This is a genomic window from Lysobacter sp. GQ73 (genome assembly GCF_059758755.1).
This window is the reverse complement of record NZ_JCAXEE010000001.1, coordinates 859,940-974,031: the sequence shown is the minus strand read 5'-3', so window position 1 is coordinate 974,031 and position 114,092 is coordinate 859,940. Positions and strand designations below refer to the sequence as shown.

The 114,092-nt window shown below is 67.5% G+C and carries 100 protein-coding genes, 1 tRNA gene and 4 pseudogenes (2 of these 105 running past the window's edge); 66 read left to right on the top strand and 39 right to left on the bottom strand.

Annotated elements, in window-relative coordinates; translation table 11 throughout:
- The 4 genes in view from AC6CH2_RS03865 to AC6CH2_RS03850 are tightly spaced (at most 24 nt apart) and all read right to left on the bottom strand, a layout consistent with a single transcriptional unit that may run on beyond the window.
- Positions 1-41, bottom strand: the 5' end (the start) of a protein-coding gene (locus tag AC6CH2_RS03865) for an STM4012 family radical SAM protein (RefSeq protein WP_498268006.1). It extends 1,333 nt beyond the left edge of the window; 41 of the gene's 1,374 nt are visible here — the first part of the coding sequence; its start codon is at positions 39-41; its stop codon lies beyond the left edge, outside the window.
- Entirely contained in the window at positions 38-856 is an 819-nt protein-coding gene (locus AC6CH2_RS03860) for an STM4013/SEN3800 family hydrolase (protein ID WP_498268005.1), read from the bottom strand. The genes AC6CH2_RS03865 and AC6CH2_RS03860 overlap by 4 nt, the downstream gene beginning before the upstream one ends.
- Positions 849-1,970, bottom strand: a complete 1,122-nt coding sequence (locus tag AC6CH2_RS03855; RefSeq protein ID WP_498268208.1) for an STM4014 family protein — start codon at positions 1,968-1,970, stop codon at positions 849-851. The genes AC6CH2_RS03860 and AC6CH2_RS03855 overlap by 8 nt, the downstream gene beginning before the upstream one ends.
- Before the next feature lie 24 nt (positions 1,971-1,994).
- Positions 1,995-2,906, bottom strand: coding sequence for an STM4015 family protein (locus tag AC6CH2_RS03850; RefSeq protein WP_498268004.1), 912 nt, complete (start codon positions 2,904-2,906; stop codon positions 1,995-1,997).
- Between the two features lie 178 nt (positions 2,907-3,084).
- Between AC6CH2_RS03850 and phaE the strand changes: the two genes are divergently transcribed.
- The 6 genes from phaE to AC6CH2_RS03820 all read left to right on the top strand — a co-directional run bounded on the left by phaE (position 3,085) and on the right by AC6CH2_RS03820 (position 7,449).
- On the top strand, positions 3,085-4,299 hold the full coding sequence (phaE, locus tag AC6CH2_RS03845; RefSeq protein WP_498268003.1) for a class III poly(R)-hydroxyalkanoic acid synthase subunit PhaE: 1,215 nt from the start codon (positions 3,085-3,087) through the stop codon (positions 4,297-4,299).
- 1 nt (position 4,300) lies between these two features.
- Positions 4,301-5,371 (top strand): class III poly(R)-hydroxyalkanoic acid synthase subunit PhaC, encoded by a 1,071-nt coding sequence (locus AC6CH2_RS03840; RefSeq protein ID WP_498268002.1) that lies wholly within the window; start codon positions 4,301-4,303, stop codon positions 5,369-5,371.
- A 181-nt stretch (positions 5,372-5,552) separates the two neighbouring features.
- The gene (locus AC6CH2_RS03835) at positions 5,553-6,275 is read left to right on the top strand and encodes an SGNH/GDSL hydrolase family protein (protein ID WP_498268001.1); all 723 of its coding nucleotides are present in this window, start codon (positions 5,553-5,555) and stop codon (positions 6,273-6,275) included.
- Positions 6,276-6,385: 110 nt separating this feature from the next.
- A complete protein-coding gene (locus tag AC6CH2_RS03830) occupies positions 6,386-6,724 on the top strand; it encodes a YfeK family protein (protein ID WP_498268000.1) in 339 nt (112 codons plus the stop codon).
- A 47-nt stretch (positions 6,725-6,771) separates the two neighbouring features.
- On the top strand, positions 6,772-6,975 hold the full coding sequence (locus AC6CH2_RS03825; protein WP_498267999.1) for a PspC domain-containing protein: 204 nt from the start codon (positions 6,772-6,774) through the stop codon (positions 6,973-6,975).
- A 39-nt stretch (positions 6,976-7,014) separates the two neighbouring features.
- Positions 7,015-7,449, top strand: a complete 435-nt coding sequence (locus tag AC6CH2_RS03820) for a hypothetical protein (RefSeq protein ID WP_498268207.1) — start codon at positions 7,015-7,017, stop codon at positions 7,447-7,449.
- 371 nt (positions 7,450-7,820) lie between these two features.
- On the opposite strand, the gene AC6CH2_RS03815 is transcribed toward AC6CH2_RS03820, so the two are convergent.
- Positions 7,821-8,618: an NRDE family protein gene (locus AC6CH2_RS03815; RefSeq protein ID WP_498267998.1), complete on the bottom strand. Its 798-nt coding sequence runs from the start codon at positions 8,616-8,618 to the stop codon at positions 7,821-7,823.
- Positions 8,619-8,810: 192 nt separating this feature from the next.
- Here AC6CH2_RS03815 and AC6CH2_RS03810 point away from each other — a divergent pair, with 192 nt between their 5' ends.
- The 3 genes from AC6CH2_RS03810 to AC6CH2_RS03800 all read left to right on the top strand — a co-directional run bounded on the left by AC6CH2_RS03810 (position 8,811) and on the right by AC6CH2_RS03800 (position 9,773).
- The gene (locus AC6CH2_RS03810) at positions 8,811-9,137 is read left to right on the top strand and encodes a hypothetical protein (RefSeq protein WP_498267997.1); all 327 of its coding nucleotides are present in this window, start codon (positions 8,811-8,813) and stop codon (positions 9,135-9,137) included.
- Between the two features lie 4 nt (positions 9,138-9,141).
- Positions 9,142-9,315: a hypothetical protein gene (locus AC6CH2_RS03805; protein WP_498267996.1), complete on the top strand. Its 174-nt coding sequence runs from the start codon at positions 9,142-9,144 to the stop codon at positions 9,313-9,315.
- A gap of 371 nt (positions 9,316-9,686) precedes the next feature.
- Positions 9,687-9,773: transfer RNA gene (locus AC6CH2_RS03800), tRNA-Leu, on the top strand.
- A 77-nt stretch (positions 9,774-9,850) separates the two neighbouring features.
- Here AC6CH2_RS03800 and AC6CH2_RS03795 read toward each other — a convergent pair.
- The 13 genes from AC6CH2_RS03795 to AC6CH2_RS03735 all read right to left on the bottom strand — a co-directional run bounded on the left by AC6CH2_RS03795 (position 9,851) and on the right by AC6CH2_RS03735 (position 20,438).
- Entirely contained in the window at positions 9,851-10,303 is a 453-nt protein-coding gene (locus AC6CH2_RS03795; protein ID WP_498267995.1) for a DUF2214 family protein, read from the bottom strand.
- Between the two features lie 189 nt (positions 10,304-10,492).
- The gene (locus AC6CH2_RS03790; protein WP_498267994.1) at positions 10,493-11,089 is read right to left on the bottom strand and encodes a cysteine dioxygenase family protein; all 597 of its coding nucleotides are present in this window, start codon (positions 11,087-11,089) and stop codon (positions 10,493-10,495) included.
- A 21-nt stretch (positions 11,090-11,110) separates the two neighbouring features.
- Positions 11,111-12,253: a homoserine O-acetyltransferase MetX gene (metX, locus tag AC6CH2_RS03785; protein ID WP_498267993.1), complete on the bottom strand. Its 1,143-nt coding sequence runs from the start codon at positions 12,251-12,253 to the stop codon at positions 11,111-11,113.
- Between the two features lie 256 nt (positions 12,254-12,509).
- Positions 12,510-13,520: a tetratricopeptide repeat protein gene (locus AC6CH2_RS03780; RefSeq protein WP_498268206.1), complete on the bottom strand. Its 1,011-nt coding sequence runs from the start codon at positions 13,518-13,520 to the stop codon at positions 12,510-12,512.
- Between the two features lie 26 nt (positions 13,521-13,546).
- The gene (locus AC6CH2_RS03775; protein WP_498268205.1) at positions 13,547-13,969 is read right to left on the bottom strand and encodes a cytochrome c-type biogenesis protein; all 423 of its coding nucleotides are present in this window, start codon (positions 13,967-13,969) and stop codon (positions 13,547-13,549) included.
- Between the two features lie 179 nt (positions 13,970-14,148).
- Positions 14,149-14,715, bottom strand: a complete 567-nt coding sequence (locus AC6CH2_RS03770) for a DsbE family thiol:disulfide interchange protein (RefSeq protein WP_498267992.1) — start codon at positions 14,713-14,715, stop codon at positions 14,149-14,151.
- A complete protein-coding gene (locus AC6CH2_RS03765) occupies positions 14,712-16,742 on the bottom strand; it encodes a heme lyase CcmF/NrfE family subunit (protein WP_498267991.1) in 2,031 nt (676 codons plus the stop codon). Before AC6CH2_RS03765 ends, AC6CH2_RS03770 begins: the two co-directional genes overlap by 4 nt.
- Before the next feature lie 234 nt (positions 16,743-16,976).
- On the bottom strand, positions 16,977-17,444 hold the full coding sequence (gene ccmE, locus AC6CH2_RS03760; RefSeq protein ID WP_031370728.1) for a cytochrome c maturation protein CcmE: 468 nt from the start codon (positions 17,442-17,444) through the stop codon (positions 16,977-16,979).
- The gene (gene ccmD / locus AC6CH2_RS03755) at positions 17,441-17,605 is read right to left on the bottom strand and encodes a heme exporter protein CcmD (protein WP_498267990.1); all 165 of its coding nucleotides are present in this window, start codon (positions 17,603-17,605) and stop codon (positions 17,441-17,443) included. Before ccmD ends, ccmE begins: the two co-directional genes overlap by 4 nt.
- Entirely contained in the window at positions 17,605-18,366 is a 762-nt protein-coding gene (gene ccmC / locus AC6CH2_RS03750) for a heme ABC transporter permease CcmC (protein WP_498267989.1), read from the bottom strand. Before ccmC ends, ccmD begins: the two co-directional genes overlap by 1 nt.
- Positions 18,367-18,461: 95 nt before the next feature.
- On the bottom strand, positions 18,462-19,178 hold the full coding sequence (ccmB, locus tag AC6CH2_RS03745; protein ID WP_435394300.1) for a heme exporter protein CcmB: 717 nt from the start codon (positions 19,176-19,178) through the stop codon (positions 18,462-18,464).
- Complete coding sequence (gene ccmA, locus AC6CH2_RS03740; RefSeq protein WP_498267988.1) at positions 19,175-19,819, bottom strand: heme ABC exporter ATP-binding protein CcmA; 645 nt, start codon at positions 19,817-19,819, stop codon at positions 19,175-19,177. The genes ccmB and ccmA overlap by 4 nt, the downstream gene beginning before the upstream one ends.
- Positions 19,820-19,964: 145 nt before the next feature.
- Complete coding sequence (locus AC6CH2_RS03735) at positions 19,965-20,438, bottom strand: DUF3293 domain-containing protein (RefSeq protein ID WP_498267987.1); 474 nt, start codon at positions 20,436-20,438, stop codon at positions 19,965-19,967.
- A 175-nt stretch (positions 20,439-20,613) separates the two neighbouring features.
- Here AC6CH2_RS03735 and AC6CH2_RS03730 point away from each other — a divergent pair, with 175 nt between their 5' ends.
- The 14 genes and pseudogenes from AC6CH2_RS03730 to AC6CH2_RS03665 form a co-directional block, all read left to right on the top strand.
- Positions 20,614-21,762: a pyridoxal phosphate-dependent aminotransferase gene (locus AC6CH2_RS03730; RefSeq protein WP_498267986.1), complete on the top strand. Its 1,149-nt coding sequence runs from the start codon at positions 20,614-20,616 to the stop codon at positions 21,760-21,762.
- 415 nt (positions 21,763-22,177) lie between these two features.
- Positions 22,178-22,540: pseudogene (locus tag AC6CH2_RS03725) on the top strand (hypothetical protein); the annotation flags it as partial.
- Between the two features lie 279 nt (positions 22,541-22,819).
- Positions 22,820-23,836 carry a VirB8 family type IV secretion system protein gene (locus tag AC6CH2_RS03720; RefSeq protein ID WP_435394304.1) on the top strand — a complete coding sequence of 339 codons (1,017 nt, stop codon included), beginning with the start codon at positions 22,820-22,822 and terminating at the stop codon, positions 23,834-23,836.
- Positions 23,833-24,600, top strand: a complete 768-nt coding sequence (locus AC6CH2_RS03715; RefSeq protein ID WP_435394305.1) for a TrbG/VirB9 family P-type conjugative transfer protein — start codon at positions 23,833-23,835, stop codon at positions 24,598-24,600. The genes AC6CH2_RS03720 and AC6CH2_RS03715 overlap by 4 nt, the downstream gene beginning before the upstream one ends.
- Positions 24,597-25,826 (top strand): TrbI/VirB10 family protein, encoded by a 1,230-nt coding sequence (locus AC6CH2_RS03710; protein ID WP_498267985.1) that lies wholly within the window; start codon positions 24,597-24,599, stop codon positions 25,824-25,826. The genes AC6CH2_RS03715 and AC6CH2_RS03710 overlap by 4 nt, the downstream gene beginning before the upstream one ends.
- Before the next feature lie 26 nt (positions 25,827-25,852).
- Positions 25,853-26,890, top strand: a complete 1,038-nt coding sequence (virB11, locus tag AC6CH2_RS03705) for a P-type DNA transfer ATPase VirB11 (RefSeq protein WP_435394307.1) — start codon at positions 25,853-25,855, stop codon at positions 26,888-26,890.
- A gap of 169 nt (positions 26,891-27,059) precedes the next feature.
- Positions 27,060-27,887 carry a lytic transglycosylase domain-containing protein gene (locus AC6CH2_RS03700; protein WP_498267984.1) on the top strand — a complete coding sequence of 276 codons (828 nt, stop codon included), beginning with the start codon at positions 27,060-27,062 and terminating at the stop codon, positions 27,885-27,887.
- Between the two features lie 119 nt (positions 27,888-28,006).
- Complete coding sequence (locus AC6CH2_RS03695; protein WP_498267983.1) at positions 28,007-28,372, top strand: TrbC/VirB2 family protein; 366 nt, start codon at positions 28,007-28,009, stop codon at positions 28,370-28,372.
- Complete coding sequence (locus tag AC6CH2_RS03690) at positions 28,365-28,679, top strand: VirB3 family type IV secretion system protein (protein WP_435396973.1); 315 nt, start codon at positions 28,365-28,367, stop codon at positions 28,677-28,679. The genes AC6CH2_RS03695 and AC6CH2_RS03690 overlap by 8 nt, the downstream gene beginning before the upstream one ends.
- Before the next feature lie 175 nt (positions 28,680-28,854).
- The gene (locus AC6CH2_RS03685; RefSeq protein ID WP_498267982.1) at positions 28,855-31,311 is read left to right on the top strand and encodes a VirB4 family type IV secretion/conjugal transfer ATPase; all 2,457 of its coding nucleotides are present in this window, start codon (positions 28,855-28,857) and stop codon (positions 31,309-31,311) included.
- A 59-nt stretch (positions 31,312-31,370) separates the two neighbouring features.
- The gene (locus AC6CH2_RS03680; protein WP_498267981.1) at positions 31,371-32,135 is read left to right on the top strand and encodes a hypothetical protein; all 765 of its coding nucleotides are present in this window, start codon (positions 31,371-31,373) and stop codon (positions 32,133-32,135) included.
- A 63-nt stretch (positions 32,136-32,198) separates the two neighbouring features.
- On the top strand, positions 32,199-32,966 hold the full coding sequence (locus AC6CH2_RS03675) for a TrbJ/VirB5 family protein (RefSeq protein ID WP_498267980.1): 768 nt from the start codon (positions 32,199-32,201) through the stop codon (positions 32,964-32,966).
- A 96-nt stretch (positions 32,967-33,062) separates the two neighbouring features.
- The gene (locus AC6CH2_RS03670) at positions 33,063-34,268 is read left to right on the top strand and encodes a TrbL/VirB6 family protein (protein ID WP_498267979.1); all 1,206 of its coding nucleotides are present in this window, start codon (positions 33,063-33,065) and stop codon (positions 34,266-34,268) included.
- A gap of 13 nt (positions 34,269-34,281) precedes the next feature.
- A pseudogene (locus AC6CH2_RS03665) lies at positions 34,282-34,704 on the top strand (DUF4189 domain-containing protein); the annotation flags it as partial.
- A gap of 1 nt (position 34,705) precedes the next feature.
- On the opposite strand, the gene AC6CH2_RS03660 reads toward AC6CH2_RS03665, so the two are convergent.
- Positions 34,706-34,870 carry a hypothetical protein gene (locus AC6CH2_RS03660; RefSeq protein ID WP_435396978.1) on the bottom strand — a complete coding sequence of 55 codons (165 nt, stop codon included), beginning with the start codon at positions 34,868-34,870 and terminating at the stop codon, positions 34,706-34,708.
- 624 nt (positions 34,871-35,494) lie between these two features.
- A complete protein-coding gene (locus AC6CH2_RS03655; protein WP_435396977.1) occupies positions 35,495-35,638 on the bottom strand; it encodes a hypothetical protein in 144 nt (47 codons plus the stop codon).
- Here AC6CH2_RS03655 and AC6CH2_RS03650 point away from each other — a divergent pair.
- The 16 genes from AC6CH2_RS03650 to AC6CH2_RS03575 all read left to right on the top strand — a co-directional run bounded on the left by AC6CH2_RS03650 (position 35,571) and on the right by AC6CH2_RS03575 (position 49,721).
- Positions 35,571-36,014 carry a DUF4189 domain-containing protein gene (locus AC6CH2_RS03650; RefSeq protein WP_498268204.1) on the top strand — a complete coding sequence of 148 codons (444 nt, stop codon included), beginning with the start codon at positions 35,571-35,573 and terminating at the stop codon, positions 36,012-36,014. The genes AC6CH2_RS03655 and AC6CH2_RS03650 overlap by 68 nt on opposite strands.
- A gap of 114 nt (positions 36,015-36,128) precedes the next feature.
- Positions 36,129-36,476 carry a DUF4189 domain-containing protein gene (locus tag AC6CH2_RS03645; RefSeq protein WP_498267978.1) on the top strand — a complete coding sequence of 116 codons (348 nt, stop codon included), beginning with the start codon at positions 36,129-36,131 and terminating at the stop codon, positions 36,474-36,476.
- Positions 36,473-36,652 (top strand): hypothetical protein, encoded by a 180-nt coding sequence (locus tag AC6CH2_RS03640; protein ID WP_498267977.1) that lies wholly within the window; start codon positions 36,473-36,475, stop codon positions 36,650-36,652. Before AC6CH2_RS03645 ends, AC6CH2_RS03640 begins: the two co-directional genes overlap by 4 nt.
- Before the next feature lie 284 nt (positions 36,653-36,936).
- Positions 36,937-37,464, top strand: coding sequence for a hypothetical protein (locus AC6CH2_RS03635; RefSeq protein WP_498267976.1), 528 nt, complete (start codon positions 36,937-36,939; stop codon positions 37,462-37,464).
- Positions 37,465-37,659: 195 nt separating this feature from the next.
- Entirely contained in the window at positions 37,660-38,868 is a 1,209-nt protein-coding gene (locus AC6CH2_RS03630; protein ID WP_498267975.1) for an XVIPCD domain-containing protein, read from the top strand.
- 322 nt (positions 38,869-39,190) lie between these two features.
- Positions 39,191-39,880: a hypothetical protein gene (locus AC6CH2_RS03625; RefSeq protein WP_498267974.1), complete on the top strand. Its 690-nt coding sequence runs from the start codon at positions 39,191-39,193 to the stop codon at positions 39,878-39,880.
- 53 nt (positions 39,881-39,933) lie between these two features.
- On the top strand, positions 39,934-41,256 hold the full coding sequence (locus AC6CH2_RS03620) for an XVIPCD domain-containing protein (RefSeq protein WP_498267973.1): 1,323 nt from the start codon (positions 39,934-39,936) through the stop codon (positions 41,254-41,256).
- Positions 41,257-41,418: 162 nt separating this feature from the next.
- Positions 41,419-42,081 carry a hypothetical protein gene (locus AC6CH2_RS03615; protein ID WP_498267972.1) on the top strand — a complete coding sequence of 221 codons (663 nt, stop codon included), beginning with the start codon at positions 41,419-41,421 and terminating at the stop codon, positions 42,079-42,081.
- A 57-nt stretch (positions 42,082-42,138) separates the two neighbouring features.
- The gene (locus AC6CH2_RS03610) at positions 42,139-42,744 is read left to right on the top strand and encodes a hypothetical protein (RefSeq protein ID WP_498267971.1); all 606 of its coding nucleotides are present in this window, start codon (positions 42,139-42,141) and stop codon (positions 42,742-42,744) included.
- Between the two features lie 39 nt (positions 42,745-42,783).
- Positions 42,784-43,893: an XVIPCD domain-containing protein gene (locus AC6CH2_RS03605; RefSeq protein WP_498267970.1), complete on the top strand. Its 1,110-nt coding sequence runs from the start codon at positions 42,784-42,786 to the stop codon at positions 43,891-43,893.
- Positions 43,894-44,000: 107 nt separating this feature from the next.
- A complete protein-coding gene (locus tag AC6CH2_RS03600) occupies positions 44,001-44,573 on the top strand; it encodes a hypothetical protein (RefSeq protein WP_498267969.1) in 573 nt (190 codons plus the stop codon).
- Positions 44,574-44,627: 54 nt separating this feature from the next.
- Positions 44,628-45,875: an XVIPCD domain-containing protein gene (locus AC6CH2_RS03595; protein WP_498267968.1), complete on the top strand. Its 1,248-nt coding sequence runs from the start codon at positions 44,628-44,630 to the stop codon at positions 45,873-45,875.
- A 349-nt stretch (positions 45,876-46,224) separates the two neighbouring features.
- Positions 46,225-46,779, top strand: a complete 555-nt coding sequence (locus AC6CH2_RS03590) for an XVIPCD domain-containing protein (RefSeq protein WP_498267967.1) — start codon at positions 46,225-46,227, stop codon at positions 46,777-46,779.
- A 46-nt stretch (positions 46,780-46,825) separates the two neighbouring features.
- Complete coding sequence (locus AC6CH2_RS03585) at positions 46,826-47,107, top strand: hypothetical protein (RefSeq protein WP_435396996.1); 282 nt, start codon at positions 46,826-46,828, stop codon at positions 47,105-47,107.
- Positions 47,108-47,146: 39 nt separating this feature from the next.
- Complete coding sequence (locus AC6CH2_RS03580) at positions 47,147-48,826, top strand: type IV secretory system conjugative DNA transfer family protein (RefSeq protein ID WP_498267966.1); 1,680 nt, start codon at positions 47,147-47,149, stop codon at positions 48,824-48,826.
- 97 nt (positions 48,827-48,923) lie between these two features.
- Positions 48,924-49,721 (top strand): amidohydrolase, encoded by a 798-nt coding sequence (locus tag AC6CH2_RS03575; RefSeq protein WP_498267965.1) that lies wholly within the window; start codon positions 48,924-48,926, stop codon positions 49,719-49,721.
- A 206-nt stretch (positions 49,722-49,927) separates the two neighbouring features.
- On the opposite strand, the gene AC6CH2_RS03570 is transcribed toward AC6CH2_RS03575, so the two are convergent.
- The 3 genes from AC6CH2_RS03570 to AC6CH2_RS03560 all read right to left on the bottom strand — a co-directional run bounded on the left by AC6CH2_RS03570 (position 49,928) and on the right by AC6CH2_RS03560 (position 52,444).
- Complete coding sequence (locus AC6CH2_RS03570) at positions 49,928-50,476, bottom strand: hypothetical protein (protein ID WP_498267964.1); 549 nt, start codon at positions 50,474-50,476, stop codon at positions 49,928-49,930.
- A gap of 62 nt (positions 50,477-50,538) precedes the next feature.
- Positions 50,539-51,684: an NAD(P)/FAD-dependent oxidoreductase gene (locus tag AC6CH2_RS03565; protein WP_498267963.1), complete on the bottom strand. Its 1,146-nt coding sequence runs from the start codon at positions 51,682-51,684 to the stop codon at positions 50,539-50,541.
- Between the two features lie 160 nt (positions 51,685-51,844).
- Positions 51,845-52,444, bottom strand: a complete 600-nt coding sequence (locus tag AC6CH2_RS03560; protein WP_498267962.1) for a TetR/AcrR family transcriptional regulator — start codon at positions 52,442-52,444, stop codon at positions 51,845-51,847.
- A 115-nt stretch (positions 52,445-52,559) separates the two neighbouring features.
- Here AC6CH2_RS03560 and AC6CH2_RS03555 point away from each other — a divergent pair, with 115 nt between their 5' ends.
- Positions 52,560-53,027 carry a nuclear transport factor 2 family protein gene (locus tag AC6CH2_RS03555; protein ID WP_435397002.1) on the top strand — a complete coding sequence of 156 codons (468 nt, stop codon included), beginning with the start codon at positions 52,560-52,562 and terminating at the stop codon, positions 53,025-53,027.
- An 18-nt stretch (positions 53,028-53,045) separates the two neighbouring features.
- On the opposite strand, the gene AC6CH2_RS03550 is transcribed toward AC6CH2_RS03555, so the two are convergent.
- The 5 genes from AC6CH2_RS03550 to AC6CH2_RS03530 form a co-directional block, all read right to left on the bottom strand.
- Positions 53,046-53,813, bottom strand: coding sequence for a DeoR family transcriptional regulator (locus tag AC6CH2_RS03550; protein WP_498267961.1), 768 nt, complete (start codon positions 53,811-53,813; stop codon positions 53,046-53,048).
- A gap of 365 nt (positions 53,814-54,178) precedes the next feature.
- A complete protein-coding gene (locus AC6CH2_RS03545; protein ID WP_498267960.1) occupies positions 54,179-55,288 on the bottom strand; it encodes a DUF3472 domain-containing protein in 1,110 nt (369 codons plus the stop codon).
- Positions 55,289-56,505: 1,217 nt separating this feature from the next.
- The gene (locus AC6CH2_RS03540; protein WP_498267959.1) at positions 56,506-58,200 is read right to left on the bottom strand and encodes a pseudouridine synthase; all 1,695 of its coding nucleotides are present in this window, start codon (positions 58,198-58,200) and stop codon (positions 56,506-56,508) included.
- Positions 58,197-59,213, bottom strand: a complete 1,017-nt coding sequence (gene scpB / locus AC6CH2_RS03535) for an SMC-Scp complex subunit ScpB (RefSeq protein ID WP_498267958.1) — start codon at positions 59,211-59,213, stop codon at positions 58,197-58,199. The genes AC6CH2_RS03540 and scpB overlap by 4 nt, the downstream gene beginning before the upstream one ends.
- Positions 59,214-59,507: 294 nt before the next feature.
- Positions 59,508-60,431: a segregation and condensation protein A gene (locus AC6CH2_RS03530; protein ID WP_498267957.1), complete on the bottom strand. Its 924-nt coding sequence runs from the start codon at positions 60,429-60,431 to the stop codon at positions 59,508-59,510.
- A 553-nt stretch (positions 60,432-60,984) separates the two neighbouring features.
- Between AC6CH2_RS03530 and AC6CH2_RS03525 the strand changes: the two genes are divergently transcribed.
- From AC6CH2_RS03525 to AC6CH2_RS03475, 11 genes are all read left to right on the top strand, one after another.
- Entirely contained in the window at positions 60,985-61,581 is a 597-nt protein-coding gene (locus AC6CH2_RS03525) for a hypothetical protein (protein ID WP_498267956.1), read from the top strand.
- Positions 61,582-61,641: 60 nt separating this feature from the next.
- Positions 61,642-62,991 carry an XVIPCD domain-containing protein gene (locus tag AC6CH2_RS03520; protein WP_498267955.1) on the top strand — a complete coding sequence of 450 codons (1,350 nt, stop codon included), beginning with the start codon at positions 61,642-61,644 and terminating at the stop codon, positions 62,989-62,991.
- Between the two features lie 180 nt (positions 62,992-63,171).
- Complete coding sequence (locus tag AC6CH2_RS03515) at positions 63,172-63,471, top strand: YciI family protein (RefSeq protein WP_031370769.1); 300 nt, start codon at positions 63,172-63,174, stop codon at positions 63,469-63,471.
- Positions 63,471-63,758, top strand: a complete 288-nt coding sequence (locus AC6CH2_RS03510; protein ID WP_498267954.1) for a BolA family protein — start codon at positions 63,471-63,473, stop codon at positions 63,756-63,758. The genes AC6CH2_RS03515 and AC6CH2_RS03510 overlap by 1 nt, the downstream gene beginning before the upstream one ends.
- Positions 63,759-63,922: 164 nt before the next feature.
- A complete protein-coding gene (locus tag AC6CH2_RS03505) occupies positions 63,923-64,963 on the top strand; it encodes a LacI family DNA-binding transcriptional regulator (protein WP_498267953.1) in 1,041 nt (346 codons plus the stop codon).
- A gap of 104 nt (positions 64,964-65,067) precedes the next feature.
- Positions 65,068-68,088, top strand: a complete 3,021-nt coding sequence (locus tag AC6CH2_RS03500) for a TonB-dependent receptor (RefSeq protein ID WP_498267952.1) — start codon at positions 65,068-65,070, stop codon at positions 68,086-68,088.
- A 135-nt stretch (positions 68,089-68,223) separates the two neighbouring features.
- Entirely contained in the window at positions 68,224-69,888 is a 1,665-nt protein-coding gene (locus AC6CH2_RS03495; RefSeq protein ID WP_498267951.1) for a glucoamylase family protein, read from the top strand.
- A gap of 67 nt (positions 69,889-69,955) precedes the next feature.
- Positions 69,956-71,275, top strand: a complete 1,320-nt coding sequence (locus AC6CH2_RS03490) for a sugar ABC transporter substrate-binding protein (protein ID WP_498268203.1) — start codon at positions 69,956-69,958, stop codon at positions 71,273-71,275.
- The gene (locus AC6CH2_RS03485) at positions 71,272-72,150 is read left to right on the top strand and encodes a carbohydrate ABC transporter permease (RefSeq protein WP_435395961.1); all 879 of its coding nucleotides are present in this window, start codon (positions 71,272-71,274) and stop codon (positions 72,148-72,150) included. The genes AC6CH2_RS03490 and AC6CH2_RS03485 overlap by 4 nt, the downstream gene beginning before the upstream one ends.
- Positions 72,147-72,983 carry a carbohydrate ABC transporter permease gene (locus AC6CH2_RS03480; protein WP_498267950.1) on the top strand — a complete coding sequence of 279 codons (837 nt, stop codon included), beginning with the start codon at positions 72,147-72,149 and terminating at the stop codon, positions 72,981-72,983. Before AC6CH2_RS03485 ends, AC6CH2_RS03480 begins: the two co-directional genes overlap by 4 nt.
- A 44-nt stretch (positions 72,984-73,027) precedes the next feature.
- A complete protein-coding gene (locus tag AC6CH2_RS03475) occupies positions 73,028-76,282 on the top strand; it encodes a discoidin domain-containing protein (RefSeq protein ID WP_498267949.1) in 3,255 nt (1,084 codons plus the stop codon).
- 684 nt (positions 76,283-76,966) lie between these two features.
- Here AC6CH2_RS03475 and pgl read toward each other — a convergent pair.
- The 4 genes from pgl to AC6CH2_RS03455 form a co-directional block, all read right to left on the bottom strand.
- Positions 76,967-77,713, bottom strand: a complete 747-nt coding sequence (pgl, locus tag AC6CH2_RS03470) for a 6-phosphogluconolactonase (protein ID WP_498267948.1) — start codon at positions 77,711-77,713, stop codon at positions 76,967-76,969.
- Positions 77,714-77,904: 191 nt separating this feature from the next.
- Positions 77,905-78,906: a glucokinase gene (glk, locus tag AC6CH2_RS03465; RefSeq protein ID WP_498267947.1), complete on the bottom strand. Its 1,002-nt coding sequence runs from the start codon at positions 78,904-78,906 to the stop codon at positions 77,905-77,907.
- Entirely contained in the window at positions 78,903-80,324 is a 1,422-nt protein-coding gene (zwf, locus tag AC6CH2_RS03460; RefSeq protein ID WP_498267946.1) for a glucose-6-phosphate dehydrogenase, read from the bottom strand. The genes glk and zwf overlap by 4 nt, the downstream gene beginning before the upstream one ends.
- A 269-nt stretch (positions 80,325-80,593) precedes the next feature.
- Positions 80,594-82,003 (bottom strand): GH1 family beta-glucosidase, encoded by a 1,410-nt coding sequence (locus AC6CH2_RS03455; protein ID WP_498267945.1) that lies wholly within the window; start codon positions 82,001-82,003, stop codon positions 80,594-80,596.
- Positions 82,004-82,111: 108 nt separating this feature from the next.
- Between AC6CH2_RS03455 and AC6CH2_RS03450 the strand changes: the two genes are divergently transcribed.
- From AC6CH2_RS03450 to AC6CH2_RS03440, 3 genes are all read left to right on the top strand, one after another.
- Positions 82,112-83,206 carry an ABC transporter ATP-binding protein gene (locus tag AC6CH2_RS03450; RefSeq protein ID WP_498267944.1) on the top strand — a complete coding sequence of 365 codons (1,095 nt, stop codon included), beginning with the start codon at positions 82,112-82,114 and terminating at the stop codon, positions 83,204-83,206.
- A 402-nt stretch (positions 83,207-83,608) separates the two neighbouring features.
- Positions 83,609-83,863, top strand: coding sequence for a hypothetical protein (locus AC6CH2_RS03445; protein ID WP_498267943.1), 255 nt, complete (start codon positions 83,609-83,611; stop codon positions 83,861-83,863).
- Between the two features lie 16 nt (positions 83,864-83,879).
- Positions 83,880-84,437, top strand: a complete 558-nt coding sequence (locus AC6CH2_RS03440) for a hypothetical protein (RefSeq protein ID WP_498267942.1) — start codon at positions 83,880-83,882, stop codon at positions 84,435-84,437.
- 112 nt (positions 84,438-84,549) lie between these two features.
- On the opposite strand, the gene AC6CH2_RS03435 is transcribed toward AC6CH2_RS03440, so the two are convergent.
- The 5 genes from AC6CH2_RS03435 to AC6CH2_RS03415 form a co-directional block, all read right to left on the bottom strand.
- Entirely contained in the window at positions 84,550-85,086 is a 537-nt protein-coding gene (locus tag AC6CH2_RS03435) for a hypothetical protein (RefSeq protein ID WP_498267941.1), read from the bottom strand.
- Between the two features lie 158 nt (positions 85,087-85,244).
- Entirely contained in the window at positions 85,245-86,489 is a 1,245-nt protein-coding gene (locus AC6CH2_RS03430; protein ID WP_498267940.1) for an MFS transporter, read from the bottom strand.
- Between the two features lie 249 nt (positions 86,490-86,738).
- Positions 86,739-89,144: a TonB-dependent receptor gene (locus AC6CH2_RS03425; RefSeq protein ID WP_498268202.1), complete on the bottom strand. Its 2,406-nt coding sequence runs from the start codon at positions 89,142-89,144 to the stop codon at positions 86,739-86,741.
- 121 nt (positions 89,145-89,265) lie between these two features.
- Positions 89,266-92,286, bottom strand: coding sequence for a beta-phosphoglucomutase (gene pgmB / locus AC6CH2_RS03420; RefSeq protein WP_498267939.1), 3,021 nt, complete (start codon positions 92,284-92,286; stop codon positions 89,266-89,268).
- A 263-nt stretch (positions 92,287-92,549) separates the two neighbouring features.
- A complete protein-coding gene (locus AC6CH2_RS03415) occupies positions 92,550-93,575 on the bottom strand; it encodes a LacI family DNA-binding transcriptional regulator (RefSeq protein WP_435396821.1) in 1,026 nt (341 codons plus the stop codon).
- 327 nt (positions 93,576-93,902) lie between these two features.
- On the opposite strand from AC6CH2_RS03415, the gene smc reads away from it, so the two are divergent.
- From smc to AC6CH2_RS03360, 11 genes and pseudogenes are all read left to right on the top strand, one after another.
- Positions 93,903-97,406 (top strand): chromosome segregation protein SMC, encoded by a 3,504-nt coding sequence (gene smc, locus AC6CH2_RS03410; RefSeq protein WP_498267938.1) that lies wholly within the window; start codon positions 93,903-93,905, stop codon positions 97,404-97,406.
- Positions 97,407-97,581: 175 nt separating this feature from the next.
- Positions 97,582-98,352, top strand: coding sequence for a cell division protein ZipA (gene zipA / locus AC6CH2_RS03405; protein ID WP_498267937.1), 771 nt, complete (start codon positions 97,582-97,584; stop codon positions 98,350-98,352).
- Between the two features lie 815 nt (positions 98,353-99,167).
- Positions 99,168-101,061, top strand: a pseudogene (ligA, locus tag AC6CH2_RS03400) (NAD-dependent DNA ligase LigA); the annotation flags it as partial.
- Between the two features lie 80 nt (positions 101,062-101,141).
- Positions 101,142-101,477, top strand: a pseudogene (locus AC6CH2_RS03395) (BRCT domain-containing protein); the annotation flags it as partial.
- Complete coding sequence (epmA, locus tag AC6CH2_RS03390; RefSeq protein WP_498267936.1) at positions 101,474-102,460, top strand: EF-P lysine aminoacylase EpmA; 987 nt, start codon at positions 101,474-101,476, stop codon at positions 102,458-102,460. The pseudogene AC6CH2_RS03395 and the gene epmA, both read left to right, overlap by 4 nt.
- A 115-nt stretch (positions 102,461-102,575) precedes the next feature.
- The gene (locus tag AC6CH2_RS03385; protein ID WP_498267935.1) at positions 102,576-103,292 is read left to right on the top strand and encodes a DUF3011 domain-containing protein; all 717 of its coding nucleotides are present in this window, start codon (positions 102,576-102,578) and stop codon (positions 103,290-103,292) included.
- Between the two features lie 173 nt (positions 103,293-103,465).
- Entirely contained in the window at positions 103,466-104,230 is a 765-nt protein-coding gene (locus AC6CH2_RS03380; protein ID WP_498267934.1) for a DUF3011 domain-containing protein, read from the top strand.
- A gap of 122 nt (positions 104,231-104,352) precedes the next feature.
- Entirely contained in the window at positions 104,353-105,411 is a 1,059-nt protein-coding gene (gene mtnA / locus AC6CH2_RS03375; protein WP_498267933.1) for an S-methyl-5-thioribose-1-phosphate isomerase, read from the top strand.
- 630 nt (positions 105,412-106,041) lie between these two features.
- Positions 106,042-108,696 (top strand): DNA gyrase subunit A, encoded by a 2,655-nt coding sequence (gene gyrA / locus AC6CH2_RS03370; protein ID WP_498267932.1) that lies wholly within the window; start codon positions 106,042-106,044, stop codon positions 108,694-108,696.
- Between the two features lie 319 nt (positions 108,697-109,015).
- Positions 109,016-109,609 (top strand): YceI family protein, encoded by a 594-nt coding sequence (locus AC6CH2_RS03365; protein WP_498267931.1) that lies wholly within the window; start codon positions 109,016-109,018, stop codon positions 109,607-109,609.
- A gap of 470 nt (positions 109,610-110,079) precedes the next feature.
- Positions 110,080-110,439, top strand: coding sequence for a DUF1428 domain-containing protein (locus AC6CH2_RS03360; RefSeq protein ID WP_435396843.1), 360 nt, complete (start codon positions 110,080-110,082; stop codon positions 110,437-110,439).
- A gap of 113 nt (positions 110,440-110,552) precedes the next feature.
- Here the strand turns inward: AC6CH2_RS03360 and AC6CH2_RS03355 are convergent, their stop codons facing one another.
- Together AC6CH2_RS03355 and AC6CH2_RS03350 are read right to left on the bottom strand one after the other, a co-directional pair.
- Positions 110,553-112,469, bottom strand: a complete 1,917-nt coding sequence (locus AC6CH2_RS03355) for a M4 family metallopeptidase (RefSeq protein WP_498267930.1) — start codon at positions 112,467-112,469, stop codon at positions 110,553-110,555.
- 282 nt (positions 112,470-112,751) lie between these two features.
- Positions 112,752-113,264 (bottom strand): hypothetical protein, encoded by a 513-nt coding sequence (locus AC6CH2_RS03350; protein WP_498267929.1) that lies wholly within the window; start codon positions 113,262-113,264, stop codon positions 112,752-112,754.
- Between the two features lie 317 nt (positions 113,265-113,581).
- Between AC6CH2_RS03350 and AC6CH2_RS03345 the strand changes: the two genes are divergently transcribed.
- On the top strand, positions 113,582-114,092 hold the 5' end (the start) of the coding sequence (locus AC6CH2_RS03345; RefSeq protein ID WP_498268201.1) for an alpha-2-macroglobulin family protein. It continues 4,373 nt past the right edge of the window; the window shows 511 of its 4,884 coding nt (coding positions 1-511); the start codon lies at positions 113,582-113,584; its stop codon lies off the right edge, out of view.

Here is a 114,092-nt window from a genome sequence, read left to right as displayed (position 1 = left end):
AGCAGGTCGGCGAGGCCGGGCGAAGCAAGGGGAGCGGTCATGGCGTGAGTATGAAATGCGCGTAGGGCACGGTCATCACCACTTCGTGGGCGAGGCGGTGGCCGTGGTAGCCGTCCTCGCCGTAGGCGGTGCCGTGGTCGGAGCAGGCGATGACGAAGGCGCGCCCGCGTTCGCGCAGGGCGGCGAACAACGGCGCCAGCGCGGCATCGACATAGCGCAGCGCGGCGCAATGGCTGTCGTAGCCGTCGCGCCCGGCGCCGGCGAGGTAGTGGCGATTGGGTTGATGCAGGGCGGAGACGTTGATGAAGACGAAGCAGCGGGTATCGCGCAGGTCCTCGCTGCGCAGGCGCGCGCAGGCCAGGGCGACCTGGCGCTCGGTGGAGTCGATCGCGGCGACGCCGAAACCCGGCTCCCAGTGGCTCTCGTCGAACAGGCCCGGCAGTTGCGAACCGAGCGGGTTGCGCTTGTTGAAGAAGCCGACTCCGCCGACGCAGATCGTGCGATAGCCGGCGTCATGCAGGCCGGAGACGATGTCGGCGCGGTCGCGGAACACATAGGTGCCCGCCACGGTGGTTTCGCTGCCTTCGAAGTCGAGCGCGAACAGGCGCGGATGCGGGCCGGGCGCGGCCGGCGTGGGCAGGAAGCCGGCGAAGAACGCCGCGTGCGCGGCATAGGTGAAGCTGGCCGGCGTGTGCCGGCGCTCCCAGCCGCCCGGCGGCAGGTACGGCCCGAGCACCGGCAGTTCGCCGCGTTCGAAACAGGCCTGGGCGGCGTCGTAGCGCAAGGTGTCGAGGGTGATCAGGACCAAGTCGTGATCCCCGACGATGGCGTTCATGTCGGGCAGGACATCAGGCATGGGCGAGGCTTCGTTGCGGGCCGGTCGTGGTGTGCGGCGAGGGCGTCAGCGCGGCCTGATCGTCGTAGGTGCCGCGGCCCTGCCACAGCAGGTTCGGCAACAGGTCGCCGAAGGCGTTGGCTTCGAGCAGCCAACTGCGGCGCTCGCGCAGGATCAGGTCGAAGCCGATCATGCGGCTGCGCGGGAACACGCCGGCGGCGCGCGCGGTCGCGGCTTCGAGCGCTTGCATCGCGGTGCAGTCGAACCAGGCTTCCGGCGCGCCGCGGCGGTTGCCCAGGTGCAGGTTGGTCAGCGGCCCACGGCTGACCCGGGCGACGCGGTGCCGGGCCTGTCCGTCGAGCGCGACCACGCGCAGGTCGTAATGGCCGCCGTGCGCATCGGGTGCGCGCGGCTTGGCGATCCAGCGCTCGGCGTAGGCGCCTTGCACGGCGAGCAGGTCGACGAGGCGGGCGATGTCGCGGGCGGCGGTGTAGCGGCGCGGGCGCAGCGAATTGAACACGCGGACTTGCCCGCCGCTTTCGACCAGCTCGGCCGAGCCGTAGGCGATCTCGCGGCCGGCGCGATTGCGCCGATACGCCAACACGCCGGCGCCCGAGGAACCGTAGCGCGCCTTGACGAAGGCCTGGTCGCAGCCGGTATCGCGCAAACGTTCGCGCAAGTCTTCGTAGCCGTCGATCGGACCGAGCAACGGCGGCGCCTCGACCCCGGCGGCGATGCAGCGCTGCTGGCAGACCAGCTTGTCGCTCATGCAGGCGATGTCGTCGGGAGAGTTGAGGTAAGCCGCATCGGCCGGCAGCGCGCGCAGCAGATCGGCGAAGCCGGCGTACCAGTAATGCTGGTAGGCGAGTTCGCCATGTGCGAGCGGTTGCGGCGCCGGGCCGGGCGCGCCGAGCCGATCCCAGCCGCGTTCGACCAGGGCGGCGTGCAAGGCCGGCGCTTCGCCGGGCGATTCGAGCTTGACCAGGGCGCCGCGATGGCCGGCGATCGCCTCGGCGGCGCGTTCCGGTGCGCTCAGCAGGGCCTGGTAGTCGATGACCTCGGCCGCGGCCAGGCCGCGCTCGCGCAAGGCCTGCTGCAGCCCTTGGACCCGGCGGCTGGCGCGCGGGCCGAACAGCAGCCAGGAGGCGGCGGGCACGGCTTACTCGGCGACTGCGACGTAGCGTTCGCCGTCGTCCTCGTCTTCGTGCTCGTCGAGGACCACCTCGCAGGGCAGGCTGGCGAGCTTGGCCTGCCATTCCGGCGAGATGTAGTGATGGCTCAGGTTGATCCGCTCGATGCTGCCGAGGTTGGGGCTTTCGAACAGCGCCTGCGCGCCGATATCGCCGATGGTGCCCAGCGACAGGTCGAGAGTCTGCAGACCGCCGAGCCAGGGTTGCGCGGCCAGCCATACCGCGAGCTCGTCGCTGATGCTGGCGTTGCGCAGGCCCAGATAACGCAGGCGCTCGGGCTGGATCGCGGTGAACAGGCGCTGGTAGGTCGCCAGGTCGCCGTCGTAGCCGTAGTTGTCGTCGCCGAGCCACAGTTCGAGGTGGCGCAGGGCCGGCAGCTTGGAGCCTGCGAGAGCGTCGACGATCTTCGAGGGCAGGCCGCCGCATTCGATCGCCAGCTCCTGCAGGTGCTCGTGTTCGAAGGCTAGCAGCTCCAGGCCGCTGGAACCGCGGATGCGCAGCGATTCCAGCGCCGGGTAGGCGGCGAGCAGGGCGTTGTACGAGGTCTGGATGATCCAGGAGATCTCGCAGTCTTCGTAGGTCATGTCGCCGACGAACAGGCCCTTGAGCGCGGGCAGTTCGGCGCGGCGTTCGATCAGCAGGTCGAGATAGCCCGACGGGCCTTCGTCGTGGGCTTCGCTCCAGGGACCGATGACCAGGGCTTCGAGCCCGCCCGGTTCGACCTGCGACAGCAGGCTGGCGAGCAGGTCGCCCTGGCTTTCGGCGCTGTCGTAATCCTGGTGGAGGCGGTAGACGACGTCGCCGCCGGCGGGCGTGTCGCCCATGCTGAAATTCACGATGCGCTTGCCGCGGTAGATCTGCGAATACTCGCCAATGGCCACGAGTGGCTCCTTGCCTGAATGTGCCGCAAGCATACCCAAGCCCGGGCCGACCGCGTAGCCGCGCGCAGTTTGCGCATCGCGGCCGATCGAAGTGCCGAGCCGTTCGCGCCAGCGCGGCGAACATGCAGCGCGCGGCAACAGGCCGTTGCTATGATCGGGTCAAATCATGGAGGCGGCGATGGCGAATTTCGGTTTCGGCTCGACTAATCCCGGCGATTTCGGCGCCGGCCCCGACCTGGACGCGCTGGCGCGACAGTACTGGAGCGCATGGGGGCAGATGATGCGCGGCGCCGGCGCGCAGCCTGCGCAGCCGTCGGTACCGGGTTGGAACGAGGCGGTGAACTGGTGGTCGCAACTGGCCAAGGGCGCGAGCCCGCAGGCCGACGAGACCCTGGACCGTTTCAACAGCCAGGCGCGCGGATGGTTCGGCGAAATCCAGAAACTCGCGGCGCAGTTCGCCGGCAGCGACGCCTCGGCCGGCGACATCGCAGGCGCCTGGAAGCGCGCCCTCGGCGGCGATGCCGCCAACCCGTTCGCCGACGTGTTCGGGGCGATGCGCGGCCCGGGCCAGCAGGACTTGTCGCGCTGGGTCGAGCAGATCGCGCCCTACCTGGAGCGCCTGCAGGGCCAAGGCCAATCGATCTTCGGCCTGCCGGCGTTCGGTTTCGCCCGCGAGCACCAGGAGCGCCTGCAGGCGCTGGCCCAGGCGCACATGGACTACCAGAAGCAGAGCCAGGCCTATAACGCGTTGATGGCCGAAGCCGGGCAAGACGCATTCGCGCGCTTCGAGGACAAGCTGGCCGAGCGCAGCGAGCCGGGCCGCCAGATCAGCAGCGCGCGCGCCTTGTTCGACCTGTGGATCGATGCCGCCGAAGAGGCTTATGCGCAGATCGCCTTGTCGCCGCGCTTCCGCGACGCCTATGCGGCGCTGGTGAATTCGCAGATGCGTCTGCGTGCCGGCGTGCAGAAGGAGATCGAGCAGGCCAGCGGCACGTTCGGCATCCCGACCCGTACCGAGATCGATGCCGCGCATCGCAAGATCGTTCAACTCGAACGCGAGCTGCGCAGGCTGCGCGACGAGGTGCAGCAATCGCGCTCGTCGGGCGCGAACGAAGCGCCGCGCCGGGCCGCGGACGCGCCGCGCGCGCAGGCGCAACCGGCCGCCGGGCCCGCGGCGAAGAAATCTGCGGCGAAGTCCGCCAAGCCGGCGCCGAAGAAAATCGTCAAGCCGCGCGCGGCCCAGGCCGGCGCGGCCACCGCCAGCAAGTCGGCCGCCGTCGCCGCGGGCAAGCCCAATCCGGCGAAGAAGGCCGCGATCGCCCGCCCGCAGCCGCCGGCGCGGCCCGACGCCGCCGCGGTGAAGCCGGCCCAGGCCAACAAGAAGGCGCGCTGACATGACCGCACCGATCAATTTCAGCGCCGAATCCCTGGCCCAGGAAGCGATGCAGGCGCAGAACAAATTGCGCGCCGGACTGGAGTCTTTGCACCAGGTCGGCGACATCGACTACGGCGCGACCGCGCGCGAGGAAGTCTGGCGCGACGGCAAGGTCGTGCTGTACCGCTTCCGCGGCGACAAGGCGCCGACCGCGAAGGTGCCGCTGCTGATCGCCTACGCCCTGGTCAACCGCCCTTATATGGTCGACCTGCAGGCCGACAAGTCGATCGTGCGCGGCTTGCTCGAACGCGGCGAAGACGTTTACATCCTCGACTGGGGCTATCCGGACCGCTCCGACCGCTACCTCGAGCTAGAGGACTACATCCAGCGTTTCCTCGGCGGCGCGGTCGACCACCTGCGCCGCGAGTACCGCATGGACGCGATCAACCTGCTCGGCATCTGCCAGGGCGGCGCGTTCTCGCTGTGCTACTCGGCCCTGAACCCGAACAAGGTCCGCAACCTGATCACCATGGTCACGCCGGTGGATTTCCACACCGACGACAACATGCTGTCGAACTGGACCCGCGGCCTGGACATCGACCAGTTCGTCGACACCCTCGGCAACGTCCCGGCCGACGTGATGAACTGGTGCTACCTCACCTTGAAGCCGTGGCGCTTGTTCGTGCAGAAATACGTCGGCCTGATCGACATCCTCGACGACAAGCGCGCGCTCGAGGATTTCCTGCGTATGGAGAAATGGATCTTCGACTCGCCCGACCAGGCCGGCGAAGCCTTCCGTCAGTTCATCAAGCAGTTCTACCAGGGCAACGGCTTCGTCAACGGCGGCATCGACATCGGCGGCCGCGCGGTCGACCTGGCCTATATCGGCATGCCGGTGCTGAACATCTTCGCCGAACAAGACCATCTGGTGCCGCCGGCCGCGTCGCGCGCGCTGGCCAAGCTGGTCGGCACCGAGGACTACTCGGAATTGTCGTTCCGTGGCGGCCACATCGGCATCTACGTGTCCGGCCGCGCCCAGCGCGAAGTGCCGCAGGCGATCCACGACTGGCTGGCGCAGCGCTCGCGCTGAAGCGGGTCAGAACGGCGGCGCCGCAGCCGCTGAGTGCGCCTCGCCACGCACGCGAACCGCTTCCTCTCCCGCTTGCGGGAGAGGGCCGGGGGAGGGCAAGAGCCACCACGCACCCGCACTGCCGGATGCATCGTAACGCCGGGACGTTTAGTCTCGGCCACTCGCCAGTCAGAGAACGCCCATGCGCCGCATCCTGCTTCCCTTGCTGTTGGCCCTGCTTTGCGCCTGCGCCAGCACCGCGCCGGCACCCGAGGCCGCGACGGCCGCCGCGGTTCCGGCCGCTGTACGAACCGCTCCCGCCGCTGCCGATTCCAGCCGCTGGGAACCCGACATCCAGGCCTTCGAGCGCGAAGACGCGGTGGTCCGCCGCCGGCCCGGCAGCATCGTCTTCGTCGGCAGTTCCTCGATCCGCCTGTGGCGAAGCCTGGACACGGACTTCCCCGGCGTGGCCATCATCAATCGCGGTTTCGGCGGTTCGCGCGTCTACGATTCGCTCCATTACGCCGATCGCATCGTCACCCCGTATCAACCGCGCGCGGTGGTTTTCTATGCCGGCGACAACGATTTGCACGAAGGCCGCACGCCGGCGCAGGTGCGCGAGGATTTCGTCGCCTTCGTCGAGCGCGTGCGGGCGGACGCGCCGCAGGCGCGGATCGGCTTCATCTCGATCAAGCCCAGCCCTTCGCGCGCGTCCTTGCTGCCGCAGGTGCGCGAGGCGAACGCGCTGGTGCGCGCCTACGCGCAGCGGGCGAAGGGCGTGGACTATCTCGACGTTTACACACCGATGTTGCAGGCCTCCGGCGCCCCGCGGCCGGAGCTGTTCCTGGAAGACGCCCTGCACATGAACCGCAGCGGCTACGACATTTGGGTCGATGTGGTCGGCACTTGGCTGGGTAAGCTTTAATTCCCGGCATGCACATCGCCCGCTCCCGCAGCTCATTCGCCAGCCTTTGGGCCCGTCCCTTCATCGGGTCGCTGGCTACGGCGGTCCTGCTCGCCGGCCTGCTCGCCAGTATGAGCACCGCCCGGGCCGCGCCGTCGGCCCAGGCCGAGCGCGAGATCGAGCAACTGATCCGGGCGCTGGGCAGTTCCTCCTGCCAGTTCGAGCGCAACGGCAGCTGGCACGACGCCCAGGCCGCCCAGGCGCATCTGCGCAAGAAACTGGCCTACCTGCGCAAGCGCGGGCTGGCCGACACCGCCGAGCTGTTCATCGAACGTGCGGCCAGCGAAAGCAGCCTCAGCGGCCAGGCCTACCGGGTCCGCTGCGGCGGTGCCCAGCCGGTGCCCTCGGCCGCCTGGCTCAAGGCTCGTCTCGTTCAGCTGCGCAAGCCGGCGACGACGCCATCACCCTGACGCGTTAGACTGATTCCGGGCCCGCAGGAACCCCGGAGTACGCCCGGATGAGCAGCACCACGCGAACCTTCTGCCGCTCGCGCCACGACCGCATGATCGCCGGCGTCTGCGGCGGCATCGCCCTGCGGTTGCAGTGGAATCCGGTGCTGGTGCGCGGCGTTTTCGTCGTCCTCGCCCTGGCCACCTTCCTGCTGCCGGTCGCGCTGGCGTATTTGATCCTGTGGCTGCTGATGTCGGAAGAGGGTTGCTGACTGGCTGGCTTCGTGCGAATCGCCGGCGGCGCGCTCGGCATGCTCTGGACCTCGCCGGTCACGGTCCTGGGCCTGCTCGCCGGCGTCGTCGGCATGCCGTTCGGCGCGCGCCTGCGCTTGCGCCGCAGCGACCTGGCCCTGGTGTTCCAGCACTGGCCGTGGGGCCCGGGCGGGGCGATCACTCTCGGCAACGTCATCCTGCACACCGGCGACAGTCTGGATTCGCCGTGCTTCACCTATGCCCACGACGCCGGCCACGGCGACGAGCCGCCGATCCTGCTCGCCGATCACGAGCGCGCCCACGTCTATCAGTACATGGTGCTGGGCCCGTTGTTCGTGCCGCTGTACCTGCTGTGCGGCGGCGTCAGCGTACGCAACCGGTTCGAGCGCGCTGCCGACCGCTACGCCCAGACTGGGCGGGGTTGGTGGCCTTGGGCTAGGAGCGAGGAATTAGTAGTGAGGAGCGAGGAGTGAGGAACTAGGAGCGAGGAACTAGGAGTGAGGAACTAGTAACTAGTGGAGCTCCGGGCCGGTTCCTACTCACTACTCGTTACTGGTTACTCGTTTCTAGTTCCTAGTTCCTAGTTCCTAGTAACAGCACTACGCCCTGAACAGGCGGCGCCAGGCTGGGCTTACGAAAATTTGACCGGCCGGTAACGCCGGCGGCGTTAACCTACGCCCATCGGAGAACAAGCAACGGGCGAAAGTCCAATGCAATCGCTCCGATACGGAAGACCCGGACACCCGAGGAACATCTCGAAGGCCCGGGTCTTCTCATGTCTGGTTCATGCGCGCACGCTAGGCAGCGTGCTCGTTCGAGCCTGGTCGGCGTATCCGATTGCGGCTCAATCGCGCCGCGACAACGGCAGCAGGGTCGCCGATTCGCCGGCGGGCGCGCCGTTCGGGCCGAAGCGCCGCTCGACGAAGGCGATCGAATCTTCATCGATCAACACCACCGTACTGCAACGCGTGCCGTAGCGCTCGCCGAGCACGAACGGCGGCGACAGCATGCGTTCGAGTTCCAGGCCCACGCCGGTATCGGGCAGGGCGGCGTCGGGCGCGGGCGTGCTGTCGGCGAGCGCCGACAACAGCATGCCCAGTTGATCGGTGCCGGACTGCGGCGCGGTCGACGCCGACGAATCCAGCCACGACGACAAGGCGCGGGTGGCGTGGGTGCTCTTCGGCCACGGCGCATCGAAGGCGCCGTTCGACATCGCATGCACGCCGGGCGCGACCGGCTCGGCGAGGAACCGCGGATGATTGCTGGCGAACATCAAGGCCGCGCCGTCCCATAGCAACAGGTTGAAGCGGCCGAACCCGGCCGCGTCGGCACGCAAGGTTTCCAGATAGTCGGCCGCGCCGACGCGATCGCGCACGAACCCGCGCACCAGGCCGCCGCGCGAGCGCGGTGCGACCTCCGGATTGAGCCCGGCGCGGACGTTGGTGACCGCGGCGAAGCGGCCGGCGCTCGAGGCCATCAGCCAACTGCCGCCCTGCAGCAGGTCGCGGCCGCCGTACACCTCGGGACTGTCGGGGTCGGGCCCGGCCGGCGCGGTCGGGCGCTGATGGGCCTCGTCGCGGTTGGCGATCAAGGCCAGGCGATAACGAGGGTGGTGTTGCCAGGCGAGGGCGATCAGGCACATCGCGCCATTCTAGCCCTGACCGCAGCGCCGGATTGCTCACGGCCGGCGGCGTTGCGCAAGCGCCAAGCGTCGCAGCGCCGCCACGACGAATGGCAGGGGCGTCGCCGCGAAGCTGGCCATATTCTGGCCATCGTCTCATCGGCTGAGATCGCTCCACGTTCTGCTACCGGGCGCAGAAGGGGAGAGCTCTCGATGAATCGTGGTGCCAGGATGTTGCTGCAATTGTTCGCGCCGGCGCTGGTGATCGCCGCCGGCGGCATCGCGGCCGGTACGGTACTGCTGGAACTGGGCGATACGCCCGCCGGTGCGGCGTTCGCACCGATCGCACGATCGTTGCAGCTCGGCAGCGTATGCGCCGGCTTCACGATGATGATGTATTCATTCTGGCGTCTGTGGCGCTGGGAGCGCGGACTGGAGCCGCAATGTCCTTGTGGCGGCCTGCTGTCGCGGCCTTCGTCCGGCCGTCGCGGCCCTACCCGGCGATGCCTGGGCTGTGGTCGATCTCATTCAGAAAACTGATCCCATGCTCGCAACCGCCGCCGCCATCCGATGCACCGTGACCGCCTGGCAGGCGGCGCGGATGCGCGTGGCGGAACGCCCTGAGCCGGTGGCGGAACCGCTCGAAACCAGCGAAGCCGCGAGCGCCTCGATGGCGGTGGCGCTGGCGGCCGACGACGAGGGCGGCGAGCCGAATTAGTCGCAGGCCGGTGCGGTGGAGGAGACGGCCCACCCGGCCTTCTCTTCCAGGAAGACGCTAGGTAGAGATCGTCGCCGCTGCGAACAAGCCGGCGCCGCTTGCGTTTGCTGTCGCCACGGCCAAGCCGTGTTGTTCTGCGATAGCGGTTGCCACGGATCAGCCCGTGCTCGTCCCCCTTTGGAAAAGCGACAGAGGGATTTGCTGTTGTTGCTGCTTTGGTCACAAAGGTCAAGCCGAAGCCGGATCCACCACCGCCCGGGTGGCCATCGGACTTCGCGCCGCCCGGGTCCAGCCCATCCGGCTGGCTCGCTCCCGACACCCTCGAGACGTGCAGACGCGGAGCGATTGCCTGGGTATACTGCGCGTCCGCTGCCGGAGTGGCGGAATCGGTAGACGCAGCGGACTCAAAATCCGCCGCCCTTAAAAGCGTGTGGGTTCGAGTCCCACCTCCGGCACCAATAAAAAACAAGGGCTTAGCCGCAAGGCTAGGCCCTTTGTTTTTGCCCGGTCGCCGGCTTCGGCGCGGTTGCGTTCTTCAAAAACCGCCGTAGCGCGCCATCGCCGCGGCCAGCACGAAGATCGCGGCGATCAGGACCAGTTCGAAACGCACCAGGCCGCGCATCTTCGCGACTTCGCCGGCGTCCGGCAGGTAGCCCGGGTTGAACGAGAGGGCCTTGCGCCAGCGCAGGAAGCGCACGGTCGGCAGGATCGACAGCAGGCCGACCAGGACGTAGGCACCGAGCTTGGCGTGGAACCAGGGGTTGTGCAGGTAGAAATCGTGGCCCTTGACTCCGTACCACACGCGGCCGAGGCCGATCAGCAACAACAGGCCGGCGCAGCCGCCATAGCCGGCGTCGAGCCGGGCCAGGCGCTGCAGCACGCCGCCGTCGATCGGACCGCGCAGCAGGATCGATTCGACGACGAGCATCGACACCAGGGCGAACACCAGCAGGTGGTGGGTAGCGGCGAGCAACAGGTCGGTCAGCATCGTCTGGTCTCCGGGCGGCGGCTGAGAGAGGCAAGCAGAACGCGGCGAATGCTACGCGTTGTCGACCGCGCCGGCATGGGCCGTAAGCCGGTTGTTTGCGGCGCCATGACGGGACGACGGCGCGTCTGCGCGCCGCTCATCGGGCCTGCGCACGATGCGAACGTGGGCCCGCGCGCAGCGCCGGGCGGCTCAGGCCGCTTCGTCGGTTTCCAGCGACTTGTCGACGCGGCGGAACCATTCGCCGTCGCGCGGCTCGAACATCGAGCAGGCTTCCATCGGCGCCTTGTAGATGTGCAGGGACACGGCGACCGAGTCGTTACTGGCGTTGCGGATGGTGTGGTATTCGTGCGGCGGGATCAGGCTGCCGGCGCTGCCGGGGCCGGCGTGCATGCCGCCGGCGGCGCGGAAGCGGAAGTTCTCGCCGTTGCGTTCCAGCAGTTCGAACTGGGTGATTTCGAGCTCGCCGTCCCACACGCCTTCGACGCACCACAGGCCGCTGTGGTCGTGCATCGGCGTGCCCTGGCCTGGCCCCCAGGTCATCGCCACGACGCTGTAGCCGAGCTGCGGGCTGCGGTAGATCTCGCGCCGGGCGTAGTGATCGTCGATCGGATCGAACACGCATTGGGGCAGGTGCACGTCGCGGTCGCGGATCATCTTGCACAAGGTGTTGCGCAAGGCCGCGGTGACCGCGTGCTCGTCGCCGCAGGCGACGGCGTCGTCGATGGCGGCGACCAGCTTGTCGTGGCCGGGGAAGTCGAGGTCGGGCAGGGTGTCGGTGGCGTTCATGCGGTCCATTCTACGTCCGTCCTAGCGTCCCCGCAGCTCGGCGAGGAATCCGGCCACGGCCGGCCCGAACCGGCCGATGTCGACCAGGAAGGCGTCGTGGCCCTGCGGCGATTCCAGCGGCAGGAAGCGCGCATCGGCGCCGCCGGCGCGCAAGCCGTCGGCGATTTCCTGCTGTTGCTGCAGAGGGAACAGGATGTCGGTCTGGACGCCGATCGCCAGGGCCTTCTCGACCCGGATCGCGGCCAGGCCGAGGCGCACCTGTTCATCATTGTCGGCGAGGGTCTGGCCGCAGTAATCGCCCAGGTCGAACCAGTCCATCGACCGGCTCAGGTACAGATAGCAGTTGGGGTCGAAGCGGCGCACGAAGCGGCGCGCGTGGCCTTCCAGGTAGCTCTCGACCTCGAACTCGAGCCCGAACGGCTCGTCGTCGGCGCGGTCGGAGTCCAGACGCACGCGGCCGAAGCGGCCGTCCCATTCCAGCGCCGAGCGATAGGTGATGACACCGAGCTTGCGCGCCATGCGCATGCCCGATTCGGGGTAGTGGGCGTCGTCGTAACGGCCCTGGTTCCACTGCGGGTCCAGCCGGATCGCTTCGCGTTGCAACGAGCGGATCGCGATCGAGAACGGCAGCGCGCGGGCCGCGCCGGAGATGTTGATGTGGTTGCGCGCCAGGCCCGGGTGACGGATCAGCAACGCCAGTGCGGTCATGCCGCCCATCGAATTGCCGATCACGCAGGCCAGGCGCTCGATGCCGAGCGCGCGCACCACGTGGGCGGCGGCATCGGCGCCGTCTTCGATCGACAGTTCGGGGAATTCGAGGCGGTACAGCTCGCCGGTGACCGGGTTAACCGACGCCGGACCGGTCGAGCCCTTGCAGCTGCCGAGCGAGTTCACGCAGACCACGAACCAGCGGTCGCTGTCGATCGGCTTGCCCGGGCCGAGCATCGCCTCCCACCAGCCCGGTTCCGGATTGCCGGCATTGGCCGCGGCGTGCGCGTCGGGCGACAGGCCGGTGACGATCAGGATGGCGTTGTCGCGCGCGGCGTTGAGCTCGCCCCAGGTTTCGTAAGCGATGCGGGCGCCGTGCAGCGCGCCGCCGCGCCTCATCGGAAACGGCGAGGGCAGGTCGATGTGGCGGGTGCCGGGCGGTATGAATTCGGTCATGCCTTGCGCTCGTCTGGCCGGCCGGGGGCCGGTGTCCATGGGGTCGGAGGGGAAGCACCGAGCGGGCTGCGGAGGTCGGCGAGACTCGCCTGTTCCGTTCGCCCGCGCCGGTCGCCGTGCAGCCTAAAGCATAGTTTCGGCATGCGTCGCAGCCGCATCGCTTGTGCGGTCATGCGCTCGTTCCGATCGCGCCGCAGGCCGCGTTTCGCACGTGGACGAACCGGTCCGGATCGGTCGGCGACCGACCCGGCCGCGCTCATTCGACCACGCGGTCGATCAAGATCTCGACCGTGTCGTTGTCGGCCACGCGCGCGGTGGTCGGCGCGGAGGCGAAGTCGCCGGGCTGCGGGATCGCGTTGCCGGAAGCCGAAACGCGGGCGAGCACCTGCACCTGCGCGAGCTGGGACAGTTTCATGGTCGGCATCGGACTGTCGCCGTCGTCCAGCCGGACTTCGATCGGGAAGTCCTTGGCCGCGAGTTTCTCGACCGCGACCGGCATCGGCGCGCCGCTGGTCTGGCGGGCGAGCACGAACACGCTGGCATCGGCCGGCAGTTTCGCCGCCAGCGCCGGCGCCAGGCTGACCTTGACGGTGAGGCCGGGACCCGCGGCGGCAGCCTGGGCCGGCGCCGGTGCCTGCATCGGTTCCAGCCCGGCTTCCAGGCGCGCGCCGTTGATCTGTTCGAGCAGGCTCGCGGCGGTGCGCGGATCGACCACGGCGAGCAACGGTTCCCAGGTCTTGGCCGCTTCGGCCGGCTGCTCGGCCTGGCGTTGGGCGATGCCGAGGAACCAGCGCGCGCGCTGATGCATCGGCTGTTGCTTCAGAGCGTGTTGCAGCATCGCCACCGCCTCGGCGTCGAAACGCCGGTCGGGCGTCGCCAGCGCGCGCGCCTCGGCGGCTTCGGCGAGCAGGTCGGGGTTGTCGGGGGCGAGCTTGACCGCGCGCGCATAGGCATCGCGGGCTTTTTCGTGCAGGCCTTGGGCGGTGTAGGCGCTGGCGAGCAGGCGCCAGCCCTCGATCTGGTTGGGGTCGCGTTCCAGTTCGACTTCGAGTTGAGTCACCGCCTCGGCCAGGGTCTGCGGCGCCTTGACCTGCTGCGGATCGAGCGCGGCCGGCGTACCGATCGCGAGGTACAGCGCCGCGGTCACCGCCGCCAGCGCCACGCCGACGCCGGCGCCGAGCCACGGCCGCGAGCGCCACAGCGGATACAGGGCGAACCCGAGCGCGAACACCACTAGCGTCGCGCCGGCGATCGCGAACATCGTCATCGAGGTCGAGCCCATCGCCACGGCCGTCACCACTCTTGCTCGTCGTCGTTCGGCGCGGGCGTCGACGCCGCGCTGCGCTGGCGCACGATGCGCGCCACCACGAAGCCGCCGGCCACCAGCAGCAGGGCCGGGCCGAACCACAGCAACCAGGTCTTGGATTCGACCTGCGGCCGGTACAGCACGAACTCGCCGTAACGCGCGACCAGGAACTGCTTGATTTCGGCGTCGTCCTTGCCCTGGCGCATGAGATCCAGCACTTCGCGGCGCAGATCGTGGGCGATCTGGGCGTTGGAATCGGCCAGCGACTGGTTCTGGCACATCACGCAGCGCAGCTCGGCGACGAGGGCGTGGAAACGCCGTTCCTCGCCGCTGTCGTTGAAGCTCAGCGGCACCGGGTCGTTGGCCGGCTGCGCGGTCGCCGGCGCGGAGACGGCGAGGGCCAGCAGCAGCGCGAACCCGACGCGGCTCGTGATGCGGCGCAGCGATCGGGCGAGGAAGGCAACTCCCCTCCGGCCCGTTTTTTTCAAAGGAGGGAGGCTATCGGATGAGGCCGATGCAGCGAACGAGCCCGTACAGGTCCCCCCTTCGAAAAAGGAGGGGAGGGGGGATTCGATCTTGCCGCGGCCGCTCATCGCGCCTTCTCGACTTCCGCCAGCTTGGGCAGCAACTCGTCGCGGATGGTCGCGTCGGTCAGCGGGCCGACGAACTTCCAGCGCACGATGCCGCGCCCGTCGACCAGGAAGGTTTCCGGGGCGCCGTAGATGCCCCAATCGATCGCCGACTTGCCTTCGTAGTCGGTGACCACGACCCAATACGGATTGCCGAACTGCTCCAGCCAACGCAGCGCGTCGGCGTGTTCGTCTTTCCAGTTGAAACCGATCACCCGGACGCGCTTGGTCTCGGCGAACCGGGTCAGCACCGGGTGCTCGTCGCGGCAGGCCGGGCACCAACTGCCCCAGACGTTCAGCAGGTAAGGCTCGCCGCGCAGGTCGTCGGACGAGAGCAGGCGGCCGGCCTCGTGCAGCACCGGCAGCGAGAACGTCGGCGCCGGCTTGCCGATCAACGGCGACGGCAGCGCCTCGCGGTTGGGCTTGCGGCTCAGCCAGACGCCGGCGGCGAGCAGCACGGCCAACGCAGCGAATACCGCCAACGGCAACCAGCGGCTGTTGTTGCCGCGCGGGGCGGGGGTATTCATGCCTGTTCTCCTGCAATGGATCCTGCGACCGCGGCGGTCGCCGGCTGCGGCTCGGGCGAAGGTTCGCCGGGCTGGCGCGCGTCGGCGTCGCGACTGTCGGCCTCGCGATTATCGGCCTTGACCCGGAACCGCCGGTCGGCCGCGGCGACGAAACCGCCGAGCATCATCAGCAGCGCGCCCAGCCAGACCCAGCGCACGAACGGCTTGATGTGCACGCGCACCGCCCAGGCGCCGTCGCCGAGCGATTCGCCGAGGGCGACATACAGATCGCGGGTGATGCCGCGCTCGATCGCCGCCTCGGTCATGACCTGGCCGCCGCTGGCGTAAGCGCGCTTTTCCGGATGCATGACCGCGAGCACCTCGTCGCCGTCGAACACGGTGACGGTGCCGTAGTCGGCTTCGTAGTTGGGCCCGACGCGATGGTCGACGCTGTCGAAGCGGAATTGGTAGCGGCCGAGGTCCAGGCTCTTGCCCGGCGCCAGCGCGACTTCGCGCTGGACGCTGAGGCCTTCGACCAGCAGGGCGCCGACCAGGAACACGGCGACGCCGAGGTGGGCCAGGGTCATGCCGAGCATCTCGGCGGTGTAGCGGGTGCCGTTGCCGCGCACGCGCGTCCATACGAAGCGCAAGGTGCCGGCCGCGACCCAGACCGCGCCGCCGACGCCGGCCGCGACCTTCCACGGTCCCTGCGGCGCGAGGAAGTACGCGGCGATGGCCGCGCCGAGGGCGAGGCCAGCCCAGGGCAGCAGCATCGCCAAGGGCCGCGAGGGCTGCTCGCGCTGCCAGCGGAACAGGGGGCCGAACGGCAGCAGCAATACCAGCGGCGCCATCAGCAGCACGAACATCAGCGAGAAGTACGGCGGGCCCACCGAAATCTTGCCGAGCTCGAGCGCATCGGCCAGCAAGGGATACAAGGTGCCGAGCAAGACCATCGCGCAGGCGGTGGCGAGCAGCAGATTGTTGGCGAGCAGCAAGGTCTCGCGCGAGCTGAGTTCGAACGGCTTGCCGCCGTTGCCGTCGCCGGACGGCACGCGCAAGGCGTACAGCAGCAGCGAGCCGCCGATGACGATGCCGAGGAAGATCAGCACGAACAGGCCGCGCGATGGGTCGGCGGCGAAGGCGTGCACGCTGGTCAGCACGCCGGAGCGGACCAGGAAGGTACCGAGCAACGACAGCGAGAACGCGGCGATGGCGAGCAACAGGGTCCAGCCGCGGAAGCTGCCGCGCTTTTCGGTGACCGCCTGCGAATGCAGCAGCGCGGCGCCGGCGAGCCAGGGCATGAAGCTGGCGTTCTCGACCGGGTCCCAGAACCACCAGCCGCCCCAGCCGAGTTCGTAATACGCCCACCACGAGCCCAGGGCGATGCCGAGGGTGAGGAAGGCCCAGGCGATATTGGTCCACGGCCGGGTCCAGCGCAGCCAGCGCGCATCGACCCTGCCGTCGAGCAAGGCGGCGATGGCGAAGGCGAACGGCACCGAGAAGCCGACGTAGCCGATGTACAGCATCGGCGGATGGATGATCAGGCCCGGGTCCTGCAGCAGCGGGTTGAGGTCGCGGCCCTCGGCGACCGCCGGCAGCAGGCGCGCGAACGGATTGCTGGTGAAGATCAGGAAGGAAAGAAATCCCACGCTGATCACGCCCATGACCGCGAGCACGCGCGCGATCACCTGCGGCGGCAGCGCCCTGGAGAAGCGCGCGACCGCAGCGGTCCACAGCGCCAGCACCAACGCCCACAGCAGCAGGGAACCTTCGTGCGCGCCCCACACCGCCGAATAGCGGTACGCCATCGGCAGCAGCGAATTGCTGTTCTCGGCGACGTAGCGCAGCGAGAAGTCCTGAGTGACGAAGGCCTCGGTCAGGATCAGGAAGGCGAAGCCGACCAGGATCAGCTGCGCGTAGGCCGCCGGTCGCGCGACCGCCATCCACGGGGCGATGCCGCGATGCGCGCCGAGCATCGGCAGGCCGGCCTGCACGATGGAGATCAGCAGGGCGAGGATCAGCGCGATCTGGCCGAGTTCAGGCAGCATGGGCTTCGCCTGCGAAGAAGGTGTAGGGCGAACTGGAAGCGAAGGCAAGCCCCCCTCGGTCCGCCTCGGATAAACGGAGACGACGAGCGGGACGCGTTGAAACGGGCAGTGCCGCTATGCCTTTGGCGAAGACGCGCAATTCATCCGGCGATGCATGACCCACCCATGCCGTTGCGCCCTTCGAAAAAGGCTGGCGGGCGGGATTCGCTCTCGCCGCCGCCGCGATCACTGCGATCAACGCGCCGGCTCCGCGCCGCCGGGAGCGGCGACGTCGTGCTTCTTGTGCGCGGCGCCCATCTTGTCGGCGACTTCCTTCGGCATGTAGGTCTCGTCGTGCTTGGCGAGGATTTCCTCGGCGACGAAGGTGTCGCCCTGCATGCGGCCGGTCGCGACCACCGCCTGCTTCTCGCGGAACAGGTCGGGCAGGATGCCGGTGTAGGCGACGGCCAGCTCGGCGTCGCCGTCGGTGACGCGGAACTGCGAATCCAGGGTGCCCTGGGTGCGCTTGAACGAACCGGCCGCAACCATGCCGCCGAGGCGGAAGCGCGCGCGTTCGCTGGCTTCGCCGCGCAGGATTTCGCTCGGCGTGTACAGATAGGCGACATTGCGCTGCAACGCGGTGGCGACCAGGGCGGTCGCGGCGCCCGCGGCGGCGACCAGCCCGACCACCCACAGCAGGCGGCGACGGCGAGTGGGATTCATCGGCTCAATTCACTGGTTTGGCTGCGTGCTGCGCTGCGGGCCGCGCGCGCGCGCGCCAGGCGCAACTCGCGGCGGATCTGCAGCCGGCCGGCGAGGAACTCCCAGCCCAGCACGATGGCGAAGACCGCATACGCGGCGATGATGTATTCCTGGTACTCCATTAGCGGCTGCCCTCGTTGCCGGCGCCGGCGAGGGCGGCGACCCAGGCCTTGCCCTGTTCGCGGCGCAGGTTGTCGGCGCGGGCGCGCGTCAGCAGCGCCCCGAGGAACCACAGCTTGGTGCCGACGATCATCCAGATCAGCGGCGCCATCATGCTCGGGTCCATGCTCGACTTGCCGAGCAGGCTGATGGTCTGGCCCTGGTGCAGCGAATTCCACCACACCACCGAGTAGCGGATCACCGGCAGCAAGGCCACGCCGACGATCGCCAGCAGGCCGGCGGCGCGCGCGGCGGCGCGGCGGTCGTCGATGGCGTTGTACAGGCCGATCACGCCCAGATACAGGAACAGCAGGATCAGCTCGGTGGTCAGGCGCGGGTCCCAGTCCCACCAGGTGCCCCACATCGGCTTGCCCCAGATCGAACCGGTCGCCAGGGTGATGAGGGTGAAGCCGGCGCCGATCGGCGCGCAGGCCATCGCCAGGATCTCGCACAGCTTGATCCGCCAGACCAGGGCGATCGCGGCATAGACTGCCATCAGCGCGAACACCGCCATGCTCATCCAGGCGCTCGGCACGTGGATATAGAGGATGCGGAAGCTGTCCTTCTGTTGGTAGTCGGCCGGCACCAGGAACAGCGCCGAGTACAGGCCCCAGGCCATGACCAGCAGGCCCAGGCCGTAGCCCCACGGCGCCCAGCGCGCGGCGAAGCGGTCGAAGTAGGGCGGCGAGCCGAGTGTGTGGAACCAGCGGACGAGGGGATTCATTCAGTGGTTCGTTCGAGGTCTGGGTGTCTGGGTCGCGAGCGGCCTGGAGCGGTGGGACGCGGCCGGGAGCGGCCGCGCAGGTCTGTTGGTTGCGATCAGTTCAATGCGATGCGGATCGCCGCGGCCGCTGCCAGCGGCGCCAGCAACAGGGCGACCACCAGGCCGGCGGCCAGCAACAGCAACGCGCCAACCGGGTCCAGTCCCTGGGCCGAGCGAGCCACGCTGCCCGCCCCGAACACCAGCACCGGAACGTACAGCGGCAGCGCCAACAAGGCCACCAGGATACCAGAGCGCCGCATCCCGACCGTCAGCGCGGCCACCACCGCGCCGAGCAGACTCAGCAGCGGCGTGCCCAGCGCCAGCGAGGCCAGCAGCACCGGCAATTGCTCGCGCGGCAGGTACAGCAGCTCGCCGAGGAACGGGGTCGCGACCAGCAGCGGCAGGGCGGTGGTGGCCCAGTGCATGAAGGTACGCACCGCGACCAGCCAGCCCAGCGGCACCGGTGCCAGCATCCATTGCTCCAGCGAGCCGTCCTCGGCGTCGCCGCGGAACAGGGTGTCCAGGGCGAGCAGGCCGGCCAGCAGCGCCGACAGCCACAGCACCGCGCCGGACACGTTCGCCAGGGCCTGCTTTTCGCCGCCCAGGGCCAGCGCGAACAGCATCACCACCAGCACCGCGAACAGCGCCGGCTGCAGGGCGTCGCCGCGACGGCGCCAGAGCAGGCGCAGGTCGCGCGCCATCAGCGCGCGGGCCGAGCCGATCAGGCCGGGCGTGGCGGCGGCCAGACTCGGGTTGCGTTGGCGCGCGCTCATGCCGCCTTCTCCATGACCAGCATGCGCGTGCGCACCGGCGGCGCGGCGTAGGCGCCGTGGGTGGTCACCAGGGCGGCGCCGCCCTCGCGCAGGTGAGCCTGGACCATGCGATTGACCAGCTCGATGCCTTCCAGGTCGAGATTGGCGTAGGGCTCGTCGAGCAGCCACAGCGGCGCCGGCGCCATCCACAGGCGGGCCAGCGACAGGCGTTTCTTCTGGCCGGCCGAAAGCTGGCGGGCGAGGGCGTCCTCGTAGCCGGCCAGTCCGACGATGGCCAGGGCGTTCTCGGGCAACTGGCTACGCCGGCGCCCCTGCAGGCCGCACAGGAAGTCGAGGTTTTCCATCGCGCTCAGGTCGGCCTTGAGCCCGGGCAGATGGCCGAGGTAGGCGATCGCGCGGGCGCGCCGGGCCGGGTCGGACGGCTCGCCGTCGATCTCGATCTCGCCGCCGTCGGCGCGCAACAGGCCGGCCAGCACCCGCAACAAGGTGGTCTTGCCGGCGCCGTTGTCGCCCTGCACGAGCAAGGCCTCGCCGGCGTCGACGGCGAAGTCGAGCGGCCCGAACACGGGTTCGTCGTTGCGCGCAAAGCGCAGTCCGCGGGCTTGCAACAGCGGCGGGGCGGTACGTTCGGGTGAGGTCATCGGTCGGGTGCGGGCGCCCGGTCGGGTCGCGAAGCGCGCATTTTATGCGAGTCCGCCGCCGATCCCGCGATCGATCCCGCGATCGAGGGCGAGCGCGAGGACGACCGCGGGCGCGCCGGACCGCGCGGCCTGGACCGGGGCGGGCTCAATCGCCGAGCCAGTCGGTGAACTCCGAGCGCTCGGCGTTGGCCGGGCGGGCGATCAGCATGCGCAGGCGGACCGGTTCGCCGCGGCGCCAGGCCAGCACTCCGGCCTGGCCGAAGTCGCGGGCCAGGGCATGGGCGATGCTCTCGTCGAGATCGGCCAGCAACCAGCCCGGCTCGCGCCATTCGCCGGCGGTGTCCTCGGCCCAGGCGGCGTGGCGCTGCACCCCGGCCGCATCCAGGCGCGCCACCAGGCGCTCGTCGGCGGCGCGGTTGGCGCTGTCGGAATGCGGTTCGGAGGCCGGGTTCCAGGCGGTCACGAACATATAGTGTGTCGCCGGCCAGTAGGCTTCGAGGTCCCTGGCCGGGCGGCCGACCCGCAGGGGCAGCGCGTCTCCGTCCAGGGCCACCGCATAGTCCGCCGCGGCGTAGGCGACCGCCAGCTCGGCTGCATCGACGACTTGTAGTTCGCGCATGACGCCAGTGTCCCGACCCCGGGCGGACAGTGCAATGCCCGTTGATCGGCGGCTGTCCAATGGGCCGGATGCATATCGGTATGTCGACCCGGACGGCTTGCCGCCGGATGCGATCTAACCGCCTGCAACACCGCGCCGTTACACTCGATGCCCCGTACGCGATCCGTCCCGGCCCATGACGCTCGAAACCAAGCTGCCGAAAGTAGGCACCACCATCTTCACCGTGATGTCGCAGCTCGCCCTCGAGCACCAGGCGGTCAATCTGGGCCAGGGCTTTCCCGACTTCGAGGTGCCGGCGCGCCTGGTCGAGTCGCTGGCGCGGGCGATGAAGGACGGCAGGAACCAGTACGCGCCGATGACCGGCATCCCGGCCCTGCGCCAGGCCATCGCCGCCAAGACCGAGCGCTGCTACGGCCACCGGCCCGATGCCGACAGCGAGATCACCGTGGTGTCCGGCGCCAGCGAGGCGATCTTCGACGCGGTCCAGGCCGTGGTCCGCCCGGGCGAGGAAGTGATCGTGCTCGACCCGTGCTACGACAGCTACGAGCCGGCGATCGACCTGGCCGGCGGCCGCGCCGTGCACGTTCCGCTGGACCCGCAGACCTTCGCCGTCGACTGGGACCGGGTGCGCGCCGCGGTCACCTCCAAGACCCGGCTGTTGATGATCAACTCTCCGCACAACCCGTCCGGGGCGATGTTCGACGCGAACGACATCGCGCGCCTGACCGAGCTGCTGCGCGAGCACAAGCTCTGGCTGCTCTCGGACGAGGTCTACGAGCACATCGTGTTCGACGGGCGCCGCCACGAATCGATCCTGCGCTACCCCGAGTTGCGCGAGCGCGCCTTCGTGGTGTCGAGCTTCGGCAAGACCTACCACTGCACCGGCTGGAAGATCGGCTACTGCATCGCGCCGCCGGCGCTGTCGGCCGAATTGCGCAAGGTCCATCAGTACAACAGCTTCTGCAGCTTCGCCCCGGCGCAGTGGGCGTTCGCCGAGATGATCGAGGCCGAGCCCGGGCACTACGAGGGCCTGGGCGAGTTCTACCAGGCCAAGCGCGATCGGTTTCGCGAGCAACTGTCGACCACGCGGCTCAAGCCGCTGCCGGTGCCCGGCGGCTACTTCCAACTGGTCGACTACTCGGCGATCAGCGACCTCGACGATGCCGCCTTCTGCCGCTGGCTGACCGTCGAAAAGGGCGTCGCGGCGATTCCGCTGTCGCCGTTCTACGAATCGCCGCCGGCCGGCCAACGACTGGCGCGCCTGTGCTTCGCCAAGAACGAAGCGACCCTGGACGCGGCCATCGAACGCCTGGCCGGACTTTGAGTCGCAACTCTAGATTGCACTTTTTTCGTCGAACCACTTGCCCAAAGCTTTGACTTCGGTCTAATCTTCGTCTACGAGTGTCGTCAGACGCACGTTCAACGGTTTAACCGTGCAGCAGGGGAGTTCATGGACAGAACGATGATTACGCGTCGCGCGTCTCGCGCGGCCTTACTTTCGCGACCCGGTGCAGAAAGGGCAGGCGTGTTACGCACTGCCGCTGCAAAGGTGTCCGCCGTCTCATTTTGGCCGGCTTCGGTCCGTCTAATCCGTTACCAACAATGACCGCGGCGGGGCCAGTCGCGACGCGCTGGCGAGTCCAGGCGTGGCTGGCGGCCTCAGCGGCGATTTTTCGTGCGTCAGTTCAATCAATAAAGCCGGGGAAAGCGTGAGACATACAACTGCAACCAGCCCTCGTTTGTGGGTCGCGATTTTGCTGGCGATTGCGCTGGCAGGCTGCGCCACTCGACCCGCGCCGGATTTCGGCGGCCGCTGGAAGCCGGTCAACCGGTATTCCGAAGCGCCCAGCGAAATCCCGCTGCATCAGTCCTACGTGTTCTATCCGTCGCCGATGGACGGCACGCTGAAGAACATGCTGACCCGCTGGGCCGCCGATTCGAATATGACCCTGGATTACCAGCACTATTCGGACTTCACCCTGCATCAGGCGGTGTCGCTGATCCACACCACCAGCCTGCCGGACGCGGTCACCCAGCTCAATTCGGCGTACGCCGCGCAAGGCGTGGTGATCGCCCGCGAAGGCGACAAGATCGTGGTGCGCTCGGCCGTCGCCGCGCCGGCGCCGGGTCCCGCGGCCGCGTTGCCGGAGCCCGAGCCGAAAGCCAAGCGCCAGGCCAAATCCAAGGACGAACCGGCCCCGGCCGCATCGTCCTCCGCGGACGACGCAGCGCCCTCGTCGGTCTCGACGACAGCGGTCGCGCAAGCCCCGGTTCCGACGCCTTAACCATCGAACGGCTAACGCCGACCCGTCCGGGCGATCTGCGTGCGCGAGCGCGCGCGGCCGCCGGCAACGATTCCATAGTTATGGATGCGACATAAGATGTTCGGAAAAAAGCCCGTAACTCCGCAGATCGAGAACGCCGTCGCCAAGGCGGCCAACTACGAGGTCACCGTCGCCGACATCGCGCGACGCAGCGAACGCCGCGCCTGGATGGTGGCGTCCGCCTCGTTGGTGATGTCGCTGATCCTGGCCGGCGGCTACTTCTACTTCCTGCCGCTCAAGGAGAAGGTGCCGTACCTGGTCATGGCCGATGCCTACACCGGCACCTCGACCGTGGCCCGCCTGCGCGACGACTTCGTCAATCCCAGCATCGCCACCAGCGAAGCGATCAACAAGGCGAACATCTCGCACTTCGTGATGGCTCGCGAGTCCTACGATGCCTCGCAGATCGGCGAGCGCGACTGGAGCACGGTGTTCGCGATGGCGGCCCCGCACGTCACCAGCGGCTATTCGCAGCTGTTCGGCCCCACCAACCCGAACAACCCGATCAAGATCTTCGGCAAGGAGAAGACGGTCCGGGTCAAGATCCTCAGCATCCAGCTCAACGGCGAGCAGAACACCGGCCCGAAGGCGAAGGTCGCCACGGTGCGCTTCCAGCGCAGCGTGCTGAACAAGACCTCGGGCGCGTCCGAGCCGCTGGACAGCAAGATCGCCACGATCGAGTACCTGTACAAGTCGAACCTCAAGATGGACGAGCGCAATCGCGTGCTCAACCCGCTGGGCTTCCAGGTCACCGGTTACCGCGTCGACAACGACTACGCCGCTTCGCCGCCGATCCAGAGCGAGTACCCGACCACGCCGCAGACCGCCGCACCGGGCGCCGCGCCGCAGCAGGGCCAGTTGATGCCCGACGGCACCGTCGCGCCGGCGCCCGGTTATCCCGGCGCGGCACCGGCCGCTCCCGGCGCCGCCCCCGGCTATCCGCCGACGGCACCGGCTCAGCCCGGCCAGCCCGGCGCGCCCGTTCCCCCCAATCCCGCCGCCAATCCGGCAATGACGCCGGCGGCACCCGCACCTGCACCGACTGGCAATGCGAATGGAGTCAGCAACCGATGAACTGCCTGCGTAAACACCGCTTGGCCGCCCTGCTGTTTCTGGCGGTATCCGGCCTCGCGCTACCTGCCACGGCCCAGGTTATCCAGGAATACGAATACGAAGCCAACCGCATCTATCCGGTGCGTACCGGTCTGGGCATCACCACCCAGATCGAGCTGAGCCCGAGCGAGAACATCCTCGACTACAGCACCGGCTTCAGCACCGGCTGGGATCTGAGCCGGCGCGACAACGTCTTCTACATCAAGCCCAAGAACGTCGACGTCGACACCAACATGATGATCCGTACGAGCACCCACTCGTACATCTTCGAGTTGAAGGTCGTCGCCACCGACTGGCGCGTGCTCGAGCAGGCCAAGCAGGCCGGCGTGCAGTACAAGATCAAGTTCGTGTATCCGAACGGCACCGAGTTTTCCAGCGCCCAGGAAACCAAGGCCGAACCGGTTCCGGAGTTGAACACGACGCTCGACAAGAACCGCGTCTACAACTTCGACTACCAATATTCGACCCGCAAGAAGCCGTCCTGGCTGGTGCCGACCAACGTCTACGACGACGGCCAGTTCACCTACATCAAGATCAGTGGACTGAAGAGCCTGCCGACCGGCAATTTCCCCGCCGTGTTCGGCCGCGAACGCGAAGGCGGCGAGGATTTCGTGGTCAACACCACGGTCGAGAACAACACGATCGTGGTCCACGGCACCTATCCCTACTTGATCATCCGGCACGGCAATAACGTCGTCGGTCTGCGCAGGAAGAAGCAGAAATGAGCCAGAACATGCCGCCCAACCCGCCTGGCCGCCCCGAGGACGACCAGGGCACGCCGCAAGAAGGCAACTACGGTTACGCCGGTGCCAATCCCTATTACGGTCAGCAGGCCTCCGGCCCCGCGCCGGACCTGGACGCCAGCACCCCGACCTTGAAGTCCTCCGAAGCGCAGAAGCTCAACCGCAAGGCGCTGCTGTTCCTCGGCGGCATCGTGCTGCTGCTGATCATCGCCGCGCTGTGGATGTTCAACAGCGCGACCTCCGGCGACGAAGACGCTAAAAAGGTCAAGGAAGAAGAGGTCAGCATCCCGGCGCTGCCCAAGCCGATCGAAGCGCAGCTGCCGCCGCCGGAACCGATGGCGGAGATGCCGCCGTTGCCGATGGCCGAGCCGATGCCGCCGCCGCAGCCGCAAATGAACCAACAGTCGCAGGAGCAGGTCGAAGCCGGTCCGCGCGGGCCGAGCTTGATGGAGCGTCGGATGGGTGAAATGGCAGGGCAGAGCGGCGGCGGTGGCGGTGGCGGCTATAACGCCGAGGACCGACTCGCTGCCCAGTTGGCCGCCGCCGAAGCCCGGATGAACCCGAACAAGGCCGTCGCCGTCGAGCCGCCGAAGGAAGTCGCCTTCGCCCAGCCGATCTACAACCCCGACACCTTGCTGGTGCGCGGTACGTACATCCGCTGCGTGATGGAAACCCGGATCATCACCGATCTGCCGGGCTTCACCTCCTGCGTCGTCACCGAGCCGACCTACTCGATCAACGGCCGTCGCCTGCTGCTGCCGAAGGGCTCCAAGATCTCCGGCCGCTACCAGAGCGACAACATCAACGGCCCGCGCGTGTCGGTCATCTGGGATCGCATCACCACGCCGAACGGCATCGACGTCAACATGGCCAGCCCGGGCGTCGACAACCTCGGCGGCGCCGGCCACCCCGGCGACTTCAACGCGCACTGGGGCAGCCGCATCGCCTCGGCGCTGCTGATCAGCCTGATCAGCGACGCGTTCAAGTACGCCGCGGCCAAGAACGGCCCGGAGAGCACGACCATCACTAACGGCGGCTTGGCGGTTCAGGAGCCCTACGAGAGCAACACCGCTCGCGCCATGGAGCGTCTGGCCAACCAGGCTCTGGACAAGAGCATCAACCGGCCGCCGACCGTGACCATCAATCAGGGCACGATCGTGAACGTCTATGTCGCCAAGGACGTCGACTTCTCGTCGGTCCTCAGGTGATATCGACAACAGTGGTTGGTTGAGAAATGGATACGGACAATTCACCGATCGCCCAGGTATCCAACGCGTTCCTGGAGTACCAGTACCAGGTGCTGGGCATCCACGAGTACATGAGCTCGCCGGATGTGACGGAAATCTGTATCAACCGGCCGGGGGAGCTCTATCTGGAGACCCGGTCGGGCTGGAACCGGATCGAAGTGCCGGGCCTGACGTTCGAACGGGCCCGGCAGTTCTGTACCGCGGTCGTCAACGAGAGCAACACCGGCCAGCGCATCACCGATGCCGACCCGGTGGTCTCGTTGACGTTCCCGACCGGCCAGCGCGCCCAGTTCGTGATCCCGCCGGCCTGCGACGCCGGCAAGGTCTCGATCACGATCCGGTTGCCGTCCAAGCACAGCAAGACCCTGCAGCAGTACGAGGAGGACGGCTTCTTCGCCCAGGTCGTCGAGCAGACGCACGTGCTCAGCGAGCACGACCGCGAGCTGCTCGAGCTGCGCGCGTCGAGGAATTACGCCGAATTCTTCAAGAAGGCCGTGCAATACAAGAAGAATGTCGTCGTCGCCGGCGCCACCGGCAGCGGCAAGACAACCTTCATGAAGTCGCTCGTCAACCACATCCCGGCCTACGAACGGCTGGTGACGATCGAGGACGCGCGCGAGCTCTTCATCGAGCAGCCGAATGTGGTGCACTTGCTCTACTCAAAAGGTGGACAAAGCACGAGCAACGTCACGGCCAAGAGTTGCATGGAAGCCTGCCTGCGTATGAAGCCCGACCGGATCATCCTGGCCGAGTTGCGTGGCGACGAATCGTTCTACTTCATTCGTAACTGCGCCTCGGGTCACCCGGGATCGATCACCAGCTGCCACGCCGGCAGCATCACCCAGACCTGGGATCAGCTGGCGTTGATGGTGAAGGCTTCGAACGAAGGTTCGGGATTGGAGTTCGCGGTCATCAAGCGCTTGTTGATGATGACCATCGACATCGTCGTGCACATCAAGGCCCACGCCGGGCAGCGCTATATCACGGGCATCGATTTCAATCCGGAACGCACGCACGCTGAATAGGTGTCGGACGTTCGCGAAATTCGTGAAAAAGTGACGTAAGTGTGCATTGCGATTGACAATCCTGGCTCCAACATGAATCATTGCGGCGTCGCTCCAACTGCTGGCAACCCATTCATATCGGTCTGTTCACAGGGGGTCGGCGCCAAGGTCGGCAGGGGGGAATCAAGGAATGTTGCCCGGAATTGAGCTGATGAACTGCCCGGGCTTGGCAGTTCCACATGAAGTGATGCAACACGTCGTGCGCGTGGAGTCGTCCTTTAATCCCTACGCCATCGGCGTCGTGGGCGGCCGCCTCGTGCGCCAGCCCAAGAATCTCCCCGAAGCGATCGCCACCGTGCGCATGCTGGAGCGCCGCGGCTACAACTTTTCGCTCGGCGTCGCCCAGGTCAACCGCTACAACCTCGGCAAGTACGGCCTGGACTCCTACGAGAAGGCCTTCGAGGCCTGCCCGAACCTGCAGGCCGGTTCGCGCATCCTGGCCGAGTGCTACAGCCGCTCCAACAACGATTGGGGCAAGTCGTTCAGCTGCTACTACTCGGGCAACTTCGTCACCGGCTTCCGGCACGGCTACGTGCAGAAGATCTACGCCTCGATCAACCGCGCCGCGAGCGACGCCTCCGACGGCCAGGCCATCGCGGTGATCGGCAAGTCGCCGCGCGCCGAGCCCGCCGGAGCCAAGGCCAGTGCCGTCGCGGCCGCCAAGCCGGTCTACGCGCCGGGCCGCCAGTCCGGCCCGCAGCGTCTTGCCGCCGCCCTGGCCACGTCGCAGCCGGCGCCGCCGCCGCCGCCGATGGCCGCGGCGATGCCCCAATTGCCGTTGTCTGCTACACCAACGCCGATTTCATCACCGTCTGCGGTCCCGCCCGTTTCGATGGGCATGGCCGCGCTGGTCCCGCAGGCATCGCAGCCGGTCAAGGTGATGCCGATGAACGCGGCCACCGCCGCGGCCGCTGCGTCGAAAGAGCCGTCGCCGGGCGACCAGGCCTTCGTTTTCTGACCACCGATCCACCAGCGCCAAACCCCAGCGGCACCCAAGCTTTACTCCCTAGACCCACGATAGACCCACGATTCTTCTCCACCACCTTTGTCCACTCGCGAACTAGAAGGGATCTCTTCATGAACAACACCATTCTCAAGAACTTCGTTTCTGCCTTCGGCATGGCGGCCCTGTTCGTCGGCATGCTCGCCGCGCCGGAACTGGCGTTCGCCCAGGGCGGCGCCGACGCGGAAGGTCGCGTCACCGGCTTCATCACCAAGCTCAACGGCCTGCTGAACGTCGCCTCGATCGCCATCGTGACGATCGCCGTGATCTTCGCCGGCTACCAGATCGCCTTCGCCCACAAGCGCATCGCCGACGTGGCCCCGGTCCTGATCGGCGGCTTCCTGATCGGCGCGGCCGCCCAGCTGGCCCGCATGGTCATCCCGGAAGACGTCGGCGCTCCGGTCGGCATGGTGATGCACGTCCTGACCACCTATGCATAAGAACGCGCTGTTTCGCGGCTGTACGCGCCCGCCGATGTTCCTCGGCGTGCCGTACATTCCCTTCGCCATCGGCGCGGGGGCTTCGATCCTGCTGACGTTCTACATCAACATGTGGTGCATCGTGTTGCTGCCGATCGTGATTTTCATCATGCGGCAGATGACGCGGCGAGACGAACTGATCTTTCGCCTGCTCGGCCTGAGGCTCCAGTTCCGCACTCGCGTGCGCAACCTGGAACACCACCAGGGCATGTGGGTGTTCACGCCGAATCTGTATCGCAGTCCCAGCGACAAGAAAGCGAAAAAATGAAGTTCCGGACGTCATTGCGGCTCGCCCGCAATGACGTCCGGCTTTGCCGGCAATCCACCGCCGGGGTCCATGGCCGCCGCTGGCGTCATCGTTGTTTCCGATACCGCTGTTACCGTCCGAGCCGTCCAGCCTCAAACAACCGCTTCGTCCACCCCATCAGGCACGTACCGACCCTATGTTGACGCCCGACGCTCCGATCAGCGAGTTCATCCCGCTGTCCACCCACGTATCGCCGACGGTCCTGAAGACGACCGGGGGCGACTTCCTGTTGGTGTGGCACTTGGGTGGGTTGCCGTTCGTCGGGCGCGAGGAGTGGGAGCTGGAGCATCGCCACAACACTTTCAACCGGATGCTGCAGACCCTGCGCGCTCCGGACTTCGTCAACGTGGCGTTCTGGGTGCACGACATCCGCCGCCGCCGCCGCATCAACACCAAGAATCATTTCGACCAGGTCTTCAACCAGGAATTATCGGACGGCTACTTCGCGTCGCTGTCCAGTCAGAAGCTCATGCAGAACGAGCTGTACCTGACGATGATTTACCGCCCGATCGTGTCGGGCAAGCGTTTCGTCGAGAAGTCGGCGAACGTCGAGCAGCTGAAGGAAGAACAGGAACAGGCGATCGGCAAGATCATGGAACTGGCCAGCAACGTCGAGGCGGTCCTCAAGGACTACGCTCCGTACCGGCTGGGCATGTACGAGGCCAAGAACGGCCTGGTGTTCTCCGAAGCGCTGGAGTTCTTCGGCTACCTGCTCAACCGCATCGACGAGCCGGTGCCCGTGCTGCCGGCGCCGGTCTACAACTATCTGCCGGTCAGCCGGCACATGTTCTCGAACAAGTCCGGCGACTTCGTCATCAATACGCCGAACGGCGTGAATCATTTCGGTGCGATCCTCAACATCAAGGAATACACCGACGCCACCTACCCAGGCATCCTCAACGGGCTGAAGTACCTGGACTTCGAATACGTCGTGACGCATTCGTTCAGCCCGATGGGCCGGCAGGACGCGCTGAAGGCGCTCGACCGCACCAAGGGCATGATGATTTCGTCCGGCGACAAGGCGGTCAGCCAGATCATCGAGCTCGACATGGCGATGGACCAGCTCGCCTCGGGCAACTTCGTGCTCGGCGAGTATCACTTCACCTTCACCGTGTACGCCGACAGCCAGGAAAAGCTCGCCCAGCACCTGGCGATGTCGCGCGCCGAACTGTCCAACGCCGGTTTCATTTCGGCCAAGGAAGACCTGGCCGTGGCCTCGTCGTTCTATGCCCAGTTCCCGGGCAACTGGAAGTACCGCACGCGCCTGGCCAACGTCAGCTCGCTGAACTTCCTCGGCCTGTCGCCGCTGCATAACTTCGCGACCGGCAAGAAAGAGAACAATCCCTGGGGCGACTGCGTCACCACCCTGCAGACGACCAACGGCCAGCCGTATTACTTCAATTTCCACGCCACCCATCCGGCCGAGAACTCGCTCGGCGAAAAGGCCATCGCCAATACCATGGTGATCGGTAAGTCGGGTACCGGTAAAACCGCGCTGATCAATTTCCTGCTGAGCCAGGTGCAGAAGCTCAAGCCGGTGCCGACGATCTTCTTCTTCGACAAGGACCGAGGCGCCGAGATCTTCGTGCGCGCCTGCGGCGGCAACTACCTCGCTCTCGAGAACGGCCAGCCGACCGGCTTCAACCCGTTCCAGTGCGAGAACAACGAAACCAATACCCAGTTCCTGTCGGACCTGATCAAGGTGCTGGCCGGCAAGAGCGTCTATTCGGCGCGCGAGGAAGAGGACATTTTCCGGGCGGTCGAGAACATCCTCGATACGCCCCCGCACCTGCGCAGCATGACCAACCTGCAAAAGAGCCTGCCCAACATGGGCGACGACGGTCTGTATGCGCGCCTGCGCAAGTGGACCGCGGGCAACTCGCTGGGCTGGGTGTTCGACAACCCGGTCGACACGATCAATCTCGAAAAAGCCAACATCATCGGCTTCGACTACACCGATGTGATCGACAACCCCGAAGTGCGCGTGCCGGTGATCAATTACCTGCTGCACCGCCTCGAGGAGCTGATCGACGGCCGCCCGCTGATCTACGTCATGGACGAGTTCTGGAAGATCCTCGACGGCAGCGGCGGCCTCAAGGAATTCGCCAAGAACAAGCAGAAGACCATCCGTAAACAGAACGGCATGGGCATCTTCGCGACGCAAAGTCCGGAAGACGCGCTGGCCAGCGACATCTCGGCGTCGCTGATCGAACAGACCGCGACCTTGATCCTGCTGCCGAACCCGAACGCCAGCCGCGAGGACTACATCGAAGGCCTCAAACTCACCGACGCCGAGTACCAGGTGGTCAAGGGCCTCGACGAGCGTTCGCGCTGCTTCCTGGTCAAGCAGGGCCACTCGGCGGTGGTCTGCCAGCTCAACCTGCGCGGCATGGACGATGCCTTGTCGGTCATTTCCGCGTCGACCGACAACATCGACATCATGCATCAGGTGCTCGAGAAGGCGGCCCTCAAGAAGGGCGTATCCCAGAACGACCTGGTGCCCGCCGACTGGCTGCAGGACTTTTTCGCCAACCGCAAGGGTTCGGGCAAGGGCCAGGCCAAGAAGGCGGTTTCCGATTCCGCCGCGGCTTGAGCCTGGCGAACCGTTATTCAGCAGTATCTGACGTCAACCATCAGATCAGGAGAAGGAAGATGAAATCGAACATTGCCAAGCAGGCACGCACCAAGAAGCTCGCTGTCTGCGCACTGGCGTTGGGTGGCGCGATGGCGGCGGGTGGCGTGAACGCGCAATGGGTGGTTACCGATCCTGGTCATACATTCCAGAACGTCTTCCAGCAGATCGCGGTCTCCGCCGAACGCGCCGGCGAGTTCGCGAAAGAGCTGGACGAGTGGAAGAAGCAGTACGAACACTTCCAGCAGCAGCTCATCAAGTTCCAGAGCTTCTTGAATAACCCGATCGCGCTGCCGAACTCGGAGCCCTGGGTCGAGTTGAACAAGTCCGAGGTCGTCAAGCAGAAGTGCGGCGATGCCGGCGGCAGCCTGCTGGGCCGGCTGATGGACAGCGTCGGTCTGCAGCTCAACGGCGACCTGGCCAAGCAGCAGTTGCAGGTGTGCGTGAACATCGAAAGCGCCAAGGTCGACAAGTTCAACTACACCGTCAAGTTCGCCCGCGACTCGGTGCCGCAGATGCAGAGCCTGCTCGGCAAGATCCAGAACCAGCGCGGGACCAGCAGCAGCCAGGGCAACATCCAGGGCGTGGACAGCGAATCGATGCGCCTGGCCAACGACCTGGACATCAAGTACCAGGCCTGGCAGGCCCAGATGAGGACCTACGATGCCTACATCGCCACGATGATGGACAAGCAGAACACCTTGGCCACGCGCGCGCTCAAGGGCCAGGCGAGCCCTCTCGGCCAGATGCTCAGCACCGGGCTCATGGCTGGCGCGCTGCAGTAAGTCGGCGCGCATGGATCGCTGGCCGGCAATGCCGGCGGCAACTATCGGATCGGGAGAGGGAAGATGAAAACGAATGCCAAGCAGGCGTGCAAGAAGAACCTTGCGGTTGGCGTCCTGGCGCTTAGCTGCGTCATGGCGGCCGGCAGCGTCAACGCGCAATGGGTCGTCACCGATCCGGGGCACCAGCTCGCGAACATCGGTCAGCAGGTCGCGACCAGCGTCGAGCGCGCGGTGGAATTCGGCAAGGAAATGGCCGAGTGGCAAAAGCAGTACCAGCATTTCCAGCAGCAGCTGATCAAGTTCCAGAGTTTCCTGGACAACCCGATCGCCCTGCCGACCTCCGAGCCCTGGCGCGAGCTGGACAAGGCGCAGGTAGTCGAACAGCGCTGCCGCCAGCCGAGCGGCGGCGGCAGCATTCTCGGCAATCTGATGTCGAGGGTCGGCTTGAGCCTCGACGGCGATCTGTCCGAGCAGCAGATGCAGATCTGCGTGAACATCGAAAGCGCCAAGGTCGAGAAATTCAACTACACCGTCAGGTTCTCGCGCGACACGGTGCCGGAAATGCAGCGGCTGCTCGGCCAAGTGCAGAGCCAGCGCGGCACCAGCAGCGACCAGGGCAACGTGGACGGCGTGAACAGCGAGTCGATGCGCCTGGCGAACGATCTCGACATCAAATACCAGATGTACCAGGCGCAGATGGCCATCTACGATGCCTACATCGTGGCGATGGTCGACAAACAGAATACGCTCGCCAAGCGCGGCCTGAAGGGCAAACAGTCGATGATCGGCACGGTCCTCAGCACCGGGCTTATGGCGGGGGCTCTGCAATGACAAGGGCGAACGGCGACGTTCGAATCAAGGCCGCTCTCCGCATGCGGACGATGAGCCAGGCCGGCAACAGCGATTCCAGGGATAGCGGGTGCAGCGATGATTAAAGGACTTAACCTCACCGGCGGCTGGCTGCCGAACTCCAGTCCGCTGGACTGGCTCAATCTGCATGTCAATTCGGTCGGCGACTTCGTCTTCTTCCGTTTGATCCTGAACTACTTGCGCGGCGAAATCCGCGATTTCGGCCTGGAACTGATGGGTAACGCCATGCAGTGGGTCGGCGGAATCGCGCTGACTCTGATGACGTTGTGGATCCTCTTGCAGGGTTACCGCATCGTCAGCGGCATCTCGCGCGAACCGATGATGGCTCTGGTGACCAATTCGCTGCGCGCGACCTTCATCGTCGCGGTAGCTACCTCGATGGGCGTGTTCGGAACGAATTTGCACGAGTTCCTGACCGTCGACGTCAAAAAGGAGATCAACTGGGTCGTCACCGGCGATGAGAACTCCACTCCGGAGTCTCAGATCGACGAGAACCTGGGCTGGATGCAGTTGGCCTGGTCGAGCATCGACGCCATGCAGGTGGTCAGCGATCCGGCATTGACCGACGAGAAGACCCGGGCGATGTGGGCGGTCGGGTTCGGTACCGGCGGGCCGGCGATTACCGCGGGTATTTCGCTGTTGCTTTATGAAATTGCGATGGCCTTGTTCATCGGACTGGGACCGATATTCATATTGTGTTTGCTGTTCGACCAGACAAAGCAACTGTTCAGCAAGTGGCTGTACTATGGCATCGGAACCATGTTTTCGATGGCGATGTTGAGTGCGATGGTCGCGATCGCCATGAAGATGGTCGCCAAGGTGGCGCTCGTCTTCTGGGGTACCGCGATCGCCGGTGCGATCTGGGGCTCTGAGTTCACCCAGGGCATGTCGAGTCAGGCGTTGCAGCAGGGCGGTCTGGGTTTGATCCTGACGGTGCTGATCATCAGCGCACCGCCGATGGCCGCGATGTTCTTCCAGGGCGTGTTGGGTCAGTTCAGTTCGTACAATTCGTTCGCACCGCCGCAGTCGCAAGGCGCTTCGCCGGGTGGCGGGATTCCGCCGCAATACGGTGCTGGTGCGCCGAATCGAGGCGGCGATAACGTGGTTAATCAGTCCAATATGGTTCCTCAGCAGGCTGGAGCGCCGAGAGTATCAACTGGGCAACCAATGCATGCCGAGACTTCTATGCCGGGCCAACGTGGCTTAGCGAACGCAGACACACCCGTGGGGCCTGGGCAGCGCGGAGTCGGCAATAGGGAATAAGGAAACTCAAGTCATGAAAGCGGTTGGCCTATCCATATTTGCGGTTCTCGCGCTTTTCTGTGGTGGGCAAGCTTCGGCACAGTGTCCAGCGGGTACGCCCTCAGCAGGAAACCCGCAATGCATCCCGCCGAGCGCCTGGCCGCAAAATTCAGCTCCAGCGCGACCCGCGGGGCCGACTTGGAAGCTGACTTGGGGTGCGATCGCCATTGATCCGGATCACGGAGATGTCGGTACATCCGTGGGGCAGTTCAGCAAACGAAAGGCTGAGCGTGAAGCACTGGGTCGCTGCTCCGAGAAAGGCGCGAAAGGCTGCAAGAAGATTCTGTTTACTTATCAGAATCAATGTGCGGCCGTAGCGTGGCCCACGGTGCTCGGACAAGGTGCAGTCATCAAGGCCGCAAGCGGGCCGACCATCGAGTCGGCGAGTGACTATGCGATCAAGCATTGTGCTGGCCCTGGTGCTGGCGGGGGATGTCGAATTGTTTATTCGGGGTGCTCCGACGCTGTTCAAGTTGGCGGATAGACGTCCCTAAACGCTGGGCTTGAGTTATCGTCAACGAATGCCGCTTTGTGTTGAAGAAAAAGCCCATGTCTTCGGACATGGGCTTTTTGCTGGCGCGAGTGGCCATCGATTGTTGCCGTTGTACCTTTGGACCGGCTCTCCGTCGGCGCCTGAAGTCTCTTTACTCGGCAGATGACTCAGGTTCTTAACACTAAGCGCCCGAATCCTATTCGTCTGCAATGGCGTCGGTGCCGTTTGACGAGAACAATTGGGCGATCCGCTGCCCGAACGGCGGCCTTTAGGAATCGCTGCATTTACCGCCTCTTGCACGGGCGATTCGATTTAATCGAGCGGATGGATAAACAGATACTTGATTCCCGCGGTAGGTGAATCGACGGGAAGTGTTGAAATGAAGGTCTTACGTCTGTTGGTCGTTCTAGGTGTCGGATTGCTATGGAGTCCGGGCTCTCTAGCGCGATGCGAAGCCGGCATGCCCTCGGCCGGCAACCCACAGTGCATCCCGCCGATACTCGTTAGGTGATTCGTTTCTTAAGTTTGATGCGACAATGCTCAGTCTGTGGCTTGCATTACAAATATTGGAACGGAACGAGTCATGTCTCGCGACATGAGCCGTTTATTAGCAGGGCGGAAATTGATGTAAGCGGTTCTTTCTTGGCGTTCTCGACTCGTGTTGCGAGAATGATGCAGTTGAGATCGCAGTGCTTCAATTCTTGGCGGCGATATGGACAAGGAGTGTTGAGTTGAAGACGGTTTGCTTATCAATGATCTTGCTTTGCGCCATTTGGTCCGCATCCGCGACGGCACAATGCCCGGCAGGCATACCGTCTGGTGGCAATCCTTCGTGCATACCGCCGGGCGCCTGGCCGCAGAATGCTCCCTCTCAGCAAGCCGTCCCGCGGGAACGCTGGGAAAGCCGTTGGGGGGCTATCGCTACGGATGCCCCTAATGCTGCACTCGGCACCTCGACAGGAATGAAATCCAAGCGCCAAGCCGAACGGCAGGCGCTGTCGGAATGCAAGAAGAGGGGCGGAAGCAAATGCATTCTGGATGTCTCGTATTTCGACCAGTGTGCGATTCTTGTGACAGGCGATAAGAAATATAGTGTTCATACCGCCATATCGGTTGAAAGGGCGTCGGAAATAGGTATGCGGCAATGCAGTAATGACGATACCAATTGCCGTGTGTACTACAGCAATTGCAGCGTGCCGCAGCTCGTCCCATAGTGAGCCGCCATTTCCATCCCGGCGGTCACCCATTCAACGCGGGTTGTTTCGGTTTCGGTGGGTAAAGTACTGGCGTGAACCGTTTGCACCACCGGGGTAACAGGGAATGTTGAGATGAAGACAAGGTGTCTGGCCGGGCTTGCCACCCTTTGTTCGCTTTGGAGCCCGGTCGCCGCCGCGCAGTGCCAAGCCGGCATGCCTTCGGCCGGCGATCCGCAATGCATCCCGCCGAGCGCTTGGCCGCAAAATAGGCCGGCGCAGCAGGCGACTGCGCCAGCAGGCCCAAGTTGGAAACTGACCTGGGGCGCGATCGCCGTCGATCTCGACAGCGGCGATGTGGGCACGACCGTCGGCAAGCCGAGCAAGCGAAAGGCCGAGCGCGAAGCCTTGGACCGTTGCGAGGCCAGCGGCGCGAAAGGGTGCCGGCAGGTCTTGTTCGCTTACAGAACCAGTGCGCGGTGATCGCATGGCCGTCGGTGGTCGGGGTAGGCGCCGGGGCGATCGCGCAAAGCGGCGCCACGGCCGAGGCGGCCAGCGAGATCGCGCTCAAGCGCTGCGCCGGTACCAGCATGGGCGACAGCGGAAAATGCCGGATCGTCTATTCGGAATGCACAGAGCCCGTGCTCGTGTCGCCCTGACCGGCAGGCATGGCCCGGAAAGCCGGTCCTTTGAAGGCGAAGGCGGCTTCGACGACAAGCTTCGAGGCCTGCATTGATGCTGGCCTGGTACGGGTCTTGGCCGCCCGCGAATGCTCTTCATCGATGAACAGGGAAGGGCCCATGCGCTTGACCCGCAGGCCTCGAGCATCCGACTTTGCCTCGTTCATCGGCTTCACCCCGGCGCGATCCGGCGGTGTCCGCGGGCGGTTCGAGTGCGTTTGCGGCTGTGCTAACCTGCGGCCCTGGACTGCAAAGGAGTCGCAGTGAAGCCGAATCGAATCATCCTGTTGCTGTTGGCCGCCTCGCTCTGCGCATGCAGCGCCGACTCGGGCCGGGGACAGGCGGACGCGGCGCCAGTCGTCAAAGCTCAAGCGCAAACCGAACGCGCTGCGCCCATGGAGAACGCGATGGATAGCAACGCTTCCGAAGCCACGGCCGAAGCGGTCGTCGCCAAGAGCCCGACCCGCTCGTCGACCGAGTTGGGGGCCGCCTTCAAGAAGGACATGGCCTACGCCGATCTTCGCAAGCTGGCGCTCGACGGCGGCTGGACCCCGGTGGCGGAGCCGGCCTGCAAGAAAAATGTGGGCGGCGAAGCCGAGATTTGTGATCTAATTCCCGAATTGGATGCTTGCAGCGGCGATGGCTACTGCATAATGCACTTCGAAAGCGTCAGCAGCGGCGAGAAGTTGGACGTGACGACCTATGGAATGGTCGAGGACTGGAACGTCGCTGGTGCGGATTCGCGCTTGAACGTTACCGAGTGGGGCTTCTCGAAAGCCTCTAAGGGTTGAGGACCGGCCAGGAGGCCGCTTCAGCTCGCAAGAAATCGTGGCGCAGATGCGCCATTGCGGTCCCGGGTCTGCAAGTGCCCGGTCCGTAAAGTCGAAGTCGGCTCCGGCCGGTTTCGCATGGCCTGGAAAGATTCAGGATGAATCGGTTTTCCAGGTAACCATCGACTTACTTGCTTGAGCTGGAGGCTCACTACAATGGGAAACAGACTAGGCGACCTCATCGCGCAAGGTGAGGGCGGATACAACTCATACAATCGCGGAAGCGCGGGCGACGCCCGTGGCGCCACGATTGATTTTTCGCGCATGACCGTCGGCGAGCTGCAAGAAGCGCAGCACCTGCCGCGACGCGATCCCGACCGCCTGTTCGCGGTCGGCAAGTACCAGATCATCCCCGGCACCATGGACGGCGCAGTCCGCGGGCTTCGGCTCGACCCGGACCAGCGCTTCACGCCGGAGCTCCAGGAGCGGATCTTCTCCGACTACCTGATCGTCCAGAAACGCCCCGACATCCACGGCTACATCACCGGCAAGCCCGGTGTGACGCTGCACGATGCGCAGGAAGCGATGGCGGCCGAATGGGCGAGCGTGGCCGACCCCGACACCGGGCGCAGCCGTTACGGCGGAGTGGGGGGCAATCGCGCCTCGATCTCGGCCGAGCGGGCCGGCGAAGCGCTGCAGGCGATGCGGGCCGAGTACAAGGCCGCGATCGACCAGGGCCTTACGCCGCAAGCCGCCTGGCGGGCCGTCAACGACGCATCCCCGGCCCAGACCCAGACCACGCCGCGCGCACCCGAACGCGACGCGATGGCCGATGGCGTGTTGAAGCGCGGCGAGCAGGGCGCGGAAGTGCGCGCCATGCAGGAAACGCTCAACAAGCTCGGCTACCGCGACGCGCAAGGGCAGCCGCTCAAGGCCGACGGCGACTTCGGCGATCGCAGCAAGCAGGCGCTGCAGGCGTTCCAGCAGGCCCACGGCCTGAAGGACGACGGCATTGCCGGCCCCAAGACGCTGGAAGCGTTGAAGAAGGCCGAGCAGGCGCCCTTGCTGTCGAATGCGGCGCATCCGGACCATGCGATGTTCAAGAGCGCGGTGGACGGGCTGGAAAAGCTCGGTCCGCAGGCGTTCCACAATCGCCAGGATCTGGAGCGCGCCGCGGCGACGCTGACGTACGAGGCCAAGGTGAGCGGTCTGAACCGGATCGATCACGTGGTGCCGAATGCGGACGGAAGCGGGCTGTTTGCGGTCCAGGGCGGCTTGACCGACCCGGGCAGCCAACGCGCCCACGTCAACAAGGCTCAGGCGGCGAACCAGCCGGTCGAGCAGTCGACGTTCCAGGTCCAGCAGGACGCGCCGCAGCAGGCCGCACCGACGCAAGAGCACAAGCCGAAGGTCCTGACCGCGTAAGCGCTCGGCGCTCCGTTCGCGTACGCGTCCGGAACGCCGTCCCGCCCGCTCGGTCGGCGTCGCCTCGTGCCCGTCGCCGCGTACTCGCAAGCGTACGTGGGGCGCAGCGTGGTCGCGCCGTTCGGTGGCTCCCCGCTCTTTCGTCGTCGCGCGTGCGTCGGTCCCGCCAGGCCGTCCCGATCGTGCCCGTGTCAGCGACTTTTCCTTCAACCAGCCGGGCCCGGCCAGCACTGCGAATGCAGTCTGCCGCGGCGCCGCGTTCGGCGAACGAATACGACTTCACCCGCGACACCCCGTTACCTCGATCAGTCAAGGAATTGCTATGAAATCTGTGAATCTCTTGGGCATCGCGCTGTTGACCGTGTTGAGCGGTTGCCAGGGCGGCACGGCGAACGGCGACACGTCGGCGACGCCGGCGGCTGCGACCACCGGCGCAACCGAGTCCGCGCCGCAAGCGCCGGCTTCGGCCGAGTCGGCCCCGGCCGCGACCGCCCCGGCGGCGCCTGCACCGGCCGCGACGCCAGCGCCCGCCGGCGACGGCCGTTCGCTGTGCGCGGCCGACGAGGACGTGGTGATCTCGTGCACCCTCGCCGGCGCCGAGAAGAAGCTCGCCTCGCTGTGCGCATCGAAGGGCGTGACCGACCAGTCGGGCTACGTCTATTTCGCCCAGGGGACCGCAGGCCATAACGATTACCTGTTCCCGGCGGACAAGTCCGCTCCGGCAGGTCGCTTCAAGCGCACGCAACTCGGTTTTGCCGGCAACACCGGCGGTTACGCCTATTCGTTCGAGGACGGCGGCCGCAAGCGCATCTTCTATTCGGTGTCCGGGGAACTGGGCCTGGAAGAGCAGGGCGTCATGGTGGTGGCCGACGGCGCCGAGAAGCCCGAGACCGCGCTGACTTGCGAAAAGGACAGCGTGGTCCGCAACGAAGACGACGTCCTGTTCAAGTTCACCCGTAGCTGGGACCGCGACGCGCAGCTCGACAAGCGCGGCCTGCCGCCCAGGAATTAATTCATCGGCCGGACCGAGTCCGGCCGCTATCGAAGATCCATCAAGGAGGAATTATGTCGACCCCAAGCAATCGTGATTTTCTGCTGCTCCGCGCCTATGAAGCAGGCATCCGCGATCCGAAGGAACTGGCCGGGTTCATGGGCCAGATGCAGGTCGAGTCCGGCAACTTCAGGAGCATGCACGAAGGGCTGGGCTACAGCAGCGAGCGCCTGCTGGAAGTGTTCCCGGGCCGCAACGGCATGGACACCAAGGCCGAGGCCGACGCGATCGTGCGCGGCGGCCGCGATGCGATCGCCAATGCGATCTACGGCGGCGCCTGGGGCCGCGAGAACCTCGGCAACACCGAGCCGGGCGACGGCGCGCGCTTCCACGGCCGCGGCTACGTCCAACTGACCGGCCGCGACAACTACGAGCGCGTCGCGCGCGAGATCGGCATCGACGTGGTGGGCAACCCCGACTTGGCCGCCGACCGCGAGAACGCGGCCAAGATCGCCGTGCATTACTGGCAGGGCCGGGTGGTGCCGAACGGTCACCAGACCGATGTTCGCGAGGCCACCCGCGACATCAACGGTGGCTACAACCACCTCAAGGAACGTCGGGAAGCGGTGGGCCAGTGGGAGCGTGCGCTGACGCCGGAAGTGATGGAGCGCCTGGCGCGCGGCGAAGTGGCGCTGCCGGCCTCGCCAGGCCAGCGCGATGCGATGTCCGACGGGGTGCTCAAGCTCAACGAGCGCGGCCCGGCGGTGCAGCAGATGCAGGAGCAGCTCAAGCGCCTCGGCATCCGCGACGCCCAGGGCAACGAGATCAATCCGGACGGCCATTTCGGCGCCCACACCAAGGAAGCGGTGCAGGCGTTCCAGCGCGAGCACGGCCTCAAGGACGACGGCATCGCCGGCAGCAAGACCCTGGAAGCCCTGCGCAACGCGCAGCCGAACCAGCAGCAGGGCAGCCGCGACGCTACCCCGCCGACCCCGCAGCAGGCCGACCCGGCGCGTGCGCCGTTGCTGTCGGACCCGGCCAACCGCGACAACGCGATGTATCGCCAGGCCCTCGAAGGCGTGGAACGCCTGGGCCCGCAGGCCGGCTTCCGCAATCGCGAGGACATGGAGCGTGCCGCAGCCAGCCTGACCTATGAAGCGCGGGTCAGCGGCCTCAACAAGATCGACCACGTCGTGCCGAGCGCGAACGGCACCGGCCTGTTCGCGGTGCAGGGCGAACTCAACGACCCGGGCAACCATCGCGTGCACGTCGACGGCCGCCAGGCGCGCCAGCAGACGGTCGAGCAGTCGAGCCAGCAGCTGCAACAGGACGTGCTGCAGCAGGCACCGCAGACGCAGGAAGCGCGTCAGCAGCAACCCAAGCCGATGATGGCTTGACCGAGCGGCCCTCGGTTCCCGCAGGACGTGGAAGCCAAGGGCGTTGTGTGGTCTGGTGCGTCCGCCGCCGATACGGCGGGCGCGCCAGGCCGGCTCGTGTAGTGCGCCCCGGGCGGCGTTCGTCGCCCGCGGCTTCGAATCACTGGACTGGTTGGACCGCTCATGACCACGAACCCGTACACCGCAGCGCTCGCCGTATCCGCCCTGACTCTCGCGCTGGCCGCGTGCAATGCCGATCCGGCCGCGAACGCGTCGGTGTCGACGCCGCAGCCGCTGGCCTCGGCGGCGAACGACGGCGTTCCCAACGACGCGCAGGCGAAGAGCACCGATATTCCACCGGGGTTTTCCTCGTACGCGTCGGAGTCGATCGGCGACAACAAGCAATGCGTGGTCGGCGCGGCGGTCGACGACGACGGCATGAACCAGCGTCCCGTGGCCTACGTCGCCGAGACCTCCGGCAGGGCCTTGTGGACGCGCACCCTGGAGCTGCCCGCGCAGACCTACCAGAGCCGCGCGACCCATTGCGTGCGCGAAGCCGACTCGGTGTACGTGTTGCTGCAGTCCGACACCCAGCCGCAACAACGTTCGTCGCAGACGTTGTTGCGGGTGGTCAGGCTCGCGCTCGGCGACGGTACGGTGCAGGGCCATGCCGACGTGCCTGTGCCCGGCGTCAAGGATCCCGTCTCGGCCTGGGTCGAAGAGGGGGCGCAGGGATTGCGCTGGAGCAATGGCGGCCTGATCGTTTCCGGCCAGTACTACCGTCTCGACGACAGCGATCGGCGCAGCACTTTCCAGGTGGGGCTGAAACCCGATCTGAAATCGTAGGCGGCAGGTTCGGCGTCTTGCTTTCGGTCCGCACGGAAGCGGCCGCAAGGCACCGGCATGGGTCAGGAGCATCAGCAGGGCCACGGAGGGTGGCAGCGGCGCAGGCGCCGCTCGACGGGGGCCGATGGTCGGCCCGCTGCGACAGTCCGTAGCGTTTGGGGAAGCAAGATGAACTGCAAGAAATTAGCGATATTGACGATGCTGGTGTGGCTGGGCGGATGCGAGGTCGCGTCCAGAAGCCCGGGCGCGAGCGCACCGGCGGACAAAGCCGGGGCGCCGGCCAGGACCGCGGCGGCGGCCGCCGGCAAGGCCGGCGTGGCCTGTCCGTCGCAGCAATTCGACGCCTTCCTGGCGGCGTTCATGGACGACGTCGCAGTCCAGAGGGCGTTCACCGCCAGCCCGCTGCGAAGCGAAACGGTCGATGCCAACGCCGATCCGGAACCCAGACCGGTCACGACGATGCTCGACGGCACCGCCTTGCGCTTCCCGGTGATGCCGGGCGCGCAGCAACAACAGCGCGACGGACTCGTGCTCAGCCAGACCGAATTGAACGGCGACAAGGAAGTGATGCTGGCCAAGCCGGACACCGACTACCAGATGTCGTTCTTCTTCAGAAAGGGCGAATGCTGGACCTTGTACCGCATGCGCGACGACTCCCTGTGAGCCGCGCGATGCAAGCCAAGCCCTTGAGGAGACGCTGACATGTCGTACCAGGACACCATGAACGTGATCCTGCCGCCGCAACACGGACGCTCGGCGCATATCACCGGCCATTACGGCGAACACCGCGACAACGGCGCCCACGGCGGCTCCGATTTCAACTATGTCGGCGGCCAGGCCGGCGTCAACCTGACCCATCCGACGATTCATTCGCCGGTGGCCGGCACCGTCGAATTCGTCGGCGGCCGCTACGGCACCATCAGCATCCGCGACGCCGAAGGCAACAGTCACCAGTTGCTGCACACGCAAAGCCAGTCGGTGGTGGTCGGGCAGCGCGTCGAACCGGGCACCGAGATCGGCACGATGGGCGGCCGCGGCCCGCGCGGCGCCGAGCAGTACGCCCAGCACGTGCACTACCAGATGAAGGACAGCGAGGGCCGCACCCTTAACCCGGAGACCTTCTGGAACCAGCGCCAGACGGTCGGCGCGCGCGGCGGCCAGGCCGCGGCCGAGCGTCCCGCCGCCGACGACGGCGTGCTGCGCCAGGGCGAACGGGGCGCCGACATCCGCGCGATGCAGGACCAGCTCAACAAGCTCGGTTATCGCGACGCGCAGGGACGGCCGTTGAACGCCGATGGCGATTTCGGCGACCGCACCCGCGAGGCCTTGCTGGCGTTCCAGCGCGACCAGGGCCTGAAGGACGACGGCATCGCCGGCAAGCGCACCCTCGAGTCGCTCAAGAAAGGCGAGCCGTCGAACCTGCTGTCGAACCCGAACAGCCCGCATCACGCGATGTACCAGCAGGCGCTCGGCGGGCTGGAAAAGCTTGGCCCGCAGGCCGGCTTCCGCGGTCGCGAGGATCTCGAACGCGCCGCGGCGACCCTGACCTACGAGGCCAAGGTCAGCGGCCTGAACAGGATCGACCACGTCGTCATGAGCACCAACGGCAACGGCCTGTTCGCGGTCCAGGGGGGGCTCAACGACCCGGCTCATCACCGCGTGTTCGCCAACAAGGACATCGCGATGAACCAGCCGATCGAGCAGTCGAGCCAGCGGCTGCAGCAGGACCTGCCGCAGCAGGCGCAGACCGCGCAGCAGCAGGGCCAGGAACCGCGTCAACAGCAACAGCCGCCACGGATGCACACGATCTGACGCGGGCGCGGCCGATCCGCGCCCCGCATCGGCCGCGCCTCTCGTTTCATGGTCATCCGCACGCAAACACTGCCCCGCAACGAACGCCACGCACAAGGAAGACAGGCATGAATTTCCCCCGGTTTCTGGTAGTCCCTCTGGCCCTGGCGCTCGGCGCCTGCGGCGCGAACGGTCAGGACGCCGCGCAGTCGGACTCGCCGTTCAAGGAACTCGAAGGCGCCAGCCCAAATGCGGTGGCCGCCGCTCCGGCGGTCGGCGCGACCGTGACCGCACCGGCGCCCGCACCGGCTGCGGCCGCGGCGGCGTGCCCGGCGCAGGGCTTCGACGATTTCCTCAAGGCCTATGCAGGCGATGCGCAGACCAGGAACCGCTACACCTTGCCGACGGTCAAGGTCGTCGATCTGGTCGACGTCGGCGAGGACACCCAACAGCGCACCGAGCAAGTGCCGGCCAAGGACTACACCGGTTTCAACCTCGCGTATCGCGACGACGGTTTCCATGTCGTCGACAGCGCCGGCGCGGTCGATCCCAAGCCGGTCGCGGTCGAGGTCAAGGCCGAGGCGGCCGAGGCCTATTTCGTCCGCTACCGGTACGGCATGTCGGAAGGCAATTCCTATCGTTTCGTGAAGCGCGACGGCTGCTGGTTCCTCGCCGAGGACCCGGAACCGTCCGCGCCCTGATCGCCCCCGATCGCACCCAGCCACGATCTTCAATCACTCAATGGAAGGACTCTCATGAGCCGCTATCGCATCACGGAAAGCGTGGGCAGCCGCGTCGAGCACGTGCACAGCTACGACGACCTCGACATCCATCACCCCAGCCGCAACGCGCGCGGTCTGCGGACCGGCCGCGACGCCGACTTCGAGCGCGGCCGCGACCATGCGCGGGTCGACGGCGAGTTCGAGGAAATCCGCCGCACCAACGACGGCCGCACCCTGGTCAAGAAGGATTTCATCCTGAGCCAGGACAGCCCGGGCCGGGTGCAGATTCCCGCGCCGGTCGAAGGCTATGTGCATTACCTGCCGAACGACCCGTCCGCGGCGCTGCGCATCTACGACCGTCCGCACGATCAGCCCGGCGCCAAGCTGTTGGGCCAGGTGCTGCACATGGACCGCCACTCGTTCAAGCTCAAGGAAGGCGCGCACGTACAGTACGGACAGCCGCTCGGCGCGATGTCCGACACCGGGACGCCGGGTTCGGTGCATGCGCACGTCGAGGTCGAGGCCGAGCAGTTCAAGCGCTACATCCACGACATCGACCGCGGTGCGATCACCCCGGACCGTTACCCGGCCAAGAACGGCCAGACCGCCGAGGCGCCGGCGCGCGAGGACGCGCACCGCGAAGCGGCGCCGCGCCCGGCCAGCCGAGGCGCCGCCGCCGACGGGGTGATCCGCGAAGGCGAGCACGGCCGCGACGTGCGCCTGCTGCAGGAGCAGTTGAACAAGCTCGGTTACCGCGACGGCAACGGCCATGCGTTGAAGTCCGACGGCGACTTCGGCGATCGCACCCGCGAGGCGGTCAAGGCCTTCCAGCATGCGCACGGCCTCAAGGACGACGGCATCGCCGGCCCGAAGACGCTGGAGGCGCTGAAGAAGGCCGGCGAGGCGCCGCTGCTGTCCAATCCGGCTCACCCCGACAACGGCATCTACCGCCAGGCCGTGGCCGGGCTGGAGAAGCTCGGGCCGAACGGCGGCTTCAACAATCGCGAGCAGATGGAACGCGCCGCGGCTTCGCTGACCTATGAAGCCAAGGTCAGCGGCCTGAGCTCGATCGACCACGTCGCCCGCAGCGCCAACGGCAACGGCCTGTTCGCGGTGCAGGGCGAGCTCAACGACCCGGCGCAGCATCGCGTGCACGTGGAAAAGCGGCATGCCGCCGAGCAGCCGATCGAACGTTCGACCTTCCAGGTGCAACAGGACGCACCGACGCGCGAGCCGGCGCAGGCGCCGCACAAGGAAGCGCCGAGGATGCAGATGGCTTGACCGGGCCGGCGCACAACTCTGGTGGAGGAGAGCGCCGATCCGGATCGGGGACATCGCAGGCAAGGGATTGCGTTGCAACCACTGCGATGTCCGGACAGGGACGTCGGCGCTTCGCCCGCAGGGGCGGGGCGGGCAGGGCAGGCTCGATCGCTAGGGAGATCGAGCCTGTCGCTGCCGCTTTGCCGGCCGCCCATGATCGGGCGGCCGGACACGGCCGGCCGGCGACGGCGGGCCGGGATTTCAGCGGTTTTTCCAGGGCCGGGCGGCGCGCGCCGGCCCGGCGTCTCGCCCTTGTGGGGCTGCCGCTATTGCGCGAGCATGAGGATTCGGTTGCGGCCGGAGGTGCACGATGAACGCAAGCACGCAGGAACAGCAATTGCAGGTCGGCGGCCAGGCCACGACCCAGACGCTGGACGACATGCGCCGCGCCGAGCAGCGCTCGCTGCTGAGCAGCCCCAGCCATCCGCATCACGACCTGTACTCGCAGGTGCGCATCTGCCTCGACAAGCAGGACATGGGGCTCAAGGACTATTCCGGCGACCAGCGCGACAACCTGGCCGCGGCGCTGGCCCTGGAGGCGCGCACCGGCGGCCTGCGCAGCGCCGACCACGTGGTGCTGAGCAAGGACGGCTCGCGCGCCTTCGTGATCGAGGGCGAGCCGGACTCGCCGAGCCGGCGCATGAGTTATGTCGACACCGCCCAGGGCGCGGCGCAATCGATGGAACGCAGCAGCCAGCAGCTGGCCCAGCTCGCTCGCGAACAGGACCTGCAGGAACGGCAACGCCAGGACGAGCGCCAGGCCGAACGCCGGGAAGACCGCCAGGAAGACCGCCAGGAAGACCGCCAGGAAGACCGGCGCAACGAGCGCGAGCCCTCGCTGGCCCGGGCCCTGTTCAAAGACTAAAACGCCCGCGCCGCCATCGGGCGCGCGAAGGCATCGGAGGCCTGCAATGAACGAATACCGCCATCACATCCTGACCCGCGGCCGCTACCAGATCGTAGCCCTGACCCCGGACCAGCAGTTCGAGAGCGACGACATCTACGCCTATGCGGTGATGTCCTCTTCCGGGCTCAAAATGCGTCAGGAACTGACCCTGACCGACGCCCGCAACTGGCTGGAATTCTGGATCGAGCAGGAAAGGGCCTCCAGCGGAGGCTCGTCGCCGGATATGATGGAGCCATCGCCTCCGGGGGAGCCTTCGAAACTGCAGGCCGCACGGAAGCGACGCTGACCGACAGCGGGTTCGGGGAAACCAAGCAGGAAACATTACGTGAAAGGGAAGCTGATTTTTGCCCTGGTGGTACTGGTACTCGTACTGGCCGCGGGGACGTATCTGTCGGGATACGTGACGTTGATGTTGTTGGATATCGACAGCCGCGCGCTGAAGTGGACCACCTACCTCGATTACCTCAAGGTGCTGGACGTCCCTCAGTACAAACCCTATGCGGGCAAGATCAAGGCCGGCGGCTTCATCGGCTATGGCCTGCCGATGGTCGGCTACCTGATCCTGACCGTGCTGATGCTGAAGCCGAAGAAGAAGTCGATGCACGGCGACGCGCGTTTCGCGCGCGCCGGCGATCTGTCGGCCAAAGGCATGTTCAAGTCGACCCCGACCAGCATCGTGGTCGGCAAGTTCAACGGCCAGTTGGTGCAGCTAAGCGGCCAGCAGTTCGTGATCCTCGCCGCGCCGACCCGTTCGGGCAAGGGCGTCGGCATCGTCATTCCGAACCTGCTGAACTACCAGGGCTCGATGGTCGTGCTCGACATCAAGCAGGAAAACTTCGACCTGACCAGCGGCTGGCGCGCCCAGCAGGGCCAGGAGATCTTCCTGTTCAATCCCTTCGCCGAAGACCGCCGCACCCACCGCTGGAACCCGCTGACCTACGTGTCCAGCGATCCGGCCTTCCGCGTGTCCGACCTGATGAGCATCGCCGCGATGCTGTATCCGGACGGCTCGGACGACCAGAAGTTCTGGGTCAGCCAAGCCCGCAACGCCTTCATGGCCTTCACCCTTTACCTGTTCGAGGCCTGGGAGGACGCCAAGAAGGTCGGCTTCCCGTTCGGCACCGTGCCGACCCTGGGCGCGGTCTACCGCCTGTCCTCGGGCGACGGCAAGACCGAACTCAAGCCGTTCCTGCAGGGCCTGGCGCAGCGGCCGTTCCTCAGCAGCAACGCCAAGTCGGCGTTCGCCAACATGCTGTCGCAGGCCGACGAGACCTTCGCCTCGATCCTCGGCACCTTCAAGGAGCCGCTCAACCCCTGGATCAACCCGGTCCTGGACGCGGCGACCAACACCGACGATTTCCTGCTGACCGACCTGCGCAAGAAGAAGATGACGATCTACGTCGGCATCCAGCCCAACAAGCTGGCCGAAAGCCGCCTGATCGTGAACCTGTTCTTCAGCCAGATCATCAACCTCAACACCCGCGAACTGCCGCAGAACAACCCCGAGCTCAAGCACCAGTGCCTGTTGCTGATGGACGAGTTCACCTCGATCGGCAAGGTCGACATCATCGCCTCGGCGGTGTCCTACATGGCCGGCTACAACCTTCGCCTGCTGCCGATCATCCAGAGCATGTCGCAGCTCGACGCGACCTACGGCAAGGACATCTCGCGCACCATCATCACCAACCACGCGCTGCAGATCATCTACGCGCCGCGCGAGCAGCAGGACGCGAACGATTACTCCGACATGCTCGGCTACACCACCGTGCGCAAGGAGAACATCACCCGCGGCCGCGAAGTCTCGCGCAGCGAGTCGGAAGAGCGACGCGCGCTGATGCTGCCGCAGGAGCTCAAGGCGATGGGCTTCGACAGCGAGGTGTTCCTGTACGAAGGCATCCCGCACCCGGTGAAGTGCGACAAGATCAAGTATTACCAGGACAAGCTGTTCACCCAGCGCCTGCTGCCGAAAGTCTCGGTGCCGGTGCTGGACATCGCCGCCGGCTGAGCCGGATGAGTCGTGCGTCGCGTTGCCGGGCTGCGGCCCGGCAAGCGGCGCGGCTTCGCGGGCATAATGCCCTCAGTCCCCCTGTTCGGTAGCTCGTATGCGCGACCTTCGCATCTCGCTCGTCCAAGGCGCCACGCTGTGGCACGACCCGGCCGGCAACCGCGATTACTACGGCCATCTGATCGCCTCGCTGCGCGGCATCACCGATCTGGTGCTGCTGCCGGAAACCTTCACCAGCGGCTTCAGCAACGAAGCGATCGGCAGCGCCGAAACCATGGACGGGCCGACCGTTAGCTGGATCCGCGAGCAGGCGGCCAAGCTCAATGCCGCGGTCGCGGGCAGCGTGCAACTGCGCACCGACGAGGGCGTGTTCAACCGCCTGCTGTTCGCCACGCCCGACGGCGGCCTGCAGACCTACGACAAGCGGCACCTGTTCCGATACGCCAAGGAGCACGAGCGCTATGCCGCCGGCCGCGAGCGCCTGACCGTCGAATGGAAGGGCTGGCGGATCTGTCCGATGGTCTGCTACGACCTGCGTTTCCCGGTGTTCTCGCGCAATCGTTTCGATGTCGAGCGCCCCGGCGCGCTGGACTTCGATCTGCTGCTGTACGTCGCCAACTGGCCGGCGGCGCGCGCTTATCCGTGGAAGACCCTGCTGCGCGCGCGGGCGATCGAGAACCTGTGCTACGTCGCCGGGCTCAACCGCGTCGGCAGCGACGGTAACGGCCTGAACTATGCCGGCGACAGCGCGGTGATCGATTTCCTCGGCCACCCGATCAGCGAGTGCACCGACGAGGAGGTGGTGGTGACCACGACCCTGCAGGCGGCGGAACTGGCGGCCCACCGCGAGCGTTTCCCGGCCATGCTCGACGGCGACCGCTTCGAGCTGCGCTGAATACTCTCGTATTGGCGGGCGCCGCCCTTGTGACTCCTCGTTAGGAGCGGCGCAAGCCGCGACGGGGCTGTTTCCGGTCGCGACGCTCGCGAGTTCGATGCTGCGCCAGGCTAATGGCAACAGCAAAAGCAAAAGCAACAGCAAAAGCAACAGCAGCAGTAGGAGCAGCGCGAGCACGACGCTTCGATGGATCGCGGATGGCGGCGTCAGCGCAGGCGGTCGTGAACCTGCAGGCCCTGGCCCGGGTCGGCCGCGTCGTAACGCACGGTGACCTCGCGGTCGGGTTCGCCGTCGCGGCCCGGGCGCAGCAAGGACACGCGCAACGAACCGTCGGCGGCGGCCACGCGTTCGCCGGGTTCGATCGATTGCAGGCAGGAGGCGATCCGGTAGGCGTCGTGCTTGCGCACCTGCAGCGCCGCATCGAGCGCCAGCCAGACCAGGTCGGTCTCGATGCCGGCGCCGCAGTGCCCCTGCGTGCGGTCGGCGCGGCTGGCGATGTCGACTTCGATCAACAGATAACGCGGCTCGCCGGGGCCGGAGTCGGCCAACAGCGCGCGACGCTCGACCACGCCGTCGACATCGGTAATGCGCGAAAGCTTGAGCGGTTTGCGCCTGGCGCCGTCGACCAGCCACAAGTCCCGCTGGCGCGAATCGATCTCGATCTGCAAGGCGGCTTCGGCCGCCCTCGCGTCCGCGCAGGCCAGGCAGGCAAGCAGCAGACAGGCGAGCGCGGCGGGCAGGGCGGCGGGGTTCATGCCGCCACTGTACGCCGCTGCGCCTGCGCCGGGCGCGCCGTCCGGCCCGCTGTCGGCCTCGCTCACAGGCTTTCCGACGGCCGCGACGCGGCGGCCTCGTCGGGCTCGCGGCTGCCGCGCTTGTGGAAATACACCTGTTCGGCGGCCCAGCGCAGCGGCGCCGAATGCAGCAGCAAATCGAACGGCCAGTCGAACTGAAAGTGATCGAAGGCCCAGCGCAGGGCGCGCTTGCGCCGGAAGCGCGGGGCACTGTCGCGGGCGACCGATTCCGGTGCCGGGCCTTGGCCGAGCGCGTGCAGGGCGATGGCCTGGCCCAAGGTCTCGCCGTGCGCCCAGGCCGAGTGGATGCCGCCGGCCGTGACCGGCGAAACGATGCCGGCGGCGTCGCCGGTCAGCATCACGCCGTCGCGGGCGAGCGGGAATACGGGACCGCCGCAGGGGATCAGGCCGGCACGCGTCGCGGCCGGCTGCACTGCGGCGTCGAGGCCGACCACCGAGCGCACCCGCTGCAGGAAGCCGTCGATGTCCGGCACCCGCGCGCGCTCGGGGTCGTGGCGCACCGCCAGGCCGGCCTGGACCCCGGTCGGGTTCTGCGCCACCCAGCCGATGTAGCCCGGCGCGTAGCGCTTGCTGACGAAGCAGTGCAGGGCGCCGGACTCGGGCAGGGCGGCACCGGGAAACTCGTACTCGATGCCGTACAGGAACTCGCGGGTCTGGCCCAGGCCGGTGCGCTCGGCGACGCGCGACTTGGCCCCGTCGGCGCCGACCAGGAAACGGGTGCGGCCCACGCCTTCGATGCGCCAGCCGTCGTCCTCGCGCTCGGCCTGGGTGAACGAGGTGCCGAGGCGCAACTCGACGCCGTGGCGGACCAGTTCCTGGGTCAGCCAGCGCATCAGCCGCGGCGTGTCGGTGGTCAGGAAGTAATAGCCCGGCGCGCTCAAGGCCATGCTGCGCAGCCGCGGCGAATACAGGCGCACGCGTTCGACGCGGTGCAGGCAGCCTGCCGGCGCGCGGCTCAGCCAGGTCTGTTCGGCGGCTTCCTTGACCACGATGCCGGTGGTGCGCAGTTTCTCGCCGGGGTCGCGCTTGCGTTCGAGCACCACCACGCGCAGGCCGGCACGCGCGGCGGCCAGGGCGCAGGCGGCGCCGGCGAAGCTGGCGCCGACGACGACGAGGTCGCAGTCGTACGCTTGGGGATCGAGGCTCATTCCGGTTTCTCGTGGGGGAGACCGGTGCAGTCTGGACAGGCTCGACGAAGCCCGTATGGGGCCTGTGTGAAGTGAGTCAGGCTTGCAACGGCGTTCACGCGCGCGACGTGACGCGAACCCGGTTTTGCTCGGCGATCCGCGGCCGACAGGGCCGCGATGGTCAGTAATGAACGGCCGACAAGGCCGCGATAGTCAATGCGAAAGCCTTCAAGGCGTCCGATGCGGCAGTGGAATCGTCGGCGGAGCGGGCAGCCGCGCGCACGATCGCGCCGTCGAAGGCCTGGGCGATCGCGGCGGCGCGCAGGTCGCGACCGGCCGATTCAGGCAGCAGCGCGGCGATGCGTTCGGCGAGTTCGCGCTTGTGCCGGCGCGCGCATTCGTTCGCTTCGGGCAGGGCCGGGCCGATCTCGGCCACCGCATTGATGAAGGCGCAGCCGCGGAAGTGCGGGTGGGCGAACCATTCCGCCAGGGCCGGCACCAGCGCGGCGGCGCCGTGCCCGGGCGCGCCGCCGTGGCGCCGCAGGGCCGCGTCGAACCAGGTCATCCAGCGTTCGTGACGGTACTGCAGGAACGCCAGGATCAAGGCGTTCTTGCTCGGGAAATGCCGGTACAGGGTGACCTTGGTGACGCCCGAGTCGGCGATCACCCGGTCGATCCCGGTGGCGCGGATGCCTTCGAGATAAAACAGATCGTGGGCGGTGTGCAGGATCCGCTCGCGGGCAGGCAGGGGCGGGGCGGACGCGACGGCTTTGCGGTTCATGGCGCGATGGTAGACCGATTCGTCTACCGCCGCCACCGACGTAGACAACCCTGTCTACATAAGATAAATTCGCGGTGTAGAACGATCTGTCTACATCTGCTCAGGAGCCGCCCGCATGCACACCCGTCCGCCCTTGCCGCCGTTCACCCGCGACAGCGCCATCGAAAAGATCCGCCTGGCCGAAGACGCCTGGAACTCGCGCGACCCCGCCCGCATCGGCCTGGCCTATTCGGTCGATACACGTTGGCGCAATCGCGCCGAATTCGTCGACGGCCGCGACGCCGCGGTGGCCTTGCTCGAACGCAAGTGGACCCGCGAACTGGACTATCGCCTGATCAAGGAGCTGTGGGCCTTCGACGGCCGCCGCATCGCCGTGCGCTTCGCCTACGAATGGCGCGACGACTCCGGGCAATGGTTCCGCAGCTACGGCAACGAAAACTGGGAGTTCGGCGACGACGGCCTGATGGCGGTGCGCCTGGCCAGCATCAACGACCGGCCGATCGCGGCGAGCGAACGCAAGTTCCATTGGCCGCAGGGCCGGCGTCCCGACGACCACCCGGGCCTGAGCGAACTGGGGCTTTGAAGCCCGTCGCCGCCGGCATCAGCCGGCGACGATCAACTCGATGCCCAGGCGCAGCAGCCCCTCGCGGTATTCGGTGCTGATGCCGGGGTCGGTGATGATGGTGTGCACGCATTGCAGCTGGGCGATGCGGTGCAGGCCGACGCGACCGAACTTGGACGCGTCGGTCAGCACGATCACCTTGCGTGCGCGCTCGACCATGCGATGGTTGAGGCTGGCCTCGCCTTCGTGGTGGGTGGTCAGGCCGAATTGCAGGTCGAGGCCATCGACGCCGAGGAACAGCGCATCGAAGCTGTAGCTGTTGAGGCTGGCCTCGGCTTGCGCGCCCTGGAACGACAGCGACTGCTTGCGCAGCAGGCCGCCGGTCAGCATCACCTCGACCCCCGGCGCGTTGGCCAGTTCCCAGGCGATATTGAGGCCGTTGGTCATCACCGTGACGCCTTGCGCGTCGCGCAGGTGGCGCGCCAGGGTCATGGTGGTGGTGCCCGAATCGATGATGATGTTGTCGCCGGCCTGGACCAGCTGCGCGGCGCGGGCGCCTATCGGTTCCTTGAGGCTGCTGTTGAGACTGTCCTTCTGATGGATGTCCTGCTCCGGCGCCGGCGTGCGCACCAGGGTGGCGCCGCCGTGGGTGCGCCTGGCCAGACCCTGCGACTCGATCTGGGCCAGGTCGGTGCGGATCGTCACCGTGGACACGTCCATCGATTCGGCCAGATGCGCGACGTGGACGCTGCCGTGTTCGACCAACAACTGCAGGATGCGTTCGCGGCGTTGGCGGGTGTTTCGCATCGGTGTTTCTCGTTGCATGGCGAGGCGGTGGCGAACGAGGGCCGGGTGTGGCGCGAGTCCTGCATCGAGGCATCGGCCCGCCGCACGCGACAGCGGCGGCAGCGGCTCGTCGGTGCGATGGTGACATCTTTCGGCCGCGGCGGTGGAGCGCCGGCCGGGCCGGCTGCGGGACCGGGGGCGCCTGCGACAAGCCCCCGGTCCGGGCCCGCGGATGTTCGATCCAGCTGTCCGCCGGAAACGAAAACGCCGCCATCGCCGGCGATGACGGCGTTCGGTGCAGGTTCGTAGCGCCCCCGCCATGCGGCGGGGCTCGGAGGCATAGCCGGGGAAACGCCGTGAACGAGTCAAGCCGGAGATTCAGATCCTCAGGGGTTCAAGCGCCACTTCTGGTAGCCGTTGCCGAGGCAGGTGTATACGCGCAGATAGGCGCCCTGGGCGGCATTGTCGAGCGGGTCCAGGCAGGCGCCGCTGCCGACGTTGTACAGGCCGTCCGACCCCGGCATCGGCATCCAACGTTGCGCCGAGCCGTTGCCGCAGGCGGCGAGCCGGACGCTGCCGTCGCTCTCCGCCTGCAGGCACTGGCTGCGGCTGCGCATCAGCATGCGAAAGCCGTCGTCGCGTTCGATCAATTGGTTGTTATTGCTTGCGCAGCTCCACAGGCCCGCCTGGGTTCCGCCGGCGAGGGTGTCGAGGCAATGGCCGCTGTAAGTGTTGAGCAAGACTTTGGGCGAGCCGAGCGTGCCGAACTTGTTGTCGGCGGCGATGCAGTCCTGCTCGGTGGTGCAGGAGGCGCGCGCGATCGATTGGCAGTTGCCGTAGGTCTGGCTGGTGCTGGCCGACGGCGCGACCGTGCCGTTGCCGGCGCTGGGGCGGAAGAACACCGCGCTCGTCGCCGGGGCGGCCGCGCAGCTTTCCAATTGCTCGTCGCCCTGGGCGAAATTTTCCAGGAACTCGACGGTCTTGTCCTTGAGGCCGCCCCAGGTCGGCGGCACCTGGATGGTAGCGACCTTGCGGCGGGCCCCGGTGGCGACGTCGGTGATGTAGGCGCTCCAACGCGCGGGCGCTTCGCTGACGATGCGGATCCGGTATTTCTTGCCCTGAACCCAGGGGTAGGCGACCCAACATTGCACGCCGCTGCCCTCGTGGGAGAAGTGGCTGCATAAGGTGCCGCTTTCGGCGACCCAGCCGGTCGCTTGCCAGATCGAGAAATTCAGCGCCTTGTCGGCGTTGCTGCGGTGTTGCAGGCCCACGTAGCCGCCATCGCCGTCGTCGAGCCAGAACTGATGCGCCCAATAGGTGCGTCCGTTGTAGCCGGGTTCCTGGGTGATGGCGATGGCGAAGTCCATGTCCGCATAACCGCCGGGTTTGCTCGGCCAGGTGCGGTCGATCGCGACCATGCCGCCGGCGACGACGGCCGCGGCGGTGCCGTGCAGGCACAGAAAGAGCAGTAACAGGACGATCTTCGCGTAGCGCATACGGGCTCCTATCGGCGGCGTTGCGGACTGCCGGTGGCGAGATATCGGCTTCGTCGTGGCAGCATCGGTCCAGACCGCGGTGCATGCGGCATCGGGATGGGTCGCTTGGATTCTTCGGCGGGACTGCGGCGGCATTTCGGCGGAATCTTGGCGGATTCGGATTCGGATTCGGATTCGGATTCGATCGACAGACTCAGTCGGCGAAGCAGATGGCTCGTTGCATACGTCGAGGCCGCGTCTGCGGTATCGGTGGTTCCGCATCCAAGCCGGATATGTGCGACTGCGTTGGAGCGCGTTTTCGATTAAGCATGCGCTGCCGGCACCCGTCAACAGGAGCAGCGGAAACGAAAGTACCGTGGTTTTATGGTTTCGAGGCCGAGTTTTTTATGAGCGATGCGAAACGAAACCTCGCATCAGCAACAGGTTTCGTACCGGGCCGCCGATGGCGCGGATATCGCGATGGGAGTCGCAATGTGGGCGGGATTGCGCTTGTTTTCGCATCGATAGCGAGCGATCTCGAAGATGCAATGTGCCATCTGGACCTGCGCGAGATTATTCGGCGCTGCATGCGAGGCCAGGCTGGAACGAACGATTTTGCTGCGAACGCATATTGGATAGCGCGAGATGCGCTGGTGTCGCGGGCGTGGTTCCGATCCAAGATTCGCGGAGCGCGGATACGCCTCGGCGGGATGCGGATCGTGACCGTGGTGCCGCGGTGTACGCGTCAGGTTCGAGTGCGCGGGCGCCATGTCGGTGCGATGCGAATGGCTACTGCGCGGTCGCGGCATACGCCGCTCCTACCCTTGAAGCGGTGGCGCGGAGACGGGCCAGTGAGCAGCTGAGGCAGTTGTGCGGTGGTGAGCGCATCAGGTTCGAGTGCGCAGGCGCCATCTCGTTGCGGTGCGAACGGCCGCTGCGCGGACGCGGCTTGCGCCGTTCCTACCCTGGAAGCGGTGGCGCGCAGACGGGCCAGTGGGCAGCTCAGGCGGTTATATGGTGGTGAGTGCGTCAGGTGCGAGTGCGCAGGCGCTATGTCGTTGCGATGCGGACGGCTACTGCGCGGTCGCGGCTTGCGCCGCTCCTACCCCTGAAGCGGTGGCGCTACGCCTGGGCGGAAGCGGGTGGGGGACCGTTCGGCGACGGCCGGGATACCTAAAAACAAAGGGCGCCGAGGCGCCCTTTGTCGTGTCTTGCTTCAACCGGTCCGGCGCCTGGATTCAGGCGCCGCCGCGCGGACCGCGGCCGCCGCCGGGGCGGCCACCGCCGCGCGGGCCGCCCGGACGCGGGCCGCTCGGACGGGCCGCGCCACCGGGACGCGGTGCGCCGCCGGGACGGGGCGCGCCACCCGGACGGGCATTGCCGCCGGGACGCGGGCCGGCGCCAGGACGGGCGCCCGGACCGGGCTTGCCGCCGGCCGGACGCGCAGCGCTGCGCGGACGTTCGCCGTAGGGATTGAAGCTGCCGGGGTTGGCGTGGTCGGACGGGAAGCTCGGCGCATTGGCCGGGTGACCGTAGGGACGCGCGCTGCGCTGGCCCTGGCCCTGAGCTTGGCCGCCGCTGCTGCGGCGCTCGCCGTAGGGCGCATTGCCGCTGCGTTCGCCGCCGAAGCCGCCGCCACCGGGGCCGCCGCCGTGCGGACGAGCGCGGCCTGCACCGGCGCCCGCGCCGGGACCGCGCGCGCCGCCGGGCTTGCCGCCGTAGGGCTTGCGGCCCTGGCCGTCGGGATTGCGGTGACCGCTGGGGCCGGTCTCGACGCCATCGGGTACGTACCAGGTGCGGAACGCGGCCGGATTGCCGTCCGGCAGGGGCTTGGGACCCTTTTCCTTGCGCTGCTTGAACGGCTTGTGCGACTGGTTGGCCGCGGCTTCGCCGCTGACCGTCAGGCCGCCGTGCTTGCGCGGGCCGCCGCGGCCGCGGCCGCCGCGGTCTTCGCGGACATGATCGAAGCGGCGCAGTTCGCGGCCTTCGTCGGCGGTGTTATGGCCGCCGACGTAACCGTGGGCGCGTTCGCCGGACAGGTGCACGGTCGACTTGGCGGCCTTGCGCTGGCCGATCACCGGCTGCAGGGTCAGCGCCGAAGGCGTGCCGTCTTCCAGGCCGAGGTCGCCGCGCAGGGCGTCGACCTTGTCGGCGACCAGTTCCTGCGACTGGCCGCGCAGCAGTTCGCGCGGCAGCGATACGGTGCCGTAGCGGATGCGCTTGAGGCGGCTGACCTGGCAGCCCTGCGATTCCCACAGGCGGCGCACTTCGCGGTTGCGGCCTTCCTTGACCACGACCCGGAACCAGTCGTGCGAATCGCTGCCGCCGATGCGCTCGATCTCGTCGAACTTGGCCGGGCCGTCTTCGAGGGCGACGCCGCGGGCGAGGCGGTCGACGAGGTTGTCGGGTACCTGCTCCTGGCCTTCCGGCGCGCGCACGCGGCAGACGTACTCGCGCTCGACCTCGAAGGAGGGATGCATGAGCGCGTTGGCGAGTTCGCCGTCGGTGGTCAGCAGCAGCAGGCCGGTGGTGTTGATGTCGAGGCGGCCGATCGCGATCCAGCGCGCGCCCTTCAGCGCGGGCAGCGAATCGAAGATGGTCGGTCGGCCTTCGGGGTCTTCGCGCGTGGTCACTTCGCCTTCGGGCTTGTTGTACATCAGCACGCGCGAGGGCTCGGTCAGGGCGCTGGCGATGAAGCTGCGGCCGTCGAGTTCGATCTTGTCGCCGCCCTTGATGCTCATGCCGACCTGGGCGGTCTCGCCGTTGACCTTGACCAGGCCGTCGGCGATGCGCTGCTCGAGCGCGCGGCGCGAGCCCAGGCCCGCTTGCGCGAGGACCTTGTGCAGGCGTTCTTCCAGACGCGGCGCCTCGGCGGTCGCGCCGGCGTCGCTGCCGCGCTTCAGTGAGAGCTTGCGGCGGTTTTCTTCAGTCATTTCTGTTGCTCCGGCCGGTCGTCTTCGGACTCGGCCTCAAATTCCGGAACGGTCGTCGTCTCGACGGCGTGTTGGTCTTGCTCGTGATCGTTCGCGTCCGCCGCGCGCTCGCCCGGCGCGGCTTCGGGGTCGTCCGAAAGGACGGTTGTATCGGTGTCGGTGTCGCTGTCTGTATCGCTGGCGGCGTCGGCGCTTTCGTCTGCGCCGGCGTCGCCGGATTCGGTGTGGGCTTCGTCGCTGTCGACGGTCTCGTCGGCGGCGGTGGCTTCGTCGCTATCGTCGCTATCGTCGCTGGAGTCGTGCGGCTCGGCCGACCCGCTGGACTCGCCCGATTCGTCGGCGGCGCCGGACGAGTCGCGCTCGTCGTCGCCGGCTTCGGCATCGTTGCTGGCTTCGCCGTCGTGGCCGGCCTCGTCGTCCTGGCCGCTGGCGATGCCGCCGGCGGCGATCGCTTCGCCGTCGAGCGGCAGCTGCGGTTCCAGCTCGCCGATGTCCTTGAGCTCCGACAGCGGCGGCAGTTCGTCCAGGCGCTTGAGGCCGAAGTAATCGAGGAAGGCCTTGGTGGTGCCGAACAGGGCCGGCTTGCCGGGCACGTCGCGGTGGCCGACCACGCGGATCCACTCGCGCTCTTCCAGGGCCTTGATGATGTTGCTGCTGACCGCGACGCCGCGGACCTGTTCGATCTCGCCGCGGGTGATCGGCTGGCGGTAGGCGATCAGCGCCAGGGTCTCGAGGGTGGCGCGGGTGTAGCGGGTCTGGCGCTCGGTCCACAGGCGCGCGACCCAGGCGTGGACGTCGGCCTGGACCTGGAAGCGGAAGCCCGAGGCCAGTTCGACCAACTCCACGCCGCGCTCGGCGCAGCCCTCGCGCAAGGTTTCCAGCGCGGTCTCGACGCTGTCGGCCGGTGCCGGCTGATCCTCGGGGAACAGGGCATGCAGCTGCGCCAGCGTCAGCGGCTGGTTGGCCGCGAGCAGGGCGGCTTCGACGATGCGGGTGACGAGGAGTTGGTCCATGGAATGCGTCTGAATCGTTGCGTTGGCGACCGGCCCTGGAGCCGGTGCGGAATCGGTGCCTGGGCGGTGGTCGGCCGGTCCTAGCTGTTTGGAAGCGGGCTATTCGGAAGCGGGCTACGTGGAAGCGGGCCAGGAAGGAGCGGGTGTCCGGGCCATCGCGGCCGCGTGCGCGGCGGCCGGAGGCCGGAGGCCGAGCTGTGGAAACGTTCGAACGATGCGGCCCCGGCCCCTGCCGGGATCCACTCCGCCCCGGCGGGGCGGCACGACGTCGACGGCCAGGTCACGACAGCCAAGTCACGAAACCCGGTCGTCGTTGGCGGCGTCGTCGAACTCGCTGCTGAGTTCGATTTCGTCGGGATCCTTCATCAGCGCCAGCGACTTGACGTAGATCGGCGCCGGCGGGCGGCCCTCTTCGGGCTGCTCCTGGACGATCTCGATCAACTGCTCCTTGGCCAGGGTCAGCAGGCCCAGGAACGTTACCACTATGCCGAGCCGGCCTTCTTCGACCGTGAACAGCGATTCGAAACGGTGGAACACGCCGTCGGACATGCGGGTCAGCAACTCGCCCATGCGCTGGCGGACGCTCAGGGCATCGCGCTTGATCGCGTGCTGGGTGTACAGCTCGGCACGCTTGAACACGTCGTGCAGGGCCAGCAGCATCTCGCGCAGGTCGACCGGCGGCGGCAGTTTGACCGAGGCCCGGTCCGGCACGTAAGCCTGCGCCGGGCTGGTGTCGCGGTCCTGGCGGGGCAGGCTGTCGATGTCCTCGGCCGCCTTCTTGAAGCGCTCGTACTCCTGCAGCCGGCGGACCAGCTCGGCGCGCGGGTCTTCTTCGATCCCTTCCTCGTTGGCCGCGCGCGGCAGCAGCATGCGCGACTTGATCTCGGCCAGGATCGCGGCCATCACCAGGTATTCGGCGGCCAGCTCGAAACGCATCTCGTGCATGGCCTGGATGTAGGTCACGTACTGACGGGTGATCTCGGCGACCGGGATGTCGAGAATCTCCAGATTCTGACGGCGGATCAGGTACAGCAGCAGGTCGAGCGGGCCTTCGAACGCGTCCAGGATGACTTCGAGAGCGTCCGGCGGGATGTAGAGATCCTGCGGAATCTGCAGCACCGGCTGGCCGTGGACCATCGCCAGCGGCATTTCCTGCTGCTGAGGCGTCGTCGGCGCTGGGCTGGATTCGGTCGCGACGGGCGCGGGTTCGTTGCTCATTCGAAACCGGCCCCTCCGGGCCGTGGGCACTGCGGTTACGACGATGCTAGCGGCGCATGGCCGCATCGAGAGTCGCGCCAGGCCGTGCAAGGACCAGGATCGAGCTTCCCTGCGGGTGCTACGGACCACTCAGAAAGGCGTGTGCTTTAGGCCCGAACGGCCCCGGCCTGCGCGTCACGACGAGGCGTGGCGGCTGAGACGAAGGGGTTGCGGGCGTGAGCCGGTGGTCTGCAGCTGTGCACTGGCGTACTGGCGCACCGATGGTGTGCGGGGAAGTACGGGTGCCGACGTGGCGACGGCGTGGGTCCTGTCGCGACGGGCCGCTGCATCCGGCCTCGGGCAATTGACAGTTAGGGTAAGGGCTGGGGCGGGCAGTGTCCAGCGCCGGCATGAACGCCGGCCGGTCGCGGCGCGACGGCGGCGGTCCGGGCCGGGCCGGGCGGCGGCTACGACGCCCGGGTCGGCCGATCGCGGCGGAGGCGTGCCGGGTCTGTCGCCGGGCCGTGCGGCTAATTAGACTGGGCCGGCATAACTAATGGACTGGGGAATCGCAATGAACCAAGCAAGGACAGTCGCCGCTGCCCTGATGTTGGCGCTGGCGGGCTGCAACGCGCCCGCGCCCGAGGCCGGCAAGGCCGCCGAGCCGGCTGCGCCCGCGACGCCGGCTCCGGCTCCGGCCGCGCCGGCAACGGCCCAGCCCGCGCCGGCCACGACCACTGCGGAGCCCGCCGCCGCGGCGGTGCAGTTGCCGGCCGAGGCCTGCGTCAAGAGCGAAGAAGGGTTCGCCACGTTCTTCGAGCAATTCGTCTACGGGGGCAACGTACGCTCCGCCTACACCGCGCCGCAGATCGAGATTCGCGACCTGAAGGACCCGGGCAAGCTGTTGGAGACGCAGACGCCGCAGCAGGCCGGCCCGTTCAAGATCGCCCTGGTCGACCACCAGTGGTCCTACGACGAACCCGGCAAGCAGGCCGGCGAGTTGGACCGGGTCAAGATCGACCGGACCCTGAGCGGCGACCGCATGCGGGTTGACTTCGTCAAGGCCGAGTTCTCGCCCGACGAGGAGGTGGTCAAGACCTTCGGCAAGCCGGAAGCCTATGTATTCGAGTTCAAGCAAGGGTGCTGGCAGCTGACCCAACAGCTGCGCTGAACCCCGGTCTCCCCGCCAGCGGGAGCCCGCCCGGAACATCCATCGACAAGGAGAAGTACGATGCCCAAATATTCGATCGTCGAATCGGTCGGCCGCGACGTCCAGCACGTCCACGACTACGAAGACCTCGAGCGCCACCATCCCAGCCGCGGCAACGAGCGCGGCCGCGTCTACGGCACCGTCAACGGCGAGCGCGAGGAACTGCTCGGCAACTACGCCGGCACGCCGACCGTCTCGCGCGACGGCGACCACTACGTGTCCAAGGACTTCGTGCTGCAGGCCGGCGGCTCCAGCGCCGTCGCCGTGCCCGCGGTCGCCAACGGCTACATCGGCCGGGTCGACCCGCGCGACGGCATCGTCCAGATCTACGACCGCCCGGCCAACGACCCCAACCGCGAGATGATCGCGCAGTACCGGCACATGGACCTGCGCAACACCGAGCTGAAGGTCGGCGACCGGGTCGAGTACGGCCAGCCGCTCGGCATCCAGGGCGGTTTCAACAAGGGCGACCCGAACGCGTTCGGCAAGCACGTCCACATCGACATCAACACCGGCTACCTGCCGCAGATGGAGCGCTACGTGCGCGACATCGACAGCGGCGCGATCAGCACCGACCGGCGCCCGCCGCATTCGGACAACCTGACCGGCCCGGCGCAGGTCAGCAACGTCTCCGGCAACGGCCGCGCCGTGCACACGCCCGGCGGCCCCGGCTCGACCACCCAGGCCGCGGCGATGGCCGACGGCGTGCTGCGCAAGGACGAGCGCGGCCCCGAGGTCAAGGCGATGCAGGAACAGCTGGCCCGGCTCGGCTACAAGGACGCGCAGGGCAATGCGATCGTCGCCGACGGCAAGTTCGGCCAGCACACCAAGGAAGCGGTCGAAGCTTTCCAGCGCGACCACGACCTCAAGGTCGACGGCATCGCCGGCGCGCGCACCCTGGGGGCCTTGAAGACGGCCGAGCCGGCGCAGGCTCATGCTCACGACGAGCAAGCGCACAGCCCGGCGCGCACGGCCGATCCGGCGCGCGCGCCCTTGCTGTCGGATGCGAACCATCCGAACAATGCGATGTTCCGCCAGGCGGTCGAGGGCCTGGAGAAGCTCGGCCCGCAGGCCGGCTTCAAGAACCGCCAGGAAATCGAGAACGCCGCAGCCACGCTGACCTACGAGGCCCGCGTCAGCGGCCTGACCAAGATCGACCACGTCGCCTTGAATGCCAACGGCAACGGCCTGTTCGCGGTGCAGGGCGGTCTCAACGACCCGACCCACCACCGCGCCTACGCCGACAAGGCCATCGCCGCCGGCCAGCCGGTCGAGCAATCGACTCAGCGCCTGCAGCAGGACGTGCCTCAAGTGCAGCAGCAGGGTCAAGAGCCGAAGCCGCAGCAACAGGCGCGGCCGATGGTGGCGTGATTGCGGACGGCCCGCGTCCGTCGACGCGGGCCGGTACGCCGGCGCAAGGCCGGCAGTTCGCCGCGCTTTGGCACCGTTGCATGCGAATACCCCCGAACGAGTGCGCGCAAGCTCGGCCCGAGCCTGCGAGAATGCGACCTCGCGCGCTGTCCGCGCCCCTCACGAGGTCGAAGTCCAGGCATGTGGTATCTGATCGAAGGTTATGACGTCGCCGACTCCTTGCCCGCGCGCGGCGCGGCGCGTCCCGCGCATCTGGCGCGCCTGACCGCGTTGCGCGACCAGGGCCGCCTGTTGCTGGCCGGGCCGTGCCCGGCGATCGATGCCGAAGACCCGGGTCCGGCCGGTTTCAGCGGCAGCCTGATCGTCGCCGAGTTCGAATCGCTCGAGGCCGCGCGCGCCTGGGCCGATGCCGATCCCTATGTCGATGCCGGCGTGTATGCGCGGGTCGAGGTGCGTCCGTTCCGCAAGGTGCTGCCGTAATGGCGCTGCCGCGCGAGCAACGCGTCGAAGCGATCCGCAACGCGATCGAGACCGCCCTTGCGCCGGTCGCATTGGAGATCGAGGACGAAAGCCACAAGCACGTCGGTCATGCCGGCGCGCAGGACGGGCGCGGGCATTTCCGAGTGGCCGTGGTCAGCAGCGCTTTCGTCGGCCTGAACCAGATCGCGCGGCACCGCGCGGTGTATGCCGCGGTCGGCGAGCTGATGACCACCGACATCCATGCCTTGACGATCAGCGCGCGCGCGCCCGGCGAACAGCGCGGATAAGTCGCACAGCAGGGCGCCGAGCCGCACGGCGCATGTCGCGCTGCAGCATGGACGCCGGTGCCGGAAGCCGCTAAACGCTTTTCATAACAAGCGCTTTACACTTGTTCTTGAAAACGTTTACAGTCGGGCCACTTTCCAGCCGCGAGGGGCGGTCCAGGAACGTGATGAGCGTGACGATCAAAGATGTCGCCCGCGCGGCGCAGGTGTCGGTTGCGACGGTGTCGCGGACCTTGAACGGCCATGGCAACGTGGCCGAGGAGGTCAGGCGCCGCGTGCTCGCGGTCGCCCAGGACCTGCGCTACACGCCGCACGCCGCCGCGCGCAGCCTCAGCAGCCGGCGCACCCATACCCTCGGCGTGGTCCTGCCGGACCTGCACGGCGAATTCTTTTCCGAACTGGTGCGCGGCGTCGACCAGATCGCGCGCGAGCATCGCCTGCACTTGTTGGTGTCGAGCTATCACGGCCGGCCGGAAGAGCAGGCCGCTGCCTTGCGCGCGATGCGCGGCCGCGTCGATGGGTTGCTGGTGATGTCGCCCTATGTCGCGGCGCAGGCGCCGATCGTCGACGAACTCGATGCGGCCATGCCGATCGTGCTGATCAATACCCAGAGCGCGGTGCCCGGCCTGTTGTCGCTGAGCGTCGACAACTACGGCGGCGCCCAGGCCATGGTCGAGCATCTGGTCGATTGCGGCCATCGCCGGATCGCCTTCATCGCCGGCCCGGAGGACAATTTCGATGCCCACGAGCGCCTGCGCGGTTACCGCGATGCGCTCGCGCGGTGCTTGCCGGACGGGCAGGAGTGGGTGCTGCCGGGCCAGTTCGACGAGGCCTCCGGCCACAGGGCCGGACAGGCCTTGCTGGCTGCGCCGCATCGCCCGGACGCGGTGTTCGCGGCCAACGACATGATGGCCCTGGGCTGTCTGTTTTCGTTCGTGCAGGCGGGCCTCAAGGTGCCCGACGACATTGCGGTAGCCGGGTTCGACGACATCCCGCTTGCACGCTATGTCCACCCGACGCTCACGACCATGCGGGTCAATATCGCCGAGCTCGGTGCCCGGGCAGCGCGTCTGCTGTTGACGCAACTGGGCACCGATGCGGCTGCACAGGAGCAACAGCCATCCATGGAAGAGTCGCGGCAGCCCCAACCGCTGCGGCCGGAACTGATCGTGCGCGAGTCCGGGGTACGCCGAGGGGGCGGTGGCTGATCGCGTCGAAAAAAATTTGGACGAACGTGTAAGCGATTACAGAGCAGAGAGTGCTCCGCCGTTGCCACCTTGCAGTACGTGCTCCTTGGAGGGAGGAAAGCATCATGAATCCACACCATTCGCGTTATCCGAACCGCAGTTCCGTCCATGTCAGACCCAGCCGCACGCTGCTGGCCTGCGCGCTCGCCAGTTGCCTGGCGATGGCCGCGCCGATCGCCTTCGCCCAAGGCACCGCCGCGACCATCCGCGGCGTGGTCAGCGGCAATGCCGGGCCGGCCGCGAACGCCAGCGTCACCGCGACCAATCTCGCCAGCGGCCTGACCCGCAAGGTACAGACCGGCGCCGGCGGGCAATACACCCTGGCCGGCCTGCCGCCGGGCACTTACCGCATCGACGTCAGCGCCGATGGCCAGAGCAATACCCGCAACGTGACCGTGGCGGTCGGCCAGGCCGCGACGCTCAACGTGTCCACCGGCGGGGTGGCCGAAACCGCGCCGGCGGGCGAGGCGACCGACCTGGACAAGGTGACGGTGACGTCCACCGCGCTGGTCGAGACCAAGACCTCGGAAATCGCCACCTACGTCAGCAACAAGCAGATCGCCTCGTTGCCGCAGGCCTCGCGCAACTTCCTCGCCTTCGCCGACATCGTGCCGGGCGTGCAGTTCACCACCGGCACCGAAGGCTCGACCACGATACGCAGCGGCGCCCAGCTCAGCAGCGGCATCAACGTTTATGTCGACGGCGTCGGCCAGAAGGATTACGTGCTCAAGGGCGGCATCACCGGCCAGGACTCGAGCCGCGGCAATCCGTTCCCGCAGCTCGGCATCGCCGAATACAAGGTGATCACCTCCAACTACAAGGCCGAGTACGACCAGCTCAGCAGCGCCGGCATCACCGCGGTGACCAAATCCGGCGGCAACGAGTTCCACGGCAGCTTCTTCTGGGACTACACCTCGGACCAGTGGACGGCCAAGACCGTGCGCGAGGAGAAGGGCGAGTTGCCCAAGGCGCAGTCCAAGCAGGAGCAGTACGGCGCTTCGTTCAGCGGCCCGCTGATCCAGGACCGGATGCACTTCTTCGTCACCTACGAAGCCAAGGAATACAACTCGCCGCGCTCGATCATTCCCGGCCGTAATTTCCGGGTCGACCAACTGCCGGCGCAGTTCCAGGAGATGGCGCGGCAGTCGCCGAGCGCGCCGTTCAAGGAAGACCTGTACTTCGGCAAGATCGACTGGACCCCGGGCGATGCGCACCTGATCGAGTTCACCGCCAAGTACCGCAAGGAAGACGAGCTGACCAACATCGGCGGCGCGCGCTTGCCCGAATACGGCACGCTCAAGGCCGGCGAGGAGACCCGCCTGGACCTGCGCTATCAGTACAGCGCCGAGAATTGGCTCAACGACGCCCACCTGACCTTCGAGGACGTCACCTTCGGTCCGCGTCCGGCGACCCTGGCCAACGGCTACAACCTGCGCGTTCCCAAGGAAGGCCAGGAGGGGCGCAACAACCCCGACATGGAAGAGGTGCTGTACTTCGGCGGCGGCGGCGACTTCCAGGACAAGGGACAGAAGGGCTACGCCTTCCAGAACGATTTCACCTGGAACGGCTGGGACGGGCACACGATCAAGGCAGGCGTGAAGTACAAGGTCGTCGACATCACCGCGATGGAGAAGCAGCCCTTCTCGCCGCAGTACCGTTACGACATCCGCAACTTCGCCACGCCCTACGAGGTGTTGTTCTCCGGCACCGCCGGCGACTTTCCGCCGAGCGTGAAGTCGCGCAACAAGCAGTTCGGCATCTACCTGCAGGACGACTGGGAGGTCAACGAGCACCTGACCTTGAACCTGGGCCTGCGCTGGGATTACGAGAGCACGCCGAGCTTCGAGGATTTCGTGACCCCGGCCAACCTGGTCGCGGCGTTGAACGCGTTCCCGAACATCCACAACGCCAACGTCGACTACGACATCAACGACTACATCAGCACCGGCAACAACCGCAAGGCCTTCAAGGACGGCTGGCAGCCGCGCCTGGGCTTCTCCTACGATCTCAACGGCGACGAACGCCATGTGATCTTCGGCGGCGCCGGACGCTCCTACAACCGCAATCAGTTCGACTACCTGTCGTACGAGCGCTACCGTCTCGCGTTCCAGCAGAACACCTATCAGTTCAATTCGCCGAACCATACCTGCACGGTGACGCCGACCGGCAACTGCTTCAACTTCGACCCCAGCTTCTACGACCCCGAAGTGCTGGCCGCGCTCGCGCGTCAGCGGCCGAACGCAGGCAGTGAAGTGTTCCTGCTCAACAACGATCTGAAGACGCCGTACTCCGATCAGTTCAGCCTGGGCATGCGCAACGCCTTCGCGATGTTCGGCCAGGACTGGAACTCCTCGGCGACGCTGGTCCATATCCGCAGCCACGACGGCATCCTGTTCTCGCTCGGCAACCGCCGCCCGGACGGCACCTTCTTCCCGCCCGGCGTCAGCTTCGGCAGCGCGCCGTTCGGCGAAACCTTGCCCGGCTTCGGCAAGTTCTTCATCGGCAACAACGCGGTGGAGACCAAGACCAACCAGGTGCTGCTGTCGCTGGACAAGCCGTTCACCGACGAGAGCGGCTGGGGCGTGAGCTTCGCCTACACCTATACCGACGCCAAGGAAAACCGCAACAACTCCGACATCTTCACCTTCGATTATCCGAACCTGGATGAGGTCGGTTTCACCCGTGCGCTCGGCATTTCCAAGCACCGGTTCGTCGCCACCGGCATCATGGATTTCTACGGCATGACCTTGTCGGGCAAGCTGACCCTGGCCAGCCCGGAGGCGGAGGACTCGCTCAACTGCATCACCAACGGGCCGGACCATTGCTTCTTCCAACCCTACACCCCGGGCGACACGATCGGCTTCAAGCAGTTCGACCTGGCTTTGCAGAAGGAGTGGGATACCGGTACCGACTTCAAGTTCTGGGTCCGCGGCGACGTGCTGAACGTGTTCAATTGGCGCAACTACATCGATTACGACACCTATCGCGGTAGCGTCGGCGATCCGAACGAACGCCTCGGCGAGCGCCGCGACAACATCGCGCTGCCGACCCGCAGCTTCAAGCTGTCGATGGGCTTCAACTGGTAAGCGATAGGCGCCGGCCGTCCACGCACGGCCGGCGCCGGGTTCCGCCGCCGCCCGGCATGCGGGTTTGCGGCGACGGACTTTCGCTCGTTGCATCGATCTAAATCCCAACACGAAGACACAGGGGTCTTTCGTTTCATGCACCACGTCAAGTCGACAACACGTGCGGTCTCCATCGCTGTCCTGGGCGCGCTGCTGCTCGTCTTGTCCGCCTGCAAGAAGACCGAGACGGGCTCGCAAACCCAGCCCATCGTCAGCGCCGAACCGGTGGTGGTCGAGCCGCTTAAGCAGGAGCGGCTCGAACTGCCGCCGCTGTTTCGCGACATCGAAAAGCGCACCTTCCAGTTTTTCTGGGACACCACCAACGAACAGAACGGCCTGACCCCCGACCGTTATCCCTCGCGCCCGTTCGCGAGCATCGCCTCGATCGGCTTCTCGCTGACCGCGTATCCGATCGGCATCGAGAAGGGCTGGGTCAGCCGGAACCAGGCGGTCGACCGCACCTTGTTGACCCTGAAGTTCCTGCGCGACCTGCCGAGCGGCCCGCAGGCCACCGGCAAGGGCAGCTACAAAGGCTTCTACTACCACTTCCTCGACATGCAGAAGGGCCAGCGCTACGACAGCTGGGTCGAGCTGTCGAGCGTGGACACCGGCCTGTTGATGATGGGCGTGCTGTTCGCGCAGTCCTACTACGACCGCGACGACCCGCGCGAGAAAGAGATCCGCGAAGTCGCCGACACCCTGTACAAGCGGGTCGACTGGAACTGGCTGCAGCAGAACAAGCCGCTGATCTCGATGGGCTGGTTCCCCGAGAGCGGTTTCATCAAGCACGACTGGGTCGGCTACAACGAGGCGATGTTGCTGTACGTGCTCGCCCTGGGCTCGCCCACGCACCCGGTCGGGCCGGAAGCCTGGACGGTGTGGACGCGCACCTACAACGACGTCTGGGGTGTCTACCAGGGCGAAGAGTTCCTCGCCTTCGGTCCCTTGTTCGGCCATCAGTACAGCCACGTCTGGATCGATTTCCGCGGCATCCAGGACGACTACATGCGCGAGCGCGGCATCGATTATTTCGAGAACAGCCGCCGCGCCGCCTACGCCCAGCGCGCCTATGCGATCGCCAACCCGATGAAGTGGGAAGACTACGGCCCGGAGGTGTGGGGCCTGACCGCGAGCGACGGCCCGCAGCAGACCCTGCAGGAGTACCGCGGCGAGCAGCGCCAGTTCCGCCACTATTCGGCGCGCGGCGCCGGCCTGCGCGAGAACTTCGACGACGGCACCATCGCGCCGACCGCGGCCATCGCCTCGCTGCCGTTCGCGCCGGAGATCGTGATCCCGACCACGGTGACCATGCACGAACGCTACGGCGAGTACATCTATTCGAGCTACGGTTTCCTGGATTCGTTCAACCCGAGCTTCAAGTACGACATCCCGCTCAAGACCGGGCGCCTGGTGCCGGATCAGGGCTGGGTGTCGAGCGACTACATCGGCATTGACCAGGGGCCGATCCTGACCATGATCAGCAACTACCGCAACGAGTTCGTCTGGAACGTGATGAAGCGCAATCCCTACATCCGCGCCGGGCTCGAACGCGCCGGGTTCAAGGGCGGCTGGCTGACCCCGGCCGACGGCAAGGACGCGCAGGCCAAGGGCCGGGACGGTGAGGCGAAGGCGGGCGCCGCGGCACCGGCGAAACCGGCCGGCACGATGGACCCGGCCACCGCGCGTGCGCTAGGCGAGGCCGAGTCGCGCGCCGGGCGCGGCAACGCGTCGTCCAAGCAGACCCCGCCGAAGCCGGAATGAGCGCTTGAGCCGCGCATCGACGACGCCCCCTGTTTCGTCCACCCGCGCCGGCGGTTGGGGCAGGGCGCTGCGCGGGCTGGCCGCGCTGTGCGCGCTGGCGCTGCTCGGCAGTTGCAATCACCGCGACGATGGCCGCGAACTGGTGCGGTTCTGGGCGATGGGCTTCGAAGGCGAAGTCGTCACCCAGCTGATTCCCGAATTCGAGCGCCGCAACCCCGGCATCCGCGTGGAAGTGCAGCAACTGCCGATCACCGCCGCGCACGAGAAGCTGCTGACCGCCTTCGCCGGCGATGCCTTGCCCGACGTGTGCGCGATCGGCAACACCTGGATCTCCGAATTCGCCTTGCTCGACGCCCTGGCCCCGCTCGGTCCACGCCTGGCGCAAACGCCTTCGGTACAGGCGCGCGACTATTTTTCCGGGGCCTGGGATACCGGCGTGATCGACGGCCAGGTCTATGCGGTGCCGTGGTACGTGGAGACGCGCCTGCCGTTCTATCGCCAGGATTTGCTCAAGCAAGCCGGCATCGCGCGGCCGCCGGCGACCTGGGCGGAATGGAAAACCGCGATGGCGGCGATCAAGCGCGAGGTCGGTCCGGATCGCTATGCGGTGCTGTTCCCGCTCAACGAGCCCGAGCCGCTGCTCAACCTCGGCATCCAGTCGCCCGATCCGCTGCTGCGCGAGGACGGCCGCTACGGCAATTTCCGCAGCCCGGGGTTCAAGCGCGCGCTGAGTTTCTATCGCGAGGTGTTCGAACGAGGATGGGCGCCGCTGGCGAGCAACACCCAGATCGCCAACGTCTGGAACGAATTCGGCCGTGGATATTTCGGTTTCTACGTCAACGGCCCCTGGAACATCGCCGAGTTCAAGCGGCGCCTGCCGGCCGATCTGCAGCCGGTCTGGATGACCATGCCGTTGCCGGGCGAGCACGGCCCCGGCGCCTCGGTCGCCGGCGGCGCGAGCTTCGTCCTGTTCCGCAGCTCGCAGCACCAGGACGCGGCCTGGAAACTGATCGCCTATCTGTCCGAACCGCAGGTGCAGGTGCGCTTCCATGGACTCAGCGGCAATCTGCCGCCGCGCCGCGCCGCCTGGGACGCGCCGGCGCTGGCCGAGGACGTGTATGCGCGCGCCTTCCGCGATCAGCTCGAACGCGCGCGGCCGACCCCGAAGGTGCCGGAGTGGGAGCGCATCGCCATGGAGATCAAGCTGGTCGGCGAGCAGCTCGCCAACGGCCGCCTGAGCGTGGACGAGGCCGCGGCCGAACTCGACCGGCGCGCCGACCGCATTCTCGAAAAACGACGCTGGATGCTCGATCGGCAGGCCGCGGCCAAGGCGGGCGGCACGAGTGGCGCGATGAAGCCTGCGGCCGCAGCCGGAGCGGCGCGATGAAGCCGGCCACCGCCGGCTGGGTGTTCGCCGCGCCCGCGCTGAGCGTGATCGGGCTGTTCTTCGGCCTGCCGGTGCTGGCCGCGCTGGCGCTGAGCCTGACCGATTTCGATATCTACTCATTGGCGCACATCGACAATCTGCGCTTCGTCGGCTTCGACAACTACCTCAATCTGCTGCGCAATCCGCTGTTCTGGAGCGCGCTCGGCAACACCTTGTACTTCGTCGCGGTCGGCGTGCCGCTGTCGATCGCGGTCTCGCTCGGCGCGGCCATGCTGCTGCACTCCCGGCTCGGCCTGTTCAAGCCGTTCTTCCGCACCGCGTTCTTCGCCCCGGTGGTGACCACGGTCGTGGCGGTGGCGGTGATCTGGCGCTATCTGTTCCACACCCGCTACGGCCTGGTGAACTGGGCGCTGTCCTGGGCCGGCATCGACCCGGTCGACTGGCTCGGCGACCCGCACTGGGCGATGCCGACCATCATTCTGTTCGCGGTGTGGAAGAACTTCGGCTACAACATGATCATCTTCCTGGCCGGCTTGCAGGCGATTCCGGAAGACCTGTACGAGGCCGCGCGCATCGACGGCGCCAGCCCGTCGCGGCAGTTCCGTTACATCACCCTGCCGATCCTGGGGCCGGTGCTGCTGATGGTGAGCATCCTGACCCTGGCCGGTTATTTCCAGTTGTTCGCCGAGCCCTACGTGATCACCCAGGGCGGGCCGCTGCAGAGCACGGTCAGCGTGCTGTACCTGATGTACGAAGAAGGCTTCAAATGGTGGAACCTCGGCAACGCTTCGGCGGTGGCCTTCCTGTTGTTCGTGTTGATGACCGCCGCGACCAGCGGCCTGATGTGGGTCGCGCGCCGCAAGGGGGTCGAATGAACGATTCCGGCCTGCACCCGCGCCTGGCCCAGGCGATCGTCAACGGCCTGTTGATCGGCCTGGCGGCGCTCAGCCTGGCGCCGCTGCTGTGGATGTTCGCGGTCTCGCTGATGCAGCCCGGCGAGGCCAGCGCGTTTCCGCCGCCGTTGTGGTCGTCCTCGCCGAGCCTGCACAACTACCATGAGCTGTTCTCGCGCATGGGCATGGGCCGCTATCTGTTCAACAGCTTCCTGGTTTCGACCCTGGTCACGGTGATCGCGGTATTGCTCAATACCCTGGCCGGCTATGCCTTCGCCAAGCTCGCCTTTCGCGGGCGCGAGCGGGTGTTCCGGTTGTTGCTCGCGGCGCTGGTGATCCCGGCGCAGGTGTCGATGATGCCGCTGTTCCTGATGCTCAAGCAGCTCGGCCTGATCAACAGTTACGCCGGCGCGGTGGTGCCGGGCATGGCCGGCATCTTCGGCATCTTCCTGGTGCGCCAGTACGCGCGCTCGATTCCCGACGAGTTGCTGGAAGCGCCGCGCATCGACGGCGCCGGCGAGCTGCGGATCTTCTTCCAGATCGTCCTGCCGGCGTTGCGGCCGATCCTGGTGACCCTGGCGATCTTCAGCTTCCTCGGCGCCTGGAACGATTTCATGTGGCCCCTGATCGTGCTCAGCGACGAGAACCTGCAGACCCTGCCGGTCGCACTGGCCTCGCTGTCGCGCGAGCACGTGCAGGACAACGAAATGATGATGGCCGGCTCGGTCGTGACCGTGGTGCCGGTGCTGCTGCTGTTCCTGGTATTGCAGCGTTATTACCTGCAAGGACTGCTGGTCGGCAGCGTCAAGGGTTAGAACCGTCCCGCCGCGAGCCCGCGCGGCGCCAAAAGGTGGATCGAATGTCGGAACCCATGCAATCCGTCGCGCCGGCCGCGCGCCCATGGGCAAGCTTGGTCGGCAAGGCCGTCGCGCAGACGCTCGCGCTGGGCCTCGCCCTGGTCTCGCCGGCGCTTGCCGCCCAGGAAGCGCCGCGCTTGCTCGATGGTTTCGAATCTGCGGCGCCGTGGACCGTGGTGACATCGAATCAGGTCAGCGCGAATTTGCGCTCCGTCGCCGGCGCGAAGGGCCTGGGCCTGTGCCTGGACTACGATTTCAACGGCGTCTCGGGTTATGCCGGGCTGCAGCGCGAACTGCCGCTGGACTATCCAGACGACTACCGCTTCGCGTTCCAGTTGCGCGGCGATTCGCCGCAGAACGATCTGCAGTTCAAGCTGGTCGACGCCAGCGGCGACAACGTCTGGTGGGTCAACAAGCCCAAGTACGACTACCCCAGGCAATGGACGCCGGTGATCTACAAGCAGCGCCACATCAGCCGCGCGTGGGGCCCCGCGCCCGATCCGACCCTGCGCAAGAGCGCCAAGCTCGAGTTCACCGTCTACAACAGCGTCGGCGGCAAGGGCTCGGTCTGTTTCGACGAGCTGAGTTTCCAGGCGCTGCCGAAAGACCCCGGCGGCCCGCTGACCGGCGCGGCCGTCGCCAGTGCGGGCGCCGAGGGCAGCCGCGCCGGCTACGCGGTCGACGGCGATCCGGACACGGCCTGGCGCGGCACTTTCGAAAAGAGCGGCGTCGACAAGGGCGCGACGCCGCACCTGACCCTCGACCTGGGCCGCGTGCGCGAATTCGGCGGCGCGATCCTGCAGTGGGCACCACAGGCGCATGCCTCGCGTTATCGGATCGAACTGTCCACGGACGGCAAGCACTGGGACAAAGTGAGGTCGATCGAGCGCGGCGACGGCGGCACCGACTTCGTCGCGCTGCCCGAGGCCGAAGCGCGTTATCTGCGCCTGCTGCCGGAGCAGGGGCCGGGCCCCGGCTTCGGTCTGGTCGAATTGAGCCTGCAGCCCTTGGCCTTCGCCGCCACGCCGAACGATTTCATCAAGGAACTCGCCCGGCGCGCGCCGCGCGGCGACTATCCGCGCGGCTTCAGCGGCGAGCAGCCGTACTGGACCGTGCTCGGTACCGACGGCGGCAGCTCGCATGGCCTGATCGGCGAAGACGGCGCGGTCGAAGCCTTCAAGGGCGGCTACAGCGTCGAGCCCTTGCTGTTGACCGAAGACGCGGCGTCGCCGGGATCGAACCGCGGCGCGTTGAAGACCTGGGCCGACGTCGAGACCGGCCAGAGCCTGCAGGACGGCTATCTGCCGATCCCGAGCGTGCGCTGGAGTGCCGGCGACCTGCAGCTCGAGGTCACTGCGTTCGCGCCGCTGCTCGAAGACCGCGACCTGATCGTCGCCCGCTACCGGCTCAGCAATACCTCGCGGCAGGCGCGCAGCGCCACCCTGGCGCTGGCGATCCGGCCGTTCCAGGTCAATCCGCCGACCCAGTTCCTCAGTACCACCGGCGGCGTCAGCGGTATCCACCGCATCCAGATCGACGCGAAGGCGGGCACGGTGAAACTCGACGGCCGCCCCGGCGTGCGTTCGTCGACTCCGGTCGGTTCGGCGTTCGCGATGCCGTTCCAGGACGGCGATGTGGTGGGCCGTCTGCGCGCGTCGACGGTGCGCCCGAGCGAGCACGAGGTATTCGACCTCAACGGGCTGGCTTCGGCAGCGTTGCTGTACCCGATGCGGCTGGCGCCGGGCGAAACCCGCGAAGTGGCCTTGTACCTGCCGCAGGACGGGACGGATCCGCCGAGCGCCGACCCGGCCGAGGCCGCGCAATGGCAACGGGCGACCGCGGCGCAGTGGCGCGACAAACTCGACCGGGTCCGGTTGCGCGTGCCGGCGCAGGGCCAGCGCGTCGTCGATACCTTGCGTACCGGCCTGGCGCATATGCTGATCAGCCGCGTCGGGCCGCGCCTGCAGCCGGGCACGCGCTCGTATGCGCGCGCCTGGATCCGCGACGGCGCGATGATCGGCGAGGGCCTGCTGCGGATGGGGCGCGAGGACGTCGCCGAGGAATTCCTGCGCTGGTACGCGCCGTATCAGTTCGACAACGGCAAGGTGCCGTGCTGCGTCGACGACCGCGGCAGCGACCCGGTGCCGGAGAACGACAGCCACGGCGAGTTGATCTTCACCGTCGCCGAGGTCTATCGCTATACCCGCGACCGAGCCTTGCTCGAATCGATGTGGCCGCATGTGCACAAAGCGGTGGCCTACATGGAGGAGTTGCGCCTGAGCGAGCGCACGCCGGCCAATCGCGCGCTCAACCCGGCCTTCTACGGAATGATGCCGGCCTCGATCAGCCACGAGGGTTATTCGGCCAAGCCGATGCATTCGTACTGGGACAATTTCTGGGCCTTGCGCGGCTACAAGGACGCGGTCGAGATTGCGCGATGGCTCGGGCGCGACGACGAGGCCGAGGCCTTCGCCGCTTCGCGCGACCAGTTCCGCGACGACCTTTATGCTTCGCTCGAAGCGGCGACCCGCGCGCACAAGATCGACTACCTGCCCGGCGCCGCCGAACTCGGCGATTTCGACGCGACCTCGACCACCATCGCCCTGGCGCCCGGCGGCGAGCAGGGCCTGCTGCCCGAGACGCTGTTGCGCAACACCTTCGAGCGTTACTGGAAAGAGTTCATCGATCGCCGCGACGGTCGCCGCGAATGGAAGGACTACACGCCGTACGAACTGCGCACCATCGGCAGCTTCGTGCGCCTGGGCTGGCGCGACCGCGCCCACGAGGCGCTGGACTTCTTCTTCAAGGACCAGCAGCCGCGCGCCTGGAACCAATGGGCGGAAGTGGTCTCGCGCACGCCGCGCAAGCCCTTCTTCGTCGGCGACCTGCCGCATGCCTGGGTCGAGTCGGACTATGTGCGCTCGGCGCTGGACCTGTTCGCCTACACCCGCGATATCGATCGGGCGCTGGTGATCGCCGCCGGCATTCCCGCCGACTGGCTGCAAGGCGAGGGCGTGAGCGTCGAGGGTCTGCGTACGCCCTATGGCGCGCTGGGCTATCGCTTCAAGCGCGAGGGCGGGCAGGCGACCTTGGAAATCGACGCGGGTGTCGAGCTGCCGCCGGGCGGATTGGTCCTGCCCTGGCCGTTCGCCGGCGCACCCGGCAAGACCCTGGTCGATGGCAGGCCGCAGGCCTGGCGCCAGGGCGAGCTGAAGATCGAGCGGGTGCCGGCGAGGGTGAGCATGGCGATCGAGTGACGCGCGCCGACGGAGCAGGAGCGGCGCGAGCCGCGGCCGCGAACCTGCGTCCGGCTGCGCAGCGAACATGAAACCCCGCGGTCGCGACTTGCGTCGCTCCTACCCCTGGGAGCGTCGCTGCTCAGGGATTCGAACCGGTCGCCACGATGCAGGAGTAGGAGCGGCGTGAGCCGCGACCGTGAACTTGCATCTAACTGCGCAGCGAACATGAAACCCCGCGGTCGCGACTGGCGTCGCTCCTACCCTGGGGGAGCGTCGCTGCTCAGGGATTCGAGCGGGTCGCCGCGATGCAGGAGTAGGAGCGGCGTGAGCCGCGACCGTGAACTTGCATCTAACTGCGCAGCGAACATGAAACCCCGCGGTCGCGACTTGCGTCGCTCCTACCCTGGGGGAGCGTCGCTGCTCAGGAGTTCGAGCGGGTCGCCGCGATGCCCGGGAGTAGGAGCGGCGTGAGCCGCGACCGTGAACTTGCATCTAACTGCGCGGCGAACATGAAACCCCGCGGTCGCGACTTGCGTCGCTCCTACCCCTGGGAGCGTCGCTGCTCAGGGATTCGAGCGGGTCGCCGCGATGCAGGAGTAGGAGCGGCGCGAGCCGCGGCCGCGAACCTTCGTCCGGCTGCGCAGCGAACATGAAACCCCGCGGTCGCGACTTGCGTCGCTCCTACCCTGCAAGCGGAGCCGCTCAGGGGTACCAGTGCACTTCGAGCGGAGTCGCGCCATCGAGGGCGATCAATACCGGCCAACGCTGCAGGTCGCCGCTGTTGAGCGCCTGTTGGAAGGCCTCTCGCTTGGCTTTGCCCTGGATCAACAGAAAGCGCGATTGCGCCTGCGCCAGGCCGCTCGGGGTCAGGCTGATGCGTTTGCTCCACTGGCGCGCGCCGGGGCAGCCCTGGGCGTCGACCACCACATAGGCCTGGCGCGAGCCCAGGGCGCGCTGCAGGTCGGGCATCCCCGGGAACAGCGAAGCGGTATGGCCATCCTCGCCCATGCCGAGCACGGCCGCGGTGGCCGGCTGCAAGGCGTGAGCGTTGGCGAAGGCGGCCGACTCCTGGATGCTGCGGCCCGGCCGGGTCAGCGCTTCGAAGCGTGCCGCGGCGGCGTTGTCGCGCAGCAGATGCTGGCGGACCAGCCAGGCGTTGCTGTCGGAATCCTCGGGTTGCAGCCAGCGCTCGTCGACCAGGGCGACATCGACCCGGCTCCAGTCCAGCGGGGCGCGGGCGAGGGCGCGGTATACCGGCGCCGGGGTGGTGCCGCCCGACAGCAGCAAGCGCGCGCGCGGGCGGCGCGACAGGTCGCGGCGCAGTTCGGCGGCGATCGCCACCGCGCAGGACCAGGTCCAGGTGTCGAAGCTGCGGTGCTCATGCCATCGGTAGGGCACGGTGTCCGGTTCGGCGGGGTCGTGCGGAACGGGCGAGGGAGCATCGAGCATGCCGGCGATTCTGGCACGTCGAGCTTCAAGACGGCGTGCTCGGCGCGGCCGTTGGGGCGATGGCCGACCGAGCCGGGCCGGGCAGGAGCGGCGCGAGCCGCGACCGCGGGCCTGCAGGCGTACCGCGCACTGGCGCGGCATGACGGTCGCGGCTCGCGCCGCTCCTACTCCTCAAGCCAGGTACGAGGCCCTCAATGCGACGAGGCGAGATCCGCGGCCGGAGCGAATTGCGCGGCCAGCGCGGCGGCGCCGAGCAGGCCGGGCTGCGGATGGGTCACCGCCAGGGTCGGCACCCGCGCCATGGTCGGCGAGAACCGGCCCTTGTGCTCGAAGCGTTGGCGGAAACCGGAATGGGCCAGCCACGGCATCAGTTTCGGCACCAGGCCGCCGGGCAGGAATACGCCGTCCCAGGCGCCGAGGGTCAGCACCAGGTCGCCGGCGGCGGCGCCGAACACAGCGCAGAAGACGTCGATGGCGCGCAGGCAGCGCACGTCGCCTTCGCGCGCCATCGCGGTGATGTCCTGCGGCTGCAGCGGGCCGGGGTCCTCGCCGGCGATCTGGCTGAGCGCGCGGTGCAGGTTGACCAGGCCGCTGCCGCTGAGCAGGCGCTCGTTGGAGACCCGGCCGAACTCGCCCGACAGGCGCTGCAGCACTTCGATCTCTTCCGGCGTGCCGGGGGCGAAACTGACGTGGCCGCCTTCGGTCTGCAGCGGGTAATAGCGGCCGTCGCGGCGCAGCAGCGCGCCGACGCCGAGGCCGGTGCCGGCGCCGATGATCGCGTAGGTGCGGTCGCCGGATTCGTTCCAGCCGCGCCAGGCGACGCCGCCGATCGGCACCACGTCGACCGGCTGCAGCAGCGACACCGCCATCGCCTGCGCGGCGAAGTCGTTGACCAGGTCGATGCGTTGCAGGCCCAGGGCGATGCGGGTGCGTTCGGCCGAAATCACCCAGGGATGGTTGGTGATGCGCGCCTCGTCGCCGTCGACGCGTCCGGCCACCGCGAACACGCCATGGCTCGGAGTGGCGCCGGTGCGGTCGAGGTAATGCCGCGCGGCATCGGCCAGCGAGGGGAAGTCGGCGACCGCGAAGATCTGCACGCTGTCGGGCAGCAACTGCGGCGCGCCGCGGTCGGGCCGGGCGAGGGCGAAACGGGCGTTGGTGCCGCCGATATCCGCGAGCAGGGCGCCGCTCATGCCTGGCCTCCACGATGACCGTTGACCGGAGGCAGGAAGCCCTCGGCTTCGGCCGGCCCCCAGGAGCCGGCCGGGTATTCGACGACGGGTTGCGCGGTCTGCGACCAGGCGCGCTCGATGCTGTCGATCCACTGCCAGGCCGACTCGACTTCGTCGTCGCGCACGAACAGGGTCTGGTTGCCGCGCAATGCGTCCACCAGCAGGCGCTCGTAGGCGATGCGCCGCTGCGGAGAGGACGAGGCCTGCAGGTCCAGCGACATCGGCCGAAGTTCCAGCGCGCCCCATTCCGGCGCGGCCAGGCTGCCCATCAGGCCCAGCTCGATGGTTTCGTCGGGCTGCAGGCGCATGCGCAGGTGATTGGGGCGCTCGCGGCCGCGGCGCGGGCGCTCGAACAGCCAGTGCGCGACCGGCCGGAACGACACCACCACTTCGGTCGCGCGCTCGGCCAGGCGCTTGCCGGTGACCAGGCGGAACGGCACCCCGGCCCAGCGCCAGTTGTCGATCCAGGTCTGCACCGCGACGAAGGTCTCGACCGGCGCATCGTGGACGAAGCCCTGGACCGCGCGGCCCTCGACCACGCCGGCGCCGTAGCGGCCGCGCACGGTGTTGGCGGCGACGTCGGCCTCGGTCATCGGCCGCAGCGCGCGCAGCACCTTGCGCTTCTCGTCGCGGATGCTGTCGGCGTCGAGCGCCGAGGGCGGCTCCATCGCGATCAGCGCCAGCAACTGCAGCATGTGGTTCTGGACCATGTCGCGCAGCGCGCCGTAGTTGGCGTAATAGCCTTCGCGGCCGTCGACGCCGGCGGTCTCGCCGACGAAGATGTCGACCGATTCGATCCAGCGGTGCTGCCATACCGCTTCCAGCAAGGTGTTGCCGAAACGCAGCGCCAGCAGGTTCTGCACCGCGGCCTTGCCGAGGTAGTGGTCGATGCGGAAGATCCGGCTTTCGTCGAGGCAGGTGCGCAAAGCGGCGTTGATCGCGCGCGCCGAGGCCAGGTCGCGGCCGATCGGTTTTTCCAGGACCAGGCGCGATTCGCCTTCGAGCAGGCCGGCCGCCTTCAGGCCCTGGGCTACCGGGACGAACAGATCCGGCGGCGTCGCCAGATAGCTCACGCTGGGGCGGTCGGCGTAGCCGGCCAGGGCCCCGGCGATCGCCGCCTCGTCGCGCAGATCGACCGAGACATAGGCGATCCGGCCCAGCAGTTCCTCGACCACCGCCGGGTCGTCGGCGACCTCGTTGGCCATGCGCTCGCGCAACCAGGCGCGGAATTCGTCGTCGCTCAGCGTCTGGCGGCCGACCGCGACGATGCGGAACCCGGCCGACAGCAGGCGGTCGCGCCACAGATGGACCAGCGAGGGAAACAGATAGCGCTGGGAGAGATCGCCGGTGGCGCCGAACAGCAGCAGGGTGTCGTGCATGGAACCCGCAAACCAAGATTGAGGGGGAGGTCGAGCGAACGCCGCCGGGGCGTCCTTCGCGCCGCCGGGATGTCGGTCCCGGCCGGGGTCCAAGCATATCGCCGCTTGAGCGCCCGGCGGCAACATTCGACGCCGCAGGGTGACGAGGCTTCGCGGCGCATGCGAAACATGCGGCCGCGGCCGCTTGCGTTTGCCGCGCCCGTCGCGACCAGGACGAGGCGCCGGGCGTTGCGCCGTGCCCGTGCCCGGGCCGCGGCGTGCGGCCGGTCTCAGTACGGCAAAGGTTCGCCGAGGTGGGCGCCGTTGCTCGCGATCACCTTCGAATACCAGCGGGCGCTGTCCTTCGGCGTGCGCTCCTGGGTGCCGTAATTCACGTGCACCACGCCGAAGCGCTTGGAATAGCCCAGCGACCATTCCAGGTTGTCGAGCAGCGACCACACCATGTAGCCGCGGATGTCGCAGCCGGCCTGGATGGCGTCGTGGATCGCGCCGAGGTGCTTTTGCAGATAGTCCATGCGCAGCGGGTCGCGCACCCGGCGCTCGCCGCTGGCGTCGGGCTCGGCGACCGGCGGGTCGAAGAAGGCCGCGCCGTTCTCGGTGATGTACATCGGGATGTCGCCGTAGCGCTGCTTGACCCAGGTCAGGGTGTCGGTGAGCCCCTGCGGGAACACTTCCCAGCCGGTTTCGGTGTAGGTGCCGAGCGGCTGGCGCACCACGCCGGTGTTGAGCGGATAGCTCTCGGCGGCCTTGGTGACGCTGCGGGTGTAGTAGTTCACGCCGATGAAGTCGAGCTTCTGCTTGATCAGCTCGAAATCGGCCTGCGGCCATTCCGGCCAGGCCTCGCCGAAGATCTCGCGCAGCGCCGGCGGGTAGCTGCCGAGCAGGGCGGGGTCGAGGTATTGCTCGTTCATGTAGGCATGGGCGCGTTCGACCGCGGCGGCGTCCTCGGCCGAATCGGTGGCGGCGTACTTGGGCTCGATGTTCACCACCAGGCCGATCTCGTGCTTGCCTTCGGCACGGTAAGCCTGGACCGCGGCACCGTGCGCGCGCATCAGGTTGTGCGAGGCGATCGGCGCTTCGAAGCGGCTGCGGTGGCCCGGTGCGAGCGCGCCGTGCAGGTAGCCCCCGTCGGTGATCACCCAGGGCTCGTTGAGGGTCACCCACTTCTTCACCCGGCCATCGAGGGCGCGGTACATGACCCGGCCGTATTCGGCGAACCAATCGGCGCAGTCGCGGTTGAGCCAGCCGCCGCGGTCGTCGAGCGCGGCCGGCAGGTCCCAGTGGTACAAGGTCAGCAAAGGTTCGATGCCGTTGGCCAGCAACTCATCGACCAGCCGCGAATAAAAATCCAGGCCGGCCTGGTTCACCCGGCCGGTGCCCTCGGGCAGGATGCGCGACCAGGACACGCTGAAACGGTAGGCCTGCAGGCCCAGCTCGCGCATCAGCTTCACGTCTTCCTTCCAGCGCCGGTAGTGGTCGCAGGCCACATCGCCGGTGTCGCCGTTGAGGGTCATGCCGGGGGTGTGGGCGAAGCGGGTCCAGATGCTCGGGCCGGCGCCGTCGGCCATCGGCGAGCCTTCGATCTGGTGGGCGGCGGTGGCCGCGCCCCACAGGAAACCTTCGGGAAAACGGCGGTCGGACGTGGTGCGAACAGAAGCGGCAGCGCGGGAATCGGTCATTCGTCGTGGCCTCCGGAGCCAATCGGACGTGCATGAAAACGGTTACATGGCAGAATAGCCCAGGGCGAGGACAAATGCATCGCTCCGGTCGCATTGTCGGGAGAATTCATGGCCAAGGTCACGCTGGATCGTCTGCGCAAGGTTTATCCGAACGGTTACGTCGGCGTCGCCGAGGCCAGCTTCGAGATCGAGGACGGCGAATTGTTGGTGCTGGTGGGCCCCTCGGGCTGCGGCAAGTCGACCCTGTTGCGGATGGTCGCCGGGCTGGAAACGATCAGCTCGGGCGATCTGAGCATCGGCGAGCGCCGCGTCAACGACATGCCGCCGAAAGACCGCGACATCGCGATGGTGTTCCAGAGCTATGCCCTGTATCCGCACATGACCGTGGCCGACAACCTGGGCTTCGGGCTCAAGCTGCGCGGCATGGGCAAGGCCGAGATCGCCGAGCGGGTCGGCGCGGCGGCGGCGATGCTGGAACTGGAGCCGCTGCTGCAGCGCAAGCCGGCGGCGCTGTCGGGCGGGCAACGCCAGCGCGTCGCCCTGGGCCGCGCGCTGGTGCGGCAACCGCAGGTGTTCCTGCTCGACGAGCCGCTGTCGAATCTCGACGCGAAACTGCGCATGGGCATGCGGGTGGAGATCGCACGCCTGCACCGCCAGCTCGGCACCACCATGATCTACGTCACCCACGATCAGATCGAAGCGATGACCCTGGGCCAGCGCATCGTGGTGATGAAGGACGGCAAGATCCAGCAGATCGACACGCCGATGGCGTTGTACAACCGGCCGGTGAATCTGTTCGTCGCGACCTTTCTCGGCAGCCCCAAGATGAACACCTTGTCGGGTCGGGTCGAGGAGCGCGGCGGCGGTCGGTTCTTGCGCATCGGCGACGGCGTCGCGCTGAGCCTGCGTCCGGACGCGGAGACCGGCGAAAAACTGCGTGCCTACCTCGGGCGCGAATTGACCGTCGGCCTGCGCCCGGAGGACCTGCACCTGGCCGAGGCCGGCCCCGACACCCTGGCGGCTCAGGTCGAAGTGGTCGAGCCGGTCGGCAACGAGGCCTTCCTCAATCTGCGGTGCGGCGGCGGCGAGTTGGTGGTGCGGCTGCCGCCGTTCGACTTGCCGCGCGCCGGCGACAACGTGCATCTGTCCTACGCCGCCGAGCGCATGCACTTTTTCGATCGCGACAGCGAGCTGCGCCTGTAGGCGATGCGCCGAACCCTGCATCGAGTCCATCGCCCATCGCGCCCATCGAGCGCATCGAGCGCATCCGGCGGCCCGGCGGCCCGGCGGCCCGGCGGCGCACTTGAGTCCGACGATGCAGTGAGGGCACACTGCATCGCTGCGCCGGGGGGCGGCGCGACGGGTCGTCCGATCCGGACGCTGGGCGCAGATCGCAGCGAGTGCTAACGTGGCCCGGCCCCGAACGGCGACGGTCGCGACGCCGCATCGCATTCGCAGCTCCATGTGCCACACCGCCATGCGTCCCATGATCCACGCGCCATTCCAGGTTCGCAGCCTGGCGTTGTCCCGGCCTCGCGTCGGCCGAAGCCTCGCTGCGTTTCGCGCGCCGTCCGCGGCGCGCTCCGTTTCGCTATCCGATCCTTCATGACCGACGACAACCTTATCGACCGAACCTTCGCCCGCCTGGTCGAAGCGGCCAGGCAGCACGACGGCGCGGCCTTCAAGGCGGCAACCCAGGACTATGCCCAGTCCGCCGAAGGCCAGGCCTGGCTGCAGGACGGTCACGACCGTTATCGGCAGATCCAGGCGAACCTCGTCGCGCGCGCGCAAGCCGCGCCGCCGGCGAACCCGGCCTCGGCCGGTCCCGGGCTCGCCGTCGGGCCCGGCACCGGTCCATAACCCAAGGAGTAGCATCGTGCAGGACGCGCAAGACCTGAAACGACTCGCCGCCGATCTGGCGGTATTCGCCCAGCATCTGCAAGACCAGAGCGAACGGGCGGTGCAGCACGTGGACCGCAGCGCCGAGGAACTGCATCGCGCCGCCCAGGGCATGGGCGCCGATGCCCAGCAGCTCGCGCAGCAGATCGTGAACGCGGTGCAGGCGCAGGCACAGGAAGCGGTCGGCCGTGGCGCCGAGCTGGCCTTCGGCGCGATCGGCATCCAACTGCGCGACAGCGCCGAAGTCGCCACGCGCGCCGCGCAGGCGCTCGACGAGCAGCGCAAGAAGATCGAGCGCGCCCAGCAGAACCTGATCTACAAGAGCGCGGTGGCCCTGCTGATCGGCTCGCTGCTGGCGGTCGGCGGCAGTTGGTACTTCGCCCGCAAATCGCTGCGCCTGATCGAGCGCGCCGAGTTCGGCGCCGAGATTCTCGATGCGACCAAGGCCGGCACTCTGAGCCGTTGCGACGGCAAGCTGTGCGCGCGCGCCGGCAAGCGCTTCGGCGCCAAGGGCGAATACGTGTTGATCGAGTGATAGGCGAAACGCGCGTGTGGCTTGACGGCTTGCGGCGTTCGTCGCGGGCTCGCGGCGTTCGAGCTGCCCGGTGGTCGCGAGCGCCTCGCCCGAGCGGGCGCGGCGGGGGCGGTCAAAGGAATTCCGCGCGAATACCGTCGACGTCGAAGTGAGTGAGACCTTCGTGCATCGAGAACACCGTGCCGGCTTGATCCGGCGATTCGACCACGCGGCCGCAGGCCTGCGCGTGCAGTTCGAACAAGCCCTGCAGATCCGGCGTCGCCAATGCGGTCATCGCGCGCAGGATCCGGGAAATGCCGCTCAGGTGGTTAGCCGCGTGGTTCCAGCGCGGATAGCCGCCCAGGCCGATGTCGGTCCAGATGATCTGGCCGGTTTCCGGATCCAGCACGAAGGGCAGGCAGCTTCGCTGGTTCGCGGCCAGGTCCAGCCGGTCCTCCACCGTGCGCGCCTCGAACGGTTCGCCCGAGTTCGCGTCGCTGCGCGCCATCCATCCGGCGAAACACTCCGGCAACTCGCAATAGGGTTGCTTGGTGCAGCTGTGAAAGCTGACCACGACGAAATGCAGGCCGACGGCACCATCGCGACTTGCGCCGCCGTCGCCGGCTTCGAGATACAGCTTGCGGTGCCGGCGCAGGTGGATTCCGTTCATGCCACTCTCCAATGAAAAGCCCGCCGTGAGGTGGGCGATGCGGGAAGCGGGCAGCCGGTTTCAGAGTACGACGAAGGAGGCCCATAGCCACGAGGCCATGCATGGCCGAGCCTGGCGAGAATGAGAACGCCGCCGATCGGCAGCGGACGGCAAGGCAATCAGGAGGGCGCCATGGCTGCGCGTTCGGCCAGGCCCGACTGGCGCTTGAGCAAGGCGATCGCGAGCAACAGCATCGCCATCGGCAGCAGGGACAGATAGAACGCGGTGCCGCCGCCGATACGCGCGAACAACTGGCCGGTGATGAACGAACCGGTGGTGCCGCCGAGCGCCGAGAACACCACGATCAGCCCGGTCATCGCCGCGTGCCGCGACTTCGGCAGCGAGCTCAGCACCACCGAATTGATCGCCGGATAGATCGGCGCCATGAACAGGCCGATCAGCGGGAACACGTACGCCGCGAGCGGTGCATGCGCCCAGCTCATCGCCGGGTCGGGCTGCAGGTTGCGCGCGAGCGGCAGGGCCAGCAGCACCAGCGCCGCCATCGCCAGCACGCAGACCATCAACAGCCAGTGCCAGGGCACGCGCCGCAGCGCCACGCCGGCGGCGAGCCGGCCCAGCGCCAGCGACACCGCGAAGATGCTCGCGGCCTGCACGCTCATCGTCGTCGGCAGGTGCAGGATTTCGCGATTGAAGGTCGGCAGCCAGGTGCCGACGCTCTGTTCGATCAGCACGTACAGGAAGGCCGAGACCAGGAACACCGCGACCAGCGGCTGGGCGACCAGGCGGAACATGTCGAGAAACGAATCGCCGACCGCGTGGCCGTCGCTGGCGGCGCGTTCGTCCATGCGCGAGGTCGCGAGCAGGGCGAGGATCGCCGCGGCGATCGCCGCGAGCAGCCAGTACACCCGCAGCCACACCGGGTCGCCCGGGGATTGCGGATCGATGAACCAGGCGAAGATCCAGTAGCCGGCGAGCACGCCGACCATGAACCAGCCTTCGATGGTGCTGGTCAAGCTGGCGTGGGTCTGCTTGTTCTCGGTGAGCAGGCCGATCGAGGAGTACACCGAGACCTTGACCAGGGCGAAGGACACGCCGGTGGCGACGAACAGCAGCTTGGTCATCCAGAACGAGGCCAGCAGCGGCATCAGCAGGCAGGCCGCGCCGACGAAGCCCAGGCCGAGCATCATCGCCCGGCGATAGCCCAGGCGCGGCATCAGCGAGGCGGTCAGGAACGAGACGATCGCGATCGGCAGGTCTTTGAAGGCCTCCAGGATGCTGGCGTCGCCCTTGCTGATGCCGAAGCCCTGGATCGACTGCAGGATCACCGTGCCGACGCTGTTGAGCAGAATCCCGAACACCATGTAGGTGAGGATCATCGCCAGGATCATGCGGCCTCGGTTCATGCGGGCGTGGCTCCGGTGAGCGGTCCGGCGCGGTGCCGGACCAGGGGACGAGCGGTCCGGCGGGCGGCCGTACCGGTAGATAAAAGACCGCGCGCGACGGTTTGCCAAGTGCGGACGCCCGAGAGAGGGGGAGGGCGGCCGCTCCGGATCAGGCCGGCGCGCACGGTGAGGTAAGGGGCGACCGCGCAGGCGGCCTCGGCCGCCCGGCGGAACTCCGCGCCGCCGGCAGGCGGCGAGGCGGAGGATGGATCACCAGCGGTAGGCCGCCGAGAACAGGTAGGACCGGCCCGCGATCGGGCGACCCATGAACACGCCGCCGGTGGCCGCGCCGGGCACGCGCACGTTGCCTTCGGTCAGGCCGAGTTCGTTGGTGACGTTGCTGCCGGTCAGGGCGAACTCCCAGTTTTCGCCGACGTGCATGTTCGCGCCGACATCGAGCGTGTGATACGAGGGCAGCTTCTGGGTATTGGCCAGGTCGGCGTAGCGGTCGCCGATGCGCGAGTAGGTGGCGAAGATCTTCAGGTCGCCGAACGGCAGGTTCCAGAAATAGCTCGGGGTGAAGCGGAACTGCTGCTTCGGCTGGCGCATCACCTGGTTGCCGGTGAACTCGCGGTAGTTCTCGTACTGGGCGTCGAGCCAGATCCCGGTCAGGGCCAGTTCGAGGCCGCCGACCGGGCGCACCGCCGCTTCCACTTCGACGCCGTAGGCGCGCGAATCGCCGGCGGTGGTGAAGTTGGTGCCGTCGTCGAGGAAGGCCTGGAACGGCGAGTTGGTGAAGCTGTTGTAGAACGCGGTCAGGTACAGGTCGTAGACCGAGTTGCCGGACTTGAAGCCGAGTTCGTACTGGTCGATTTCCTGGGTCTTGGTATTGCCGTCGCGCAGGTTGTCGAAGGCCGGCAGCTTGTAGCCGGAGTTGGCGCGCGCGAACACGCTGGCGCTGTCGGTGAGCTTGTAGTTCAGGCCCAGGGTCCAGGAGAAATGCTTGTCGTCCTGGTCGATCCGGCGCGAGGTCGGCAGCGACACCGAGGTGGCGTTGTCGTACAGCGTGTTCGGGTTGCCGTCGAGGTCGACCGAGGCGACGTCGTGGACGGTGCCGTCGACCTGCTGCCACTCGTAGCGGATGCCGCCGTCCAGGCGCAGGCGGTCGTTGATCTGCCACTCGTCGGCGAGGAACACCGCGGTGTTCTGGCCGTCGTAGTCGCCGCGCAGCGAGAAGAACGAAGTGCCGGTGAAGCCGTCGCGGGTGACCTGGCGGCCGTCGGCGAGGCTGAGGTTGATCCGGCGCGCGTTGTTCTGCGCGGTCAGCAGCATGTTGTTGCCGAGGTACCAGGTGTCCTTGGACGAGTAGCGCGCATAGTAGACGCCGGCGGTGAGGGTGTTGCCCTCGAACAGATCGCGGCTGAAGCGAAGGTCGTTGGTGAACGATTCCAGCTCCTTGTCGACCACCCAGAAGCCGGCGGTCAGCACCTGCTGGTTCGGGTCGACCGCGCCGCCGCCGTTGACGTAGGTCGCGGTGCCGGCGCTGCCGTAGCCGGCGATGAAGTCGGCCATGGTCTTGGGGCTGGCGCCGGTGAACAGGCCGTTGGTCGGGGCGCTGCCGCTGACGTAGTTGACCCGGTCGCTGATGGTCCAGTCGCCGACGTAGAAGTCCATCGAGGCGCCGAACACGTCGAGGTTGATGCCGCGGCCCTCGGCGAGATCGCGGGTGATGCTCTGGCCGTTCGGCCCGGTCGGCAGGGTCACGTGGCGAAAGTCGTTGCCGAGCAGGGTGCCGGTCTGCGCGTCCAGGCCCGGGAAGCTCGACAGGCTGCTGCCGTTGTTGCGCGACAGCAGCGGGATCGGAGTGAAGAAGGCGTTCTTGTCGTCGGTGTGGCGCGCGTACACCGTCACTTCGCCGCTGTCCCAGCTGTGGGTCAGCGTGGCGCTGAGCTGGCCGCCCTTGTCGGCCGGGAACTGGGTGTCGCGCACGCCGTCGGTGGTGCGGTAGAAACCGCCGACGCTGTAGTACCAGCCTTCGCCGAGCTTGCCGCTGTTGAACAGGTCGACGCGGCGGAAGTTGTCGCTGCCCAGGCCCACGCGCACGCTGCCGGCGGGCTCTTCGCCGCCCTTCTTCTGGATGAAGTTGACGGTCGCGCCGGGCTGGCCGTTGGAGAAGATCGGGCTCGGACCGCCGCGCAGCACTTCCATGCGCTCGATGGTGTCGTCCATGCGGAACAGGGTCGAGTTCTCGAGGAAGGACAGGGTCGGCGGCGGATACAGCGGCGCGCCGTCCATCTGCACGGTCACGAACGGCGCGTCGCCTTCCGAGGGCATGCCGCGCACGAAGATGTTGGCGCCGGTGCTGCCGCCGGCCGACTCGGCCCAGATGCCCGGCACCACCTTGAGCGCGTCGGCGGTGCTCAGCGGTACCGCTTCCTGGATCTGTTCGAGCGAGGCGGTGGTGATCGAGAAGCTGGCGTCGCGCTTGCGGATGCCCTTGAAGCGCGCGGTGCCGCTGACGATGACCGCGTCGAGGGTGGTCGCCGATTCGCTGCCGCCGTCGGCCTGCTGGGCCTGTTGGGCCTGCGGCGCGGGCGCCGGCGCGGCGGCGTCCTGGGCCAGGACGCCGCCCGGCGCCAGGATCGCGGCGATCGCCGCGGACAGTGCGAAACGCATCGGTTGGCGTTGCTTGGTAGACGTGTGCTGCATCGTGTTCTCCCCACTCATCTTGTATTGGTTATGCAAACGGATCGATCGGTGGTGGTGTCCCCGCCGCGGCAGTGCATGCCGCGCGCGGTCAGGGCAAAACGAAAGCGTCCAGGTCGAAGGAAGCGATGTCCGGCAGGCAGGCGTCGGCGCGGGCCAGGGCCAGGGGATCGCCGATGCCGACCGCGGCCATCCCGGCCGACTGGATCGCGACCACGCCGGCGGCGGCGTCTTCCACGCCGATGCAGTGCGACGGCGGTACGCCGAGCGCGGCGGCGACGGTCAGGAAGATCTCCGGGTCGGGCTTGGCGCGGGCGACATGCGCCGAGTCGGCGATGTAGTCGAAGCGCTCGGCGATGCCGAGCCGTTGCAGCAGCGCGCCGGCGTTGCGGCTGGCCGAGGCCAGGCCGAGCTTGAGGCCGCGCGCCCGCGCCTGTTCGAGCAGGCGCTCGACTCCGTTGAACAGATCCTCCGGGCCGACCTCCTGGATCGCCTCGACGTAGTAGGCGTTCTTGCGTTCGGCCAGGGCGATCTTTTCGTCGCGGCCGAGCACGCGCCCGGCGTGGCGCAGGATGATCTCGAGCGAGGCCATGCGGTCGACGCCCTTGAGCAGTTCGTTGACCTGCTCGTCGAACGGCAGGCCTTCTTCGTCGGCCATGCGCTTCCAGGCGCGGTAATGGGTTTGAGCGGTGTCGGTGAGCACGCCGTCGAGGTCGAAGATCAGCGCGCGCGCCGGTCGCGGAAAGGCGCGCGGCGCGGGGCCGCCGGGCGCCGCCAGCGCGGCGCGCAGGCTGGTCTCGGGGTTGAGTTCGATCCGGCGGCCTTCGTGCTCGATGGTCAGCGCGGCGCCTTCGAGCAAGCGGTACTCGACGCCGTCGCGGCCGACCCGCAGGCGCAGGCGGCGGCCCTGCCAGCGCAGGCCGAAGCCGTAGCCGTTCCAGCCGGCCGGCAGGGTCGGGGCGAAATGCAGGATGCCGGCGACCGGGCGCAGCCCGGCGAAGCCGGACACCAGGCCGAGCCAGGTGCCGGCCAGGGCCGCCATGTGCACGCCGTGGTCGGTGTTGCCGTGCAGGTCGTCGAGGTCGACGCGCAGGTTCTCGGCGAAATACCTCGCCGCCTGTTCGGCGTGGCCGACCTCGCTGGCGAGGATGCCGAACACCGAGGCCGACAGGGTCGAGTCGTGGGTGGTCACCGCTTCGTAGTAGTCGAAGCTGCGGCGCTTGACCTCGGCGGGAATGCCGTCGCCGGCCAGGACCAGGGCCATGACCACGTCGGCCTGTTTGCAGACCTGGTGGCGGTAGAGGGTGAGCGGATGGTAGTCGAGCAACAGCGGGCGGTGCTCGCCTTCGTGTTTCGGGAACCGCCAGCGCGGCTTGTCGAGGAAGGTGTCGTCCTGGGCGTAGATACCCAGGGCCTCGTCGTAATTCAGGAACATCGCCTCGCCGGCGCGGCGCCAGGTGTCGACTTCGTGCGCGTCCAGGCCGAGCCGCGCGGCCAGGTCGGCGGCCTGCCGCGGGCGTTCGTCGTGCAACTGCCGCCACACCCGCACCGCGCGCAGCAGATGCTGCTGGGCCATGCGGTTGGTGTAGAAATTGTTGTCGACCAGGGCGGTGTATTCGTCCGGGCCGGTGACCTCGTGGATGCAGAAGGCGCCGCCGCGGCGCGGATTGAAATGGCCGATCTGCGGCCAGATGCGCGCGGTCTCGAACAGGATCTCGGCGCCGCTTTCGAGCAGGAAATCGAGATCGCCGGTGGCGTCGAGGTACAGGCCGATCGCGTACGCGACCGCGGCATTGATGTGATACGCGGCCGAGCCCGACGGATAGTGCGCCGAGCACTCGCCGCCGGTGATCGTACGCCAGGGAAACAGCGCGCCGCGCGGATGGTTCATCTCGCGCGCGTGCCGGCGCGCCGGCTCCAGCGCGAGGTAGCGCGCGTGCAGCATGGCCCGGGCGACCTCCGGCGCGGTGTACACCATCACCGGCAGCATGAAGGCCTCGGTGTCCCAGAAATAATGGCCTTCGTAGCCTTCGCCGGTGAGGCCCTTGGCGGCGGTGCCGTTGACGCCGTCGCGGCCGGCCGACTGCAGCAGGTGGAACAGGTTGAAGCGCAACGCCTGTTCGGCCGAGGGGTCGCCGTCGATCGACAGCTCCGCGCCGTCCCAGAACTCGGCCAAGGCCGCGGCCTGGCGCGCGGCGAGGGCATCGAACCCGACGGCGACGGCGTCCGCGGCCGCCTGCCGCGCGCGTTCGGCGAGTTCGCCGGCTTCGCCGCCGCTGCTGTAGGCGACGAATTTTTCCAAGGTGGCCGCGGCGCCCGGCTGCAACCGGGTGTCGTAGCGCTGGAGCACGCGCTCGTCGCCGCGTTCGGCCGCGCCGAAACGCAGGCCGCCGCCGAGGCGGTGCGCCTGCGCGCAGGCCACGCGCACATCGCTGTGGCGGGTCGACTGCACGACCTGGGCGGCGTGCTCGTCGGCCTGCGCCGACAGCAGCCGCAAGCCTTCCGACACGGCCACGCCGATGCGCGGGTCGTCGCCCTGTTCGGCGGCCTGGTGGCCGCATTCGATCGCCGAGGCCAGGCTCAGGGGGCCGGTGTAGTCGACCGATTCGACCCGGTAGCGGATCGCCAGCAGGTCGACGCCGGCGCACGCGCTGTCGAACGGCAGCACGCGCTCGGCCTGGATCTCCAGGGTCTGGCCCTGGGCGGTGCGCAGGCGCAGGCGGCGGCGCAGGCGGCCGCTGCGCAGATCGAGTTCGCGCTCGAACCCCAGCCACTGCGCGGCGTCGATGTCGAGGCGTTGCTCGCCCAGCCAGACCGCGATGCGCTGGCCGTCGGCGACCGGCAGGCGGGTGTCGGTGCTGCGGGCGAATCCGGGAAGGCGCTCGTGGTAGTGGATCGGATGCTTTTCGTAGACCGCCGCCAGGAAGCTGCCGTCGCTGCCGCCATCGGCTTCCTCGAAGCCGCCGCGTACGCCCAGCGAGCCGTTGGCGAGGGCGAACAGGGTTTCGTCGCGGCGGCGCTGGGCCGGGTCGAAGCGGTCCTGGCGCAGGCGCCAGGCGTCGGCTTCGGCGGGGGCTGGGGGGAGGTGGGGTGCGGCTTGGGGCTGGATCACGCGGCGGGGACCTGGGGGCGTCGTTGCCGCGGACCCTAGTGAGCCATTGTTATCGATGTCAAGTTATCGATAACAATTGGCGCCGATAATGTGTCTCAGTGCCTGTTTCTCGCCACCGAAGCCCGTATTTTGTTGCAGCGCTTAAGCGAGCTGAATCAAGGGTTTGACCGATTGCTGCGGGGCGGGATCGACGGCTCGGCCTGGCGCTAGCTCGGGGAGTTTCGCGTTGCGATGCAGCATCGCGCTGCGCATCGCCCGATCGATCAGGTGACGCGGGCCACCAGGTGGGTCGGCAGGATCTCCGACTGCGCCGGACGGCCTTCGATCATCGCCAGGATCTTGCGCGCCAGCGACACCCCGGCGTCGACGAAGTTCTGGTGGATCGAGGTCAGCGGCGGCAGATAGGTCGCGCCGAGCGGGGTGTCGTCGTAGCCGATCACCGACACGTCCTCCGGCACCCGCCGGCCGCGCTCGATCAGGGCGCGGATCGCGCCGATCGCCAGCAGGTCGCTGGCCGCGAACAGGGCGTCGAACTGCGGGTGCTCGTCGAGCAGGCTGTGCACCGCCTGGGCGCCGGCGCTGACGGTGAAATTGGCCACGGTCGGGGTCAGCGGCACGATCGCGTGCTCGGCCAGGGTCTCGACGAAACCCTCCAGGCGCTCGGCGAATTCGCCGTGGGCGCTGTCGCCGAGGAACACCGGCCGGCGCCGGCCCAGGGCCAGGAAGCGCTCGGCGGCGAGCTTGCCGCCGCGGTGGTTGTCGCTGCCGACCACGACCTGGGTCTCGTGCCGGCTGACCGCGCCCCACACCACCATCGGCCGGCCCCAGCGCTGCACCTCGTGCATCGCGTCCTCGTGCGCGCCCTGGCCGAGCAGGATCACTCCGTCGGCGGCCTGCACGCTCGGCAGCGCGCCGCCCTGCAGCGAGGTCAGCAGCACGCTGTAGCCGGCCGAGGTCAGCTCCTGGCTGATGCCGCCGAGCAGGTCCAGCGGGTAGGAGCCGGACATCTGCCGCTCGACGGTCGGCTTCATCTCGACCACCACCGCCACGGTCATGCTGCGGCGCAGGCGCAGGTTGCGCGCGCTGATGTTGAACTGATAGCCCTGTCGTTCGGCGAGCTCCTTGATCCGGGCCCGGGTCTCGGGATTGACCAGGGGGCTGTCGCGCAGGGCGCGCGAGACGGTGATCGCGGAAACCCCGGCCAGTTCGGCCAGGTCGGCCATGGTCAGGTGTTCGCCGGCCTTGCGGGCCGGATTGGGATCGCTCGGACGGCTGCTGCGAGAGCTCATGCGTGCCGTGTCACTCCCTGTCGTGGCGGCGGCGAAGCCGGTCGATTCGCCCAATCGCCCATGTTTACCATGAACCCGCGGCGGCACGGAGCCGATCCGGCGCGACGGCCGGCCGCGGCGCGCTCCGGCCCGGCCGGCGGCGGGGGCCGCCTGAGGCAGCGCTGAAGGCGTTCGCGGCGAGCCTGGCGCCGGCCCGCTATACTCGCGAGGGAGCGCCGTTCGAAGCGGCATCTCTTCCAGGTGATTCAATCATTTGGGTATGTTGTCTCATCCATTTTCACGTTTTCACGGCGGCGCCGCCCGGCGCGCCAGGGACCACACCCGCGCATGCGTCTGTCCACGATCAAGCTGTCCGGTTTCAAGTCCTTCGTCGATCCGACCACGCTGCACCTGCCCACCAATATGACCGGCGTGGTGGGGCCCAACGGCTGCGGCAAGTCGAACATCATCGACGCAGTACGTTGGGTCATGGGCGAAAGCTCGGCCAGTCGCCTGCGCGGCGACTCGCTGACCGACGTGATCTTCGCCGGCTCCTCGGCGCGCAAGCCGGTCTCGCAGGCGATGGTCGAGCTGATCTTCGACAACTCCGACCACACCATCACCGGCGAATTCGCCGCGTTCAACGAGATCTCGGTCAAGCGCACGGTCAGCCGCGACGGCACCAGCCAGTACTACCTCAACGGCGGCAAATGCCGCCGTCGCGACATCACCGACCTGTTCCTCGGCACCGGCCTGGGGCCGCGCAGCTACTCGATCATCGAGCAGGGCATGATCAGCCAGATCATCGAGGCCAAGCCCGAAGACCTGCGCGTGTATCTCGAGGAAGCCGCCGGCATTTCCAAGTACAAGGAGCGGCGCAAGGAAACCGAAACCCGCATCCGCCACACCCGCGAGAACCTCGACCGCCTCAACGACCTGCGCGAGGAAGTCGGCAAGCAGCTCGAGCACCTGCGCCGGCAGGCCCGCCAGGCCGAGCAGTATCAGGCGATCCAGGCCGAGCGCAAGGTCAAGGACGTGGAGTGGAAGGCGCTGGAATACCGCGCCCTCGACCAGAAGCTGCAGAGCCAGCGCGAGCGCCTGTCGCAGCAGGAGACCCGCCTGCAGCAATTGATCGCCGAGCAGCGCGAGGCCGAGCGCGAACTCGAGACCGGGCGCGTGCGCCGCGAAGAAGCCGCCGAAGCGCTGAACAAGGCGCAGGCCGCGAGCTACGAGGTCGGCGGCGTGCTGGCCCGGGTCGAACAACAGATCCAGCATCAGCGCGAAATGTCCGGCCGCCTGCACAAGGCGCGCGACGAGGCGCTGGCGGCGCTGGCCGAGCTCGGCGAACACATCGGCAGCGACCAGGCGCGCCTGGACGTGCTGCTGGCCGCGGTCGCCGAGGCCGAGCCGCGCATCGAGATGATGCGCGAGGACGACGAGGCGCGTCAGGAAGCGCTGCGCGATGCCGAAACCCGGCTCAACGACTGGCAGCAGCGCTGGGACGCGCACAGCCGCGAACAGGCCGAGGCCGCGCGCGCGGCCGACGTCGAGCGCACCCGGCTGGAAGGCCTGGACCGGCAGACCCTGGAAGCCGACCGCCGCCGCCAGGCGATGCTCGCCGAGCGCACCGGCCTGGACGTCGCCGCGCTCGCCGAGGCCTTCGAGCAATTGCAGAGCCAGCACGACCTGCAGAAGGAATCGCTGGAGAGCCTGACCGACGAGCTGGAAGCGCGTAAGAGCACGGTCTCGGACCTGCAGGAGCAACAGCGCGCGACCCAGAACCAGTTGGCCGAGGTGCGCAAGCAGGCGCAGACCTCGCGCGGCCGGCTGTCCTCGCTGGAAACCCTGCAGCAGGCCGCGCTCGGCCTGGAGCAGGGCGCCGCGCTGACCTGGCTGCAGGCGCGCGGGCTGGACTCGGCGCAGCGCGTGGGCGAAGCCCTGAGCGTCGAGGCGGGCTGGGAAAACGCGGTCGAAAGCGCGCTCGGCCAGTTGATCGAAGGCGTGCTGGTCGAGGCACCGGAAACCCTGGTCGATGCGATCGGCGAACTCGGCGAAGGCCGCCTGACCCTGGTCTCGCCGGCGCGCGACGACAGCGTCTACCCGCCGACCTCGCTGGCCTCGAAGGTGCAGGGCCCGGCGGCGATCCGCCGGCTGCTGTCGCGCCTGCACGGGGCCGACGACCTGGCCGCGGCGCGCGCGCTGCAGCCCTCGCTGGGCGCGGAAGAGACCGTGATCACCCGCAACGGCGAGCGCCTCGGCGCCGGCTGGGTGCGGGTGCTGCGCTCGGGCGCTGCCAAGCAGGGCGCGCTGCTGCGCGAACGCGAGATCCAGAGCCTGCGCGCCGAGATCGAAACCCTGCAGAGCCGCGAACGCGAGCTCGAACAGACTCAGATCCAGTTGCGCGACCGCCTGCTGGCGTCCGAGCAGCAGCGCGAGGACGCCCAGCGCGCTCTGTACATGGCCCACCGCGGCGTGTCCGAACTCGCCGGCCAGTTGCAGAGCCATCAGGGCCGCCTGGATTCGGCGCGCAACCGCATCGAGAAGATCGACGCCGAGCTCGAGCAACTGCTGCTCCTGATCGACGCCGGCGGCGAGCAGGCGCGCGAAGCGCGCACCCGCCAGGAAGCGGCGATCGAGCGCATGGGCGAGCTGGAAGACGCCCGCCTCGAACTCGAATCCGAACGCCGCCGCCTGTTCGAGGCGCGCGACGCCGCCCGCAACGCCGCGCGCGAATCGCGCGACGCCGCGCATGCCTTGAGCCTGACCCTGGAGACCCAGCGCGCCCAGATCGCCGGCCTGAGCCAGGCGCTGGAACGCATGGGCGGCCAACGCGGCCAGCTCGATTCGCGCCTGGGCGAACTGTCGGCGCAGCTCGCCGACGGCGACCAGCCGGTCGTCGCGCTCGAAGAGCAACGCCAGGTCGCGCTGGAACAGCGCGTCGTCGCCGAACACGACCTGACCGCCGCGCGCACCGCGCTCGACGGCATCGACAACGATCTGCGCAAGTTCGAGCAGACCCGCCAGCAACGCGACGAGCAGGCCCTGCAGCAGCGCGAGGCCATCGGCCAGCGCCGCCTGGAACAACAGGCTCTGGTGCTCAAGGCCGAAACCCTGACCAGCGCCATCGCCGAGGCCGGCGCGGTGCTCGAAGACGTGGTCAACGGGCTCGACGAGAACGCCGAGCCGCAAACCTGGGAACGCACGGTCGCCGAACTCGACGGCAAGCTGCGCCGCCTGGAACCGGTCAACCTGGCGGCGATCGCCGAGCACGCCGAGGCGGCGCAGCGCAAGGACTATCTCGACGCCCAGTTCGCCGACCTCAACACCGCGCTGGAAACCCTGGAAGACGCGATCCGCAAGATCGACCGCGAGACCCGCGGCCGCTTCAAGGACACCTTCGACCGGGTCAATTCCGGCGTGCAGGAGCTGTATCCGCGTTTGTTCGGCGGCGGCCACGCCTACCTCGAACTGACCGGTGAGGATCTGCTCGACACCGGCGTGGCGATCATGGCGCGCCCGCCCGGCAAGCGCGTGTCGAACATCTCGCTGCTGTCCGGCGGCGAGAAGGCGATGACCGCGGTGGCGCTGGTGTTCGCGATCTTCCGTTTGAACCCGGCGCCGTTCTGTCTGCTCGACGAGGTCGATGCGCCGCTCGACGAAGCCAACGTCGGCCGCTTCACCGCGATGGTCAGCGAGATGAGCGAGCAGGTACAGTTCCTGTTCGTGAGCCACAACAAGGCGACGATGGAAGCCGCGCAACAACTCTCCGGCGTGACCATGCGCGAGCCCGGCGTCAGCCGTCTCGTGTCGGTCGACCTGGCCGAGGCCACGCGCCTGGCCGGTGCGGCCTGAGCCGCTCGCCGGGATGAATGATTCGGGACGCAGGCCGGGCGCTAGCCGTAGCCTCCGTCGTATTCGTGATTAAGTTCGGGAGTCGGGACAGGACAGGGAAATCGAGAGCCGGCGCAGCCGTTTCGACGAATCCCGAATCGCCAATCCCGGATCCCCGCATTAAAAGGAGCCACCGATGTCCGACGTGACCCTGCTGCGGATCGGCATTCTCATCGCCGGTCTGATCCTGATCGGCGCGATCGTGTTCTTCGGCCGCCCGCGCAAGCCGGGGCAGGGCAAGCGCGTCGCCCGCGAGGACGCGCCGCGTAGCGGCGAACGCAAGCCCGGTACCCGCCAGGAGCCCTCGTTGGGCGAGCAGATCGAAAACGAACTCGGCGACGCTGCGGCGGTGCCGGGCGAGGCCACCACCCAGGCCGAGCTGGAGCTGTTCGACCGCACCCTGGAAGGCGGCGCCAACGCCGCCAACAGCGACCTCGGCCGCCGCGTCAGCGAAGAGTTCGACAAGATCGTGACCCTGTACCTCGCAGCGCGCGCCGGGCAGAAACTGCACGGCCCCGACATCGTGGTCGCCGCCGAGAAGGCCGGCCTGGTCTACGGCCACATGGGCGTGTTCCACCGACTGGTCGAAGGCCACCCCGAGCGCGGCCCGGTGTTCAGCGTCGCCAACATCATGAAGCCCGGCAGCTTCGACATGGCGACCATCCAGTCGCTGGAGACTCCGGCGGTCGCGTTCTTCCTGACCTTGCCGGCGCCGATCCCGGCGCTCGACGCCTGGGAGACCATGTTGCCGACCGCGCAGCGCATGGCCGAGCTGCTCGATGCGGTGGTGCTGGACGAACAGCGCAACGCGCTCGGCCGCCAGCGCATCGCGCATTTGCGCGACGAGCTGCGCGCCTACGACCGGCAGCGCGAGGCGCCGCCGTTGAGCAAGCCGACGCGTTGGTGAGTCGTCGGCAGCTTGCGCTGCGCTGGTCTCTGGATTCGGCGATCTGCGGTTTTCGTTGCCGTTGCTGTCGTTGCTGTCGCTGCTACCCCGGTAGGAGCGACGTGAGTCGCGACCACGGGACGCGCACAGGCCACAAAGCCGATGTGGCCCATCGAAGCGGCGTGCTCTCGCCAGGGTAGGAGCGGCGCAAGCCGCGACATCGCTGTGGCGGACTTGCGGCGCTTCTTTCATTCAATAGATCAAGATCAAATCCAAAGCTTCCGCCACTAAAGCGGCGGGTTACTTTCTTTTGTCTAAAGTAACAAAAGAAAGGTAACCAAAGAAAAATGCTTCTTTTTGAATCACAAGCCCGCACGAGCGGTGCATTCGCGGGGATTTTTCATACGGGACATCCCTGTCCCGATGAAAAACGGCCCGCATCCCTGCGGGCCGCCCTCCGGGTCTTCTTCAGCCTTCGCTAGTGCGGGGCGGCGCACTGCAACAGCAAAATCCTGACGGCAACTGCAACTACAACGCCGGCATTGGCAGGCGGAAGCTCGCCGCCGCGGGCGATCCGAAGACTAATCCTCCAACGCAGGCCCAATCCCGTCCGAAGGATTCCCCCTTTGAAAAAGGGGGGCAGGGGGGATTTGCTTCTGCTCTCCAGATCGCCCCGGTGCGCCCGCCGTCGCGTCCCCGGCGACGCCGGGCATCCACAATCGAGCGAATCCCGTTCAAAATGCCGTCGCCCCGCCGCATCGGCAGCGCCAGGACTCCCGCCCGTGACGAACGCATCCAAGCAAGACGCCGCCCAGGCCGCGAAGCGCGCCGCCGAGCTGCACCGCCAGCTCGAAGACGCCAATTATCGTTATTACGTGCTCGACGACCCGACCCTGGCCGACGCCGAATACGACCGCCTGCTGCGCGAACTCGAGGCGCTGGAGGCCGCGCATCCGCAGCTCGCCACGCCCGATTCGCCGACCCAGCGCGTCGGCACCGCGCCCTCGGGCGCGTTCGCCGAGGTCCGCCATGCGGTGCCGATGCTGTCGCTCGGCAATGCCTTCACCGACGAGGAAGTGGCCGATTTCGTCCGCCGCATCGAGGAACGTCTGGATCGCGGCGCGCCGGAATTCTCGGTCGAACCCAAGCTCGACGGCCTGGCGATCAGCCTGCGCTACGAGAACGGCCGCTTCGTCCAGGGCGCGACCCGTGGCGATGGCGCTACCGGAGAGGACGTGACCCAAAACCTGCGCACCATCAACGCCATTCCGATGCGCCTGCGCGGCGAACGCTGGCCGCCGGTGCTGGAAGTCCGCGGCGAAATCTACATGCCGCTGGCCGCGTTTAAGGCCTATAACGAAAAAGCCCTGAGCGAGGGCGGCAAGGTCTTGGCCAACCCGCGCAACGGCGCCGCCGGTTCGCTGCGCCAACTCGATCCGCGCATCACCAAGCAGCGGCCCCTGGCGTTCTACGCCTATGCGGTCGGCCTGGTCGAAGGCTACGAGCTGCCGCCGACCCATTCGGCGACCCTGAAGCAACTGCGCGATTGGGGCTTCCCGGTCAGCGGCGAGAGCGGCGTGGTCGCCGGTACCGAGGGCCTGCTCGGGTATTACCGGCAGATGGGCGCCAAGCGCGACACCTTGCCGTTCGACATCGACGGCGTGGTCTACAAGCTCGACGATTACGCCGGCCAGCGCGAGATGGGCTTCGTCTCGCGCGCACCACGCTGGGCGATCGCGCACAAGTTCCCCGCCCAGGAGCAGTCGACCTTGCTCGAGGGCATCGACATCCAGATCGGCCGGACCGGCGCGGCCACACCGGTGGCGCGGCTCAAGCCGGTGCAGGTGGCCGGCGTGGTGGTGACCAATGCGACCTTGCACAACGCCGACCAGATCGCCCGCCTCGACGTGCGCATCGGCGACACCGTGATCGTGCGCCGGGCCGGCGACGTGATTCCGGAAATCGTCCGGGTGGTGCCCGAATATCGCGACCCGAACGCGCCGCAGTGGCAGATGCCGGGCGAGTGCCCGGTGTGCGGTTCGCAGATCGTGCGCGAAGAGGACGGCGTGGTGTGGCGCTGCTCGGGCGAGCTGACCTGCGCGGCGCAGCGCAAGGAGGCGATCCGTCATTTCGCCTCGCGCCGGGCGATGGACATCGAAGGCCTCGGCGACCGCTATATCGAAGACCTGTCCGACCTGGGCTATGTGCAATCGGTCGCCGACCTGTACAAGCTCGAGCTCGAAGACCTGCTGCAGATGAAGCGCCGCGCCGAGGAGCGCGACGGCACCACGCCCGAGACGGTCAAGGCCGGCAAGGTCGCGACCAAGTGGGCCGACAACCTCATCGAGGCGATCGACCGCAGCCGCGATACCACCCTCGAACGCTTTCTGTTCGCGCTCGGCATCCAGCACGTGGGCGAGAGCACGGCCAAGGCCTTGTCGGCCTGGTTCGGCGATCTCGAACTGATCCGGCGCCTGCCGTGGCCGCTGTTCAAGCGCGTGCCCGATGTCGGCGGCGAGGTCGCGCGTTCGCTCGGCCATTTCTTCGACCAGCCCGGCAACCAGCAGGTCATCGACGACTTGCTGGCGCGCAAGGTCAAGATCGGCGACGCCCATGCGCCGTCGCCGAAACTGCGCGAAGGCCTGACCCTGGCGACCTTGCTGGTCGACATGGAGATTCCCAAGGTCACCCGGATCCGCGCCGATCAACTCGCGGCCGCGTTCGGCAGCGCCGAGAAACTGCGCAATGCGCCGGAGCACGCCTACGTCGCCGCGGGCCTGCCGGCCGACAGCGCCCAGGTGCTGGCATCGTGGTTGAGCGTCGACGAGAACGCGCTGCTGCTGTCGCGGGTGGGCGAAGCGCTGCAGCGCCTGGATGCGTTGACGCCGGCGGCATCGGCGGCGGCGAGCGGCCCGCTCGACGGCCAGACCGCAGTGTTGACCGGCAGCCTGACCGGGCTCACCCGCGACGAAGCCAAGACCCGGCTCGAAGCCCTCGGCGCCAAGGTCGCCGGCAGCGTATCGAAGAAGACCAACTTCATCGTCGCCGGAGAGGCCGCCGGTTCCAAGCTCGACAAGGCCCAGGAACTCGGCGTCGAGATCTGGGACGAAGCCAGGCTGCTTGAGTTCCTGGCCGAGCACGAATGAGCGGCGACTTGCAGTGGCGGCCATCGGCCTCGTTCGAGGCCTTGCGCTTGCGCGCACGGCTCAACGCGGCGATCCGCGCCTTTTTCGCCGAACGCGGGGTGATCGAGGTCGAAACCCCGGTGTTGTCGGTCGCCGGCAACACCGATCCGAACATCGCTTCGTTCTCTTTGCAGTTCAGCGGCCGCACCGAGGGTGCGCCGCGCACGCGCTGGCTGCGCACCTCGCCGGAGTTCCCGCTCAAGCGCCTGCTCGCGGCCGGTTTCGGCGATTGCTACGAACTCGGCCGGGTGTTCCGCGACGGCGAAGCCGGCGGCCGCCACAATCCTGAGTTCAGCATGCTTGAGTGGTATCGGCTCGGTTGGGATCATCGCCGTCTGATCGAGGAAACCGCGGCGCTGGTGCGCACCGCCCTGGGCTTGGTCGGGCGCGACGCCGCGCTGCAGACGGTTACCTACCGCGATCTGTATCGGCAGCGTATCGGTCTCGACCCGTTCACCGCCGACGACAGCGTCCTGCGTGCGGCGCTCGGCGAGGTGGTCATCGATCCGCAGGGCTTGAACCGCGACGACTGGCTCGACCTGCTGATGACCCATCGCCTGCAGCCGACCTTCGCCGCCGACGGTCTGCTGGCGGTGCACGATTACCCGGCCTCGCAATGCGCCTTGGCGCGCTTGCGCGACGACGGCGACGGCTGGCCGGTGGCCGAACGCTTCGAGCTTTATCTGGGTCCGCTGGAACTGGCCAACGGTTACCACGAACTCGCCGATTCGGCCGAGCAGGGCGCCCGTTTCGATCGCGACCGCGCGCTGCGCGCCGAACGCGGCGTGCCGGCGCCACCGCGCGACGAGGCCTTGCTGGCCGCGCTCGCGAGCGGTTTCCCGGCCTGCGCCGGGGTCGCCCTCGGCGCCGACCGCCTGCTGATGGCGATGCTCGGCACCGGCCGCATCGCCGATGTGCTGAGTTTCGATTTCACGCGCGCGTAACCGCGATGAACCCCGCATGCGGCCGCGGACGGTAATGGCCGCGTTTTGATTGCAGTTTCATCGATCACGGTTAGAGTGATCGGGTCGGCTGCGGGGGACGTGCATGCGTGGTGTGATGATCGCGATCCAATGGCTGGTCTTCGCCGGCCTGGCGTGCACGCAGGCTCGCGCAGAGCCGGTGGGCGAGCGCCTGTACGGCGGCCGCCTGTTGCGTTGCGCATCCAGCGGCGAGGAAGTCGTGCGTTGCCCGGCCGATACCCGCGAAGGCGTGCGCCTGGTCCATCGCACTTCCGGCAAGCCCTGCGTCGAGGGCACCAGTTGGGGCGCCGACCGCGGCGGCGTGTGGGTGTCGCAGGGCTGCTCGGCGGATTTCGTGCTCGGCAAAGGCGGCAGCGGCCGCGGCAGCACCACCGGTGCGCCGGTGATCAAGTGCGAGTCGCGGGGCGGTCGCTGGAACCATTGCCCGGCCAAGATCGGCGAGGGCGCGGTGCTGGCCCAGCAACTTTCCAAACAACCTTGCCTGCGCAATCAAAGTTGGGGCGTCGACAAGCAGGGCATCTGGGTCTCGGGCGGCTGCCGCGCCGAATTCCGCCTGCTCGGTGTCGAGGAGCCCGCGACGCGCGCGCGCAAACCTCTGCTACGTTGCGAATCGCAGGACCGGCGCGCGCGTCGTTGCGATGTCGAAACCGGGCTGGGCGTGCGCATGGTCAAGCAGTTGTCGAAGACCGAATGCATCGAAGGCCGCAGTTGGGGCTACGACGCGCACGGGGTCTGGGTCGAAGACGGCTGCCGCGCCGACTTCGAACTCGACTACCGCCGCAACGGCGGATGATGCGCCGGCGTACCGCGAGCCGCATTCGCGGGTGTGCGCGCTGCACTGCAACAACAGCGCAAGCTAAGCGACTCATGAACGTTTTTGGCTCTCCATCGCAAAGGACGAAGATCTTGAGCTGGCGTTAAGCGGGTTCAGATAGAGTCCTTGGCACATTGACAAGGAGCACGAACATGTCCGCACGCATTCTTTCCGGTCTAGGGTTGATGGTCGGCCTCGGCATGGCCGCCGGCACGGCCCAGGCTGCGCCGCAGTACGACGATTACGGCTACAACAACGTGATCCGTTGCGAATCCACCGACAGCCGCGAGCGTCGTTGCGACGCCGACACGCGCGGCGGCGTGCAGCTCAGCCGGCAGTTGTCGAAAGCCTCCTGCAGCCAGGGCCGCAGTTGGGGTTACGACCGCTCGGGCATCTGGGTGAGAGAAGGTTGCCGCGCCGAGTTCACCCTCGGCCGAGGCGGCGGCTGGAATGGCGGCGGCGGTGGCTGGAACGGCGGCGGCAGCGGCGAAGTGGTGCGCTGCGATTCCAACGACAATCGCCCGCGCACCTGCCGCATCGACGGCAACCGCGCACGCCTGCAGCGGCAGATTTCGAGCTCGCCCTGCATCGAGGGCCGCACCTGGGGTTCGCGCCCCGGCGAGGTCTGGGTGAGCGAGGGTTGTCGCGCCGAATTCGTCGCCTCGCGCGGCGGCGGCTGGAACGGTGGCGGTGGCGGCTGGAACGGCGGTGGCGGCGGTTGGGGCGGCGGCGGCCAGGAAGTCAGCTGCGAGTCGCGCAACAATCGCCAGAACCGCTGCAACATGTCGGTGCGCCGCGACGTGCGCCTGATCAAGCAGAACTCCGGTTCGCCGTGCATCGAAGGCCAGACCTGGGGCTGGGACCGCAACGGCGTCTGGGTCGCCGGCGGCTGCCGCGGCGTGTTCCGGGTCAACTGATCGCGACATCCGCATGCTCGGCATGCCACGACGCCCCCGGCCGCAAGGCCGGGGGCGTCGTCGTTTGCGCCGCTCGCGGCGGCCGCTTCGGAGCCGGTACACGCATCCGTTAAACTGCGCCCATGAACGACGCCATCGATTTCGACCGCTACGACCGCATCCGCCCGATCCGCTGGACCGGCGACGCCCTCGAACTGCTCGACCAGCGCAAGCTGCCCTTCGCCGTGGAGTACGTGCGCTGCGACGACAGCGACGCGGTCGCCGCGGCGATCCATGCCCTGACCGTGCGCGGCGCCCCGGCGATCGGCATCGCCGCGGCCTGGGGCGTGGTGCTGGCCGCGCGCGAGGTCGAGGCCGGCGACGGCCGCGAGGCCCTGACGGCGATCGAACCGGCCCTGCAGCGCCTTAATGCGGCGCGTCCGACCGCGGTCAACCTGGCCTGGGCGCTGGCGCGGATGCGCCGGACGCTGGTCGGCGCCGGCGGCGATTGGCGCGAAGTCCTCGCCCGCGAAGCGCAGGCGATCGCCGACGAAGACCTGGCCGCGAACCGGCGCATGGGCGCGCTCGGCGCGGCCCTGATCGAGCCCGGCAGCGGCGTGCTGACCCATTGCAATACCGGCTCGCTCGCGACCGCCGGCTTCGGCACCGCGCTCGGGGTGATCCGCGCCGGCGTCGCCCAGGGCCGAATCGACGCGGTGTTCGCCGGCGAGACCCGGCCCTGGCTGCAGGGCGCGCGGCTGACCGTGTGGGAGCTCGAACAGGACGGCATCGCGCCGACCCTGATCGCCGACTCCGCCGCCTCGCACCTGATGAAGACCGGCAAGGTGCGCTGGGTCATCGTCGGCGCCGACCGCATCTGCGCCAACGGCGACACCGCCAACAAGATCGGCACCTATCAGCTGGCCATCGCCGCGCGTCACCACGGCGTGCGCTTCATGGTCGCCGCGCCGTCCTCGACGGTCGACATGGAGACCTTGTCGGGCGATGCGATCGAGATCGAAGAACGCGACCCGGGCGAGCTGTTCGGGGTTGGCGGCACTCGCACCGCGGCCGAGCGGGTCGGCGCCTGGAACCCGGTGTTCGACGTGACCCCGCACGAACTGATCGACGCCATCGTCACCGAGCGCGGCGTAATCGAGCGCCCCGACGAGGCGGCGATGCGGGCCGCGTTCGGTGCCTGAATCGAGCCCGGCGATGCGCGCCGGCGTTTGCGCCGGTCGCGGCTGCGGCCGTATCCATCGCGGGCGGGACGATGAGCCTGCCCATGCCGGTCGCTTCGGATCGCGGCGATCCGCGAAGCAGGGCGCATCCCACCGGCCTGGTCTGCGAACGGTAAAGGCCTGCGAGCCGGGCGCGTCTGCGCCCGCAGACGCTTGTCGCGGCCGCCCTGGCCGCCGCCCGGACTTCGCGCAGACGCAGCGCAGGCGCGTGGCGGGCGGGCAGGCGCGCCCAGATCCTTGCGGGCGGCTCGAGGCGGTGCCGCTGGGTATCCGCAGCGAACGTTTCACTCGGCACGTCGGCAGCCCTTGCCGGGGCCTGGACGGCCGTTCCCAAACCGGCCGGACCGGGCCCGCGGCGAGCGCCTTGCGACCGATGCTGCAGCGCAGCTGAAAATCACATCCAAGTGATTGTTTCTGCGTGGGAATCAGGTCCCCGTGAAACTGCGTTTCGTGGTATGATTTCCAGTCACTTTATGCCGCCCCGAGCGAGCTGCAGGACAGGCCCGCTGGGACCCTGTTTGCGGCGTTCCGACAGGAATGCCGATGCCGTTCGTCCGGGGCGTCCGAATCACCGCACGCAACGGAACCCTGATGGCCGAACTCGCCAAGGAAATCATCCAGGTCAATCTCGAAGACGAGATGCGCCGCAGCTATCTCGATTACGCCATGAGCGTGATCGTCGGCCGCGCGCTTCCCGACGTCCGGGACGGCCTCAAGCCTGTGCACCGCCGCGTCCTTTACGCCATGAGCGAGCTGGGCGCTCACAGCAACAAGCCGCATTTCAAGTCGGCGCGTATCGTCGGTGACGTGATCGGTAAGTACCACCCGCACGGCGATCAGTCGGTCTACGACACGCTGGTGCGCATGGCGCAACCGTTCTCGCTGCGTTATCTGTTGGTCGACGGCCAGGGCAACTTCGGCTCGGTCGACGGCGACTCCGCCGCGGCGATGCGTTACACCGAATCGCGCATGTCCAAGCTCACCCACGAGCTGATGGCGGACATCGACAAGGAAACCGTCGACTTCCAGCCCAACTACGACGAGAAGGAACTCGAACCCACGGTCATGCCGACCCGGGTGCCGCACCTGCTGGTCAACGGCTCGGCCGGTATCGCCGTGGGCATGGCGACCAACATCCCGCCGCATAACCTGTCGGAAGTGATCGACGCGACCATCGCCCTGATCAACGATCCGGAGCTCGATGTTGACGCGCTGATGGAATACATCCCGGGCCCGGATTTCCCGACCGCCGGCATCATCAACGGCACCGCCGGCATCATCAACGCCTACCGCACCGGCCGCGGCCGCGTGCGCATGCGCGCGCGCGCCGAGATCGAGGTCAACGAGAGCACCGGCCGCGAGGCGATCGCGGTCACCGAGATCCCGTACCAGGTCAACAAAGCCCGCCTGATCGAGAAGATCGCCGAGCTGGTCAAGGAAAAACGCCTCGAAGGCATCAGCGAGCTGCGCGACGAGTCCGACAAGGACGGCATGCGCATCTTCATCGAGGTCAAGCGCGGCGAATCGGCCGAAGTGGTGCTCAACAACCTCTATCAGCAGACCCAGATGGAGTCGGTGTTCGGCATCAACATGGTGGCGCTGGTCGACGGCCGCCCGCAGCTGCTGAACCTCAAGCAGATCATCGAAGCCTTCATCCGGCACCGCCGCGAAGTGGTGACCCGCCGTACCATCTTCGAGCTGCGCAAGGCGCGCCAGCGCGCGCACATCCTCGAAGGCCTGACGGTCGCGCTCGCCAACATCGACGAGATGATCGAGCTGATCAAGACCTCGGCGAACCCGAACGAAGCGCGCGAGCGCATGCTCGAGAAGACCTGGGAACCGGGCCTGGTCGGCGCGCTGCTCGGCGCCGCCGGCGCCGAAGCCTCGCGTCCGGAAGACCTGCCGGCCGGCGTCGGCCTGCACGACGGCCGTTATCAGCTGACCGAGGTCCAGGCCACCCAGATCCTGGAAATGCGCCTGCACCGCCTGACCGGCCTGGAGCAGGAAAAGCTCACCGAGGAATACAAGCTGCTGCTCGACGCGATCCGCGGCCTGATCGAGATCCTCGAGAATCCCGACGTGCTGCTCGAAGTCATCCGCACCGAACTGCTCAACCTCAAGGAAGAATTCGGCGACGCGCGCCGCAGCGAGATCCGCGCCAGCGAAGAGGATCTCGACATCCTCGACCTGATCGCGCCGGAAGACGTGGTCGTGACCCTTTCGCATTCGGGCTACGCCAAGCGCCAGCCGGTCAGCGCCTACCGCGCGCAGAAGCGCGGCGGCAAGGGCCGCAACGCGGCGGCGACCAAGGACGAGGATTTCATCGACAAGCTGTGGCTGGTCAACACCCACGACACCTTGTTGACCTTCACCAGCGCCGGGCGGGTGTTCTGGCTGTCCGTGCACCAGCTGCCGGATGCCGGCCCGAACGCGCGCGGCCGCCCGATCATCAACTGGCTGGCGCTGGAAGCCGGCGAGCAGGTGCAGGCGGTGTTGCCGGTGCGCGCCTACGACGACGATCACTTCGTGTTCTTCGCCACCCGCAACGGCACGGTCAAGAAAACCCCGCTCAGCGAGTTCGCCTTCCGTCTGGCGCGCGGCAAGATCGCGATCAACCTCGACGACGGCGACGCCCTGGTCGACGTGGCCCTGACCGACGGCCAGCGCGACGTGATGCTGTTCGCCAGCAACGGCAAGGCGGTGCGGTTCTCCGAGAGCTCGGTGCGCGCGATGGGCCGCACCGCGACCGGCGTGCGCGGCATCCGCCTGGCCGAGGGCGAGGAGGGCGAGGGCAACGCCTTCGTCGTCAGCATGGTGGTGATCGACGGCGACGGCGACATCCTGACCGCCAGCCAGCGCGGTTTCGGCAAGCGCACCGCGGTCGAGGAATACCCCTGCAAGGGCCGCGGCACCCAGGGCGTGATCGCGCTCAAGACCACCGACCGCAACGGCGCCTTGGTCGGTGCGATCCAGCTCAGCGATCACCACGAAGTACTGATGATCTCCGACGGCGGCACCCTGGTGCGCACCCGCGCCGCCGGCATTTCGCAGGTCGGCCGCAACACCCAGGGCGTGACCCTGATGCGTCTGGCCGAGAACGAAAACCTGCAGACCATCGAGCGTCTCGACGCTTCCCTGGACGACGCGGAAGAAGGCGGCGAGACCGGCTTGCCGGCGCTGCCGGGCGATGCGATCGAGGCCGCTGCGGCCGCGGACGCGCAGGAACCTTCCTCGCCGGAGGCGTGACGCCGGTGATATGACCGTCCAGGAAAACGCCGCCTTCGGGCGGCGTTTTTTTTGCCGCGCCGATCGCTTGCGCCACGCTCGCCGGCATTGCCCACGGGCGGCCTGCTCTGCACGACGACGTCTCCACGACGACGTTTCCACGACGGTGTCTGCGCGCGGTCCGTACGCGGGCATGAACAGGGGCAAGCTGACGCCGCGCTGACGCCAGGCTGACATCCGGGGACGAGTTTGCGCACGAACGCTCAATTCGCGCGCCCGCGGTTGCGACCCGCGAAGCGCCGATGCTAGCTTGGCCGGCACCTCCGCTTCGGATTCCGCGATGAACACAGTCATCCGTTCGACTCTGGCCAGCCTGACGTTGCTGGTCGCCGCGTCCCTCGCAGGCGCTGCCCAGGCGGCACCGGTCACCTACAAGATCGACCCCACTCATACCTATCCGAGCTTCGAAGCCGACCACATGGGCGTGTCGGTGTGGCGCGGCAAGTTCAACAAGTCCGAAGGCACGGTGGTACTGGACAAGCAGGCCGGCAGCGGTACGGTCGAGGTCGTCGTCGACACCAAGAGCATCGACTTCGGTCTGGATGCGATGAACGAACACGCCAACAAGGCGGACTTGTTCGACAGCGCGAAGTTTCCGACCGCGACCTACAAGGGCAAGCTCGCCGGCTTCGTCGACGGCGCGCCGACCCGGGTCGACGGCGAACTGACCCTGCACGGGGTGACCAAGCCGCTGAGCCTGAAGATCGCCAAGTTCAAGTGCATCCCGCATCCGATGCTCAAGCGCGAGCTGTGCGGCGCCGACGCCAGCGGGAGTTTCGAACGCGACCAGTTCGGCATGGCCGCCGGCAAGGAGTACGGCTTCAGCATGAAGGTGGATCTGCGCATCCAGGTCGAGGCGGTCGCGGCCGAGTAAGCGACCCGCGCCGGCCGAACCGGCGTCGGGCGCGCGTCCGTCGCAACGCGGCGCCTGCAGGCGCCGCACCGGTCGATGCCGAGGCGGCGCGGCGTCCGTGGCCGCGCCGCGGCCTGCGTCGTCCGGCGTCCGAAGCGACGTCCGCCGTGTCGCCGTCGCGCCGGCCGATCGACGGTGAGACCGGCAGGGCGTGCCCTCACCCCGCCTGCGCGCGGGTTCGCCGGGCGAATCCAGGCCATGATCACGCGGCGTTTCCAGCGGTCGGGTTACTGCTGCACGGCCCGGTCGCGACGGGCGCGGCTATCGCTGCTTCCTGCGCAGCGTCGCTGCCGAGTCTTCGCCATGGCGATGGCGGGACACGGCATTCGGACGCGGTCATGCGGTCGTGGGGACGCAGCTTGCGAGTCGAACCGGTTCGTCGCCGGACCGGTTCTCCCTGAAACCGGGGACTGTCCCCGCTAGGAGGAGTCATGAGTTACGTCGATGGTTTCGTGTTGGCGGTACCGAAGAAGAATCTCGCCGCCTATCGCCGGCTCGCCAGCAAGGCCGGCAAGATCTGGATGGAATACGGCGCTCTGCAGTACGTCGAGTCGGTCGCCGACGACGTCAAGCCGGGTAAATCCACCTCGTTCCCGCAGGCGGTGAAGCTCAAGCCGGACGAGGTCGTGGTGTTCTCGTGGATCGTGTACAAATCGCGCGCGCAACGCGACCGCATCAACAAGAAAGTCATGGCCGATCCGCGCCTGGCCGACATGATGGACCCGAAGGCGGTGCCGTTCGACAGCAAGCGGATGATCTTCGGCGGCTTCAAGTACGTGGTGTCCTACTGAGCCCGAGTCGGCCCGCATAGGCGCTGCGGCCCGCCGCCGCACAGAAAACCCCGGCCTGAGCCGGGGTTTTCCTTGTCCTCAACCGGACGCGTTCGTGGCCGGAGCGATCCGGATCAGAACGTGATGCTCCAGGTGTCGATACGGCCGACGTCCGCATTGGCGTTGTCGTTCACCCGCAGCTTCCAGGTACCGTTGAGCGGTTCGCTGGACAGATTGAAGGTGAAGGTGCCGCTGAGGTTGTCGGCGCTGCCGCCGGCGCGGTTGCTGATGTTGTACAGCGAACCATCCGGAGCCACCAGGTCGACCTTCAGGTCGCCGCGGTAGGTGTGGATGATGTTGACCGACACCGAGGCGTTGGTCGGGGCATTGCCGGTGCGGCCGGACACGGTGATCGGGCTGTCGACGGTGGAGTTGTCGTTGATCGCGTAGTCGGTGCCGTTGGTGTACGTCGTGCCCGGACCCGGGCCCGGGCCGCCGGGGCAGTCGACGCCGACGCTCAGGAACGCGGCCGAAACGTCGGCGACGGCATAGCCCAGATCCGTGGCGGCCTTCTCGACGCCGCAAGCGCCGTTGTTGAAGTCGGTGCTCGGGGTCCAGTAGTCCTTGTTCGCCTTGGCGAAAGCCTTGAACGCCTTCGGCGTATCCCAGCCGGCCTTGGTGGCGAGCAGGTAGAACGCCTTGTTGTACACGCCGGACGAGTAGTGCACGTCCATGCCCGAGGTGTAGTTGCTGGCGTGGCCGATCGAACGGCCGTCCTGCGGCGGGTTGGCCATGTAACGCAGCGCGCCGGTGCCCTTGAAGATCTGCGCACCGACCAGGAAGTCGTTGGTGCCGTTCATGAAGAACTCGGCGGCTTCGCCGGCGATGTCGGAATAGGCCTCGTTGATGCCGCCGGACTGGCCCGAGTAGATCAGGCCCGACTGCTGTTCGGTGAAGCCGTGCGAGACTTCGTGCGCCGACACGTCCAGGCTCACCAGCGGATAGAACGTGGTGCGGCCGTCGCCGAAGGTCATCGCCGAGCCGTCCCAGAACGCGTTCTCGTAGCTGTTGCTGTAGTGGACGCGCATGCTCAGCTGGAACGTCAGCGGCGGCAGGCCGACGTAGCTGTTGTACATGTCGAACACGACCTTGCCGAAGTAGTGAGCGTCGTTCAGCGGCGAGAACGCGCCGTTGATCGCCTTCACCGTGTTGCGCGGGCAGGTGAACGAGAACGCCGTGCTGCCGCTGGTACCGTGATTGAGGTTCACGGTCTTCACGTTGGCGTTGTTCATCGTGCAGGTGCTGCCGCTCTGCGTGACGTCGTTGAAACCGAAGTTGGTGCCGTATTCGTACTGGCCGGTCTTCTGGTTGCCGCCGGGGCCGGTGCCGACCAGCGCGTGATTCAGGCCTTCCCACTGCTTGAGGACCTTGCCGTTGTTGGCGTCGACGATCACGAACGGACGCGTCGGCTCGCCGCCCTGGGCGGCATCGGCGAAGTAGTTGACCACATAGGCCATGTGGGCGCGGCCATTGTCGTCGATGTAGATCATCTGACGGCTGCTTTCGTTGCGGGTCTGCAGGGCGCCGACGCGCTTGCCGAGGCCGGCGCTCTTGGCCACGCTGAGGGCCTGAGCCTGGCTCAGCTTCGGCGCGGTGGCCGGCAGTTCGGCGGCGAGGCCCTCGACCGAACGGCCGAACAGGGCGCGCACGTTGCCGCTGGCGTCTTCGCTGACGACGACGTGTTCGCCGAAGATCGGCACGCCGCGGAAGCTCTGCTGGTAGCGGTAGTTGCGGTTGCCGTTGTCGTCCTGGCTGCTCTTGAGCACGCTCAGGCTGGAGTTCGAATCCAGCGCGATCAGCTCGGCATGACGGACGTTGGCCTTGGCGGCGGCGCCGGACTTGACGACGGCGGCCTGGTACTGCTTGTTGAGTTGTTCGACGTTCTTCAGGTTCAGGTCGACGCGCTGAGCGGCGCCTGCTGCCCCGGAAACGAGCGCGAACGACATGGCGATGGACAAGGCATGCAGGGTCGGTGATACGTTGCGATTCACTGGTATTACCCCCGAAACGAGTGTGGATGATGGCCGCGGGCGCGGCCGGCTCATTGCTCGTGCATCCGTTCCCCCGTAGCCCGACACCCCAGCCACCGATCGATCGTGTTTTGGCGGATGGGTGGGCAAGCTCCGTGCGGATACCGCGCCGACGTGCGGCGTGGCGGAGGGACGCTAGGGGCGGGTCAAAAAAGCCGTCAACGCGCGCTACGAAGATCACAGTGCGAATGCGACGTGCACGCAGGGCTTCGAAAATTGATTTCTCCTGAAATCGTTCTGCGATCAGGCTTGGCGCGGCGAGAGGCCGCATTTTGTGAACATTCTTGCGTGTAATAATGTTGCAAGAAAATTGCTGCCATGCAGCAACTTATTGCGTCCCGTCGCTAGGGAGATATTGCGCGATTGCGTTTTTATAATGTGACGCCAGTAGTCTTTGCGGGTTTTCAATAACTGCCGTCGTCCCGCTCCCGATAGCGAAGATAAGCGGCGGTTCGGCGCGATTTCGCAGTTTTTAAGCAATCCGGATAATTCCATCCCCCGCTGTGACCCGGGTCCGGATGATTCTGTAATCGCGCTCGCACAAGCCTGTTTATTATCTTTTGGCATAAGCGTCGCGAATCGGTCGGCGGAACCGATTCGGGCCAAGCGCCGGGCACCTATTTTCACGCTTGGCGGTTGTCCGGATTCTTCGATTCGATTCGATTCGAATCGAATCGAATCAGCCAAACCAATCGAAACGGCGGGCGAGTTTCCGCCACTGGTCGATGCGGCGGTGCGCGCATTGCCGGCTCCCATGCCGCCGCCGCGTCCGACGCTGTCGCTTCGGCGGCATGGACTCGGCATGGACTCGGCTTGGCATCGGCAGCTCGAATCGGCGCCCGCCCGACAGGCGATACGCGCAGGCCGCGGCAGTTCGCAAGCCGCGCTTTCGCGCGTTAGCCGGAACGATGGGCGGGCGCGGCGCGCAACCGCGTCCGTCGGCACGGCCGGGGGATGATTCTTTGAGCGCCGTCGCACTCTATACTGCGCGCATCAGCGTGGAGATCTTCATGGAACGAGTGAGTTCGGCGACGAAAGGAAACGTGTGCGCCCTGGCGGCGCGCGTCTTGTGGATGCTGTTGGTCGCAGCCACGCTGGCGGCGGTCGGTTGCAAGCGCGACACCGCGGGACAACTGCCGGAGATCACCGGCGAGGCGATCCAGGCCAAGCGCGACGCGGTCAAGGGCTTCGCACTCGTTGCCGCCTATCCGGACCAGAAGCGCGACGAACTCGCGATCGCGCTCGAATTCAGCCAGCCGCTGGTCGGCACCCAGAGCTTCGACGAACTGCTGTCGGTCGCCGACAAGAACGGCGCGGCGGTGCAGGGCAGTTGGGTGCTCGACGAGGACGGCAAGGTGCTGCGCTTCCCGCATGTCGAAGCCGGCAAGGACTACGTGGTCACCATCAAGGCCGGGCTGACCGCCGCGGCCGGCGACCGGATCGGCCAGCAGATCAGCAAGCCGGTGCATACCGGCCCGCTCGATCCGGTGGTCGGTTTCGCCTCGCAGGGCAGCGTGCTGCCGGCGCGAGACAGCCGCGGCCTGCCGGTGGTGTCGATCAACGTGCCCGAGGTCGACGTCGAGT

Excerpts from the sequence above, each read along its gene's own strand:
- AC6CH2_RS03860 (WP_498268005.1), bottom strand. The coding sequence starts at position 856 with ATGCCTGATGTCCTGCCCGACATGAACGCCATCGTCGGGGATCACGAC.
- phaE (WP_498268003.1), top strand. The coding sequence starts at position 3,085 with ATGGCGAATTTCGGTTTCGGCTCGACTAATCCCGGCGATTTCGGCGCC.
- AC6CH2_RS03840 (WP_498268002.1), top strand. The coding sequence starts at position 4,301 with ATGACCGCACCGATCAATTTCAGCGCCGAATCCCTGGCCCAGGAAGCG.
- AC6CH2_RS03835 (WP_498268001.1), top strand. The coding sequence starts at position 5,553 with ATGCGCCGCATCCTGCTTCCCTTGCTGTTGGCCCTGCTTTGCGCCTGC.
- AC6CH2_RS03830 (WP_498268000.1), top strand. The coding sequence starts at position 6,386 with ATGAGCACCGCCCGGGCCGCGCCGTCGGCCCAGGCCGAGCGCGAGATC.
- AC6CH2_RS03825 (WP_498267999.1), top strand. The coding sequence starts at position 6,772 with ATGAGCAGCACCACGCGAACCTTCTGCCGCTCGCGCCACGACCGCATG.
- AC6CH2_RS03820 (WP_498268207.1), top strand. The coding sequence starts at position 7,015 with ATGCTCTGGACCTCGCCGGTCACGGTCCTGGGCCTGCTCGCCGGCGTC.
- AC6CH2_RS03815 (WP_498267998.1), bottom strand. The coding sequence starts at position 8,618 with ATGTGCCTGATCGCCCTCGCCTGGCAACACCACCCTCGTTATCGCCTG.
- AC6CH2_RS03810 (WP_498267997.1), top strand. The coding sequence starts at position 8,811 with ATGAATCGTGGTGCCAGGATGTTGCTGCAATTGTTCGCGCCGGCGCTG.
- AC6CH2_RS03805 (WP_498267996.1), top strand. The coding sequence starts at position 9,142 with ATGCTCGCAACCGCCGCCGCCATCCGATGCACCGTGACCGCCTGGCAG.
- AC6CH2_RS03795 (WP_498267995.1), bottom strand. The coding sequence starts at position 10,303 with ATGCTGACCGACCTGTTGCTCGCCGCTACCCACCACCTGCTGGTGTTC.
- AC6CH2_RS03790 (WP_498267994.1), bottom strand. The coding sequence starts at position 11,089 with ATGAACGCCACCGACACCCTGCCCGACCTCGACTTCCCCGGCCACGAC.
- metX (WP_498267993.1), bottom strand. The coding sequence starts at position 12,253 with ATGACCGAATTCATACCGCCCGGCACCCGCCACATCGACCTGCCCTCG.
- AC6CH2_RS03780 (WP_498268206.1), bottom strand. The coding sequence starts at position 13,520 with ATGACGATGTTCGCGATCGCCGGCGCGACGCTAGTGGTGTTCGCGCTC.
- AC6CH2_RS03770 (WP_498267992.1), bottom strand. The coding sequence starts at position 14,715 with ATGAATACCCCCGCCCCGCGCGGCAACAACAGCCGCTGGTTGCCGTTG.
- AC6CH2_RS03765 (WP_498267991.1), bottom strand. The coding sequence starts at position 16,742 with ATGCTGCCTGAACTCGGCCAGATCGCGCTGATCCTCGCCCTGCTGATC.
- ccmE (WP_031370728.1), bottom strand. The coding sequence starts at position 17,444 with ATGAATCCCACTCGCCGTCGCCGCCTGCTGTGGGTGGTCGGGCTGGTC.
- ccmD (WP_498267990.1), bottom strand. The coding sequence starts at position 17,605 with ATGGAGTACCAGGAATACATCATCGCCGCGTATGCGGTCTTCGCCATC.
- ccmC (WP_498267989.1), bottom strand. The coding sequence starts at position 18,366 with ATGAATCCCCTCGTCCGCTGGTTCCACACACTCGGCTCGCCGCCCTAC.
- ccmB (WP_435394300.1), bottom strand. The coding sequence starts at position 19,178 with ATGAGCGCGCGCCAACGCAACCCGAGTCTGGCCGCCGCCACGCCCGGC.
- ccmA (WP_498267988.1), bottom strand. The coding sequence starts at position 19,819 with ATGACCTCACCCGAACGTACCGCCCCGCCGCTGTTGCAAGCCCGCGGA.
- AC6CH2_RS03735 (WP_498267987.1), bottom strand. The coding sequence starts at position 20,438 with ATGCGCGAACTACAAGTCGTCGATGCAGCCGAGCTGGCGGTCGCCTAC.
- AC6CH2_RS03730 (WP_498267986.1), top strand. The coding sequence starts at position 20,614 with ATGACGCTCGAAACCAAGCTGCCGAAAGTAGGCACCACCATCTTCACC.
- AC6CH2_RS03720 (WP_435394304.1), top strand. The coding sequence starts at position 22,820 with ATGTTCGGAAAAAAGCCCGTAACTCCGCAGATCGAGAACGCCGTCGCC.
- AC6CH2_RS03715 (WP_435394305.1), top strand. The coding sequence starts at position 23,833 with ATGAACTGCCTGCGTAAACACCGCTTGGCCGCCCTGCTGTTTCTGGCG.
- AC6CH2_RS03710 (WP_498267985.1), top strand. The coding sequence starts at position 24,597 with ATGAGCCAGAACATGCCGCCCAACCCGCCTGGCCGCCCCGAGGACGAC.
- virB11 (WP_435394307.1), top strand. The coding sequence starts at position 25,853 with ATGGATACGGACAATTCACCGATCGCCCAGGTATCCAACGCGTTCCTG.
- AC6CH2_RS03700 (WP_498267984.1), top strand. The coding sequence starts at position 27,060 with ATGTTGCCCGGAATTGAGCTGATGAACTGCCCGGGCTTGGCAGTTCCA.
- AC6CH2_RS03695 (WP_498267983.1), top strand. The coding sequence starts at position 28,007 with ATGAACAACACCATTCTCAAGAACTTCGTTTCTGCCTTCGGCATGGCG.
- AC6CH2_RS03690 (WP_435396973.1), top strand. The coding sequence starts at position 28,365 with ATGCATAAGAACGCGCTGTTTCGCGGCTGTACGCGCCCGCCGATGTTC.
- AC6CH2_RS03685 (WP_498267982.1), top strand. The coding sequence starts at position 28,855 with ATGTTGACGCCCGACGCTCCGATCAGCGAGTTCATCCCGCTGTCCACC.
- AC6CH2_RS03680 (WP_498267981.1), top strand. The coding sequence starts at position 31,371 with ATGAAATCGAACATTGCCAAGCAGGCACGCACCAAGAAGCTCGCTGTC.
- AC6CH2_RS03675 (WP_498267980.1), top strand. The coding sequence starts at position 32,199 with ATGAAAACGAATGCCAAGCAGGCGTGCAAGAAGAACCTTGCGGTTGGC.
- AC6CH2_RS03670 (WP_498267979.1), top strand. The coding sequence starts at position 33,063 with ATGATTAAAGGACTTAACCTCACCGGCGGCTGGCTGCCGAACTCCAGT.
- AC6CH2_RS03660 (WP_435396978.1), bottom strand. The coding sequence starts at position 34,870 with ATGTCCGAAGACATGGGCTTTTTCTTCAACACAAAGCGGCATTCGTTG.
- AC6CH2_RS03655 (WP_435396977.1), bottom strand. The coding sequence starts at position 35,638 with ATGCACGAAGGATTGCCACCAGACGGTATGCCTGCCGGGCATTGTGCC.
- AC6CH2_RS03645 (WP_498267978.1), top strand. The coding sequence starts at position 36,129 with ATGAAGACAAGGTGTCTGGCCGGGCTTGCCACCCTTTGTTCGCTTTGG.
- AC6CH2_RS03630 (WP_498267975.1), top strand. The coding sequence starts at position 37,660 with ATGGGAAACAGACTAGGCGACCTCATCGCGCAAGGTGAGGGCGGATAC.
- AC6CH2_RS03625 (WP_498267974.1), top strand. The coding sequence starts at position 39,191 with ATGAAATCTGTGAATCTCTTGGGCATCGCGCTGTTGACCGTGTTGAGC.
- AC6CH2_RS03620 (WP_498267973.1), top strand. The coding sequence starts at position 39,934 with ATGTCGACCCCAAGCAATCGTGATTTTCTGCTGCTCCGCGCCTATGAA.
- AC6CH2_RS03615 (WP_498267972.1), top strand. The coding sequence starts at position 41,419 with ATGACCACGAACCCGTACACCGCAGCGCTCGCCGTATCCGCCCTGACT.
- AC6CH2_RS03610 (WP_498267971.1), top strand. The coding sequence starts at position 42,139 with ATGGGTCAGGAGCATCAGCAGGGCCACGGAGGGTGGCAGCGGCGCAGG.
- AC6CH2_RS03605 (WP_498267970.1), top strand. The coding sequence starts at position 42,784 with ATGTCGTACCAGGACACCATGAACGTGATCCTGCCGCCGCAACACGGA.
- AC6CH2_RS03600 (WP_498267969.1), top strand. The coding sequence starts at position 44,001 with ATGAATTTCCCCCGGTTTCTGGTAGTCCCTCTGGCCCTGGCGCTCGGC.
- AC6CH2_RS03595 (WP_498267968.1), top strand. The coding sequence starts at position 44,628 with ATGAGCCGCTATCGCATCACGGAAAGCGTGGGCAGCCGCGTCGAGCAC.
- AC6CH2_RS03590 (WP_498267967.1), top strand. The coding sequence starts at position 46,225 with ATGAACGCAAGCACGCAGGAACAGCAATTGCAGGTCGGCGGCCAGGCC.
- AC6CH2_RS03585 (WP_435396996.1), top strand. The coding sequence starts at position 46,826 with ATGAACGAATACCGCCATCACATCCTGACCCGCGGCCGCTACCAGATC.
- AC6CH2_RS03575 (WP_498267965.1), top strand. The coding sequence starts at position 48,924 with ATGCGCGACCTTCGCATCTCGCTCGTCCAAGGCGCCACGCTGTGGCAC.
- AC6CH2_RS03570 (WP_498267964.1), bottom strand. The coding sequence starts at position 50,476 with ATGAACCCCGCCGCCCTGCCCGCCGCGCTCGCCTGTCTGCTGCTTGCC.
- AC6CH2_RS03565 (WP_498267963.1), bottom strand. The coding sequence starts at position 51,684 with ATGAGCCTCGATCCCCAAGCGTACGACTGCGACCTCGTCGTCGTCGGC.
- AC6CH2_RS03560 (WP_498267962.1), bottom strand. The coding sequence starts at position 52,444 with ATGAACCGCAAAGCCGTCGCGTCCGCCCCGCCCCTGCCTGCCCGCGAG.
- AC6CH2_RS03555 (WP_435397002.1), top strand. The coding sequence starts at position 52,560 with ATGCACACCCGTCCGCCCTTGCCGCCGTTCACCCGCGACAGCGCCATC.
- AC6CH2_RS03550 (WP_498267961.1), bottom strand. The coding sequence starts at position 53,813 with ATGCGAAACACCCGCCAACGCCGCGAACGCATCCTGCAGTTGTTGGTC.
- AC6CH2_RS03545 (WP_498267960.1), bottom strand. The coding sequence starts at position 55,288 with ATGCGCTACGCGAAGATCGTCCTGTTACTGCTCTTTCTGTGCCTGCAC.
- AC6CH2_RS03540 (WP_498267959.1), bottom strand. The coding sequence starts at position 58,200 with ATGACTGAAGAAAACCGCCGCAAGCTCTCACTGAAGCGCGGCAGCGAC.
- scpB (WP_498267958.1), bottom strand. The coding sequence starts at position 59,213 with ATGGACCAACTCCTCGTCACCCGCATCGTCGAAGCCGCCCTGCTCGCG.
- AC6CH2_RS03530 (WP_498267957.1), bottom strand. The coding sequence starts at position 60,431 with ATGAGCAACGAACCCGCGCCCGTCGCGACCGAATCCAGCCCAGCGCCG.
- AC6CH2_RS03525 (WP_498267956.1), top strand. The coding sequence starts at position 60,985 with ATGAACCAAGCAAGGACAGTCGCCGCTGCCCTGATGTTGGCGCTGGCG.
- AC6CH2_RS03520 (WP_498267955.1), top strand. The coding sequence starts at position 61,642 with ATGCCCAAATATTCGATCGTCGAATCGGTCGGCCGCGACGTCCAGCAC.
- AC6CH2_RS03515 (WP_031370769.1), top strand. The coding sequence starts at position 63,172 with ATGTGGTATCTGATCGAAGGTTATGACGTCGCCGACTCCTTGCCCGCG.
- AC6CH2_RS03510 (WP_498267954.1), top strand. The coding sequence starts at position 63,471 with ATGGCGCTGCCGCGCGAGCAACGCGTCGAAGCGATCCGCAACGCGATC.
- AC6CH2_RS03505 (WP_498267953.1), top strand. The coding sequence starts at position 63,923 with ATGAGCGTGACGATCAAAGATGTCGCCCGCGCGGCGCAGGTGTCGGTT.
- AC6CH2_RS03500 (WP_498267952.1), top strand. The coding sequence starts at position 65,068 with ATGAATCCACACCATTCGCGTTATCCGAACCGCAGTTCCGTCCATGTC.
- AC6CH2_RS03495 (WP_498267951.1), top strand. The coding sequence starts at position 68,224 with ATGCACCACGTCAAGTCGACAACACGTGCGGTCTCCATCGCTGTCCTG.
- AC6CH2_RS03485 (WP_435395961.1), top strand. The coding sequence starts at position 71,272 with ATGAAGCCGGCCACCGCCGGCTGGGTGTTCGCCGCGCCCGCGCTGAGC.
- AC6CH2_RS03480 (WP_498267950.1), top strand. The coding sequence starts at position 72,147 with ATGAACGATTCCGGCCTGCACCCGCGCCTGGCCCAGGCGATCGTCAAC.
- AC6CH2_RS03475 (WP_498267949.1), top strand. The coding sequence starts at position 73,028 with ATGTCGGAACCCATGCAATCCGTCGCGCCGGCCGCGCGCCCATGGGCA.
- pgl (WP_498267948.1), bottom strand. The coding sequence starts at position 77,713 with ATGCTCGATGCTCCCTCGCCCGTTCCGCACGACCCCGCCGAACCGGAC.
- glk (WP_498267947.1), bottom strand. The coding sequence starts at position 78,906 with ATGAGCGGCGCCCTGCTCGCGGATATCGGCGGCACCAACGCCCGTTTC.
- zwf (WP_498267946.1), bottom strand. The coding sequence starts at position 80,324 with ATGCACGACACCCTGCTGCTGTTCGGCGCCACCGGCGATCTCTCCCAG.
- AC6CH2_RS03455 (WP_498267945.1), bottom strand. The coding sequence starts at position 82,003 with ATGACCGATTCCCGCGCTGCCGCTTCTGTTCGCACCACGTCCGACCGC.
- AC6CH2_RS03450 (WP_498267944.1), top strand. The coding sequence starts at position 82,112 with ATGGCCAAGGTCACGCTGGATCGTCTGCGCAAGGTTTATCCGAACGGT.
- AC6CH2_RS03445 (WP_498267943.1), top strand. The coding sequence starts at position 83,609 with ATGACCGACGACAACCTTATCGACCGAACCTTCGCCCGCCTGGTCGAA.
- AC6CH2_RS03435 (WP_498267941.1), bottom strand. The coding sequence starts at position 85,086 with ATGAACGGAATCCACCTGCGCCGGCACCGCAAGCTGTATCTCGAAGCC.
- AC6CH2_RS03430 (WP_498267940.1), bottom strand. The coding sequence starts at position 86,489 with ATGAACCGAGGCCGCATGATCCTGGCGATGATCCTCACCTACATGGTG.
- AC6CH2_RS03425 (WP_498268202.1), bottom strand. The coding sequence starts at position 89,144 with ATGCGTTTCGCACTGTCCGCGGCGATCGCCGCGATCCTGGCGCCGGGC.
- AC6CH2_RS03415 (WP_435396821.1), bottom strand. The coding sequence starts at position 93,575 with ATGAGCTCTCGCAGCAGCCGTCCGAGCGATCCCAATCCGGCCCGCAAG.
- smc (WP_498267938.1), top strand. The coding sequence starts at position 93,903 with ATGCGTCTGTCCACGATCAAGCTGTCCGGTTTCAAGTCCTTCGTCGAT.
- zipA (WP_498267937.1), top strand. The coding sequence starts at position 97,582 with ATGTCCGACGTGACCCTGCTGCGGATCGGCATTCTCATCGCCGGTCTG.
- epmA (WP_498267936.1), top strand. The coding sequence starts at position 101,474 with ATGAGCGGCGACTTGCAGTGGCGGCCATCGGCCTCGTTCGAGGCCTTG.
- AC6CH2_RS03385 (WP_498267935.1), top strand. The coding sequence starts at position 102,576 with ATGATCGCGATCCAATGGCTGGTCTTCGCCGGCCTGGCGTGCACGCAG.
- AC6CH2_RS03380 (WP_498267934.1), top strand. The coding sequence starts at position 103,466 with ATGTCCGCACGCATTCTTTCCGGTCTAGGGTTGATGGTCGGCCTCGGC.
- mtnA (WP_498267933.1), top strand. The coding sequence starts at position 104,353 with ATGAACGACGCCATCGATTTCGACCGCTACGACCGCATCCGCCCGATC.
- gyrA (WP_498267932.1), top strand. The coding sequence starts at position 106,042 with ATGGCCGAACTCGCCAAGGAAATCATCCAGGTCAATCTCGAAGACGAG.
- AC6CH2_RS03365 (WP_498267931.1), top strand. The coding sequence starts at position 109,016 with ATGAACACAGTCATCCGTTCGACTCTGGCCAGCCTGACGTTGCTGGTC.
- AC6CH2_RS03360 (WP_435396843.1), top strand. The coding sequence starts at position 110,080 with ATGAGTTACGTCGATGGTTTCGTGTTGGCGGTACCGAAGAAGAATCTC.
- AC6CH2_RS03350 (WP_498267929.1), bottom strand. The coding sequence starts at position 113,264 with ATGGGAGCCGGCAATGCGCGCACCGCCGCATCGACCAGTGGCGGAAAC.